This is a genomic window from Achromobacter pestifer (assembly GCF_902859625.1).
In the GTDB taxonomy this organism is placed as follows: Bacteria; Pseudomonadota; Gammaproteobacteria; order Burkholderiales; family Burkholderiaceae_B; genus Achromobacter; species Achromobacter pestifer.
The window spans coordinates 1-115,343 of the sequence record NZ_CADIJX010000002.1 but is presented as its reverse complement, the minus strand read 5'-3'; the positions used below and the strand labels follow the sequence as shown (position 1 = coordinate 115,343).

Below are 115,343 nucleotides of genomic sequence, written 5' to 3'. Positions count from 1 at the left end.
CCTTCCTCCCCCGAAACCTTGCTGGGAACGAACGCAATGGTTCCGGCTGCCGCGATGACACCCGCCAGCACGGCAATCTTCAATTTTCGACGCATGAATAAGCCCTTTCCATGCAGCAGGGCGTCGGCCTTTCCGAAACCTCTCTGCAAGATTTTTCGGGAGGTTAGACATTGCAGCGACTGGAAGGTCAAGGCTTTCGTATGTGTTCCTGCAAGGTATTGACATTGCAATCGTTGGAAAGAATAGATTGATCCCGTCGGTTGAAGGCCGACACGTTTCGAGCTATCGAACCCACCTTGAGAACTTGGAGAAACCATGCAGAATAGTCACAGCGCCGAGCATCATTCTCACGCGGCAAGTATCACTTCTTCCTTCGACGATAGTCCTTCCACAGAGGCATACCGCGCCGTCAATGAACGCATGCATGCGGACATGATGATCGACGCCACGGGCGATGCCGACGTGGATTTCATGCGAGGCATGATTCCTCACCATCAAGGTGCCATCGACATGGCGAAAGTGGCGCTTCTGTATGGCAAGGACCCGGTGGTCCGCGCCCTGGCCGAAACCGTGATCCGGGCCCAGGATGGCGAAATCGCAATGATGCGGGAGTGGCTCGACGCGCAGGGCCAGCGATGAAGACGGCGCCCGGATATCCCTCGCGACTTCTCGTCTACACCACCCCAACGTGCCCGGATTGCTTAGCGCTGAAGAATTGGCTATCCCGACAGCACATTGCATTTGAAGAACGTGACCTCACCGATCCGGAGATCGCAGCAGAGGCCAAGTCGCGCACGGGCGTGCGGGTTGCGCCTATTTCGATCGTCGGCGAGGATGTGTTCTACGGCACGTTCCAAAGCCAGAAGCCTGGCTTGATGAAGGCGCTGGGCATTCTGGCCGAAGATTGAAGGAACCCAGGCATGAACATCAAAACGGTCGATATCCGGCAGGCGCGAACCAGGCTGCCGGCTCGTGATGGGCAGTCCATTCTTGAGACTGCGCTTCAAAATGGTATTCCCTATCCGCATGGCTGTCGTTCCGGCCGCTGCGGAAGCTGCAAATCGCGCTTGATCGAGGGCGAGGTCGAGATGCTCCCGCACTCGCGCTTTGCATTGACCAATGAGGAGAAGGCCGGCGGCCTCATCCTTGCGTGCCGAGCGGTCCCAAAAACCGATGTCGCGGTGGCCTGGGTCGTGGCTGCGGGCGAAGCCGCTCCAGGCCCGGCTCAAAAGTTGCAAGGCATGGTCGTCTCCATTGACGACCTGACCCACGACATCAAGCGCTTCAGGATTCGTCCGGATGGCGCCGCGCTTGCTTTTTCCGCAGGGCAATATGCCGATCTCGGATTCGGAGAACTGCCGTCGCGCAGTTACTCGATGGCCAACCGACCGGGCGATCCTGAACTGGAATTCCATATTCGCCGGGTGCGAGGCGGCGCGGTTTCGGACTATGTGCATGCTTTCGTTAAGACCGGGGACCGGGTTGCACTCGAAGCGCCACGAGGTGCTTCGCATCTTCGCGAATATCACGGCGGGCCGATGCTCTGTGTCGCGGGAGGATCTGGATTGGCTCCCATCAAGTCGATAGTCGAAACCGCTCTCGCCCATGGTGTGCGGCAAGCGATCCATATCTATTTTGGCGCACGGACAGAGCGGGATCTTTACCTTGTCGAACACTTCGAGGGCCTAGCCCGGCAAAACGCCAATCTGTTCTTTACCCCCGTGTTGTCCCGGGCGAAGACCACGCCGCGTCGCCAGGGCATCGTTACACAAGCTGTCGCGGATGATCTGCCGGATCTCGCCAACTGGAAGGCCTATGTCGCCGGGCCGCCGCCAATGGTGGATGCGGCCATGGAGAGCGCGTTCGCGCGAGGGCTGAAAGCCGAAGACATGCACGCCGACGTGTTTTTCACGCCGCAGGACCAAGCCGCGTCCGGAGCGGCGGAATGAAATCATGCGCTTGACCTTCCTAAGGTTGGAAGCTTTAACGTATCCCTCATGCCTACTTTGAACTATGGGAGCAAGCCATGAGCATGCCAAGTACCCGTGACGCTCGCGCCTTCGCCGCTACGATAAGCCTGCCTATCGAGGGCATGACCTGCGCAAGCTGCGTTGGCCGGGTCGAGGCCGCCCTGACCAAGGTCGAGGGCGTCGGCAAGGTGTCCGTAAACCTGGCCACCGAGCGCGCGGACATTGTCGCCGTCGGCCCGGTCGATCGCGTGGCGTTGATCCAGGCGGTCGAAAAGGTGGGCTACGACGTGCCCGCCGGCACTGTCGAACTGGCGGTCGGGGGCATGACTTGCGCTTCGTGCGTGGGCCGCGTCGAAAAGGCGCTGAAGGCGGTGCCCGGCGTCACGCAGGCGACGGTGAACCTGGCGACCGAGCGTGCCACAGTGCACGGCGTTGCCGCGGCGCAAGACCTGATCGCGGCCATCGAAAAGGCTGGCTACGAGGCGCGTCCCGTCGATACCGGCGCGCACGCTGAAGAAGCTGCTGCGCAAAAGAAGGATGCCGAACGGGCGGAACTCAAGCGCGACCTGATCCTAGCCAGCGTGCTGGCCTTGCCGGTGTTCGTGCTGGAAATGGGGTCGCACATCATCCCCGGTATGCACGAATGGGTCATGAACACCATCGGCATCCAGGAGAGCTGGTACTTGCAGTTCGCGCTGACGCTGCTGGTGCTGACCGTTCCGGGCCGACGCTTTTACCTGAAGGGCTTTCCGGCGCTGGCACGTTTGGCCCCGGACATGAATTCGCTTGTGGCGGTCGGCACCGCGGCAGCGTTCGGCTATTCACTGGTGGCCACGTTTGCCCCGGGCCTGCTGCCGGAAGGTACCGTCAACGTCTATTACGAGGCGGCCGCCGTCATCGTGGCGCTGATCCTGCTGGGGCGGTATCTGGAGGCGCGTGCCAAGGGACGGACCTCCGAGGCCATCAAGCGTCTGGTCGGCCTGCAAGCCAAGGTTGCGCATGTCTCGCGCGATGGCCGTGTCGTGGACATTCCGATCAGCGACGTGGCCCTGGACGATATTGTGGAAGTCCGGCCTGGCGAGCGGGTTCCGGTCGATGGCGAAGTGACCGAAGGCCGCAGCTTCGTGGACGAGTCGATGATCACGGGCGAGCCCATTCCCGTCGAGAAAGAGGCAGGCAGCGCCGTCGTTGGCGGTACCGTCAACCAGAAGGGTGCACTGACGCTGCGTGCCACCGCCGTGGGCGGGCAGACGATGCTGGCGCAGATCATCCGCCTGGTCGAACAGGCACAAGGTTCCAAGCTGCCTATCCAGGCGGTGGTCGACAAGGTGACGCTGTGGTTCGTGCCGGCGGTGATGGTCGCCGCCGTGCTGACCTTCCTGGTCTGGCTCGTGTTCGGGCCCTCGCCGGCTCTGACCTTTGCGCTGGTCAATGCCGTGGCGGTGCTGATCATCGCTTGTCCCTGCGCCATGGGTCTGGCCACGCCGACCTCAATTATGGTCGGCACCGGCCGAGGCGCCGAGATGGGCGTGTTGTTCCGCAAGGGCGAGGCGCTGCAGTTGCTCAAGGATGCCCAGGTGGTGGCCGTGGACAAGACCGGCACGCTGACTGAAGGCCGGCCTGTCCTGACCGATCTGGAAATCGCTGCGGGCTTCGACCGCAACGAGGTGCTGGCGAAGGTGGCCGCGGTGGAATCGCGGTCGGAACATCCGATCGCACGTGCCATCGTCGAGGCCGCCGTGGAAGACGGCGCCGCCCTTCCGGCAATGACGGATTTCGAGTCTGTCACGGGCATGGGCGTGCGCGCCATGGTGGGTGGCGCCCGCGTGGAAGTGGGCGCCGACCGCTACATGCGTGAACTGGGCCTGGACGTGGGCGGCTTTGCGCAAACCGCCGAGCGCCTGGGCGACGAAGGCAAGTCGCCGCTGTACGCGGCGATCGATGGGCGCTTGGCCGCCGTCATCGCCGTCGCCGACCCGATCAAGCCCAGCACGCCCGCGGCCATCGCGGCGTTGCATCAACTTGGCCTGAAGGTCGCCATGATCACCGGCGACAACGCCCGTACGGCCCAGGCCATCGCCAAGCAATTGGGCATCGATGAAGTGGTGGCCGAAGTGTTGCCGGAAGGCAAGGTGGACGCAGTGCGCCGGTTGAAGGCGGCGTATGGCCAGATCGCGTTCGTGGGCGACGGCATCAACGACGCTCCGGCGCTGGCAGAGGCCGACGTGGGCCTGGCCATCGGCACCGGGACCGACGTCGCGGTCGAGTCCGCTGACGTTGTCCTGATGTCCGGCAACCTGCTGGGCGTGCCCAACGCCATCGCGCTGTCGAAAGCCACCATCGGCAACATCCGCCAGAACCTGTTCTGGGCCTTTGCCTACAACACGGCGCTGATCCCCGTGGCGGCCGGGGCGCTGTATCCCACCTGGGGCGTGCTGCTGTCGCCGGTTTTCGCGGCCGGCGCCATGGCGATGTCGAGCGTGTTCGTGCTTGGCAACGCGCTGCGCCTGCGCCGCTTCCAGCCACCGCTAACAACGGCTGCCGGCACCACTCATTGATCAGGAGCAAACCATGAACATTGGCGAAGCATCAACGGAGTCCAAAGTCTCAGCCAAGATGATCCGATACTACGAGCAAATCGGCCTCATTCCAGCTGCGGACCGCACCGAATCGGGCTATCGCACCTACACCAAGGCCGCCGTCCACCGGCTGCACTTCATCCGGCGCGCTCGCGACCTTGGGTTCTCGGTGGCCGAGATCAGTGAATTACTGAGCCTGTGGAATGACCACTCGCGTCAGAGTGCCGACGTGAAGCGCTTGGCCCAGGCGCACATCACCGAGCTGGACCGGCGGATCGAGAGCATGCAACAGGTGTCGGAGACACTGAAGACGCTCATTCGTTGCTGCTCCGGTGACGAACGGCCCGACTGTCCCATATTGCTTAAGCTTGAGCAGCCCGACCACGGCGACCCGAAGCGCGAAGCGCATATTCACGCCGACCTGCGCCGCCAAGTCGATAGTGGGTTGAACAAGCGTTCGCCATCGCATTAACGGAGAACCGCATGCCCAAAATCACCGTACTTCCCCACGCCGACCTTGCCCCCGAAGGCGTCACTTTGGAAGTACCAGTCGGCATCTCTGTTTGCGAAGCGCTACTGAAAAATGGCGTCGAAATAGAGCACGCGTGCGACATGAGTTGCGCGTGCACGACCTGCCACTGCATCGTACGCAAGGGTTCTCATTCTCTCAATGAGGTCGAAGAGTGTGAAGACGACCTGCTCGACCGAGCTTGGGGGCTAGAGGCGCAGTCGCGCTTGAGTTGCCAAGCAATCGTGGCCCACGAAGACCTGACAATCGAAATCCCCAAATACACGGTCAACCATGCGAAGGAGAACCACTAAACCTCGACGTGCCCTTGTCCCGATCATTCCACCCGCCGCAAGACGGCGGTTCGATTCGCCTTGACCTTCCAACCGAAGCAAGCGCCAAACTGCCAAGCATTCCCAACACGAAAGGAGCTTTTCATGCAATTTCATCTTGATGACATGACCTGCGGCGGCTGCGCCCGTACCGTCACGAAGGCGGTTCAGTCCGTAGATCCAGGCGCCACCGTCACCGCGGACCCACCCACCCGTCTGATCCAAGTCGACACTTCAGCCTCTGAGGCGCAGATTGTTACGGCCCTGCGCGAGGCAGGTTTCCCGCCTCGCGCCGAGTAACTGCAATCGCGTTAGAACCCTGTTACCGCGGCACAGCATGTGCCGCAGCTGATCCTGTTTGGCGGGCGCGAGTGTCGCGACCGCATCGTAGATCATCCACTTTGCAGCGGTCCAGACCTGGGTGAAATTTTCGCTGCCCGTGTCGGTCAATTAGGCCCGCATGAACTGGCTGTCTTCCTCATCGGGCGCGGAAACGCGTAGAAAGCACTATTCGCATCGACGCGAAACTAGCTGCCAATACTAGCGACCTTCTCGAGAGAGTGCCCGCATGAACGAAACCTCTTACTTCGTGCAGATTGAGCGGAAAGAGGTACGAGCGACGACAGCAACCATAAAGTTCGGCTCCCACACTCCGTTGGCGAACGGCTCGCGACGCCGAAGGTAGTGCCAACAAACAAAACCCCGAACCAGCACCCTCGAATTGCTTTTCGCTTTCACCGACCGGACGACGGGTCAGCCAATCACGCACTTCGACGAGGAATTGACGCAGGAACTCCACGTGTTGGCGACCGACAGTAATTTCTCGAGCTTCGTGCACGAGCATGCCAGCAAGCTTGGGCCAGATGGGCGATTTCGGGTCACGATGCGCTTTCCGAAGCCGGGAACCTATCATGTCTACGCTGACGCCGTGCCGTCAGGACTCGGCCAACAAGTCGTACGCTTCGACTTACCTGTGGGCACATCCACGGCCCCAGCTGCGCCAAAACAATCGCCGGTCGATACCGAACAAGGATCTGACGGCCCTTATACTGTTAAGTTGGGCACCTCGACTCTCCGAGCTGGAGCCGAGAGCATGATGGCGTTGACGATCCTGAAGGACGGCAAACCAGCAGGGGACGTCGGGCTTTATCTCGGAGTGCCGGCGCATGCCGTGTTCGTGAGCATGGACGATCTCAATTACGTTCACGCTCACGCAATGGGGGGGTGGCGCTTCGAACGGCAACCACGCCTCAAGCGGGTCGCATGACGAGTCGATGGCTGCTATCCCAGGCGAACTAGTGCTTCACGCGACGCCCCCTCGAGCGGGTCAGTATGCGCTGTGGATCCAGTACAAAGGCGGTGGCCAGGTGCGCACTGTGCCATTCCTCGTCGCTGTTCAGGCAGCGTCGTGACGTAACACAGCATTTTGGCAATAACAAAGAGATCCTGTGCTCCGATTCAACACGCAAGTTTGTGAGTGTCCGCTTCGGGTCGAGATCCGCCATTCGTGAACGACGGCATTTGGCCGTTTCAGGCCTCCCCGTCCTGTTTAGCAGCTAAACACCACGAACGGTCCCCCGGAATACATCGCAGAAACCGGTCAGGTCATTCGCCAGTATTGACCTGCACAGCCAATAGCCGCTAGGATTGCAGGCATGACTATTCGCTCCAACTCCCTCCTTTCGCTGGTTCGTGCATGTTGTCAGAACGTGCCGAGGGGAGACTGCGTCTGGCAATAGCTACACGTTGAATCAATCGCCTCTGGCCGCCCGTTGCAAAACCGGCGGCCTTTTTGTTTTTGTCTGCGCCCTTCAATACGGAGAAAGCTGATGCCACTTGCGTTGTATGACACCTGGTCGCGTACCGTGCGCTCGTTCACGCCAATCCACGCTGGCCATGTCGGCATGTATTGCTGCGGACCCACCGTCTATGACCATGCGCATATTGGCAATCTAAGAACGTATGTGTTTGAAGACATTCTGCGCCGGGTACTCATTCGCAATGGCTACGAGGTCCGTCACGTCGTTAATATCACCGACGTCGGTCATCTGACTTCGGATGCCGACGAAGGCGAAGACAAGATGGAAAAAGGTAGCAGACGGACCGGAGAGTCCGCATATGCTATTGCTCAGCGCTACACCGAGGCCTTCGTCGCGGATTGGCATGCCCTCAACTTGCTGGAGCCGACGGTATGGTGCCGCGCGACCGATCACATCGCCGAACAGATCGCGTTCATCGGCGAGTTGGACCGGTCCGGCTACGTGTATAGGACCAACGACGGTCTCTATTTCGACACAAGCAAACAGGATGATTACGGTTTTCTGGCCCGGCTCGACCGTGCCGGCCTGCAGGCGGGCAAGCGCGTAGCACTTGGCGCGAAGCAGAACATCACGGATTTTGCGCTATGGAAATTCAGTCCGGAGGGAGTGACACGGCAGATGGAATGGGATAGCCCATGGGGGCGTGGATTTCCGGGCTGGCATATTGAGTGCTCGGCCATGTCGGCGAAATACCTCGGCACCTGGTTCGACATCCACTGTGGCGGAGAAGACCATATCGCCGTGCATCACAGCAACGAAATTGCGCAAACACAAGCGGCCCACGGCACTCGTCTGGCGAACTTCTGGATTCACGGACATTTTCTAACACTCAATGCCGACACTAAGATGTCGAAGTCGAGTGGGGATTTTGTTCGCTTGCAGACCTTGCGCAGTCGGAACGTCGATCCGCTTGCCTACCGTTACCTGTGCATGACAGCTCATTACCGGAGCAAGCTGCATTTCAGTTGGGCGTCTCTTGATGCAGCGCAGACAGCCTTGAACCGGCTGCGACGTCTCTATTCCGGTTGGTCGGACGGTGGCCGCATCGATCCGGATTTCGCCGCGCGCTTCAACGCCGAATTGAATGATGACCTGAATCTGCCGAGAGCATTGGCCGTGCTATGGGAACTCGTCAAGAGCGAGCTCCCACCTGCGACCTTGAAAGCGACTGTGGACAGCTTTGATTCTGTACTGGGTCTAGGGTTACGCGATTGGAACCCAGTTGCGTCTGACATTCCGGAAAGTATCCGGGGGCTGCTCGGTGAACGCGCTCAAGCCCGAGTGGCAAAGAACTGGGCAAAAGCCGATGAGATACGGAAGATGTTGAACACCCGAGGCTGGAGAGTCGAGGATGGCAACGACGGGCAACGCCTGACTGAAATCGCCACACCCCCCAAAGATATCGAAAGCTAGTGGTAACAGCATGGACGCCCAACTGAATGTCCCGTTGGCGCAGGCTCGATTGACCGTTGTGGGTCGGAAGCGGTCTGTCGTCAAAGACGGCTCCCGGCCAGAGCCGGCCATTCATATACAGCGTGTTAGGACCGACGCGCAGCGAAAACTGCGGCATTGAGTGAGGCACAATGATCGAAGCATCGGACGTTTACGGAACACGTGAAATGGAGTATTCCTTGCCCCCACTGCCTCCTCCCTCTGTCCCTCAGTCCTTATGCGACATGCTCAAGGACTATCCGGACTGTGTCGAGCGATTGCAAGACTGCCTGAACAGATATGTAGGCAACCCTTCCTATCGAGACCTATTTAGAGGCGCCATTTTGGCGCTTCAAGGCACGCTGCAAACCTTATCAGCCGAAGCTGGCAATAAACTCGCTGCTGCCAAAGTCACCGACGATACGGGAATGATCGCCAGCGCATCCAAGAGGCAACAGCAGCTATTTACTGCGGGATGGTTCGTCTTCGAGATGGTGGATATGGAGGACCTTTGGGCTTACTTTCGGGCAAACAAGGACGCTTTCAGATGAGCACTCCTGTGTATCGGTTGAGCCAAGGTATGCGGTCAATTAGAGACGCCTCTCAGCATACGCGAGCCGTTGAACTTGACATTCTCTACCGTAAAGTCATTGAACTTGGGCGACGCTTTGTTTCCTGCCCTCATATGGAGCTTCCATCTCCGGCCACAATCCGCCGTTGAAGAAGCAATGAGGTGCGATTGGGTGGCACTCGCCACACAGCAGCCGTTGGTGAGCGCACTTTGAAGCGTCCGCTTCGGGTCGTGGGCGGACGCCTGTGTGCGCCTGCTCGCGGCCAGAAGCGGACACTGAAAAAGTCATGCCAAGCGACTGCTTGCGCTCCGAAAGATTTCACCTTGAGCCCGGTGCACCACTTCGATCCTGGACCGTCCCACGCGGTCTGGGGTCCATGGGAAGGCTCGCCGATCCAGCCAACCGTACCTGTATCAATTCCAGCAGCGCCCGAACGCGCGCAGTCACGGAATGGCGATGGCTGTATGCCCCCAGCAATTGCAGGGGCGCGGGACACAGGTCCAGTGGTACCTCTTGCAATCGGCCCGTAGCAAGGTCTTCCTGGCAGGGATAGGCCGCCACAATCGCGAAGCCGATGCCTTGGCGTGCGCCTGCCACGGCCAACTCTCCGCTGTTGACGCGGTAGCGGCTGCGTACCGGCACCTTGACGATTTCGCCTGTGGCGTCCTGAAATTGCCAGGGTTGGCCCTTCAGCGCACTGAGGGTAGTGATACAGGGCAGAGACTTCAGCTCACGAACGTGGCGTGGCATGCCGGTCCTGGCCAGCAAGGAGGGGGCAGCAACCACGATGCTGGGCAGTGTGGCGAGTTCGCGGGTGATGAAGGCACTGTCCTCCTGATGGCCCCGGTGGAAGACGATGGAAAGGTCAACATCCTCTCGAAGCACTTCCAGTCCGGTCATCACGGTATCGCATTCCAGCTCGATGCCTGGATGAAGGCTACAGAATTCGGCGAGGATGGGAGCCAGCAGTTTTGGTGCTTCGCCGGGCATGCACATTTTCAGAGGGCCGCGCAGTTCGCCCTGTACCGCACCAAGCTCTTCCTGCGTGGAGAGCAGAGTGTCGAGCAAGGGCTTGGCGCGTTCGTAGAGCAGTCGACCGGCTTCCGTCATACGCAGATGGCGGGTGCTTCGTTCCAGCAGGCGTGTGCCGAGTTTACGTTCCAGTGCGGCAACGTGGCGGCTGACGTTGGATGAGGGGATAGCCAAAAGACGCGATGCGCCAGCAAAGCTCTGCTCATCAACAACTGCTGTATAGACGCGGACGGTATTCAGATCGAGTGCATCGCGCATTGATTATCCCGCATGAGGTATGAAAGCGTCCCATTTTTGCATGCTAGTTCTCTTTTATGGCGAAATCTAAGATGCCATTATGTTCGATGCGACACAGTGATTCCCGCGTCGAGCACCGTATGGACAGGAGAGATTCAGCGTGGAAATTGGAATACTTGGCGGCGGCATCGCGGGCCTGAGCGTGGCATTGGCTTTGCGCAAGCGGGGTTACAACCCTCGGGTCTATGAGCGCCGAGCGGAGCCGGCAACCATGGGGGCCGGCGTGACGCTTTGGCCCAATGCCAGCTTTGTTCTGGAAGAACTGGGGCTGTTGCAAGACATCGACGCCATTGGCGGTCGACCGCTGACAATGCACCGCCAGGATGCTGTGGGCAATGCATTGGGAGGCCTCGATATTGCCTTGCTGGACCGGACGATGGGATACCCGACCTACACGGTGCTACGCCGGCACTTGCAGGAGGTGTTGCTAGATCATGTGGCACGGGCCAGGATACCGGTGGAGTTCGGACACCGGGCGGTAGGTATTGAGCTGGATGCCAATGGCAAGGCTGCGGCCCATTTCGAGAACGGTGCGAGCATCCGCCCGGATCTGCTCATTGGCGCCGACGGCCGCATGGATTCTGTGGCTCGCAAGTTTGTCGCGGGCGACAACACACCTGTCTATCAGGGCTTCGTGAACTGGATCGGCGTAGCGCAGGCGCAGCATGCGCTGGTGGACGATATTTCGATTCAGGATTTCTGGGGGGTGGGCGAGCGCTTTGGTTGCGTCGCGATTCGACCCCAACTGGTGTATTGGGCGGCAGCCCAGGCTCGGCCCCTATCTGAAGCCATACCGACCGCAGATATACGCAAGGAGGTCGAAGATCTGTTCGCGGGATGGCCCGAACCGGTCGGTCATATTATCCGTGCCACGCCCGCAAATGCCATCCGGTTGATTGCGGTGCACGACCTGGAGCCGCTGCATACGTGGAGTCGGGCGAATGTGCTGCTGGTGGGGGATGCCGCACACGCGCCGTTGCCGACGTCGGGGCAGGGAGCCTGCCAGGCGTTGGAGGATGCGTGGCATTTGGTCCGGTGCCTGGATGGCGCAAGCGGCAGCCTGGATGAGGCCTTTCGAGCGTTCACGAAGATCCGCGGCCCCAAAACTGCAACGCTAGCAGAGCAAGGTCGGGGCTTCGCACGCGGGCTGTTCGCCACCGATCCTGAAACCTGTCGCATGCGCAACGAGCGGGCCAAGGCGTCCGATCCTATGCGTGACGTGCAGGTCTTGGCCGCCGGATGGGGACAGGGCCTGCCAATGCCAAGCTGCAACGACAGCACGCCAGCGCAAGGGGGAGGCTTCGGCAGCCTGTACCGTATTGAATGACGTGCGCTGGATGTGCTTCATCAGGTGTTATGCAAACGCTCCTTTCCACGCATCCGGTCAGCTCGCATGTGGGCAGGAATAAAGTTCGCCTTTCGTCTTTAGCCTGCCTGAACGACGAGAGCACCGGCGCCACGGTCGGATTGATCGGAGGCGCTCTGGCAACGTCGCAATAGCCAGTCGGCACGCATCTGTCACGTTCTATTCACTGCCACTCGACGGTCACAAGGCAATTACCCGGTGTGCCGGCGATGGCCTGACGTTTTTAACGTCCGCGCCTTACGTACGAGGCGTCGTGCACAGTACCTTCACCCCGCATCATCCCCCGCAAAATGCGGCGACTGCCCAAAATGTTCGATCAACAGCTCGGTCAGGACCCGTATCTTTCGTGCGGGATGCTGGCCCGGCGGGCGGATCACGTAGGCGCCGGCCGGTGGTGGCGGATAACGGGTCATGATGGGCAAGAGCACGCCGGCGGCCACATAGTCGTGGGTGAGGCAATCGGGCAGATAAGCGATTCCGAGCCCCGCCGTTGCGGCGGCGACCAACGCGGCGCCGTTGTCGGCCTTGAAGCGTCCTTGCGGGCGAACCGCGATGGTCTTGTCGCCATCCATGAACTGCCAGGCTTCGGTGCCCTGCATGAGGGCTTCATGCGCGGCGAGTTGATCCGGCGTTTCGGGCGCCCCATGCGCCTGGACGTAGCCGGGGCTGGCGAGCAGCTTGCCGTGGATGGGGCCGACTCGTCTTGCGATCAGGTTGGAGTCCTGCAAATAGCCCACCCGTATCGCACAGTCGAAACCCTCAGCGATGAGATCGACGAAGCGATCGCTATAGCAGGTCTGGACATGAAGCTTGGGATGGCGTCGCGCCAGCTCCGCGACCACAGGGGCGAAATGCGTCAGGCCGAACGACACCGGAACGGCGACTCGCAAACGGCCCTGTAGTTCGCCCGCCGGCACGATCGTTTCTCGGGCGATGTCGATTTCGGCGTAGGCCCTGGCCGCATGGTCCCGGAAAATCGCCCCGGCTTCGGTCAGCGCGGCCCCACGTGTGGTTCTTGCCAGCAACTGGACGCCAAGTTCTGTTTCCAACCGCAGCAACCGACGGCTGACGATCGACTTGGAAACACCCAGCCGAAGCGCAGCGGGCGACACGCCGCCCGCATCGGCGACTTCGATGAAGGTCTGAAGTTCTTCGATATCCAATTTGCGTTGCTCCCCGTTTTGCGACGCAGTGCACCGCAGGATAGCACTACGTGGCAAGCATCGAATCGGCATGCACCGCGATGCGGCGGTGCATGCCGATGGTGTTCCAGATGGCGCGACACAGCTCGCCTTGGAACGGAACTACCGCATCCAGATTGCCGAAAACATAATGCTGAATCCGGCTGCGTCGCCACAAACGCACGCTTTCCGGAACGTAATTTGCAACGCAACCCGCGATGCAATTTCTGCAAACCACAGCAAACCACAGCAAACCAGGGATCACTAATGACTTTTCGTAATGGCCTCGATTCGCTTCTACGTCCTGAGGATTCGGTACTCGTCCTGATCGACCACCAGCCTTATCAACTCACCAACCTGAATAGCCACGATCCGCATGCCGTGGTCAACAATTCGACGGCGTTGGCAAAGGCCGCCAAGGTCTTCGGCGTGCCCACGATTCTGACGAGCGTGATCGCTGCTCGCGGCGGCAACATCTTTCCCCAAATCACCGACGTGTTTCCCGGCCAGGAAGTCATTGACCGCACGTTCATCAACACGTGGGAAGACAAAAAAGTCGTCGACGCAGCCAAGGCCACGGGGCGCAAGCAGTTGATCATCGCGGGGCTTTGGACCGAAATCTGCGTCGCGATGCCGGCGATCCAGGCTGCGGGCGAAGGCTGGGATGTGACGGTCGTCACCGATGCATCGGGCGGCGTGTCGGTCGAGGCGCACGAAGTCGCCCTCCAGCGCATGGCGGCGGCTGGCGTGAATCTGATGACGTGGATGGCAGTAGCCGCAGAGTGGCAACGCGACTGGGCGCGCGCCGATACCGCCGGCGGGTTGACCGACATCCTCGTTCAGCATGCCGCCGGTAGCGGCATCGCATACCTGTGGGAACAGCAGTTGCTGAACACGCCAGTGCCCGCCACGGCAGGCTGATCGTGTTGGGGATGGCCAAGCGCAACGTGTTTCACGATGCGCCGGCCATCCCTTGCACGCCAGCCACGGCTAACGTCTTGCAACGTGTCGGGGCGGCTCTGATATTGCCCGGAATGAAAGGCGCGCGATAAGGTGGAACCACCCGCGCCGGGGCCAACGTCCGGAGGTACCTTGATGACGAAACCTGTTCTGTTGATGGGTGGCACAGGCGCTATCGGCCGCCTGAGCGCAGGCGCACTGCGCGCCGTATATCCCGATGTGCCACTGCTGATCGGCGGGCGCGATGCGGTGAAAAGCGCTGAAGCGGCTAGCGACTTGGGCAACGCCGAAGGGGTGGCGATTGACCCCGGCGCAGACGACCTTGGCCTGGGCGATCGTCCGGTAGCCGCTGTCGCGGTGTTTTATGCTGACGATCGATTGGCCGGCCTGCGCTACGCCCAACGTCGCGGCCTGCCCCACCTGGGCATCTCTTCTGGCATCTATGAAATCGCCCCCGAAGTCGCGGCCTTTATGCAGGCACCCAACGCGGCGGCGATCGTGCTGGGCTACGAGTGGCTGGTGGGCGCCACGACCGTCGCCACACTCTCGTGCGCGAAAGCCTTTGCGCAGCTAGACGACATCGCGATCGGTGCGCTTGTCGATGAGCAGGATGGCGGCGGCCCCGCCGTCGCCGAGGATTTCGAGCGGCTGAACCGAATGATGCCCGCCGCGCTGACGCTTCGGGACGGCCGCTATGTCTGGCGCGGCAAAGACGATGCCAAGGCCGAATTCCGCGCGGTCGATGGCACCACGATGCAAGGGGCTGGCTTCTCGTCTATCGATGTTGCCGGCCTGGCGGCCGCAACCGGGGCGTCGAACGTGCAGTTCAACATCGCGGACGGAATCAGTTCGTCTCGGCGTCGTGGCGAACCCAAATCCACGGAAATCATCATCGAACTGGCAGGCAAGGCCCATGACGGCCATGCGCTACGCACGCGCCATGCGGTCGTGCATCCGCGCGGCGCAGCCCACCTGACCGCACTGGGCGTCAGCATGATTCTTGAGCGGCTGGCGGGCTTGGACGGCAAGGCGCCGACTCCGGCAGGGTTGTATTTTCCGTTCCAGGTTATCGATCACGCGACGTATCTTTCGCGCTTGCAGGCAGAAGGCGGACGTATCGTTTCGCTGGACGCCGAGTGACAAGATCGCCATGCCTGGGCAGTGACCGGACGTGGTCATGAACCCGAGCCTTTATCTGGGTGCGACGGGATTCGCGCTGATCGCCGTCTGCTACGGTTTTGCCCGCTTCGCCTTCGGACTGTTCCTGCCTGGGATCGAGGCAGACCTTAGGCTGTCATCGACCCTGAGCGGGCTGATTTCAGGTGGGGCATTTCTGACTTACTGCATCGCGGTCACGCTATCCGCATGGCTGACTGAACGAATCGGCGCCCGCTATGTGGCCATCGGCGCCGCTCTGATCGCGGCGGCGGGCATGGCAGGTATCGCAGCCGCGCCATCGCCTGCCTGGCTTGCAGGCGCGGTGATGCTGGCCGGATCCAGCACGGGGCTGGCATCGCCGCCGTTGGCGGCGGCAGTGGCGGCGGCGGTCAGGCCCGACAGGCAAAACGCGACCAACACGATCATCAACGCGGGCACCGGGGCGGGCGTGGCCCTGTCGGGCTCCGTGGCGCTGATGATGGGCGATCTCTGGCGCTTCGCGTTCGCGGGATTCGCCCTGGCCGCGATCAGCCTGGCATTCGCCGTGGCGTTGACCCTGCCGCGCAGCGCACCGGACACGACGACAAGCACGCATGGCATGCCATCGCTTAGCGGCGGGCTCCAGCGTCTGGTCCTGGCGGCATTTCTCGCGGGCGCGGCCAGCACTGCGGTCTGGTCCTTCGGGGGGCAGCTTGTGACACTTCGACTCAACTGGGGCAGCACGGGTGCCGGTTTGCTCTGGATCGCCATCGGGGCGGCGGGTATTGCAGGCGCAGGCGCCGGGCGTCTGATCGCCCGGTTCGGCATCGACGGGGTCCACCGGGCATTTCTAGCGGCGATGGCGGCAAGCATCCTGCTGATCGGCGTCGAAGGCACCTCGGCGACCCTGACGCTAAGCGGCGGCGCTCTATTTGGCGCCGCCTACATCATGCTGACAGGTGTCTACTTGCTGTGGGGGGTGTCGGCCCTGCCCCATCGGCCCGCCACCGGCGTGACGATCGCATTTCTGGCGCTGGCCATTGGCCAGACCGCGGGGGCCGCAGGCTTCGGGCTGCTGATGGACCGGTTGACGGCCAATCACGCCGTGATCGCTTTTGCCTGCCTTGCCCTCACGGCAGGGGCTGCACGCGCTGATAGTGCGGGTCTCCAGCCTTGAAACGGAACACCCCGAACAAGACCGGTTGCCTCAACCCGTGCCATCCTCCCGCGGCAGCCACGCCCCATGGAACCCCGCCGGAATTCGCTGGGGCAATCGCACCGTCGCCAACGGCCCTGCGCGCAGTTCACGCCCATCCAGCACCACCACGTCACTAGTGTCGGTGGCCTGGCGATACACGCACACCAGCACCCAGCCGTCGTCCTCGTCCCGCGCGTCAGGCCGCGGCACGAACACCGGCTCGCTGTTCTGGTCGCCCGGCGGCACGCGATACTGCTGGGTCGCACCGCTTTCCAGGTCGTAACGCACCAGACCGCGCATTTCCACGTTGGTGGGTTGCTGCACGGCATAGGCATAACGATAGGCACGCCCCGTGCGACCCTCGTTGATGCGTGGCAATTCGACGCCGGCCTTGTCCCATTGCCTCTCGCTGACCACGCCACGCGCCAGGTCGATCACATAGCGCCACAACACGCCCACAGGATTGTCTTCGAAACCCGCGCCGCCACGCGCCACGCGCAGGTATTCCGGATAGCGCACCACGTCCAGCACCAACGTTGTCGCATCCAGGTCGTACGCATTCACCACGTGCAGGATGAAGCATGGCGCCACCTCGAACCAGCGCACCGGCCCCCCATGGCGCGGGATCACGCCCAGTCGCGACTGGCGCTCGTCGTGCCAGCGCAGCGGCATGCGGTAGCCGCGCGACAGCATGGAGAAGTCGTACGCCACGTTCAGATCCAGCAGGATGCTGTAGCGCCCGGTGATCGCCATGTCGTGCATCATCGACGGCCCAGGCAAGTCAATCAGTTGCTCCACCAGCGACTGGCCGTCGGAGCCCGCCACGCCGTAGCGCAGCCATGGCTGCTCCCAATGGGACCGGAAGCTCATCAACTCGCCGGTCACGGGGTCCACCTTCGGATGCGCGGTCATGCCGCCCGCCAGGCCCGGATGGCGCTGGCTGGTTCCCAGGAAGTCCAGCCCCGGTGTCATCGCAAGCGGCGGGCCGCCTTCCGCCAACGCCAGGGTTTCGCCTGCGTGACGCAGCACGTTGACATTGGGGTTGGTGTCCGGCAGATCGGCCGCCAGATGCGGCGCATGTTCGCGTGCCCAGATCCTGGTGCGAGCCCAGCGGTTGCGGTAGCTTGCCGCCCGGCCCGCCCGGAACTCCACGGCGTGCAGCATCGCCGGCTGGGGCCACCACGACAACACGTCGTTGCCTTCAAAGCGCCCGCGCAGCGGATTGGGGCCGTTGCGCACCAACACCCCTTCCAGCCCGGGCGGCAGCGCGCCGTCCACGGGCAGGTCCATCAAGTCGGTTTCACCGGCCAGGGGCGCGGTGGCGCCAGCGTTCAGATCGAATGTGCTCATGTTTGCGTCCTTGATCGCGATACATCGCAGGACGCATTTTTACCCGGATTAAATTAATCGGTCAATATTACCCGGATATAAATTATTCGAATCCAGGTCTGGGGGAAGGCCCATACCCCATCTTGGGTATGGATGAATGGGACACGGCATCCCTAGGCCAAGCTAGACTGAAAGCGTCAGGGATCCCCGTCACATCAATGGAGTTTTCATGAAAAAGTCCATCTTCCCCGGTGCAGCTTCCCTATTGTTTTATTGCCTTTGCGCCACGGCCCAGACCGTGACTCCGATGAAAGGCCAGTCTGCCGAAATGACCCAGCAAGACGTCGCCGCATGCCAATCGCAGGCAGGCGGCACGGGCAACGCCGCCCCGCCGCAATCCGGCGGACGTGCCCGAGGCGCGGCGACCGGAGCGGTTGCTGGCGCGACGGTCGCCGGCGTACGCAGCAATCAACACGAAGCGCTCTCTGATCGCGTCGACGACGACGTCAAACAAGATTACCGACAAGAAAAGGCGAAAAACGCCGCGGTGGCCGGCGCAGTGGTAGGCGGTTCGCGCCAGCGCCAGGATCGGCGCGAAACGGCGCAGACCAACGCCGCCGCCTCTTCGGCCTACACAAGTTGCATGCAACAACGCGGGTATCAGGTCACGCCCTGAATCACCGTCAATAACAAGCGATGCCCGCCGCTGACCGTACCGCCGCATCCATCACGAAAGGTGCCGTCACCTGGCTCAGGGAAGGCTATTGACCTTCAGTGGACCAAATCTCAAGTTGAATGAACTTCGGTGCTTGGACAGGCCGCAGTTCGGACGAATTCCACAACCGGTGCCGAAGTTCGTTGACTGGAATTTCATCAAAGGTAGGTCGTGCGGACCACCTTCCCTCTCGGCGCATAGCGTGAAAAAGCCACGGCGAATACGCCGTGGCTTAAGCCCGCCGCCATTTCACCTTCGCCTAGGTGAGAAATACACCACAAGCTGTGTCACGACTGAAATCCATACCACCTAAACCCGGATTCAGCGTTGGTAGAAATTCGACCTGGGGGCGGTACCGGCGTTTCCACGCTGCGGTTGCGGCGTAGCGATAATCGCGGGTTTTTTCCCAGCGGCACCGCCACTAACGATGCTGATTTCGTTGGTTCCCAACGGCTGAATCTGATGTTCAGTGTCGTCCTCTGGAATGGTCGGCTCCATCTTTTCCATGTGCGTCTCCTGTAAGTATCGCGGGCGAAAGAAGCCGCACCAGCGTCGGCTGAGCATCAGCGGATGAGGCGGCTCTACCTGTATTCAATACGGGGGCTACCGAAAACTCAATCGAAGCCGGGCTCGGAATGAACGTTAGCAGTGGTCCGGTCCACACACATCAGCCTTTAGTCGTAGCGAGAGCTGGGAGACGAATACGATCGCTGCGGGATTCGGCATTTACGGCATGTTCCTGCTTTGACGTATGGAGAAATCCTGCATTGAGTCTAAGGCGGACATCGATGAGGGCTGCTCCCGGCCAATAGCAGCCCATGGCATCACCCGCTCGGCTGTCCGCATCTGGCTGCCTGCTGACGCTCAGCCCAAACTACTCAATGTCGGCTTTGTCCGAGAGAGGCATCTCGCCTAGATCGTCACATTCGGACGCATCAATTCAGACTGCCTTGGCTGAATCGCTTTCGGCGACTGACTCGAGATTATGAGCGGCTGCCGGAAACCCTCGCCGGCCTGCACTTTGTCGTGTTTGCCATAACCATGCTGACCAACATGCTCCCGGGCGGAAGTTCACACCACGCACTAAGCATACCTGGAGTATGCGGATGGCAGAGCGACTGGAGTGTGTGTACCGTGCTTCCGATGTGTCAACCCTCAGGCTGGTAATTGATGGACCTGAGGGTGATGGCGGCCTGTTCTTGGTTCATCCTGTCTAAAAACCATTCATACGAGGAATGTTTTGGGGAGTTCCGGATAAGCGAGGTTAATTCTTCGCCATTGCCCAGAAAACTGAATATACGATGTGAGAAGGACCGAGATTTCTCGTACTGCAGGACGTAATCCAAGCCTTCGGGTCTATGGCAAAGAGCCATGAGTGAGCGGTGCGCCCGGACCTCTCTGTCGTCGGCCAACTGCCCCATGCCATTCAGCAGCGCTCTCAGATTCCTCTCCTGAATCGCCGCTCCCGATCGGAAGGCCTCTTCGGCAATTTGCAGCCAGGCTTCTACGTACTGCGAAAATTCCCCCGCCTTGAGTTCATTCGCATAATCGGGATCGGATCTCTTTGCGATTGCTTTAAGTTGAAGCAAGAACTCCTGCCCATAGACAAGCGGGGTGTGTTGGATGAAATTCGATACGTATTTCATCTTTTCCGCACCGCAGTTGCGCACGCACTTCGCTGCCAGCTCCGCCAAGCCGGCGAGATTGGACGTCCAGTCGTCGTCCTCAAGTTTGGCGTAATCGTATGCCTGCTGTAGCTCCTGAAAGAGCCCCACATGATCGATGTCTTTCCTTGAGTCCACGAATGTCAGTGAAGCTTGGATCAACCATTGCCCTTCTCGAACATCCGATTCGCGAATTCGGCTGCCGATTCCAGCCTTTGCAGGATCGACCAACCATTCAAATATGTGGTCCGCATTGGGAAGTCCATCCAGCGAGGTATGTACTAAGAATCGAATTAAAGTCCACGGCTCGCAGATGCGGAGATCACTGACAGGAGAGCGCTTCCCATTGAATGGTTCGGAGAAAAGGAACTCAAGCGCGGCATTGCAAACGGCTGCTTCTGCGGCATCTTTCGGCAAGTAAGGGCTCCAGTCTACTTTGCTCTGTGCGTACTCTTCTGTAAAGCGCATGTTGGAGAGGTTGTTTTTGACGTTAAAGCGGTCTTGAACGAAATGCTGCGGAGTCCTGGCCAGCGCGTCCCTCATCCTCGGAAAGCGTTGAAACACCGCTTCTGCCACGAGGACGTCTGCGGCGTTCGCATGGTGCTTAGTAGACACGAGGCTGAGCGTCAATCGATTGGCTAGCCGAATGATGTCGCGGGGATGTCGGCAAAGCGAGCAAGCGATCTTGAGCGCTTGGGGCATGAGCAGCTCTTCGAACGACTCCAAGAAGCGCCCGCTACGATCGAGCCGGTCTTCAAGTACGGCTTTGAGATGACTGCGTAATTGCCAGGGAAATGCGGGTGCCAATGGATAGGCGACCTGCACTATTTTGTCGAGATAGGCCTCTCCGCCAGCCTGGTTGCCATTTCCCAAGCTATCGCTGACCACTTCTCGATCGTAGGTGACCAAGTAAGCGACCCCGGGGAAATCAGCCACTGCTTTGATCGTGCGGAAGACCTCGACTGTTTCTGCTGGAGTCAAGCGGTCTATATCATCCACGACAACGAGGATGCTGCGACCCAAGTCAATCAGCGCTTGCTCTACTTCTGTCTTGCGGCGGTGTAGGCTGATTTGACCTGTTAGCGCGCTTTCGACATCGCTGACGATTTTATTGGCTTCGTCCACACCATTGCCGATGTTATCGGCGATAGATCCAGCCGCTGCTAGAGCTTTGCCGACGACTTCTGCCGAGATGCCGACGAGGCTCACGCCAGGAACATGCTTCAAGTACTTAAGATGTCGTAGCAGACCCACATAGCCGAGAATGCGTTTAGAAACCGTGAGTGTTTTTTCGGTGGGATTTTCTTCAGCGCCTTCATGGATGCCTGCAGCCAATTCTGTAAGCAGGGCCTCCACTAGTGCTTCAGAACCGGAAAGCATCCAAGGGCTGAACTGGACGATGATTGGACCGGATCCAAGCATTCCGCTGAAATCTTTCTTGATCATTTCGATGATCGACGATTTTCCCGACCCCCAGGGACCTTCGATCCCGACGACAATGCCGGGACTGCCAGGACGAATTGTCAAGAGATTGCCTATCTGACGCGCAAAGGCTGTCCGGCCGTACTGATCATCCCGAGCCGAGGGCTGGTCGGCAAGCAATTCAGACGCATTAGGGCGCGCGCTATCGATATGCATAATGTTCACCTCGTGAAGATCCAGTGGAATGTGTCAAGTCTGCGCGTCTACCCACTGGATTGCTTCGCCGACTTGAGCTTTATATTCAGGCCCGCTTTTTAGCATTCGACTATTTCCGATAGAAGTCGAATGTATGGGCGATGCTTCTTTTCAAGTCACGCCGCGCAGCATCCTAGGCAGCGAAGGGCTGAAAACGGCCAGAAGCGGCCGCTCCGCATTTATTCTTGTCTGACCGCTAACGCCGCAAGATCGGTTAGCGGCAGGAGCACACCACGATTTCCATCGGGTTAATGGCAATTTCCTAGGCCAATCCCGAAAATGTCTACTGGCGCTGTGCAATGCCCGTACGGAGAAACCGGGGAACGGCCTCAATTTACTTCATCGAATATCGCTTGGCCTATTCGTTCAATGAAGGTAATGCTGTCCAAGGTATCTTGTAGAGATATTGGCCACCGTGCGCCTGGAAAGCTCGGATCAATGTCAGCCTCATGTGCGATCTTATTGCGGCGTTCCACAATTAGTCGTAGCTGATCCTTGATTAGCGCTTCACTCCCACCGAGACGTACTGCAACCCCGCGCCATAGGGGTTTTTCATGAAACATCCGAACTGCCTCGGCTATTTTTTCAGGTTGTTGAAATGAAAGAAAAGAGTTTCGCTCTTTTACATCATTTCTAAACGCTGCAACTGCCTGTTCGGCTGGTGTTAGGAAAACACTGCCAGAAACTTTATACTTTAAAAATGCATCTGTGGCGGGTCGGTTACCCTCAAACGTCTCAATCATTCCGTGTAGCGCGATTTCGTGAATGAAATAATCCAGCGCACTGACGGCCAGAACGATCTGTGCACGGAGTAGGTCTGAAGTGTCAACGATAGGCGTGACAAGCCGTGAGAGTGAGGTAAACAGCCCGCCCAGATGGCGCGCCCTTTCAGCGCACTCTTTGAACGAATCAAGCGCCTGTTGCATTCGCTGCGGTGACTAGTTTGATGATTTTGTCCGCACCGTCGGAAAAGATTTGGTGGAAGCGCTGCATGGATTTCTTGGTTCGCTCTGCCACGATGCCGCGTTGCTCGAGTTGGTCATCACTCAACGCAAACACAGGAACCTTGTACTTCTGTGATAGCGCGATAAGGCCATTGAATTCGGACATTTGAAGTATTGGTTTTCCATTATCAATATCAAACTCTTCATAGATGCGGTTGGGCAGCAACATGTTCGCTTCCCTAAGCGCTGGAATCAGGCGTTTTCGTACACCTCCCTCAATTTCATTAATCCATGTTTGAAATGCCGACGATGCGGTATTTCCCTCGCGCAGACGATATTTCTGAATCACTGTTCCCAAGAATTTTGTTTTGATATCAGGAAATGGATAGGTTGCGCTTTTCAATACCTGCATGGATTGGGCGCTATTTGCCCAATTTCTCCACTTGGGAAGCACATTTGCTAGGGAATCGGTTGCCATAACTGAAAAGTAATCCGGGGCCATCGGCACCAAGAAATAATCACTAGTCATTAGCAGGTTCTGGTTGATGGCGCCTAGGCTCGGGCTCATGTCGACCAAAACATAGTCAATATCGAGACTGTTCGCTGTCTTGTCGATCAGATATCTTATCGATCCAGGTAGATTTTGAAGAGTAACAAGCGACCCAGATAGCTCCTGAGCGATCCCCAACGTGACTTCATACTCTGCCAGACCGATATGACCTGGGATCAGGTACATATTCGGCTGCCCATTGATCTGTTCGCACTGTACCGGCTGGACAAGCGAGGGACGTGATTCGAATGCTGGGGCGAGCCCGTCTCTGATGTTTCGAACACCCCCCGCTTTGTATATCGCATCGAAGTCGTCGGTACCTTTGAATCCCATGACCATGCCGGTGAGGTTGCACTGAGGATCGCAGTCAACCAATAGGACTCTCTTGCCCTTGTTAGCCAGCATCCATCCAAGGTTGAACGCGGTGGTCGTTTTGCTAACTCCGCCCTTGTGATTGAAAAGCGAAATCTGAACTGGCTTTCTGTCAATGCCAGAATCGACGGGCATGGAAAGCTCGGACGGTGCAGAAGGCGTTTTTGATCGCAACCTCCTCGCGGTTGCCGATTTTGCGACCTTCTTTGATGGTTTTGACTCAGTAGCGACGCGCTTCACCGCAGGCTTTTTAACAGGCATTTAATCTCCCTCGATATTGGCGTCATATCAATCGCTCGTCGGGGCGGGGTGCCACGGGTTTTAGCGACGCTACTGGATGTTACACGAACACTTAATTCGAGGCACGGCTCGTGTCCTCGTGCCCCCTTTTTAGTATGCGGCCGCCGAGCTCACCTCCACGGACGCGGCTTGGCGGCGGTCTGAGGTCTCAGGCCAGCGACGCGGCGGCGGCTCTTTGATCCGGTTGCCGGCTGCGCCGGCCAACCGGACACCACAACGGCGCAGCTGCGTTCGGGCAAATGACTGCGATGCGGCGCACACCATGATCCCGGCCGCCAGAGCCAACTGACCGAGAACGCTGCAAAGCCGCTGTTGGCTTGTGGTGTCGCGAACGGCGGCAACGGGTCGGGATCGGTCTGTCGTCATAGACGGCTCCCGGCTAGAAGCGAGCGTTCATCGAACCTGGGATTAATCGACCTTTCTATCTCAAACAAATCAGCGAGCCTTTTTCGCCATTAAATTGTCACCACGAGCACTTAAGCTACCGCAGCATGACGACTCATGGATCACCGAAGTATTTAACGCGCCGAAGAAAAATAAGATGCGCCGCTATTTGTGGTGCATCCTTCGTTCTTACCGTACTGGTGCCTCAACTGTACACACTGCATTTGGACCTTCCTCGGCCATGGGACCTCCACGTCAGTCAGGGCGCCGCCGAGTTCAAAGGTCACGGAAAGTTTGGGAATAGTCCTGGAGCACTGATAATTGAAGGCCACAGCTATACCTGTTCTAGCCCTTCGCTGTTGGTCACCCCAGACTGCTTTCCATATCCAACTTTGAAGCAATTGCGCGAAGAGTTGGGAGGCAAGACCTTGACTGTCACGTGGTTCTACCAGCCCGCGCATCTGTTCTATCGCAACAGAAGGGTTTTGAAAATTGAGCAGGAAGGTAAGATTTGGGTAACGCCGGAGGCGGTGATACAGAGCATCAAGAAAGATCGTGAAAATGAACCGACATACATCTTGATTTCGTGCGTAGTGGCTTGCCTTGTCCTCTTACTCTTTTTTTGGGTAATTGACCGTGAAGCGGAACGTGACCGCCGTATCGCGGAGAGCGCAGGCTCAAGTTGAGTTGCCGCCGACATTCATCATCCGGTCAGTAGGTGCTTTACGCGGCGCATGAGCTGCCGCAGTCGGAAGAGGCCACCCGGCCGATGTCCACACCCGTATGCCCGATGGACGGGCGGTAGGCTGGCTACTCGACGTGAGCCCATTCAAACTGGCAGAGGTAATACTTTTGACACCCCGGCGCAACTATGCTCCCGATCCTTATGATTGGAGAAAAACAACGTGAGAGCATCACTGGGGGCAATCGGCGTAGCTCTAGCTCTGAGCGGATGTGCTAGCAGCGCCGAGGACCCGCGCCACGCTAGTGGACCGCCGTTCGCCTGCACAGCGATTTCCACCTGGGAGGTGCCCAAGCCAGATGGGGCAGACGAAACCGTGGCTATTCTCGCCGCCGGATTTTCTGATGGCACTTTCGTTCCTCTCAGGCCACTAGCCGAAGCGAACGGTAAGCGCTTCAGCCGGGACGCGAAACTTCAGGATTTCGCACGGCGGGCAATATGGGCAACGTGGTGTCAGCCGGGCCGTCCGGGACCAGACCGGGGTTTCGTGTCGAAAGTGGTCATTCCCTTTACCTTCTCGAGGTCTCGCAGTCTTAAGTCGCATTTACCTGGCGCAGCCGAAAACTGACTCGGAGCGAATGCGACCTAATCGGAACTGGGCGGCTACATGGCGACACGGTTGCCTCCGCGCTGACTGCTTAAGTCGGGCGCGGCCGGCTGGCAGGAATATCCGCCTCGGACGAAGTCTCAAGGACGGCCGGGTCGCGCAGCCGATGGGAGCCGCCGCCCTGCATGGAATTGCCCCCCACCACCAGAGCAAAGGCCGCTTCACGGCTGCGCGGTTCTGATATGCGATGGTCGAAGTTGCTGAGCCACCGTCTGCAATCCCGTCATCTAAACGTCATGCTGTGTCTCAAGAATGGCGTAAAGCCCGTCCTCAGAGCGACACGCCGGACCGAGCGGAGTAGCACCTCATGACCGAAATCAAGACCGTCCCGGCCACCGAGTATGTGGACCCTACTGAATGAACTGGTGGTAGAAACCGTCCCAGCTTTAGCGGAATGCCAGATCACAGCAGAGATAATCGGGGACAAGGATCAAGAGCGAACTCAGCTCTGCATACCCCGCGCTGTATTGGACGCTGCCGCATCGGCGGTGTTTGAACTACGACAGCGAGGAGTATTCTGCTTCCCCGTGCTGGCTCCCCTCAATGGTCACTTGCTGACGTAGAGCACACAAAGCAAAGGCTGCCTCAGGCGGGGTGGCCGCTGCGGGTCGGATAGCGCCCCTTCGAAGGAGCACACCGAATCTCCCTTTACTCAAAAGGAGATTGTCATGGAATCCGCGAATGCCACCGTTGACCGTCGTGCGCCATGGAACAAGGGAAAGCTCACCGGGCGGAAGCCGCCCCTAAAGCTCCGAGAAATCTGGGCAATCCGAATGAGACTTCAGATGGCTTCGAACATCCGGGAACTCGCGATGTTCAATCTCGCAATTGATAGCAAGCTTCGAGCGTGCGATCTCACGCAATTGCAGGTACAGGACATCCGTCACGGAAGCCACATAGCCGCGAGAGCTACCGTCATGCAACAAAAGACCCAGCGTCAGGTCCAATTCGAGATTACGGAGCAAACCCGTGAGAGCCTTGAAGCATGGATCGAAGCACGAGGGCTAAAGGCGGCGGATTTTCTGTTTCCGAGCCGTTTGCATACGTCGCCGCATCTGTCGACGCGGCAGTACGCCCGGATTGTGCATCGCTGGATCGCATCGATTGGCCTCGACGATACCGCATATGGAACCCACACTCTGCGCCGTACAAAAGCCTCGCTGATCTACCGCCGGACGAAGAATCTTCGGGCTGTACAGCTGCTGCTCGGGCATACGAAGCTGGAAAGCACGGTTCGCTACCTTGGCGTCGAGGTCGACGATGCTCTTGAGATTGCTGAACAAACAGAGGTTTGATGCATCCCGGCCGGCGAGCGGTCGATTGCCGGCCAATTGCGGACATGGCGGCAGGATCGGTTTTATGGGGCGTAATGTTCGAACTCGTTGTGCCTCGCATCTTTTGCTTGCTGTGCCACTTTCGAGGCCTCTACCGCCTATCAGTGGATCATGTGTTTCCTATGCATTATGCTGGCCATGTTCAGTGACTGATCCGGTCATGACTCCGTGGTCGGGTCTCCGACCTTACATAGCCGCAACCAATGATGATCGCCTTAAGTAGCCAACGTCGGACTTTGCGTGACCCGGTCCTTGTTATCGAACAGTGCAATCCGAGACAGCAATTTGGCAGGGGGCGAAGACGATTAACCTAGGATAGCTCCATGATCAGGAAAATCGTATCGGGAGGTCAGTCCGGAGCCGATCGGGCAGCTTTAGATATGGCCATCGAGCTGGGCATCGCATTTGGTGGCTGGGTGCCGAAGGGTCGTCTAGCAGAAGATGGAGCTCTTCCGGACACTTATTCGGACATGGTTGAGGCGCCCAGTTCGGAACCCGACATCCGAACAGCCCTTAACGTCCAGGACTCAGATGCCACTCTAGTTTTCTCTCATGGAGATCTATCGGGCGGCTCCATGTTCACGGCATCAACCGCGGAGCAGCTGCGCAAGCCATGGACCCACATCGACTTCACACGCCTGACAGTTCCGGACGCCGTGCGGGAGGTTACTTGCTGGCTCGCGGCAATCCGCCCGGCCACGCTCAATGTCGCCGGACCGAGGGCGAGCGAGGATCCCATCATCTACTCGAAAACCAAACGGGTCTTAGAGGCCGTTTTAATGGAGATGAAGCAACCCTTCAAGAATCCGGTTCAGAGGGAGGAGTTATTCGCTGCCGCCCTGGCCAGGCGTGAGGAGGCGCTTGCGAACTTCCGACACTGGGACCAAGTGCGCTGGCTCGTGCCGTACTGGTACTGTGTCCTAGCTACGGCTGCTGGTGGCCTCATGGCCTACCTAGCTCTTCCAGAAAACGAAATGTTTCTGAGAGCCGCGAATGGCGGACTAGCGATATTTGGAATTTTGTGCTTGAAGTTGGTCTGGAACCTAAGCAATTACCACAACGCGGGTCTGCAACGTTACGAAAGTTTCCTTGATCAGCTTCCGCTTGATGACCAGGCCAGATCGGCCTTGCGAATCGACCTTCCTTTCACACTAGTTAGCACCAAAGCCTGGTCTAGCGCGACCTTCTGGTTCTTCGTATTCATAGTTGTGTTAACGCTCGGATTTGGAGCAACCGCTGTGTTCGGGATTCGGTGGTCGGCGTTGGGAAGCTAACGACAGCATGAGCGAACGGCACTCAGCGCCGCCGCCGTTGAGATTCAAGAGACCGACTTGACGGCTAGGTGCGGCGGCACCCGGCCAGAAGCGGACATTGCCTGAGATCGGCACGGAGGCTCACGATCTCGACAGCAGTGAAAGAGCCTTGCCGGCGCCGGCATGCTTACCAGCGGATCGTATAGGGCCTGTCCCCCAGCCCCCATACGCCGTCTTTCCGCTCCAGCATGATGTGCCGGGTCTGCCACTCGTCCGGCTGGGACGCCGAGGGAAAGCCGGTTATATGGGGATAAAAGACGGGGTCCGCCGCCCAATCCGCGGTGGCGCGATCTAGCCGCCATTCGAACTTCACCGCCGAAACCGCGTTGGGGTTGTCGTCGAACGGATTCTTGCCCGGCTTGGAGTAGTCGAGGATCTTGCCGACCTGGAGGCCGGGGGCGCAGAACTTCGCGGTGTAGACCAGTTTAGAACGGATGCGGGTCTCGCCGTCTGTGTAGTACGCGCGGCCTTTTTCGGTCAGCGCGATGTGGCTGGTGGCGTCCTCGGGATTCTCATCCGGTTTTGGAGGTAACCCGTCGCCGTTGGCGCTGACGCGCTTGACCGTGATGAGCTGGTGTTTGATCAGCCCTTGCACGATTTTGTCCTGCTCTTGCAGGAAGGCGGTGTAGACATCGGTCGGCAAGGGCCGCACACCCACCACGTTGACGCAGGCGCTGTCCGGCGCATTGGTGGGCGTCGCCATGGCGGCGACCAGGATCTTGTGCATCTTGCTTTCGGTCAGGCCTGGCCCCAGCGGAGATTCCTTCCACGCATAAAACCCTGCGGCTGCGGCGATGGCCAGACCCAGGGCCCAGGCCTTGCGCGGAATCCGGCGGCGTTGGGTCGTGCGCTGCTTCTGGTTCATTCCCTTCCTTGCGGCTTGTGGTCTCGCGATAGTAACGCGGGGCGGAAAGGGCCTGCCAAGCGCCCGCGGCGGGAGTCTCAGCCAGGGCTGACGGCTCTATGTCAGATCGGCCCCGTGGTCGATGGCGCATGTCGAGTCCGTCCGGCATGTGCATCAGTACTGACCACACGGTCCCGCGCTATCCGGCTCCTTCACGTTTCCAGAAGAAAAGACGTACAAATCGAACAACTCAAAAACTTGCATGGCGCTTGGCGGTAGAATTTGGCTGTCTAGGGGAGTATGGCTCTCACTCTCCCCCCTCCCAACCTCTTGTAGCGTTGCCTTTTTTAAGCAACCACGAGATGAAGGCATGGGAAAAAACCTTCGAGTTCTGTCTACGACACCCGCTGATGGCGCTCGCCGCGCTGAGTTTGCCTGGATGCGGCGAGTCGGTGTTCTTCAACTCCAGAGCGCAAGGTGACATCGAGCAGCGTGATCTCACATTCGTCGAAATCAGGCTGATGCTTTTCGTGGTCCTCACGGCTATTGTTCGTTTGTCTTTGCCTGGCCCACGAGTAGTAAATGAAGCTGCTGAAGCAGCGTTTTGAGGAAATGATGAATTTTTGGGTCCCTGTAGTCTTCGGTACGTTCAAGCTCCTTGTGTTGGGCACGGGCATGTTTTTCGCCATCAAGTCTCATTACGATGGAGAAAAAAAGGAGAAGAAGGAGAAGGAAAAGGAGATGAAAGCGCCGTAGGATCGACCTCAGGGGACGTCCTGATCAAGGTGTTCGATGCAGTGGGGTAGCCGTGTCGGATGCTCTCGTCCAGATCGTCAAGCGGCTCCAACGCCCAGAGATAAGGCAGCCCCCAGTTTGTCGACCACCTAGACGCAGGATGTGTTCATCAGTCCATTCGCCGAAAATGTCTCATAATTTTCGGCGATTTGTCTCATCGGTCGGAGTCTTGCGATTCCCCGCGAAAGCCAGGGTGTAAATTCGGCCACGAATTCACGTCAAGCGGGCAGTTCAAGTCTCTGTGTCTGAACCCACATCGCATTCCACGCCGTCCATAAAACTCCGGAGTTTTTTGCAGATGGCGCCTTACCTGGCGAGCCGGGGCGTATCTGCCCTTGAGTTCTTCCAGCGCCTTGGCATTTCGCCGAACGTATTTCAAAACCCCGATATCTGGCTTCCACGCTCCACGTGCTTTCGCATTTCAAACGAAATGGCCAACGTCGCGCACGACCCGTTCGGCGGCGCCCATGTGGGCCAGTTGACGGAGCTGCGTTCACTTGGAACGTGGGGCGTTCAGGTCTTGGGTTCGGTCAATGTCGCACAGGCCTGCGCCAGGGCCGCCACGTATGCGGAGCTGCTGCACCAGGGCGGACGGGTCCACATCGTGACCGAAGGCCGCAGCACCAGACTTATTCATGACTTCACCGGACGGCTCGAAGAAGATCCCCGGCAGTTCATTCTGGGCAGTCTGGCCGTGCTGCGAAAGATCCCGCTGATGTCCGGCGAAGCCTCGGCCATACGAGTGCACCTGAAATCGGCCAGAGCCAAGGGCGACGATGCGCTGGAAGCGTGCCTGGGTCCGAACCTTGTCATGGGCGCTGACTATGACATGATCGAATTTGATCGCGATTTGCTCGACAGTCCCCTGGGCACGCTGAAGGACGATGCGCGGAAGATCACGACGGCATTGCAGTCCACGATTGACACGGCAGGCCTGCTCATCGCGCGCATCTCGGATCAAGAAAGCGCCAAGCTCAATTCGATTGCCAGAGAGATCGGGATGTCACCGCGCACCCTTCAGCGACGCCTCAAACGCAGTGGTGTCGATTTCGAAGCGCTGCACGATGAGACGCGCCGAAGCGAGGCCCTGCGGCTCATCGAACTGCGCAGATATTCCGCCACCGAAATCGCGTACATGGTCGGCTATAGCGATCCCGCGCATTTCACTCGTGCGTTCAAGCGCTGGACGGGGCTGGTCCCCTCGCGCTTCCGTGCCTTGCTTCGCAACAGTGCATGACCCGGCGCGGTGGCCGTTGAACGTTTTGATCGATGCTTGCTCGTTGGCATCAAATGGCAAGCTCGCCGCGATACGTTCTTGTACAGTCCGCCTCGCCCCCCCCCCCGCTGACGCAAGCCACGCACAGGCAATGCCGACAGATGGGATGTGGAATCCAATCGATATTCTGGAAGGACGTCAATGTCATATTCATCGGCCTCATGCACCATCGCCCTGACGATGGCAATTCTTGGGACCGCCAGCGCGCAGTCTTCCCCGGCGTCGCCCACCTTGGTGGGGGTCGATAATTTTGTCCGGGCGGAGACCGACCTGTATATGGCAAAGATCGTGGCCGACGGCAGTTTCGGGCGGTTTGTTCACAGCCGAGAGCCCTCTCCCATCGATGCGCAGAATGTCATCCGCATGAATCGAGACACGCTGTATTCAAGCGCGGTGTTTGATCTGGATGCCGGTGCGGTCACGATCACCTTGCCCGAAGCCGGCAGGCGATTCATGTCGATGCAGGTGGTCAGCGAAGACCACTACGTGCCAGCCGTCTTCTACGGCGCCGGCCGTCATACGCTGACAAAAGAGGCGATCGGCACGCGCTATGTCTTTGTCGCGATTCGCACGCTGGTTGATCCCGTCGACACGAAGGATATCCAGAAGGTGCATGCCCTTCAGGATGCCATTTCAGTTAGTCAGGCTCGGGTTGGAGAATTCGTCGTACCGAAGTGGGATCAGGCAAGCCAGAAGACGGTACGCGATGCCCTGCTTGTTCTGGGAGCGACGATTCCAAACTACAACGGGGCATTCGGCACGAAAGACACCGTTGACCCCATCCAGCACCTGATCGGCACCGCAACGGGTTGGGGTGGCAATCCCGCCAAGGACGCGACCTATCTTGGCGGAACGGTGCCGGACAATGACGGCAAGACCGTGTACCGACTTAAAGTCGGCCAGGTGCCGGTCAACAGCTTCTGGTCCGTCAGCGTTTACAACGCAGAAGGCTACTTCCAGAAAAATCCGTACAACGCCTACTCATTGAATAACCTGACTTCAGAAAAAGGCGCCGATGGTTCGATTGTCATCCAGTTCGGGGGTTGCGACGGCAAGGTTGCAAATTGCCTGCCCACCATGCCCGGATGGAACTACACCGTCAGGCTGTATCAGCCTCGCGAAGAGATCCTGAATGGCAGTTGGCGTTTTCCCGAACCGCAGCGCGCAGTGCAATAGCCCTGGGGTAAGCAACCTGGGGTAAAACACCAGCATGATCTGCGCAGAAACGTTCATTTCCACCCACGCCATCGCGTCCTCGTTTCGCGACGAGTACTGGCGCGAGGTCACGCGCCCTTTCTGCGATACCACCCTTCTTTCCACCGAAGCGGGCGCCACATTGGAGGGCACCATGCGGATCCGCCATCTAGGCGGATTGACGCTGGGTTCGACGACCTTCAATGCGCAGCGCTACAAGCGAGACCCTGCCACGATTGCTCGCAGCGGACTGGACCATTATCTGGTCCACGTCCTGGTAGCGGGTTCGATTCATGGTGATTTTGACGATCGTGACGTCGCGGCTGGGCCCGGCGGAATTTGCTTCATCGATCTTGCGCGCCCCTACCAATGCCGGGTGGACGCCGGTGAACGCCTGGCCATGACGATTCCCCGGGCCAGTATCGACAAAATGTTGGGGCCTCGCGATATTCATGGTCTTGTGCTTGAAGCGGCCAATCCGATGACCCGTCTGCTCAAGGATTATCTTTGCGGCTTCCATGCGGTGTCGGGGCAGCTCTCCGCAGGCGAAGACGGCGCGGCGCTGGAGGCCCTGACCACCCTGCTTTCCGCAGGCCTGGTGAATGCAGCGCCCATTCAGAATGAACCGGAATCGGTCTTGGGCCAAGCGTTGCGCGCGCGAGCCCTTGACTATATCGATCGCCACCTTGCTGAGCCCGGGCTAGGCCCCGAACGGCTCATGCAACGATTCAGAGTGTCGCGGGCCCATCTCTATCGCGTCTTTTCCGAGTTGGGTGGCATCGCCCACGTGATCAAGTGCAAACGCCTGGATGCCGCCTATGCCCGCATCGTCGACCCTCGTCATGCCCGGCATGCAACGAGCCAGATCGCGGCGCATTTCGGATTTCGTGACATGACCCGATTTCGCACGGCGTTCATCGCGCGCTTTGGCATGGCGCCTGGCGAAGCCAGTAAACAATGCCGTCACGCCTCGGCCCCCGTCGACAGCAACAACGTGCTATCAAGCCATTTTTCCGCGCACCGCCATGCGCCCCGGGCGGAATAGGCGCCGTGCGCATTCAGAACTGATACGAAAGCCCCAGGATGGGGCCGTGCTGAATGACGTCGTAGACGAAGCCGTTTCTGTTGTAGTTGACGCCCAACGCCCGGTAGCCCAGTACCGCAGAGAAATTCGACTTGAACTGATAGGCAAGCGCGGCCGTCGCATCCCAGTCTAGCTTGGCCTGGCCCGCGCCGATGACGCCCCACCCGGTCAGATACCAGTTTTCACCCACGGCATATTGACCGCGCAAACCCGCCACCGCGTCGATCCACGTCGCGCCGTCGCGCTCGCTTCGGCCGTCTAGCGCCCCACCTTTCAAGGATAGTTTTGTGCTGGCGTGCCAGAGTCGTCCACCGCCGATCACGTCGAGATGGCCCTTGTCGCCTTCAAGCACGCCGTATCCCGCGCCAAAGAACCCGGAGAAGGATGTCGTCTTGATGTCGACGCGCCTGCTGAGAACGCCATACGGTGTGTCTCCCCCAGCCGAAAGCTGCCCATACATCACATCTCCAACCAGGCTGAAGCGGTCGTAGCGTGCCTCAATGGCGCCCATGAAAGCCAGATCGACATCGCTGATGATGTCGCTGAAACGGGAATCAAGCCTGGCCGGCGGCTGCCCGAACTGTCCAACCTTCCCGCTGATTCCAGATGCCCAGGCATAGGGGCTGGCACTGACACGCCACGATGCGGACGATTCCGGCTGCTTGCTCATCAAAGGACTGATCGGCAAGCTGTTCTGGGCGAGCGCAACGTCGGACAGGCCAAATGCCATGCCCAAGGCAATCAGTGGGGTGGCAACAAGTTTCAAGGCGTTTTGACGCTTTGGCGGTTGGAACATGTGTGATCGGGCTGACGGCATGCTCATTGATTGGAAAGCGCCGCGTCCTCCGCCACGCAGTCCATGCCTGGCGCGGAATGCCTTGCCGTCGCCGCTTGCACTTCTTTGCGCGCCGCATCCAGGTCGGCAACAAATTCCGGGTTGTTATGCAGCAAGGCCACGGTGGCTGCGCCCATCGTCCGGCCCGCATCCACATCGCTTTGCCAATGCGCGTTGCAGATGACTCGGCTTTGCCCGAACTCCAGGCCTCGACGGAACAGGCGGTTGGCACGCTCGGGATTGATTTCGGCCAGGATCAGCGCCCAGGCCCATCCCGCCGCCGTATGCCCCGAGGGGTACGAGCCATCCGTGCGCAGCAAGGTCTCTTGCTCGGGGAAACAGGTGCCCTCATTGTGGACGACGAACGGGCGAACACGCTGATAGGTATTCTTGATTCCGTAAGTGGAAAGCCCGGCGTCGGTAAGGACCTTTTGCATCAACGCATACAGGTGCGGCGTCTGCGCTTCGGTGATATCGACGCCCATGGCGCAAGAGAAATTCCTGGCGGGTTGTGGAAACTCCAGGTCCGCGTCCAGACGAGCCAGCTTTGCGCGTGCCGAGTCTCTCAATGGAATCGCCACCGTCCTCGCCTCTTCGTCGCGAGCCAAGGCAGCGCTGGCCGAGGCGGGCGGCGGCCCAAGCAGGTCCAGGCTATCGGGCAGGCCTTCTTTGGGCAGATAACCGGGCGCCAACTGAAAGTGCGGATCGGTGACCGCCGGATCGGGTGCACTGCCTACCGCAGTCGCCATCGCGTTGCCCGCGCCGATGAAAACAAGCAGAGCGCCGAGTGCCTTGCGATGTCGCTTTGAATGCATGGATGATCTTTACCGTCAGTCGAATTGCTGGACGCTTCACTGCCGACGATGGTGATTCTTGAACGATCGCGGGAATGAAAGCGCTGGCGAATTTACACTGACGGATCGCGCAGAAAACGAAAAAAAGGCCTCCTGAGACGGAACGACGCGATTAATGAGACGTTGAGTGAAAATCCCCTGAATTCCGGCGATGGGTTGCATCCCTCATTGCTTGGCAACGGTCCACGGAAAAAAGCGCGCTGCCACACATGCTGGCAGCGCGCAGCGATGCACCGCACATCCCTTCGCGGAGGTGCGTGATCAACGGAGTCATGCGTGGACAGCTTGTTATGCCGTCGTGGGATCAGAACCTGTGCCGGATCCCCATGTTCACCTCTGTTGCCTTCGCGTTGTCCAGGAATGCCCAGTTGGTCGTGTAGGACGCCACGGCATACAGATCGGTACGCTTGGACAGGTTGTAGTTGTAGCCCAGGCTATAGGTGTTGCTGGCCGAATCGCCGCCGGTGAGTTGCTTGCTGTTGGCGTCCGCGCGTTGCCACGACGCGAATGCGCCACCCGAGCCCCCAACCGGCGCTGCCACCGCCACCATGTAGGAGTTGGAGCGAAAGCCTTTGGAAAAGGCATACGACGGCGTGCCGGTGAAGGCGCCGATGCTGCCGCCATTGGGCAAGCCTTTGCCGGCAAACCAGCCGTCGGTAAGGCGGTTATAGGCTAGCGCCACCTTGAAGACTTCAAAGTCGTACGAACCTCCGACGATGTACGAACGCGGCGTGGCGTCGACCTGGGCCTGGCTTAGCTTGTTGGACCCATTGAGCTGGTCGTAGGTGGCAAAGCCCATCAACGGACCGTTGTCGTAGCGCAGGCCGGCGGTGATGGCGCGAGTATTGTCGGCGGTGGCGAAACCGGTCTCTGCGCTCCGCTGGTCGTCAGCATTGAAGGCATAACCGACCGCTGCCTTGAAGCCGCCCAGGGAGGGCGTCTCGTAGACCACCAGGTTGTCGTAGCGCACGTAGTAGGCCGAACTGAACCCCAGGCCGGCACCGGTGTTCAGCTGGTTGAAGCCGCCGCCAAACGATGAACCGAACATGCCCGAGAAATAGCGCGCCGCCACGTTGTATTGGCGGCCCAGACGGACTTCGCCCCAGTCGGCACTGCCCAGGCCCACCGTCGCCTCGCGACCGAACAAGCGGCCGCTTTGCAGCGAGGTGCCTTTGCGGCTATCGAAACCGGACTCCAGCTGGAACACGGCGTACAGGCCATCCCCCAGATCCTCCTTGCCGCGCAACCCCCAGCGAGAGCCCGCAGTGGTGCCGGTGGTCAGGCCGATGCGGCTATTGTCGATGCTGGTGCGGCGCCCGGTGGCCGGGTCGGTGTAGATGCCATCGACATTGGTGTAACCGATGCCGGTATCGATCAGCCCGTAAAGCGTGACGGACGATTGTGCGGACGCCGCGCCGGACAACGCGGTGGCCGCCGCGGCGACAAGGACTTTTCTCATGGGTGACTCCGTGGACGGTGAAGACTTTGAGGGCGCCACGCGGGCACAGGCAAGACCTGCTGCTGCGTGGCGACTCAAAGTCTGAGCGCCGCCATTCGACAATTCACGGACATTGAAATGACAATTCCGACCGTTTTGCAGGTGGAATGCCGTCACCCGCGGGTCTCGACCCGCGCGCCGTCAGCAAGAATCAGTAGTCCCAGATGACCGGAACCCAACGAAAGGCGTCCCCCTCGACGGCAACCCGGCCCACGGAGGGGAATGGCAGGTGCGCGGCCACCAGCAACCCGTGGCTTTCCGCGAGTTCCCGGAAAAGGCCAATACGAACGCGCGTCGACTCCTCGGGGTCATGTTCAAAGCCGTTTTGCCAATCCGGATGATCAAACCCCACTGGAAACATCGCGTCGCCGGCAAAGGTCAGCCGTTCACCGCCCGAGGTCAGGTCGACCACACTGTGCCCCGGGGTATGGCCGCCGGTCATGCGCACAACCACGCCCGGCGCCACTTCGTACTTGTCCTCGAAGAGACGCAGCCGGTCGCGGTATTCGTTGTAGAAGCTGGTGGCGGTTGAACGCAGCACATCCGGCACCGGCTTCGGCATGACCGTGTGGGTGAAATCGGGGGATGTCCAGAACTGGACTTCGGTAGCAGACACATGGATGCGCACGTCCGGACGCAGGCGCTCCTTGACGCCATCAACGAGCAGCCCGCCCACGTGGTCCATGTGCATATGGGTAATGATCACATCCGTCACGGACTCCAGCGCGATGCCGGCGGCTTCCAGCCGCTGGGGAAACTGCCCGGCACGCGGAAAGCCCGCGAACTGCCCGCCCAGCCCAGCGTCAATAAGAATGGTCTGCTCGCCGCTGCGGGCCACCATCACATTCAGCGGCCAGTCGAACGCATCCGGCGGCATGAACATGTGGCTCAGCCAATCCGCCAGGTCGGCCGGGTCGGCGTTGGTGGCCATCGTGGAGGTCGGCAACGGCAGCACGCCATCGCTGACCACCATCGCGTCAATCTCTCCCACGCGCAGCGCGTAACGGGACGGAACCAGGTCGCGGGGCTTCTGGCTGTCGGCATGCAAGGTGTTATCTACGGAAAACATGATCAGATCTCCAAAAATTGATGTGCGATGTGTCAGACCGAGGCGCCCAGAAAGGCAAGCAGGTCCGCATTGATGCGGTCTTGCATGGTGGCGGTAAGGCCATGCGGTGCGTCCGGGTAGTAAATTTCCTTGGCGTGCCCCACCAGCCGCGCGGCCTTCTTCGCGGAATCGTGCAGCGGCACGATCTGATCGTCCTCGCCGTGCATGAACAAGGTCGGGACGTCGATCTTCTTCAGGTCTTCGGTGAAGTCAGTCTCGGAAAAGGCCTTGATGCATTCGTAGGCGTTCTTCTGGCCGCTTTGCATGCTCCAGAGCCAGAACTGGTCCAGCAGGCCCTGCGAAACCTTGGCGCCGGCGCGGTTGGCGCCATAGAAGGGAATGGCCAGTTCCTTGTAGAACTGCGAGCGATCGCCGGCCACCCCGGCGCGGATCCCATCGAACACGTCGATGGGCAGTCCTTCGGGGTTGGCGGCCGACTTCAACATTACCGGAGGCACCGCGCCAATCAGCACGGCGCTTGCCACGCGCTTGGTACCGTGGCGGCCGATGTAGCGCACCACTTCGCCGCCGCCCGTTGAGTGGCCCACCATCGTGATGCGCTTGACGTCCAGCGCCTCGATCAATTGCGCCAGATCGTCGGCATAGGTATTCATGTCATTGCCGGACGAAGGCTGCGACGAGCGCCCATGTCCCCGGCGGTCGTGCGCAATGACGCGAAAGCCGTTTCGCGCCAGGAAGTGCATCTGAACATCCCAGGCGTCCGCGTTGAGCGGCCAACCGTGCGAGAAGGTGACGACCGGGCCTTCTCCCCAGTCCTTGTAGTAGATCTGCGTGCCGTCATTGGTGGTGATCGAGTTGCTGGACATGGGGTGCTCCGGTTGGGTTGAGGATGACGTGAAGCCATCGTAGGGCTGGCGCCCTTTAGGCGGTAGGCACCCGGCGGGAAGCACGCTGTTGTGCTGCGCGCACCAATGCGCAGGGCCGCCAGACCATGCAATAACGCTTATGGCGTCCTCAGTTTTTTTCATTGGGCGCGCTTGCCGTCACTCCCCATAATCCTTCGACAGGCTTCAAGGCCCGCCGTCAGCCGACGGCCTATTCGATGGATAAAAGTGATGCCCAAACTTACGAATGCTGTCTGGCAATACCGGCTGGACAAGATGACCGCGCTGATGGACGACCTGGCCGTCGATGCCATCATCTTCACGTCAGCCGACTTCTTCCAGTTCGCCACCAATTTCCATACGGATGTGCTGCCGTGGGAGCGCCCCATCTTTGCCGTCGTGCCCCGCAATGGCACGCCCTTTCTGGTGATGAACGAACTGTCCACGCATCACATGCGTTTTTCCCAGGAGCAGGGCAAGGTCTGGATCACCGACATCAGCTACTACGCGGAGCACCCGCGCGTGACCCATCGCCTGCCCTTGATCACGCAATTGCCCGACGTGTTGGCGGCGCGGTTGAAGGCCGCGGGCCTGGCTCGGTCGCGCATCGCCGTGGAAGGCGGCAGCCCAGTGCTGGCGCAAGTCGGCCGCCTGCTGCCCGAAGTCGTATTGCGTAGCGCCACCCCTGAATGCAGATCGCTACGCTGGCAAAAGCACGAAGAGGAACTGGCCGTGATGGCTGCCGTGGCCTCCATCTCCGACTGGATACAGGACCGCTACCGCGAGAACATCCGTCCTGGCCGGCTGGTGCAAGAACTGGACTTCGCGATGGCTTCGCTCTTCGTCCAAGAGGCGGCCGAACGCTTTCCTGGCGAGCATTTCGAGGTCATTCGCTGCTGGACCCTGAGCGGCCCGGCGTCTGCCTCGCCGCATGGCGATGGCGCGTCCTGCGGCGCGCGCATCCAGGAAGGCGATGTGCTGGTCAACATTGTGATCCCACGGCTCAACGGCTTGACCATCGAGAACGAACGTACCTGGTTTTGCGGCACGCCTTCAGCCGAGCAGGTGCGGCTGTGGACGGCGGCCAAGGCCGCCAATGAGGCGGCCATCGACGCTGCGCGAACCGGCAATCCCGTCTGCATGATCGACGCGGCCGCGCAGGCTGAAATCGAAAAGGCCGGATACGCCGACTTCATTCGCCATCGGACGGGACATGCCGTGGGCATCATCCACCACGAGTATCCCGAAGACATGGCGTTTTGCCAGCGCCCTTTGCTGGACAACGAGGTCTATTCGGCTGAACCCGGCATCTACGCCTACGGTATTGGCGGCTTCCGGCTGGATGACACCGTGGTGGTGGGCGACACGCCGCGCGTGTTGACCCTTACGCCCAAGACGTTGGAATACGCGACGGTCAAGTAGCCGCGGCGTCGGCGCTGCCAAGGTCGAAGAGGCTTTTCGCCTCTTCGCGCAGCGTCTCGCGCAAGGCCGGCAGCACGATGCTTGGCGAGTCGGCGGCCCACAGCATTCCGATGGGGCCAAACTCCAGACGGGAAGGCATGCGGACAATGCTGATGAGATTGAGCTTTTCGTACATATGCGCGACGGAACTGGCCAGCGTGGCGATGTAGTCGCGGTCTTGCAGCATCGACAGCAGGGCCACCAGCGAGCTTGTCTCCACGGCCGGCTTGGGCGGCGGCATGCCGGTGTCGGCCACGGCCTGATCCAGCCGGACCCGGGATAACGTGCCCGGTGGCGGCAGGACCCAGGGGTAGCCGTTGGTGTCCTCCCAACGCGGCGCGGCAAGCTCAGCCAGGGGATGGCCGCGCCGCGCCACCACACTGAAGGTATCCGTCATCAGCCATTCGGTGCACAGGCCCGAACGGCTTGCCCGCACATCCAAAGGGCCAATGATGAGATCGATCTCGCGACGCTCGACCCGTTCGATCAGGGGCTCCAGCAACCCTTCCACGAGTTCGATCTGCACCTTGGGCGACCGCTGATGCAGCGCGGCGATGGCGCGTGGCAGCAAGACCGGCGCAGCCGAGAGAATCGTGCCGATATGCAGATGGCCGGCCACGCCCCCCTTGACCGCTTCGATCTCTTCGCCCGTGCGCGCCGTATCCCCCAGGACACGGCAGGCGTAACGCCACAGCGCGCGTCCGGCCTCGGTCAGTTCCAGCGTGCGTCCGCGCAAGAAAAGCGGCGTGCCGACCAGATCTTCCATGTCGCTCAGCCAGTGCGACAGCGCGGGTTGGGTCATGTGCATGGCCTTGGCGGCCGCCGTGACCGTGCCCGCGCTTTCCAGGGCCGCCAGGACCTGCAAATGGCGAAGCTTCAGGCGGCGCGTCCAAGAGGGGTCGGTCGAAGCGGTATCCATGCGGAAATGGTAATGGATATCTCAGCTTTATTCATTAGCGGGACATGGCCGTTGCCCGCCAAAATGGCTTTCCCCCATCAACGAGGACAGGGCCGTGATGAGTTCAAGCAATTCCATGCCGCATGCGCAGCCTTTGAGCGACATGGCACAGGCGTTGGCCGCAACCCCGCAACCCGAACGCGGCCTGGGGGCATTGGCTGCCGCGCTGTCCACGCGCATCGGCTACCGGCTGTTCACCGTATTGATTCTTGACCGGCAGGCGGGCCTTAGCCGGCGTTACTTTTCCAGTCGGCCCGAGGCCTATCCCCCCGGGGACGCCAAGCCGATCCGGGAGAACACCGAGTTCTTCTCCCGCGTGGTGCAAGACGGGCAGCCTCGAATATGCGTCGATCGCGATGCCTGCCAGCGCGCGTTTCCAGACCATGAACTGATCCATTCGCTGGGTTGCGAAAGCGCGGTCAACGTGCCCGTTCGATGGAACGGCCAGACCATTGCGTCGTTGAACCTGCTGCACGAGGCAGGCTGGTATCGGCAGGACATGCTGCCTGAACTGGGCTGGTATTCCTCGCTTGCCATACCTGTCATTCAGGAAATCATTCAAACCACTCGTCAACAAGGCGGAAAACCATGAATCGTCTGTACTCCCAGATCGCTGCATTGCTGCTGACGTGCGGGCTGACCCCTGCTTTCGCGGCAGATGCCTATCCCGCCAAACCCATTACGATCGTCTATCCGTACGCGCCGGGATCGGCCTCCGACACCATGACCCGCCTGCTTGGCGACGCCATGTCCAAGAAACTGGGGCAACCGGTCATCGTGGACAGCAAACCCGGGGCGGGCGGATCAATCGCCACCGAGCATGTGGTCAGGGCGGCGCCAGACGGGTACACGCTGCTGCTCAGCGCCAGCGGCACCATCGCCGTCAATCCACACATCTACAAGCTGCGCTACAACCCGGTCGACGATCTGGCGCAGATTTCAATCGCAGTGGAAGTGCCCTTTGTATTCGTCGTGGGCAAGGACTTTCCAGCCCAGGATTACGCGGCGTTCAAGGCGCTTAGCAACCAGAAGCCCGGTGGTCTGACGTCAGCCAACGCGGGGTTGGGAACGCAGGCGCACCTGACGCAAGCTGCCTTTGCCAAGCTGGCCGGCGTGAATCTGAGCATTCTTGGTTACAAGGGGGCCGCCCCCGCCGTCAACGATATTCTGGGCGGGCATGTGGATTCGATGATGGACAACGCCGCCTCGCAAATCCCCTATGTCACGTCAGGCAAGACGACGGCCCTCTTCGTCACCAGCGATTACCGTTTCGACGCCTATCCCAAGGTGCCCACGGCCAAGGAACTTGGCATCTCGGGGCTGGTGCCGGCTGGCTGGTTCGGCCTGGCGGCGCCCAAGGACACGCCCCCTGCCGTCATCAACAAGTTGCAGGCGGCGCTGGTGGCCAGCCTTGGCGAACCCGACATCCAGCGCAAGCTCAAGGACCTGGGATGGGTGATTGTCGGCAATACGCCAAAAGAGGCCCTTGAGCGGGCGCGCGCCGATTACACCCTGCTCGGGCAGGTTGTGCGCGATATTGACCTGAAGCCCAACTAATCATTGATCGGGCGGCAACAAGGGCTGAGTCCAGCCCTTGTTTACCTGATTTCAGTGATATTCACATTTGTATCAATGTATTAACTTGCCGTCGCATATCCATTGCACGGCATGGTTCGCGCCTTGACTCGTGGCCGCGAGCCTGATCCCTTGGTGCCGTTGGATGCGTTCCCATGCGAACGCACCGCGAAGGCTGACGCCTGTGCAATGCCATCACAACGAAAACAAGCGTCAGACTCACATGAACCACATCTACCGCATCGTCCTGAATCGCCGTCTTGGCATCTGGCAAGTCGTCAGTGAACTTGCGCGGGGCGGCGGCAAGACGGGTTCAGATCACAGGCAGGCGCGGCGGCGCGGCGCGGGGTTGGCGGCCACTGCCGCATCGCGCCTGACGGCTCGTCACGGCCCCAGGATGCTTGCCGCCACGCTGCTCGCTGCTTGCGCGACCTCGCCAGCCATGGCTCAGACCATCGTCGGCTCTGGCGATATTTTTCCCGGCTCCCCGGCAAACTGGAACAACGCCCCCACCATGTTCGTTGGCTTTACGGCTACGGGCTCGCTGCTTTTCTCGGACGGAGCCTCGCTCATCAACGACATCGGTGAAATCGCCAACATGCAAGGCAGTAATGGCAGGGTCACCGTGCGCGATGGCAGCCGCTGGATCCTGAAGGAAAAGCTGGCGCTCGGGGATGCAGGCGGTACCGGTACGTTGAACATTCTCAACAACGGACGGGTGCAGGTGGGCGGCGCCGGAGTTGTATGGCTGGCTTCAGCGGCACTTGGGACCGGCACGATCAACATAGGTGGACTCGCCGGAAGCGCTCCCTCCGCCTCCGGTACATTGGCCGCGTCGGAGATCCTGTTCGGCGCGGGCACCGGTACGTTGAATTTCAATACGACCAACACCCACGACTTCGCCGTCAGCCTGAAAAGCAGCGGATCAGGTACGAGCCAACTCAACCTCTTTGCCGGCACCACGCGCCTGTCGGCCGATAGTTCGGGTTTCGACGGCAACGTCAGGGTCTCGGGTGGGAACCTGACGATCCTGAACCAGCTGGGTGCGGCCGAGGGCAGGATAGACAATGCCGGGGTAAGCGGCACAACGGCTACCGTGACCGTATCCGGCAACCGCGCGGTCTGGGCGAACTCGGGCAATGTGTACGTCGGTGGCACCGGGTCGGGCATGCTCTCCATCGAAGGCGGCGGCACGGTCTCCAATCAGTTTGGCAGGGTCTCGGGCACCACGACAGACCGAGCCGACGCAAGGGTCACCGGCCAAGGGTCAAGCTGGCTGAACAGCGCCGCCTTGCTGGTCGGCGACGCAGGGGCCGGCACGGTCACCGTTCAGCAAGGCGGCTATCTGTCCAGCCAGGATGGCCATATCGGCAGGGATGCGGATTCGAACGGCATGGTCTCGGTGTCGAATGGGCGTTGGGAAAACTCGGGCGAGCTCCGGGTAGGTGATTTGACCGGCGGCATGGGAACGCTTGAGATCGGAACCGGAGGGGTCGTCTCAAACACGAACAGCTACATCGGCAGCATGGGCGGCACGGGCAATGTCTCGGTCAAAGGGGCAGGCGCCGTCTGGAACAATGCGGGTGCGCTCAAGTTGGGATCCGGCATCGGCGTCGCCGCCGGCAACTTGACCATCGCGAACAACGCCACGGTCAATGTCGGTTCAGCCGGCACTGGAACCCTGGTATTGGCGCAGGATACCCTCCTCTTCTACCGCACCTCGGGCACGATCAATATCGGCGGTGCAGCCGGCCAGGCCGCAGTCGGAGCCGGGGCACTGAATGCCGCCGCCATCCAATTCGGCGCCGGCAACGCCACGCTGAACTTCAATCACACCGACACGGGATATCAGCTTGCGGCGTCGTTGCAGAAGACGGGCAACGGCACTCATGCCTTGAATCAGATTGCCGGCTCGACGACGCTGACAGGCGCCAGTGACAGTTTCAAGGGACTGACGACGGTATCGGGCGGCAGCCTGGTGGTGCTGGGATCGCTGGGTGGATCGGCAAACGTCACCGGGGGCCGATTGCAGTATGGCAATGCCGCCACGGGCTCGGCCAACAACCTGACCGGCAATCTGACCGTCACAGGCGCTGGAAGCACGCTGGCCATCCAGGGCCCTGCCACCGTGGCGGTGACAGGCGACGTCACCCTGGCAAACGGTACCGTCCTGGACATCATGACGGGGGCGTCGGCGCCTTCGTTGAAAGCCAACTCGGTTACGCTGGGCAACAACGTGGCGTTCACGCTGAGCGGGATCGCTGATAGGCAGCAGCTCGGTACCATATTGATCGACACCGCCAGCGGCATCAGCGGTGACTTCGCCACGGTCAGCGTGGGCGGTTTTACGGGCGAGGTCGACTACCTGACCGTTAACACGAGCAAGACCGCAGACAATCTGAAATACGCCGCCACCTACGCCCCAAGTTGGACAGCCAACAATAATCTTGCGCATGGCACGTTCACGCTGACCAATGCCTCGGACTTCTTTGCCGTTGGCTTGACGCTCTCGGATCAGACGCCCAATGCCGCCACGGGCTGGAACGGCAAGACACTGACCAAGGCCGGGGCCGGTACCCTTGTACTCAGCGGCAACAACACCTATAGCGGCGGGACGAATATCAATGGCGGCACCTTGCGGGTCGATCGCGACGCGAATCTGGGCGCCACCGCAGGCGGCCTGACGTTCGGCGGCGGCACTCTGGCCGCGACAGGTTCCTTTGATACGGCGCGCACCATCACCCTGGCGCAAACGGGCAGGATCGACGTGGCCACTGGCGCCACACTGGGTCTGACAGGCGGGGTGTCGGGGGGCGCCAGCCTGATCAAGGCCGGGTCGGGCACCCTGCGCCTGGACAACGCAGGCAACGCCTTTGGCAATACCTGGATCGAGTCGGGCACGTTGATCGGCCAGGCGGGCTCGATCTCGGGCAACATCAATAACCTCGGCACGCTGGTGTTCAACCAGACGGCCAACGGCACCGTTGTCGGCGCCATTTCAGGCACGGGCGCGGTCATCAAGAATGGGGCCGGCACGCTGACGCTTGCAGGCAACAACACCTATACCGGCGGCACGTCAGTCCTGGGCGGCACGCTGATCGGTGATAGCGAATCCATCCGCGGCAATTTGCGCAACGATGCGGTGGTGGTCTTCAATCAAACTGCACAATCCGGTATCTACGACGGCCAGATGCTGGGCGCGGGCAGCGTGACCAAACGCGGCTCGCAAACGCTGTACCTGACCGGTGCCAACGTGCTGGACTGGAACATCGAGGACGGCACACTGGCCAGTAGCGCGCAGCGCTATACCGCCAACACCGCTATCGGCAGCACCGGCCGTTTGACCTTGGAACAGACCGCCGCTGCCGACCACGCCGGCAGGCTGACCGGCACGGGTCACTTTGAAAAAACGGGTGCGGCCTCGTTGACGCTGACTGCCGACAACAGCGGCTTTGCCGGAACGACATCCGTGTTGGACGGTGCGCTGATCGTCTCCCACGGGCTGGGCGGCAACGCGGTCGCGCAGAATGGAAAACTGGTGGTGAATGGCACGCTGGGCGGAAGCGCCACAGTGGAAGCCAACGGCAGCCTGGCGGGCTCGGGCACGATCAGCCAAGACGTCGTGCTGACGGGCGGTACGCTGCTGGGTACGCAAGGCCAGGCCTTGAAGATCGGCGGCAACCTGACGCTGGACAGCGCCAGCAAGGTGAATGTCGCGCTAGGCGGCGCATCGACCCAGGCGCTGTTCGATGTGGGCGGCAATCTGACGCTGGCCGGCACGCTCAATGTGACGGACCTGGGCGGATTCGGGTCGGGCGTTTATCGCTTGTTCGATTATGGCGGGACATTGATCAACAACGGGTTGAACATCGGTTCGACCCCCTCGGGCGTGAATGCCAATCACCTGACCGTGCAAACCGCCGTCCACGGCCAGGTCAACCTGGCGTCCACGGCAGGCATGACGCTCGGCTACTGGGATGGCGGCAATACGGCAGCGCAGTTCAACGGCGTGGTCGATGGCGGATCTGGTGTGTGGCGCATCGGCGGGCGCAACTGGACGGGGATCGATGGCGCCTTGAACGGGTCCTTCCAGTCACCCACTTTCGCCACCTTCCAGGGCACGGCGGGAACGGTCACCGTCGACAACGCCATGGGCGCCATCAACGTTACCGGCATGGCGTTCGACACGGACGGTTATCGCATCGAAGGCGATTCGATCGCGCTGCAAGGCAGCAGTCCCACCGCCATCCGGGTGGGCACCGGCAACACCGCCACGATTGCCTCCAGTCTGACGGGCACCAACCAACTCATGAAGTCTGACTTCGGCACCTTGGTCTTGGAAGGCGTCAATACCTACACGGGGGGCACCGCGCTACAGCTGGGCAAGCTCTCCGTGTCTTCCGACGCCAATCTGGGCGCGGCCAGCGGCGGCCTGACGATGATGGGCGGCGCGCTGGCCACCACGGCAAGCTTCAACTCGGGGCGGACAGTCAACCTGGCGCAGAACGGCGCCATTGACGTCGCAACCGGCACGCAACTGGGTTTGGCCGGTGTCATTTCCGGCGGCGGCACGCTGATCAAACAGGGCATGGGCACGCTGACGCTGACGGGCGTAAACACCTACGCCAACACCACGGTGCAGGCCGGCACGCTGATCGGCAACGCCGACTCGATCAAAGGCACGCTGAACAACAACGGTTCGGTGGTGTTCGAGCAAACCGTGGACGGCACCTATAGCGGCATGGTCATTGGATCTGGCAACATCACCAAGCGCGGCGCGGGTACCCTGACCCTGGGCAACCTCAATGCGCAGGCCTGGAATATCGAAGCCGGCACATTGGTAGGCGACGCTTCACGCTATGTCGCCCACGCCACCATTGGCAGCGCGGGCACCCTGCGCTTTGTTCAAACGACCGATGCCGCGTATGCCGGCAAGCTGTCCGGCAGCGGCGCCTTCACCAAGACCGGGACAGGATCGCTGCAACTAAGCGCCGACAGCAGCGCCTTCACGGGCATCACGCAAGTGCAGAACGGCACCCTCTCGGTGTCCGGAAAACTTGGCGGCAACGCCCAGGTCGTGAACGGCCGCCTGCATGTGTCTGGCACGCTCGGCGGCGATGTTGCCGTCGGCAGCGGCACCGTCTTGTCGGGTTCGGGCACGATAGGCCAGAACGTCGTCGTGACCGGCGGCAGCCTGTTGGGCGTGCAAGGCCAAACGATGAAGATCGGCGGCAACCTGACGTTGGACGGCGCCAGCCAGGTCAACGTGGCGTTGGGTCAAGCCACATCCACCGCCTTGTTCAAGGTCGGCGGTGACCTGGCGCTGGCCGGCACGCTGAACGTCACCGACCAAGGCGCGTTCGGCGCAGGCATCTACCGTCTGTTCGACTATGGCGGCGCGCTGACCTCCAACACATTGGGCCTCGGCACCGCGCCCCCTGGGATCGCGACGGGCGACTTGCGCATCCAGACCGCCGTCAATGGGCAGGTCAATCTGACGTCCACCACGGGCGCCCTCTTGAGCTTCTGGGACGGCGGCAATGCCGCGCTGCGTGACAACGGCATCATCGACGGCGGTTCGGGCACATGGCGCACCGATGGCTTGAATTGGGCCAATAGCGACGGCACCATGAATGGCCGCTTCCAACCCAACCCGACGTTTGCCATGTTCCAAGGCAATGCCGGCATCGTGTCGGTGGATGCTGCGGCGGGCGGGGTGGGCATCACGGGCATGCAGATCGCGACCAATGGCTACCGCATTCAGGGCGATGCCATCGCGCTGCAAGGCGCCGGCGGCGAGACCATTCTGCGCGTGGGTGACGGCTCGTCGTCCAGCGCCGGCATGACGGGCACCCTCGCGTCGAACCTGACCGGTGCCAGCAAACTGGTGAAATCCGACTTTGGCACACTGGTGCTGGAGGGCAGCAACGCTTATACCGGCGGCACCGACGTCCGCGCTGGCACGCTCTCCATTTCCGCCGACGCCAATCTGGGCGCGTCAGCGGGCGCGCTGACGCTTGACGGCGGCGCATTGGCCACCACGGCCAGCTTTGACACCCACCGTGCCGTGACGCTGACGCAATCGGGCGCCATCAATGTCGCGGCCAACACGGTGTTGGGTCTGCAAGGCGTCATCAGCGGGGCCGGCAATCTTGAGAAGCTGGGCAGCGGCACGCTGACTCTCACCGGCGCCAACACCTACGGCAATACGCGCGTGCTGGCGGGCACGCTGATGGGCGATGCGGCCTCCATTCGCGGCGATCTGTTCAACGACGCCGCGGTAGTGTTCGACCAGGCCAGCAACGCCACCTACAGCGGCATGGTGTCAGGCAACGGCACGCTGAACAAGCGCGGCGCGGGCGTCTTGGCGCTGACGGGAGTCAACCGTCAGGACTGGAGCATCGATGCCGGCACGCTGGCGGTCAGCGCGGATCGCTACTCCAGCAACACACGGATCGGCGCGGCAGGCACATTGCGCTTCGAGCAGTCGGTCAGCACGTCCTATGACGGCTTGTTGTCGGGGACGGGCGTCATCGCCAAGACCGGAGCGGGCCAGTTGCAGTTGCTTGGCGACAGCAGCGCCTTCAACGGACAGACCCACGTGCAGGCCGGCGCCCTGCTCATCACCAACAAACTGGGCGGTTCAGCCACGGTATCCGGCGGACGCCTGCAAACCGACGGCATTCTGGGCGGCAACGTCGCGGCCAGCGGCACCGGCACGATTGCGGGCACGGGCACCATTGCTGGCAACGCGGTGCTGACCGGCGGCGTGCTGGAAGGCATGCAAGGCCAAACCTTGACCATCGCGGGAGACTTGTCGCTGGACAGCGCCAGCCAGGTCAACGTGGCACTGGGTAGCGTGCCCAACACCGCCCTGTTCGACGTGGGCGGCAAACTGGTCCTGGCGGGCACGCTCAATGTGACGGATCAAGGGGGCTTCGGCGCGGGTATCTATCGCCTCTTCGACTATGGCGGCACCTTGACCAACAACGGCTTGGCCATCGGTGCCACGCCGGCTGGCGTGAATGCCAACGCCCTGACCGTGCAGACGGCCATCAACGGGCAGGTGAATGTCGCCTCGACCTCGGGCGCCACGCTGGGTTTCTGGGACGGCGGCAACACCTCGCGCCACGACAACAGCGCCATCGACGGCGGCTCCGGCGCCTGGCGTGCCGACGGCCGCAACTGGACCAATGTGGATGGCACCCTCAACGGCGTGTTCCAGCCCAACCCGACCTTCGCCATCTTCCAGGCAAGCGCCGGAACCGTCACGGTGGACGCCTCGGCCGGCGCCATCGGCGTGACGGGCATGCAGATCGCAACCGACGGCTACCGCATCCAGGGCGATGCGATCGCGCTGCAAGGCGCGGGGGGTGAAAGCATCATCCGCGTCGGATCGGGAGCGATTGCCGACGCAAGCGTGACCGGCGTCGTGGCCTCTCGCCTGACGGGCGCCAGCAAGTTGATCAAGACGGATTACGGCACGCTGGTGCTGGCGGGCGACAACACCTACACCGGTGGCACCGAGATCCGCCTGGGCACGCTGTCCGTTTCAAGGAATGCCAACCTGGGCGGCGTGGCGGGCGGCCTGACGCTTGATGGCGGTGTGCTGGCCACCACGGCCAGTTTCGATACGGATCGCGCGGTAGCGCTGTCGAAGTCCAGCGGCATTGCCGTGGCGGCGGGCACCACGTTCGGCTTGACGGGAACCATCACCGGAAGCGGCGACCTGATCAAGGGCGGGGCAGGCACCCTGACCGTATCGGGTGACGGCAGCGCCTATACCGGCAACACGCGGGTGCAGTCCGGCGTGTTGAACGTCAGCTCGGCCGGCAAGCTGGGCGGCGTCTTGTCGCTGGCGGACGGCGCCGTGCTGCAAGGCGCGGGCCAGGTCGGCACGACCACGCTGCAAAGCGGCGCCACCCTGGCGCCCGGCAATATCAGCGGCACGCTGAGCGTCCTGGGCGACCTGACGTTCCTGCCCGGCGCGACTTACCAAGTCGCCGCCGATCCGGATTCGTCCGCCAGCGCCCGGGTGGCCGTCAGCGGCACAGCCAAGCTGGCAGGCTCCGTGGTGCATGTGGGACCGGAAGGCGGCTTTTCCAGCCAGCGCCAATACACCATCCTGAGCGCCAACGAGATCAACGGGCAGTTCGACACCGTGACGTCCAACTACGCCTATCTGGACCCGTCGATACGTTACGGCGCGCAGGCCGTCACCCTGCAATTGGAGCGCAAGCAGGTGCCGGTGGACCCGTCCACGCCGAACCGCCCCATCGCCTTTGCCGATGCCGCGCAAAGCGCCAACCAGCGGGCAGTCGCCAATGCGTTGGACAGCCTGCCGGACAGCAACGCCTTGCACGAGTACATCCTGACCTTGCCCGAAGGTTCACCGGCCGCCGTGTTCAATGGCCTGTCCGGCGAAGCGCACGCCAGCGTGGTATCGAGCCTGATCGGGTCCAGCACCACCACGCGCACACTGCCCCTGTCGCACTTGCGCGCCAATCTGAATGCAGGAATGCGCCCGGGAGCACCGACAGCTCAAGCCGGCGGCACGTTGTCCGCCTCCGCCCTGCCCGCCTCCAATGCACAGCCCGCCTGGGCCGAACTGGTGGGCAACTGGCAGACGCAACAAGGTGACGGCAACGCCGCCCAGGTCCGGCAGCACACGGGCGGCGTCTTCGCTGGTGCCGACCATGCGGTAGGCAACGGCTGGCGCGTCGGCGGCGCGGTGGGCTACACCGATAGCAAGATCCGCATCGACGACCGCGCATCGCAAGCCGATGTATCGGCCTATAGCGCGGCCGTCTATGGCGGCAAGTCCTTCGCCGCCGGCGCAGGCAAGCTGAACGTGTTGGCAGGCGCCGCCTATACCTGGCATGACGTCAGCACCAAACGCACCGCCACGGTGGCCGGCGCGCAGCAGAAGTTGACCGCCGACTACGGTGCCAGCACGAGCCAGTTGTTCACCGAACTGGGCTATGCGATGCCGCTCTCCGATCGCGCCAATATCGAGCCTTTTGTCGGCTTGGCCTGGAGCGATCTGCGCACCCGCAGCTTCTCGGAATCGGGCGGATCGGCGGCCCTGCGCGGCCAAAGCGGCAGCGACAAGCAGACCAGCAGCACGCTGGGCGTACGCGCGCAGACCGACTTCACGCTAGGGGGCGCCAACGGCCGCTTGCAGGCCACGTTGGGATGGCGCCATGCCTTCGGTGAAGTGCTGCCGCAGGCGACCATGGCGTTCGACGGCGGCCAGGCCTTCACGGTGGCCGGAACCCCCATCGCTCGCAATGCGGCACTGGCGGAACTGGGCGCGGAAGTGGCGGTGTCAAGCAATGCCACGGTCGGGCTCAACTACAGCGGGCAGTATGGCGGCGGCAATCGCGAACATGCCGGTTCGCTGAATGTGCGCTGGCGGTATTAACGCGAGAAAGGGGCACGCGCGGGCGGACTGCATCCGCCCCGCAGCCAATTCCCCGGTGTTGCCCCGCAATACGCCTTGAAGGCCTTGATGAAATGGCTAAGGCTGGCAAAGCCGACGCTGTAGGCCGTATCGGTGACGGTGCAGCCACGCTTCAGCAGGCTTTCCGCCGCGTCCATTCTTGCCTGCAACAAACACGCATGCACCGACTGGCCATACAGCGACATGAATCCGGCTTGCAAGCGCTTTTCGCCCAGGCCCACGGATAGCGCCAACTGCCGCACCGTGCCGCATTCCGCATAGTGGCGCTGGATGCGGTGGTAGGCCTCGCTCAGCCGGCGCCGGTCAGACGGCGGGGGCAGTTCCCGGCTGCCGTCATTCAGGTGCTTGAGCGTCAACGCCAATGCTTCGGTGGCCTTGCCCTGAAGATAGAGCGCGCCAATCGCGCTGCGGTCGTGGCTCCAGTTCAGGATCTCTCCTGCGATGCGCGCAATGGGTGACCAGACCGGCAACACCGCCAGATGCGAGCCCTGTTCCGGCACGCTGGCGTCATCGGCAAGCATGCCCGCGGGCGCCGTCGACAAGGCCTGCTCCCACAGCGGGCGCACCGCATCGGACGAAAAACGGATGTCGACGGTACGCATCGCACGCCTGCCCTTGAACTCATCCCAGCCGGTCGCCGGCATCCTGGTGGAATGCAGCACGACCATGCCCGGCCCAACCTCCAGGGGCGCACCGCCCTCGAAGCCCAGCTCGAATCGTCCGTCCAGAATGATCGCCACGCCCACGCTGGGAACGGCCGCCCCCGTGATGGCCCAGTCCGTGCCGGGCGTACCGTCGTAGCAACCGATCGAAACCCCGCCAGCCAGTGTGTGCACCGTGCGGATATCGGCCCAGTCCGGTGGCATCAGGCGCAGCAGATCCTCCGCATTCAGCGGCCCCTCGGCCCTGCGATCTGTCCGAAGCTGTTCGCCCATATTTCCTCGATTCCGCCATATCCGGCGCAGATTCGCTAGCGCGCCCACACCCAGGCGAAGATGATAACGGTTTTCATCCTCATCAAAGAATTCGCCTTGACCCCGACGCCCATTTCCGCCCGCAGCGAGGCCGCTGCCCTATTCGTCTTCAATATGTTGTGCCTGACCGCCATGATGGCGTTCGTGCCCGTGATTGGCCCCGTGGTCCGTGGGCTGGGGCTGGCGGAATGGCACGGCGGCCTTGTCATCACCGTGGCCGGCGTGCTCTGGATGGTGATGGCGCGATACTGGGGGCGCCGTAGCGACCGCGTGGGGCGCCGGACCACGCTGCTGCGTGCCGCCGCGGGCTACATCGTCAGCTACGTGCTGCTGGCTTGGGCGCTGGACCGAATGCTGGCCGAGCCGCCCGCGCCCTGGGCCGCGTTGGCGACGCTGCTGGTCTTGCGGGGCCTGATCGGCGCCTTCTACGCCGCCATGCCAGCCGTCAGCGCGGCCCGGATCGCCGACATCACCGCCCCGGAGCAACGCGGCGCGATGATGGCCAAACTGGGGGCGGCCAACGGCGTCGGCATGGTGTTGGGACCCGCCATTGGCGGACTGCTGGTGAAGGACAGCCTGGTCGTTCCGCTGTACCTTGCCGCGATTCTGCCAGTGCTGGGCACGGCGTGGCTGATGCTGCGCCTGCCGTCTGACGCCTCGCATGCGCCTCGGGGCACGCCTCCAATGAAATTGTCAGACCCCCGCCTGCGCCTGCCGCTTGCCGCCATGCTGCTGGCCATGAGCGGCGTCATCACCGCGCAGATGATCGTGGGCTTCTACGCCATGGACGCCCTGCATCTGGAATCAGGCCCAGCGGCGCGGGTCGCGGGCATTGCCATGGCCACGGTGGGCGTTGTGCTGATCCTGGTCCAGCTTGGCTTGGCGCGCGTCCGGAAAATGAACGCCGCGCGCTGCCTGGCCGGGGGCGCCATGCTGGCCAGCGCGGGTTTCTTCCTGATCGCGGTGTTGCCGGGCACGGCGGGCTTCCTGTTCAGCTACGCCTTGATGGCGGCGGGCATGGGCCTCGTCTTCCCGTCGATCCAGACGCTGGCCGCCAATGCGGTCACGCCCGAAGAGCAAGGCATCGCAGCGGGCTCCGTCACCGCCGTGCAAGGCATGGCCATGGTGCTGGTGCCGCTGGCGTGCACGCTGCTGTATGGGCTTGGCCCGTGGGTGCCGTATGTGGTGGCGGCCGCGCTGTTGCTGCTGTTGGCCGCCGCAGCCATCGCAGGCCTTCGGCGGCCGGTCGCGCGCCAGCAGGACTAGCGCCTTCGGCCAGGATGATTTCGTTCAAAGTTGTTTGATAACGTACAAGCTCCGGGCCGCCGCGCGCGTTACGCTGGTGCAAGACAGGCGCCCGGCCTTGTCTTCCTCTGCGCTATCCCACCCCTGCGGCATCTTCCTGGAGCCACTGACCATGAACACCATCACCACCTCCGACGGCGTGCAGATCTACTTCAAGGACTGGGGCTCGAAGACGGCCCAGCCCATCATGTTCCACCACGGCTGGCCCTTGTCGAGCGACGACTGGGATGCCCAGATGCTGTACTTCGTCGGCAAGGGCTTCCGGGTCATTGCGCATGACCGGCGCGGCCATGGCCGTTCCAGCCAGGTCAGCGATGGCCACGACATGGACCACTACGCGGCCGATGCCTCGGCCGTGGCCGAACACCTGGACCTGCGCAACGCCATCCACATCGGCCATTCCACGGGCGGCGGCGAAGTCGCGCGTTATGTCGCCAAATTCGGCCAACCGCAGGGCCGCGTCGCCAAGGCCGTGCTGGTCAGCGCCGTGCCCCCGCTGATGGTCAAGACCGACGCCAACCCCGGTGGCACGCCCATCACGGTGTTCGACGGCTTTCGCGCCGCACTTGCCGCAAACCGAGCCCAGTTCTACAGCGACGTCGCATCCGGACCTTTTTACGGCTTCAACCGGCCTGGCGCCCAAGTCTCGCAAGGCATCATCAACAATTGGTGGCGGCAAGGCATGATCGGTTCGGCCAAGGCGCACTACGACGGCATCAAGGCTTTCTCGGAAACCGACCAGACCGAAGACCTGAGGGCCATCACCGTCCCAACGCTGGTCATGCATGGCGACGACGACCAGATCGTACCGATCGACGACGCCTCCCGGCTATCGGTGAAACTGCTCAAGAATGGCACGTTGAAGGTGTATGCAGGCTTTCCGCATGGCATGCTGACCACGCATGGCGATGTCATCAATCCCGATCTGCTGGCCTTCATCAAGGGCTGATTCCACCAGAAACGCATGAAGGGGACGGACCTGGTCCGCTCCTTTCAGATGATTCCGGTACCCCGATCTGGCAATGACCGATATACTCGGCAATCGCCGACAGCAGATTGGGCGCCAAATGCGCGAAAATCTGCACCGCTTCGACGCTTGAATAAGCCCGCTTGGGCTTTCCTTGAAACAGGGGTGTTTTTTTCACGGCTCGTCCGTTGCTACGACGGCCACCCCCTGATACCGGATTCAAACAATACGCTTCGTCGCGGCGCTGCTTGACCTTAATCTTCCCAAAGCGCTGTCATCTCCTCCATTGCCCCGCCCATGCATGCCTGAAAGGTAGCTGCAAAGGGGGGTATTTCGTCTTAGAAGAACCGACATGAACGCCTTGCCGCAAGACAAACTGCTTTCCGCCCTGGACCACGCTCGCTTGCAGGGCATGATCACCCGCCCCGCCACCACCTTCGCCCTGTCGCGCGACGCAATCGACGCCACGCAGGACATCCTGGATTCCGCGCCCACCATTGCGCCCGAGGACGTCACGCCCGACATCGTCACGATGCGCTCGCGCGTGCGCCTGCTGAACAGCAACGGCGATGAATTGATCGTCACCCTGTGCTATCCGGCGGATGCGAACCTGGCGCAAGGCCAGGTTTCCGTGCTGTCGCCGCTGGGCCTGAGCCTGATTGGCTCGCGCCAGGGCCAGCGCATCACCTGGACCGCGCCCAATCAGACCGAGCACGCCGCCACGATCGAAGAAATCGTCTATCAGCCGGAAGCGGCAGGCGACATCACTGCCTGACGGCCAGGACTTCCCATGAAACTGCTCCTGATCGGATCGACCGGCCTGGTTGGCCAGCACGTGCTCGATCAGGCATTGGCCGACCCGCGCGCGACCCGCGTGGTTTCGATCGCGCGGCGTCCGCTGCCCGCGCACGCCAAGCTGCTCACGCCCCAGGTTGATTTCGACCGCCTGCCGCAAGACGCCGATTGGTGGCACGCCGATGCGGTGATCTGCACGCTGGGCACCACCATGCGCGCCGCGGGTTCCCAGGCCGCCTTCCGCAAGGTGGATCATGACTACCCGCTGGCCGTTGCCCGCCTGGCACGCCAGCACGGCACCCCGGCCTATGTGCTGAATTCGGCCATCGGCGCCGATGCATCGTCGCGGTTCTTCTACAACCGGGTCAAAGGCGAAGTGGAACGGGATCTGACGGCATTGGGCTTCGCCTCGCTGACCGTGGTGCGGCCGGGGCTGATCGGCGGCCAGCGACCGGAGTTCCGCCTGGGAGAGCGCGCAGCCTCGGGGGCCTTGACATTGCTGGGCCCCCTTCTGCCGCGCCGTTGGCGGATCAATCCCGCCAGCACCATCGCGCGGGTCATGCTAAAGGCAGCCATTGACGCGCCGCCTGGCACGCATATCATCACATCCGACCGTCTGGCTTGACCCCCTGGACATGGCCGCGCATTACGCTTGCGCGCGCCCGGCTTCCTGCAACTGCCGCCACAGGATCTTGCCCGTGCTGGACTTGGGCAAGGCCTCTACGAATTCCACGATGCGCGGCGCCTTGTAGGCCGCCATGCGCGTGCGGGCCCAGGCGATCACCTCGTCTTCCCGGGCGCTGTCCCGCGCTTCGGGCCGCAACACCAACAAGGCCTTGACCGTTTCGCCGCGACAGGCGTCCGGCACGCCGATCACGCAGGCTTCGTGCACGGCGGGATGCTCATACAGCGCGTTCTCGACCTCGGCGGGCCAGACCTTGTAGCCCGACGCATTGATCATGCGCTTTAATCGGTCGGTCACGAAAAAGTAGCCGTCCCCATCCACCCGCCCAAGATCACCGGTGCGGAAGTACCGTTCCCCATCCAGCATGAAAAAAGCCTCGGCGTCGGCGGCCGCGTTGTTCCAGTAGCCCTGCATGATCTGCGCGCCGCGCGTGGCCAACTCACCCGTTTCCCCAGGGGGCAATTCCTTCAGCGTGGACGGGTCCACGATCCGCGTATCCACCCCGAACGTGGGCACGCCGATGCACTGGCGCTTGTTGCGGTTCATCGGATTGCAGTGCAGAAACGACGCCGTTTCGGTCAGGCCGTAGGCCTCGTTGAAGATAATGCCGTATCGCTCTGCCAACATCGTTGCGACGGCCTCCGGCATCGGTGCGCCGCCACCGCATAGCAAGGCCAGCTTGGACAAGTCGAACGATTCGATGTCCGGTTGCGCAAAGAAGTCCACGATCATCGCAGGGGGCGCGGCCCACACACTGACCCGGTGCCGCGCCATCAGTTGCGCCGCCACCTGCCGGTCCCAACGCGGCAACAGCACCACCGTGGCCCCCAGCAGAATCGGCAGATTCATGCAGTTCTGCATGCCCAGCAAATGGAACATGGGCGCCACGCCCATGATCACCGCCTCGGCGGTCAAGCCCCGCCATAGCTGCGAACCCATCACCGCCGCGCCCAACGTGCCATGCGTATGCCGGCACCCCTTGGGACGACCCGTGGTGCCGGACGTGTAGGGCAACAAGCACAGGTCTGCGGCCTTCGCCTTGTGCGGCTTGGGCGGCGCATTGACGGCCAGCGCACCGTACCAAGGCACGCCACCCGCGACATCCGGCGCGCGTCGCGGGGCCGCAACCCAATCGGGCGGGACCAGATCGCCGTCGCCCGATCCCAAATAGTCGGAATAGGTATGAACGATCACGCGGTCCAGCCGGCCGTCTTCCACGAAACTGGCCAGCCGGCCGGCCAGTTCCTGCGCGGCGAACGCCACCTTGGCGCCACTGTCTTCCAGATAATGCGCCAATTCATCCGGCGTGCTCATCGCGTTCACCGGCACCACTACCGCGTCGGCGCGCAGGATGGCGTAATAGGCAATGATGAATTGCGGGCAATTCTGGCTGAACAGCAGCACGCGGTCGCCCGCCTGCACACCCGCGCCATGTTGCAGATAACCGGCCATCGCGTCGACTTCTCGCCTGACCCGCGCGTAGTCCAGCACCGTGTCGTAGAACACGATGGCGGGCTTGGCGGGATGGCGCGTGGCCGACGCCTCCAGATTGAAGACCAGGCTGGACTGGGGCTGGCTGATATGGTCCGGCAACCCTTTGGGCCAATACCGATGGTGCGCTTGCTGCATTCGTGTCTCCCCGCCTCAGGCGGCCATGCCGCGGGCGATGATTTCTTTCATGATCTCGTTCGAGCCGCCGTAGATCTTTCCCACGCGCGCATCGGCGTACATGCGGGCAATGGGGTATTCCAGCATGTAGCCGTAGCCGCCGTGCAGCTGCAAGCATTCATCGATGACCTGGCAATTCATCTGCGTGGTCCACCACTTGGCCATGGCGGCGGTGGACAGGTCCAGCGTTCCCGCCAATTGCCGGGTGATGCAATCATCGACAAAGCGCGCCGCGATGGTGGCCACGGTTTCGCATTCGGCCAGTTTGAAACGTGTGTTCTGCATGTCGATCAGCGGTTGGCCAAACACCTGGCGCGTCCGCGTGTACGCCACGGTTTCGTCGATGGCGCGGCGCATCGTGGCCACCGCCCCCACGGCGATCAGCAGGCGCTCGCGCGGCAATTGCTGCATCAGCTGCGTAAACCCCCGCCCCTCGACTTCGCCCAGTAGATTGGCGGCGGGCACGAGCACGCCATCAAAGAACAGTTCCGCAGTATCCAGGCTTTTCTGGCCCAGCTTTTCCAGCAGGCGGCCGCGCCGGAACCCCGGCAGGTCCCGTGTTTCCACCATGATCAGCGACACGCCGCGTGAACCGGCCTGCGGATCCGTCTTGGCCACCACGCAAATCAGGTCGGCGTGCAAGCCATTGGTGATGAAGGTCTTGGAACCGTTGACGACATAGGCGTCGCCGTCCCGTGTTGCAGTGGTGCGCACGCTCTTCAGATCAGACCCCGCGCCGGGTTCGCTCATTGCAATGGCGCCCACGAATTCGCCAGTGGCCATCTTCGGCAGCCAGCGCTGCTTTTGTGCCTGCGTGCCGTAGTTCAGGATGTAGTGCGCCAGGATCGCGCTATGCACGTTGTTGCTAAAGCCGTAGACCATGGCGCGCGCCTGCTCCGCCGCCACGATGGCCTCGTGGGCGAAGCTGCCTCCGCCGCCGCCATACGCCTCGGGCATGCTGACACATAGCAGGCCCATCCGGCCCGCCTTGTGCCAGACCTCGCGGTCGGCGTGCTGCTGCTTGCGCCACTTTTCCTCGTCGGGCACGAACTCGTTTTCAAACAAGCGGCGCGTCGAATCCTGGAACAGCGTCAGATCGGCGTCCATCCAGCTTTGCCGTGGGGTGTCCATCGCGTTCTCCTGGCGGTTCAAGGACGGCCGCCGCCCACGACCAGCACTTGGCCGCTGACATAGTTGGATTCTGGCAGGCAGAATAGATACACAGCGCCAGCGGCTTCCGCCGGGGTGCCCGCACGGCCGATGGGAATCAGGCTTTCGGCGTTCTTCAGCACCTGCGGATTCACGCCAACCTTGATCTGCCTGCCCTGGATATCCAGCGTCGCATCACCGTCCGCGGCGGATTCCGTCAGGCGCGTCTTGATCAGGCCAAAGGCCACGCTGTTGACATTGACCTTGTACCGCCCCCATTCCTTGGCCAGTGCGCGCGTCAATCCGTTGATGCCTGCCTTGGCGGCTGCATAGTTGGCCTGGCCCGCATTGCCCATCACGCCGGAGGTGGACGAGATGTTGACGACCTTGCGGAACACTTCGCGGCCATCGGCCGCCTCGGACTTGGCGGCTTCGCGGATGAAGCCCGACGCAGCGCGCAGGATGCGGAACGGCGCCGACAGATGCACCGCCAGGATTTCATCCCATTGCTCGTCGGTCATTTTCTGGATCACGTTGTCCCAGGTGTACCCGGCGTTGTTCACGATGATGTCCAGGCCGCCGAACGTGTCCACCGCCGTTCCCACGAAGCGTTCCGCAAAGCCGGATTCCGTGACGCTGCCCACGCAGGCCTGCGCTTGTCCACCCGTTTTGCGGATCATGGCAACCGTGTCTTCGGCCGGGCCCGCATCCAGGTCGTTCACGACGACCCTTGCGCCTTCCCGCGCCAGCTTCAACGCAATCTCTTGCCCAATGCCGCGTCCCGAGCCGGAGACCAGCGCAACCTTGCCTTCAAGCGTTCCCATCGTCTTTCTCCTGTTCCATATTCGACGCGGCCAGAACCGCCACGCCGCTCAATCTCAATTCCCCTGTCTGGCTGCGAGCATGCAGTTCCACCCGCAGCCGGGTTTCTCCCTGCGCCTCGAAACGTTCGACCACCTGTCCCGTACAACGCACGTCGTCGCCCACATGCGTGATCGCCACAAAGCGCACCGCGAATTCACGCAATGCGGATTGCGGCGCCCAATTCGTCAACAGGCGAGCCAGATAGGCCGCCGACAACATGCCGTGGGCGAATACGTCGTCCATGCCCGCGGATCGGGCGAAGTCCATGTCCACGTGGATCGGGTTGTGGTCGCCCGATGCGCCGCAATACAGCGCCAGCGCATGGCGGCTGATCGGCCCTGCCGTGAAGCCAGGCAGCGCATCGCCCGGGCGAGCATTCTGAAAGCCGTTTGGGTTCATCTCGATCTCCCTAGCCATTGCGCACAACGGTCGTGGCACGCAGGTCGGCGACCCGCTTTCCGGCCGCGTCGGTCACGCGCGTTTCACGCACCACGAATTCCAGCGCGCCGCCTTTCTTGGCATAGATGTCGGTGATGCGCGGCTCGAAATGCAGCACATCGCCCGCGTACGCCATGGCGTGATACACGAAGCCCTGTTCACCATGCAGCACCCGGCCGATGTCGATACCCAGCAATTCACGCATCGCGGCCGGGCGCGGACTATCCATTTCCAGGCAGAAGAAAAAGGTGGGCGGCACGGGCAACGCCCGATGGCCAGCCGCAAGCGCGGCGGCGTCATCGACGTACACAGGGTCGTCCTGACCCGTGGCCTTGGCGAAGAACCGCAGGCGTCCGGCTTCCACCACGGCGGTGAAGGCAGGCAAGCGCGCGCCGATATGGCGAGTGTCGAGCATGGCGGTCTCCTTAGGCGGCCTGATACAGGGTGACGACGCATGCACCGCCCAGACCCAGGTTGTGTTGCAGCGCCAGGCGCGCGCCTTCCACCTGGCGCAAGTCCGCCTGGCCCCGCAACTGCCACACCAGTTCAGCGCATTGCGCCAGGCCCGTCGCACCCAGGGGATGGCCCTTGGACAGCAGTCCGCCCGACGGATTGGTGACCACCCGCCCGCCGTAGGTGTTCTCGCCATCGATGATGAACTGCTCGGCGCTGCCTTCTGGCGTCAGGCGCAGGCCTTCATAAGTGATCAGCTCGTTCGCCGTGAAGCAGTCATGCAACTCCACCACGTCCAGATCGGCCGGGTCCACGCCAGCGGCCTCGTAGACCTGATCGGCGGCCGCGCGCGTCATGTCGTAGCCCACGACCTTGCGCATATCGCCTTCGCTGAAGGTCGACGGCGTGTCGGTCGTCATCGCTTGGGCCGCGATGCTGACCGCCGGATTCAAGCCATGGCGGCGCGCGAAATCCTCCGAGCACAGGATGGCGGCCGCCGCCCCGCAGGTAGGCGGGCAACATTGCAGGCGAGTCAGGGGATCAAAGATCATCGGCGCCGCCATCACTTCATCCAGCGTGACCGTCTGGCGGAACACGGCATAAGGATTGCGCGCCGCATGTTGGCGCGCTTTGACCGAAATGCGCGCGAAAGTGTCGGTGCGGATATCGTGTTCTTTCATGTAATCACGCGCGGCGCCGCCGAAGAACTGCGCGGCGCGCGGCTTGGCCGTGTCGTAGCCCTGAATGTCCGTCATGGACGACACGAACTCCGACAAGGGCGACGGGCGGTCTTCGTAAACGCCCTTCAACGCGCCGGGCACCATCTGTTCAAAGCCCACCGCCAGGGCACACTCCACGGCGCCGCTTTCCACCGCCTGCCGCGCCAGGAACAAGGCGGAAGATCCGCTGGCGCAGTTATTGTTCACGTTGAAAACAGGGATACCCGTCAGGCCCACCCCGTACACCACCGCCTGGCCGGACGTGGAATCGCCATAGACGTAACCGGCGTAGGCCTGCTGCACGGCGTCGTAAGGCACGCCCGCGTCCTTCATGGCTTCGCGCACGGCGCGCATGCCCATCACGGAATAGCTTTCGCTTGCACCCGGTTTGCTGAACGGGATCATGCCGACACCGGCCACCCATACTTTTCTATTCATGCCTGTTTCTCCTGAAGAGGCGTCGCGGCAACCGCCGCACGCGGGGATTCATGGCCTTGCCGTAAAACGGACTTCAACACCTTGCCCGCAGCGGACAGGGGCAGGTCGTCACGGAATTCAAAGCTCTTGGGACATTTGTAGGAAGCCAGCCACTGGCGGCAATGCGCGAGCAGCGCGTCAACATCGGATGGGTGGCCCGCGCGCGCCACAATCACTGCGTGCACCGCTTCGCCCCAGCGCTCGTGCGGGACGCCGATCACCGCGCAACGCGCCACCCCCGCATGCTGCGCCAGCACGGCTTCCACTTCGGCCGCGTAGACGTTTTCACCGCCGCTGACGATCATGTCTTTCAGACGATCGACAACCGTCAGATATCCGTCTTCGTCCAACCGCGCGGCATCGCCCGTCAACAGCCAACCGTCAGCGAAAGCGCGCGCGGTTTCTTCGGGCAGATTCCAGTAGCCCGAGATCACCATCGGGCCGCGCACCGCCAACTCACCGACCTCACCGGGGGCCGCGTCTTGACCGTCCGGCGCCAGGATGCGGACTTCGACGCCCACCGCCGGGCGTCCGGCGGATAGCGCGCGCTGGCCGCCATGTCTCACGTTGGCATTGATCGCCACCATGGCTGATGTTTCGGTCATGCCGTAGGCATGCACGAATTCCGTCTGCGGAAATGCGGCCAGCGCTCGCTCCAGCAACGCCGGCGAAATCGGTGACGCGCCCCAGATCAATCGCTGCACGCCGTCCATCCGGTAATGGGGAAAGTCCGGTTCATCCAGCAGCATCTGGATCATGCTGGGCACCAGCAATACTTCGGTCACGCCGTCGTCCTGCAAGGATTGCAGTACCGCCTTCGGATTGAAGCCACGCTGGATCACCACGGATGCGCCCGCCAGGAACTGGCCCATCAAACGGCCCAGCCCTGCCACATGGAACAGCGGCGCCACCAGCAACACGCAGCTGTCTTCGGCGGTTGGCACGGTGGCCAACCTGGCCACGGCGGCGCTCCACAGATTCGCGTGCGTCAGCATCGCGCCTTTGGGAAACCCCGTGGTGCCACCGGTGTACAAGATGGCGGCCAAGGTGCCGCCACCTGCCCGCAAGTCAGCGATGGGTGTGGCATTGGTGGACTGGGCCTCCAGCACCGGCGCGGACAGCAGAACGGTGGACGCGGGCAACGCCACGCCGGCCATGCGCGGCGCCAGCGTCTCGTCCACCACGAGCAAACGTGGCGTTCCGTCGACCAGGCCTTGCTTCAGTTCAGCGCTGCTCCAGCGGGTATTCAGCGGTTGAACCACCGCCCCCAGCCACCAGCACGCCAACATCCACGACACATAGGTCGCGCTATTGACGCCCAGCAGCGCAACACGGTCGCCCGGTTGCACGCCGCGATCGCGCAACACGGCCGCCTTGCGAGCCACCCAGGCCAGCAGTTCCGGATACGTCCAGCGCTGCGCGCCTTCGCGCAATGCGATCTTTCCGGGATACAGCAGGCTTGCACGATGCAGGCCTTGCGTCAGATACATGGCATTGTCTCCTGCGGCGCGCGGGCTCTTTGGCCCGCTGTCCTGTCCGGCCGTGCGCGGTGCGCCCGACCGTTGCCGAGCCCATAGCTTCCTGCGGGGCGCGCATGGCGGCAATGGCCGCAGGCGTCAAACGGATTGGCGGAAAGTGTCAGTGGCCGGTGGCAGGCAAGCGGGACCGCATACCAGGCGGTTGCGGCGATACTCCCCCGGCGATACACCGGTCCACTTCTTGAAGGCGCGATGGAAGGTGCTGGATTCGGAAAAGCCCAGCCGCTCCGCGATATCCATCAGGGACAAGTCGTGCCGGCCCAGGTATTCCACCGCCGCATCGCGACGCAGATCGTCTTTCAGCACCTGAAATCCCTGGCCCTCTTCGCGTAGATGGCGTCTGAGGGTTTGCGGCGTCATCGACAACTGCTCGCTGACCTGCGCCAAAGAGGGCAATTCGGCGGATAAATCGTTACGCAGCAGTCTGCGAATGCGATCTGTCAGCGTGGCGCGGTCTTGGTATTTCACCAGCAGGTCAAAGGGAGCGTTTGCCAGAAACGCCTTCAATGCCTGCCCGTCCTGCACCACCGGCAGCGCCAGCCAGCGCGACTCCAGCCACAGCCCCGACATCGGCTGCCCGTAACGCACGGGTGCATGGAAGACCTTGTGAGCGTCGACGCTGCGTGCGCCTTCGTTGTAGTCCACGCCGGAAATCGGAATGCGCCGGGCGGCCAACCAATTGGCCACGCCCAGCGTGAAGAGCAGGAACGTGCGTTCGCCATACCACTGTGTCCCTCGACCCTTGCCGTGCGAGTCGAGCACGATGTGCGCGGAGTCACCGCTGACGCACAGCCGCGCGGTGAAGTCACGCAGCACGCCATGGTAATAGCGAAAGGCGGCCCGCAACGCCTGCCCCACCGTGGGTTCTTGCAACGCCAGGCGGCAAGCGTGCGCGAATGCCCCCATCGGCACGGAATGTTGCCCCAGACCCAGAAAATCATCGCGCGTGGCGCGACGCAACATGCGCAGGATCTGCGCGAATTGCGCTTGCGACACGCGCGCCATTGGCGCCTGCAACAAGGCCGGCGACACGTCGGCGCGCACCAGGACGCGGTCCACGTCCACGCCCCGGCTACGCGCGCCTTGCAGGATCTGGGCGATATGCCCCACAGCGATGGTGTGATGGGTCATGGCGTATTCCAACGACGGATCGGATACCGGCTGCGTCGATGGTAGCCAAAGGCTTTGCCGCATGGAATGCCGGCGTGAGCATTCCCGCCAAGCGAAATCAGCGATTTCGCCATTGGTTCCCCGCAAAGCCGCGCCTAGACTGGTTTTCTCCCCTGGCCGGCCGCCTCTTCGTATTTACCGGAGTCCCTCTTTGGATACGCCGAACACCGCCCCGCTTGCGGGCATCAGGATTCTGGATTTGTCGCGCTTGCTGCCCGGCCCGCTGGGCGCGCAGTACCTGGCCGACCTGGGCGCAGACGTCATCAAGATCGAGGACACGCAGGCCGGCGATTACGCGCCGCCATCATTGCGCGCGGTGTGCAACCGCAACAAACGCGGGGTACGCCTGGACTTGAAACACCCCGAGGGACAGGCGGCGCTGGCTGCGCTGGCGCGCGATGCTGATGTCGTGATCGAGAGCTTCCGGCCCGGCGTGGCCAAGCGCCTGAAGGCCGACTACCCCACGCTGTCGCAGCACAATCCCCGCCTGGTGTATTGCAGCATTACGGGCTACGGCCAGGATGGCCCGCAATGCGACGCCGCTGGCCATGACTTGAACTATTCCGCCTATGCCGGCGTGGCGGATCAAATGGGTTGCGGGCCAGACCAGCCGGCGCTGTCCAACCTGCCCGTGGCCGATATCCTGGGCGGCTCGCTCACCGCGGTAATGGGTATTCTGGCGGCGTTGGTCGACGCGCAACGCACCGGACGCGGGCGCTATGTGGACATCGCCATCGCGGACGGGCTGCTGGCCGGGGCGGTCGTGCCGCTGGCCACGCTGAATGCCCAGGGCGAGACACGGCCGGCAGGTGCCGACAGCCTGTCGGGCGCGTTGGCGTGCTACGGGCAATACCGCACGCAAGACGGCCGCTATCTGGCCGTGGCCGCGCTGGAATCCAAATTCTGGAATGCCTTGTGCCAGCGCCTGGAACGCCCCGACCTTCTACCCCTGCACCGCGACGGCGATTCCACGCAACAGGCTCACGTCAAGAGCGAACTGCAACGCCTGTTCGGCGCGCGGCCGCTGTCGCACTGGCTGGACGTGCTTGGCGGCGTGGATTGCTGCGTGTCGCCCGTGCTGACGCTGTCCGAGAGCCTGACGCATCCGCAATTCGCGGCGCGCGCCATGGTGCACCAGACCCGGCACGCGGTCTACGGGACCAGCGCGCAGATCGCCAGCCCCGTGAAGATGTCGGGCTTCCAGTTCGCCATTCACCGCCAGGCGCCACTGCCTGGCGAACACACCGATCAGATCCTGCGCGAGGCCGGCTACGACACCGCCGGCATCGCCAGCCTGACCGGACGCGGCATCGCGCAGTAGGGACATACGGCCGATGCAACAGGCGCGGCGCTCCCCTTGCCGCGCCCATGAAAATCAGGATGGAGACAACCATGATTGACCCTCGTCGCAGCACCGCCTCGCCCACCCGCCGCAGCCTGCTCAAGCTGGGGCTGGCCCTGCCGGCCGCACTGACGCTTGGCCGCCCCGCGCACGCCAGCGGCTTTCCCACCCGCCCCGTCACCTTGATCGTGCCCTTTCCGGCGGGCGGCGCCACCGATACGCAGATGCGCGCGCTAGCGGTAGCCGCGACGCGCGAGCTTGGGCAAACCGTCATCATCGCCAACCGCCCCGGCGCGGGCGGCACCCTGGGTCCGGCCGCGATGGCGCAAACCGCCGCGCCTGACGGCTACACGGTGTCGGTGGTGGTGGGGACACTGTTTCGCTACCCGTTCCTGCAAACGGTGAATTACGACCCGCTCACGGACTTCACGTATGTGGCCGGCATGACGGCCTATTCCTACGGCATCGTCGTGCGTCAGGACGCGCCCTGGAAGACGCTGGATGAACTCATCGCGGATGCCCGCGCGAACCCCGAGAAGATCAGCTATGGCGGCACGGGCACAGGCGGTTCCGGCCGCATCGCCATCGAACGCCTGTCGCGGCTGACGGACGTGAAGTTCAACTTCATCCCCTACAAAGGCGCCGCCGAAGAAACCACCGCGCTGCTGGGCGGGCACATCCAGATGGTGTCGGATGCCGGCTGGGGGCCGATGATCGATACCGGCAAGGCCCGCTTGCTGGCCGTCATGGGAGATGCGCGCGCCAAGCGTGTGCCCGACGTGCCCACGCTGACGGAACTGGGCTATCCGATCATCGCGTCCAATCCGGTAGGCATCGCTGGCCCCAAGGGCATGGACCCCAAGGTGGTGGCCGTGCTGCAACAGGCATTCCACCGCGCGTCGCGCGATCCCGAATACAACCGCGCACTGGAAAACGCGGATCAGCCGCACATGCTGATGGATAGTGCGACCTATACGGACTACGCCGTCCGGCAAGTGGCGGAAGAGAAGAAATTCGTGGCCGAGCTCGGACTGAAGATGCAATAGCGGTTCACCCCGCATCAAGGCAACCGCGCCGCCCTGCCTGTCTTGCTCGGGCGGCGCCGGTCAACAGACGGCAAGCGATAGCATGCTGTCGCGCAGCCGCAGCACCGATGCACATGATGTATCGCGGTGGGTCACCAGCGACAGCGATAACGCGCCATGCGCGTCGGCGTCAGTCAATGACACGAACGCCACGTGCGGCGTGGAGTATGCCCGCGTCACGCCCGGCACAAGCGCCAGCCCCAGACCGCTGGCAACCAGGCTGACCAGTGTCTGCACCTGTATCGCCTCTTGGCTGATGCGGGGCGAGAAACCGGCTTTGTGGCATAGCGCCAGCGCCACGCCGTTCAAGCCTGGCACTTTGGCAGGCGAATACAGCACGAAATTCTCGGAGCGCGTACGCTCCAGCGCAATCGGTCCACCGCCCGCCAGCGGGTGCGTGGCAGGCACGGCCAGGATCAGGTCGTCCTGCTCGACCACCCAGGAATCCAGGGCCACATCTTCCGCCAGCGGCCCTCGCACCAGGCCCGCGTCGATATCGTTGGCGCGCAGCATCGCCACCAAACCGACCGTGCTGTCTTCACGCAGATCAAGCTGCACATCGGGGTACTGGGCGCGGAATGCCGGCAGGCAGCGCGGCAGCAGCATGTAGGTGGCGGACCCGACGAACCCCAATCGCAGCGTGCCCCACTCCCCCAGTGCGGCGCGGCGCGCTGCCTGACGCGCCTGCTCGGAATGGAACAGCGCGCGGCGGGCGTCGGCCATCAATGCAGCGCCTGCGGGTGTCGGGGTCACGCCCTTGGCGCCGCGCACCAACAGCGGCACGCCCACCGAATGCTCCAGTTTCTGTATGGAAACCGACAGGGCCGGCTGCGCAATATGCAGCGCATCGGCGGCGCGACGGTAGCTCCCCAACTCCGCAATGGTCACAAACTGCCGGAGTTGCCGTAAATCCATGGCCATAACAGAATCCATATCAAGTGATACCGAAGCCATATTAGACGTGTATGCACCGCGCCGATAGGATGCCCGATATGACATCCCCTCTCTCTTCCGGCAGCGCGCTGGGCGGTGTGCGCATTCTGGACCTGACATCCGTCGTATTCGGCCCCTATGCGTCGCAGATACTGGCCGACTACGGCGCCGACGTGATCAAGGTCGAAAGTCCCGACGGCGACTCCACGCGCCACACCGGGCCGTCGCAAGAGCCCGGCATGGCGGCCATCTTCCTTGGCATGAACCGCAACAAGCGCAGCATCGTGCTGGACCTGAAGCAGGCCTCGGCGAGGCAGGCGTTGCTGACGATGGTGGATCAGGCCGACGTGTTGATGCACAGCATGCGCCCCGCCAAGATGACGGCGTTGGGACTGGATCCCGCCACGCTATGCGCCCGAAATCCGCGGCTGGTGTATGCCGGGCTGTACGGTTTCGGCGTGGGCGGCGCCTACGATGGCCGGCCCGCATACGACGACATCATCCAAGGCCTGTCAGGAGTAGCCGACCTTGTCGACCGCCAGACGGGCGTGCCGCGCTACCTGCCCACGGTGGCCGCGGACAAGACCTGCGGCCTGATCGCGGCGCACGCAATCCTGGCCGCGTTGTTCCAGCGTTCGCGCACCGGCCTCGGCCAGGCGCTCGAAGTGCCTATGTTCGAAAGCATGACGTCCTATGTGCTGATGGAGCATTACTACGGCAGGCACCTGGTCGATGAGCCGGGCCAGGCCGGGTACCCGCGTGTGCTCACTCCCTGGCGCAGACCCTGCCAGACCGCCGACGGCCATGTCTGCCTGATGCCTTATACCGACACGCACTGGCGCAACTTCTTCATCGCAGCCGGTCACCCCGATCTGGCGGAAGACGAGCGCTTCGCCGACATTTCCGCCCGAACGCGGCATATCGAAACACTCTACGAACTGCTGGCAGGAGCTGTCGCCAAACACGACACCGCGTACTGGTTGGCCCTGTGCGAACGGCTGGAGATTCCCGCTGCGCCGATCAACCGCCTACAGGATCTGGAAACGGACCCGCACCTGCAAAGCGTGGATTTCTTCGTGCCGTTGGAAAGCGCGTCCGGTAGCCGCTATCGCTTTGCCCGCAGCCCCGTGCGCCTTGAGCATTCCCACGTGCCGCCGTCCATGCCGCCTCGGCTGGGTGAGCACACGCAAAACGTGCTGCGCCAAGCCGGCTTGGACGACGGCCAGATCGCCACGCTTCTAAAGACCGGCGCCGCCCGGGACGCGCTTTCCGCCCCCCACGACAACCACTTGGACCTTGCATGACAGCACACCGCAACGACTCCCCCATCGCGCAACTCGGTCAGGGCTATTACTGGCAGGACCTGAGCGTTGGCCAGCGCTTCCACACATTCCGCCGCACCGTCACGGAAACCGACATCGTCAATTTCATCAGCGTCACGGGCATGTTGGAAACAATCTTCATCGACACCACCTATGCGCGCGGCGCCATAGCGGGCCGCCCCGCCCCCGGTGGCCTGACCTACGGCCTGATCGAAGGATTGATCATGCAAGGCATGGTTCAAGGCACGGGCTTGGCGCTGCTGGAAGTCCACAAGAAAATGCTGGCCCCCGTGATCGCGGGAGACACCATCTGGGCGGAGATCGAGGTGACGGAGGTCCGCCCGACTTCGCAGCGCAACCGGGCAGTCGTCACGTCCGCCATCGAAGTCCGCAATCAGCACGACAAGCCTGTGATGGCCTACACGGCCACGCGCATGCTGGCCGGCAGGCCCGGCTGAATCAACATCAGGCGGACGGCGCCCCGTAGAGGGCCTGCTGCCTGGAAGCGATCGGGCTTCGCATTTCGCATCAGACACGAGGAGACAAACCATGAAATCAGCGCTGTTTGCAGTCGGCTTGACGATCCTGGCACTAGGAGGCGCGTCCGGCGCGCATGCCGCCTGGCCCGAACGCCCCATCACGATGGTCGTGCCCTTCCCGCCCGGCGGCCCCACCGATCTGGTGGCGCGCGTGCTGGCCAAGCAATTGACTGACCAGTTGGGCCAGACGGTCGTGGTGGAGAACAAAGGCGGCGCCAATGGCAATATTGGCATGCAATACGCGGCGGCCGCGAAGCCCGATGGCTATACCGTGCTGTACAACACGTCCTCCATCGCGCTCAGTCCGAATCTCTATCGATCGCTGCCATTCGACCCGGTCAAGGACTTCGCCCCCGTGTCCTCCACGGCGGTCATCCCGCTGGTGCTGCTGGTGCATCCGTCGGTACCGGCGACGGACATCCAGACCTTCGTCCAGTATGCCCGCCAACATCCCGGCAAGCTTTCATATGGCTCGGCAGGCGCCGGCAACGTCACCCATCTGGGCGCGTTGTTGCTGTTGCGTTCACTGGATGTGGACGCGATGCACGTACCCTACCGCGGCAGTGCCCCGGCCATGACGGACCTGGTGGGCGGGCAAGTGCAACTGATGACCAACACGCTGAATGACTCGCTTGGCTTCATCCGCGAGGGCAAGCTGCGCGCGCTGGCAGTCACCAGCGCCACTCGTAGCGAGCAGTTGCCCAACGTTCCCACCGTGACCGAAACCGTGGTGCCGGGATTCGAGATGGGTGCATGGCAGGGCGTGGTGGCGCCCGCCGGCACCCCCGCCCCGGTGATCCAGAAGTTGAACGCCGAGATCCGACGCGCGCTGCAATCGTCCGAGATGCAAAAGCAACTCAACGTGCAAGGCGCGCAGGCCTTGGGATCCACGCCGCAAGAGTACGCGAGCTATATCAAAAGCGAGATCCAGCGGTGGGGCGAAGTGGTGAGGGAAGCGAATGTGAAGCTGGACTAGCCCCGGCTTTCCCGCCGCACGCGCGTCGCGTGCTGGTCTCGCTTGCGGCTTTGGCAGGAAATCAGCGGCCTGCGGCCTTGGCGCTGATGCCGTTGGCAACGCCCATGTCGACCTTGGGCACGTCGCGGATCAGCACCCGCACGTCTTCGCCCGAGATATCGATACTGGTGCAGACGGCCTGGTTCAACGCGGCGATCAGCGCGGCCTTCTTGGCTTCGTCCCGGCCTTCGATCAACGCCACGTCCACGCGCGCCATGCGCTTGCCGATTTCGCCCGCCACGATCACGTTTTCGGCGGGCACTTCCTGCAACACAATGCGCACGCTGGGCAGCGGTGCGGCAATGCTTTCAACCACGGCATGGGAGGCCGCTTTCAGCAGCGCGGCTTTCTGGGCGGCCGAGTGGCCTTGCAGGATCTGGACATTCAAAATAGGCATGACGGCTTCCGATTTTCCGAATAGCGGGAACCGGCCGAACTGACCGGCTAGCAATCATATAGCGACTTTGCCCGCGTGCAAGCGATTGCACGCGGGCAAAGTTCAAGCGCCAAGCACTTTCGCCTTTCGCGCTTTCAGGGCGACGTTGCGATCAGGCCGCTTCGCCCCGGTGCTCCGGCGCGGGCTGGGCTTCCAGTTCGGCAGCGGCATCTTCGGCCGATGCCGCCGTTTCAGTCAGGGCCGGGGTGACTAGTTCCACCACCTTCTTACGGGACAACATACCCAGGAACTCATCGTCCTCGCCCGTGACGGCAACCGGCTGATCGCTGTGCACCAGTTGTGCCAGCACTTCACCCAGGCCCGCCGTGGCCGGCACCGACGCCAGATCCTCGACAAAGCGCGACACGTCGCGCGCGCCCTGCTGGATGGCTTCTTCCGCCGCCTTGGCCGTCAACACCCCCGCCAGGCGCTTGCCGTCCAGTACCGGCGCGTACTGGTAGTCCATGGCATGCATGCGATCCAGCGCATGCGCGGGACGCGAGCGCATGGTCAGCGTCAGACGCGCCGGGTTCACGGCGTGCGTGGCGTTCAGCACCTTGGTGCGGTTCACGTCTTGCAGGAACGACTGCACATAGTCATTGGCCGGGTTCAGCAGAATGTCTTCCGGCGTGCCCTCTTGCACCAGTTCACCGTCCTTCAGGATGGCGATCCGGTTGCCCAGGCGCAAGGCCTCGTCCAGATCGTGCGTGATGAACACGATGGTCTTGTTCAGCTTGGCCTGCAATTGCAGCAGCTGATCCTGCATTTCGCGGCGAATCAACGGATCCAGCGCCGAGAAGGCTTCGTCCATCAGCAAGATTTCAGCGTCGGTGGCCAGCGCGCGCGCCAAGCCTACGCGCTGCTGCATGCCGCCCGACAACTGATGCGGGTACTGGTTCTCAAAACCCGCCAGCCCCACTTGCTCCAGCCAGTCACGGGCGCGCTTCTCGCGTTCTGCCTTGCCCACGCCCTGCACGGTCAGGCCGTACGCAGCGTTGTCCAGCACCGTGCGGTGCGGGAACAGGCCAAAGCGCTGGAACACCATGCTCATCTTCTTTTGACGGAAGACTTCCAGGTCACGCTTGTTCAGGCTGACCACGTCCACGCCGTCCACCAGGATATGGCCGGCGCTGGGTTCAATCAGGCGGTTGAAGTGGCGAATCAGCGTGGACTTGCCGGAACCCGACAATCCCATGATGACGTAGATGCTGCCTTCTTCAATGGACAGGCTGATGTCGCGCAGGCCCAGGGTGTGGCCGCTTTCGGCCAGCAGTTGTTCCTTGCTCATGCCGTTCTGTGCGGCTTGCAGCCATTTCTTCGGATGCGAACCAAAGACCTTGTAGATGTTCTTGACCTCGATCTTGCTCATCGCTGGCCTCCCATGCGCATGCGCTGTCCATACGATTGCGTGATCCGGTCGAACAGCACGGCCAACACCACGATACCCAAGCCCGCCAGCAGGCCACGGCCCACTTCCAGACGGTTGATCCCCAGCAGCACTTCATAGCCTAGGCCGCGCGCGCCGATCATCGACGCAATCACCACCATCGACAAGGCCATCATCGTGGTCTGGTTGATGCCGGCCATGATGTTCGGCAAGGCCAGCGGCAGTTGCACGCCAAACAATTGCTGGCGCGGATTGGCACCGAAAGCGCGCGACGCTTCCAGCACTTCACGGTCGACCAGGCGGATGCCCAGATCGGTCAGGCGAATCAGCGGCGGCACGGCGTAGATCACGGTGGCAATGATGGCGGGGATCTTGCCCAGGCCAAACAGCATCACGACGGGGATCAGATACACGAAGCTGGGCATGGTCTGCATCACGTCCAGCACCGGCAGCATGATGGAGCGCAGCCAGTTCACCCGCGCCATCAGCACGCCCAGCGGAATGCCGATCAGCACCGACAGGCCGGCGGCCATGATCATCAGCGCAAGCGTCTGCATGCCGGCGTCCCACAAGCCCAGCACGCCGATGACGCACAGCAGCGCGCCCATCGCCAGGCTCAGGCCGATTCGGCGGCTGACGCCCCAGGCGATGGCCACGGTCACGGCGACCACGGCCCACCAGGGCGAACTGCGCAACACTTGTTCCAGCCACACCAAGGCGTGCAGGACCGGCTGAGACAGGGTCTCAAGCGTATCCGCGTAGTTGGTGACCAGGTGATCGACAAAGCCGTCGATCGCCGCCCTTACCTGACGGGCGGGAATAATTTCAGGAAACATCGTTTCAACTCCATTCTGGGGCGCTTGCGGTGGCGGTCGCCGCCGCATGCTCCGAAAGACCGGATGTCCAGGCAGCGATGAGGCTTCCAGGGCGGAAGCAGGCTGCGGAAGACGCGGCGCCATCGGCTTGCATCCAGACGCAAGCGTCCGGTAAACAGCCATCCCAGGGGAAAAAGCCCAGGGCCGCTAGCTCGCCACGAGACTTTTTCCCTTGAGGCGGCCCGACAAGCCGGAAGACTTCCGGCAGGGCGGGCCGGCACGCGCCAAGGTGGCGCGAGGCCTGCACCTCGGGGGTTACAGCGCGGCTTGGACGCGCTGGGCGACGTCGGCAGGGACCCACTTGGTCCAGACGTCGGGCTTGTTCTTCAGGAACCACGTGGCCACGGCGTTGGAATCATCGCCAGACTCTTCCATGTGGGCCAGGGTTTCATTGATCACCGGCAGCGGCACCGACACCTTCGACAGGAACGCCGTCAGGGTGGGCGCTTCCTGGGAGAACTTGGTGTTCACCGCGGTGAAGACGGGATTGTCGGGATAGGCGCTGGGCTCAGGCTTGGCGCACTTGGACGACGTCAGGCACTTGTGCTTTTCGGCGTCATAGGGCGGCATGTCCAGCTTGACCAGATCCATCGCGCCGACCAGCGGCGTGGGCGACCAGTAGTAGAAAACCACGTTCTGCTTGCGCTTGTAGGCCGACATCAGCGCGGCCTTCTGCGCGGCCCCGGTGCCCGGCGAATACAGCGTGTAGCTGTCGCCCAGCTTCAGGGCATGGAACAGGTTATTGCTGGTGACTTCGCAGCCCCAGCCCGCCGGGCAACCGTAAAAGCGGCCCTTGCCGGGTTCTTCGGGGTCCTTGAAACTGTCCTTGAACTTCGGCAGATCAGCGGCGGATTTCAGTTCCGGCAGACGTTCAGCCGTATAGCGGGGGATGTACCAGCCTTCGGCGCCCATGTAGAGGTCGCCGATGCGCTTGACCTTACCGGTCTTTTCGGCGCGATCCCAGGGATCGGCCACGCTGTTCAACCAGATCTCGGTATTGATATCCAGGTCGCCGCGTTCAAGCGCGGCCAGGGCGGGCAGGGTTTCCGTTGGCAAGGTCTCGGTTTTGCAACCGTAGCCCTTTTCCATGATGAAACGTTCAACATCAACCAGAACCAGGTTGGATTCCCAGTTCATGGCGCCGAAATTGACCGGACGCTTGATTTCGCATTGAGGGGCGTCGGCGGCTTGGGCCGCGCCAGCAAATGCAAACAGAACGGCCGCGGCGGCCAGGGTCTTGACAGGGGTAAAACGCATTGGCTTTTGCCTCCATAGGTTCAGGGACACACGCCGGGTCTGGCCCGGAAGTGCCATGGAGCTAAGGGGGTTGTGCGGAAGACGGGCAGAACCGCCAATACAAACCGACACTAGCGACAAGAGGATCCGCAAGGGTGCGGAATCTTGCAAGACAGGAGCTTCAAAAACACAGTTTTTGAAAACCCACAGAAAGTGAACAAACTGAACGAAGAAGGCAGCATCTTAAACGAAATTGCGATACCACCCAACCCCAAGCCCGAATGGAATAGATACATTCCAGGCAAAAAATCTACGGGATAACCCCGATCGACCACAGGAAAATTACGAATTTCTCCTAGGAAATATCGCCTTCAAATGGCAGATACATTTAGTAAATTACAGATTCGTATTAGTACATACTAACCATCACAGACAAGCCGGAAACGCCTCTTGGCAGCCCCCTAAAGCATCGGATTCAAGCTATTTTCAGCCAATATTCAGTTTAAAATCCCAGACGATGTGACCGTCGCTCATCGGGCGCGCGGATGAGGCTTGCCCCATATTGATCGCAAAGCAGGCTCAGCGGCCGGCGCCATCGCCATACATATAGTCGCGCCGCCACGGATACGAAAGATCCGGGGGATTGTCCAGCTCGTCAGAACGGCCGGTGGCGGGCGGCTGGCCCAGGATCTGATGCAGGGCGATCCAGCCGTGCTCGAATGCCATGGCGCAACCGGCCAGGTACAGGCGGTACGCCCGCAGCGACCGCGCGCCCTGGTCGGCGCCCAGTATCTGAGCAGCCTCCGGCAGGCGGGCCTCCAGCGCATCACTCCACGCCCACAACGTGCGCGCGTAATGCGGGCGCAGGTTCTCCACGTCCACTTCCTCCAGGCCGCCATTGGTCATGGCTTCCATCACGACACTGATGTGGGTCAGTTCGCCGCCGGGGAAGATGTACTTCTCAATGAACTCGCCCATGCCGTTGCCCAATTCGGCGTTATAGACGCCGGCCGCGGTAATGCCATGGTTCATGATCAGCCCGCCCGGCTTGAGCAGGCGGCGCAGCTTGGCGAAATAGCCTTCCAGTTGCGCCCGGCCCACATGCTCGAACATGCCCACCGACGCAATCTTGTCGAACTGCCGGGATTCGTCCAACTGACGGTAGTCCAGCAGTTCCATGCGGACCCGGCCAGCCAAGCCCTTTTCCTGGATCAGTTTCGAGACGTGCGCGTGCTGATTGCGCGACAGCGTGATGCCGGTGGCGTCCACGCCGTAGTTTTCAGCGGCCCACAGCAGCAAGCCGCCCCAACCCGCCCCCACATCCAGGAAACGCTCGCCCGCGTGCAGGCGCAGCTTGCGGCAGATGTGGTCGAGCTTGGCCTCCTGGGCCTGGGCCAGCGTCATCTCCGGCGTGCGGTAATACGCGCAGGAATAGACGCGGCGCGGGTCCAGCCACAGCGCATAGAAGTCATCGGACAGGTCGTAGTGAAACTCGATCTGCTTGGCGTCGCGCTCCGCGGAATGCCGCCACACCGACATCACCTTGCGCACCAATTCCGTCAGCCAGCCCCCGCGCGCCGCATCGACCGGAGAGCCCGGCAACAGCGCCGATGCCGCCGCCATCACATCGCGCATATTGCCTTCGATATCGATGCGGCCTTCTACATAATCCTGCCCCAGCACACCCACCGCGCCTTCGGCCAAGTGGGCCAGCGCGGTCTTGTCGTGTGCCACGAAGCGCACGCGCGGATCGGGCGGCCCCAGCACCGTGCCATCCGGCAACACCAGTTGAACCGGGACGGGCAAGGCTCCAAGTTTGCGTTCCACCACAGACAACAAAGGATTCACGACCTCTCCTCTGAATACTTACGGACGCTGAAGACTGTATCGGAAAATAGCTGAAATTTGCGTGTCAGGTTACCCGTGATACAGTCGCTGGCTTGGCGCAAAACATGCAATGAAACGCATGCGCCCTGTCTCTGCGTTTTACCGCGATCACCATGCCCCCATCACCAGTTTCCCGCAGCGGCCTGCCCGGTTGGCTCATTCTCATGGGCGCGCTGACGGCGATCGGCCCGTTCGCCATCGATATGTACCTGCCCGCGTTCCCGACCATCGCGGCCAACCTGGGCGTACCCCGGGGCGATGTCGAACGCACGCTCGCGGCCTATTTGATCGGGCTGGCGCTGGCGCAAGTGTTCTACGGCCCGATGGCCGACCGCTTCGGGCGCAAGCCGCCGCTGATGGTGGGCCTGGCGCTGTTCATGGTGGCCTCGCTGGGATGCGCGCTGTCGGGCTCGGTCGAGGCCCTGACTGGCTGGCGCGTCGTGCAGGCCATGGGCGGCGCCGCAGGCATCGTGATTCCGCGCGCGGTCATCCGTGACCACTACGACACGCACGAGGCCGCGCGGGCGATGTCTCTGCTGATGCTGATCATGGGTCTGGCCCCGATTCTGGCGCCGCTTGCCGGCGGCCAATTGCTGACCTTCGCCTCGTGGCGCAGCCTGTTCTGGATCATGTTGCTGGGCGGCGCCATGCTGATGCTGGCGGTGGCGAAGATCATGAAGGAATCGCTGACGCCCGACCGCGTCGTACCGTTGCGCTGGAGCACCATCCTGCGCAACTACCGCGATCTGTTCTCGCATCGTGGCTTCATGGCACACAGCCTGGCGGGCGGTTTCGGCCAAGCCGGCATGTTCGCCTACATCATCGGCTCCCCGCGCGTCTTCATCGAACTCTATGGCGTGCCGCCTCAGTACTACGGCCTGCTATTCGGCACCAACGCGCTGTCGCTCATCATCTGCTCGCAGATCAGCGCCCGCCTGCTGCGCACCTATCGGCCTCGCCAACTGCAACGCAAGGCCCTGACCTCGCTGGCCATCGCCAGCCTGGCGGCCGTGGCGCTGACGCTGGCCGGCTGGATGACGCTGCCTCTGCTGATGTTGTGCCTGATCGGCTACATGGGCAGCCAGGGTTTCGTGAACCCGAACTCGGCGGCGCTGGCGCTGTCGGACCAGGGCAAGCGCCTGGGCGCCGCGTCGGCTTTATTGGGGACGCTGCAATTGTCCTGCGGCGCATTGGCCGGTTTCGCGGTCAGCGCGTGGCAAACGGACAGCGCCCTACCCCTGACCACCACGCTGGCCACCTGCGCCTGCCTGTCCTGGATTTCGGGCCGTGTCGCGCAATCGCACACGGCATGACCATGGCCGCTTGATTTACTTGGCTTTTTCGTATTAGAATCTACGTCTTCACAAGAAGTTTCCCGTGCCGGACTACTATGCTTTGTAGTTCAGCACTCTGACCCCAACCGCGTAGCGTCAGGAAATTCAGGCAAGAAATTCTCAAGAATTTCGACCAGGGTTTCAGCGGGTGGTAGGCAGCGGGTATAAGCACGGGCGGATCCAATCCCCCTCATCCACTAAGACTGGGTGGCCGGCAAAGGCAGCGCAAGTGGCAACACGGCGCTCCCCACACAGCCCGGCGGCTAAATCCCCCGTCTACCCCCCAAGCGATGCGCGAAAGAACGACATAAAGAGGTGCATCCATGGCACGCGTATGCCAAGTGACCGGCAAAGGCCCGATGGTGGGCAACAATGTTTCGCACGCAAACAACAAGACCAAGCGTCGCTTCCTGCCCAACCTGCAATCGCGCCGGTTCTGGGTTGAAAGCGAAAACCGCTGGGTCCGCCTGCGTGTTTCCGCCAAGGCCATCCGCACGATCGACAAGAACGGCATCGACGCCGTTCTGGCCGACATGCGCGCCCGCGGCGAAATCGCCTAATCGGCCTCCACGACAATCACCATACTAGGAGCACGACATGGCCAAAGGTATCCGCGAAAAGATCAAGCTCGAGTCGACTGCCGGCACGGGTCATTTCTACACGACCACCAAGAACAAGCGCAACATGCCCGAGAAGATGCTGATCAAGAAATTTGATCCGGTCGCTCGCAAGCACGTTGACTACAAGGAAACCAAGCTGAAGTAATTCAGCCGGTATTCTGGTGAGTCAAAAAAAAGCCCTGCATCGCAGGGCTTTTTTCATGGCTCATGCCCCGTCCTTGAATTGGCTGACAGTGCATTTAAGAGGCACAACGCCGGTACGGGCTCCAGGATAAGTCCACGCTCCGGGCGTGGCTTCGCAGGCCCAGGACCGCACGTTCATAGGGAGTTCATGTCCGCTTGGGTTTAAGCGACCCCATGAGCCATTTTCGAAATAGCTGAATCTTCGGAATATCCTCTTCTTCCCTTCGCACCGAAAAGAAATGCGTCTCTCGGGCGATGCGGGGAAATTCGTTTGCGCCCAGTTCAATCAGCTCGCCTCGCGCCAATTCCTTCTCGGCAAATCTTGTGGATTCCAATGCGATGCCCAGCCCGTCCACCGCAGCGGAAATCGCCAGGGCGGCTCTGTCGAAGGATTGATTCACGTTGGGCGCGGTGGTGAAGCCGTTCATGGCGAACCAGTCGCGCCATGTCACGCGGCTTAGCTGCGATTCGATGAGAGCGAATTCGCTGATGAGTTTGCGCGCATTGCGCTTGTTCGCCAGTACTGACGGCGCGCATAGCGGAACGATGAATTCCTTTCCCAGCGGGGTGACTGCAATCCCCGTGCGTTGGACGGCGGTGCCATACGAGATGGCAACGTCGACTTCGCGGGCGCGGGTAAGGTCCAGCGGTTCGGCGGCGGTCGTCAGGCGGATGACGATTTCCGGGTGGCGCTGGGTGAGCGTCCCCAGGCGAGGGCCGAGCCATTTGGCGGCGAAGCTGGGGGCGCAGTAAAGCGAAAGCACCTGACCGGTGGGCGCGAGGCTGACTTCTGAACAGCTGGCTTCCAGCGCGTTCAGGACGCGCGTCAGGCTGTCGGCGAATCTTGCCCCTTCCGCCGTGAGATCAACCCGGCGATTGAGCCGATAGAAGAGCGGCTTTCGGAAAACTTCCTCAAGTTCCTTGATTTGATGACTGATGGCGGACGGGGTCAGGCTCAGCTCGGCCGCCGCTGCCGCAAAGCTTCCGAGGCGAGCCGCGGATTCAAAGGCTCTCAAGAGCACGAAGTTCGGAATTCTGCGCATGGATCCACCTGGAAGCTGACCGGGTTGCCGTCGTCATTCAGTTGAATACAGTTCATCTGAAGTTGAACAAGTATCGCTTTTTTTTAATTGATGTACATCAGAAGATCGTCTGCATCCCATCACGCCGACAGCGTGAGCTCGGGGCCCGATCCCTCTCTGGAGTCATCCATGTCTGCCATCCTCGACCAAGTCCCCGCGAACAAGCATGCGCCCAAGCGCCTTCCTGACGGGCGCATCTCGATTTACGAACCGACGCAAAAAGGGCTGATCTATCCGGAACAGCCCACCTTTGCCTCCCTGGAGGAGGAACGCCTGCATCTAAAGAAACGCCTGGTAGCGGCTTGCCGGGCCTTTGCGCTGGAAGGTTTTGACTACGGGTTTGCGGGTCACCTGACCATACGGGACCCGGAGTTCCCCGAGCTGTACTGGACGAACCCGATGTGCGTGCACTTTGCGGACGTGAGAGTTTCCAACCTGATTCTTGCGGACCACAAGGGCCAAGTGGTCGAAGGCGAATACGCCTTGAACCGCGCGGGCTTTGTGCTGCATGCCGCCGTGCATGAGGCGCACCCCGACATCCTCGCCATGTGCCACGCGCACACTACCTACGGAACGGCCTTCGCTTCACTGGGCAAGGCGCTGGACCCCATTTCGCAAGACGCGGCGGCGTTCTTTGAAGATCACATCGTCATCCGTGAAGAAGCCGGGCAGGTCGCCGTGGAGGAAAAAGCGGGCATGGCGGTTTGCGACTGGTTCAAGGGAGTCAAGGCCGCGATCCATCAAAACCACGGCCTGCTCACCGCCAGCCGTCACAGCATTGAGTCGGCGGCGTTCTGGTTCATTGCGCTAGAACGTTGCTGCAAGCAGCAGTTGATGGTGGAGGCGACGGGCCTGAAACCAGTTCTGGTTCCGCCGGACCGTTCGCGCTACAGCCGGGAGCATGTGGGCTCCGAGTACATCGGCTGGCTGCACTTTCAGCCGATATACAGCCATTTGGCGGCGACACAGCCCGACATGTTCGATTGAACCGGCAGCGTGTCGCGGGCCTTTCCGAGCAGGCCCTGACGAGGCACAGGAGCGTGCCTCGTTTCACATAAAAAATAAGGGAGACAAAAATGTATAGCGATATCGCACCCGCGCGTGCACCAGCATCCGATTTCGAGTCGGCCACCTACTCCAAGGTCGCCTGGCGGCTATTGCCCTTCCTGTTCCTTTGCTATGTCTGTGCGTACCTGGACCGTATCAACGTGGCGTTCGCCAAGTTGCAAATGTCGCAGGACCTGGGCTTCAGCGATGCGGTCTATGGACTGGGCGCGGGCATTTTTTTCGTTGGCTATCTGGCTTTCGAAGTGCCTAGCAATCTGATCCTGCTGAAGGTGGGCGCGCGCCGATGGATTGCGCGCATCATGGTCACGTGGGGGCTGATCTCCGCAGGCATGATGTTTGTTTCCAGCCCGACCAGCTTCTACGTATTGCGCTTCCTGCTGGGCGTGGCCGAGGCCGGATTCATTCCCGCCATTCTGCTGTACCTGACCTACTGGTTTCCAAACTCACGCCGCAGCAAGGTCACGGCACTGTTCCTGACGGGCATTCCCATGTCCGGCGTGATCGGCGGCCCCTTGTCGGGCTGGATCATGAACCACTTCAACGGCGCCATGGGCATGGCCGGCTGGAAGTGGTTGTTCCTGATTGAAGGAATACCCACCGTCTTTGTCGGCGTCGTTGCCTTCTTTTATCTGAATGACAGAGTGGCGGACGCCAAGTGGCTGAGCCAGCCGGAAAAGGACCTTATCCAGCGAGACCTGGCGGCCGAACAGCAAGACCAGCATTTGCATTCGATCAAGGACGGTCTGACCAACCCCAAGGTCCTTCTGCTGGCGGGCATTTATTTCTTCTTTACGATGGGCCTGTATGGCGTGAGCTTTTGGCTCCCGAGCCTGGTCAAGGCCAGCGGGGTCACGGACACCATGCAGATCGGTTTGTTGTCGTCGATTCCCTATGCGGCGGCAGTGGTCGGCATGATTCTGATCAGCCGCAATTCCGATGCGACGGGTGAACGCCGCTGGCATCTGTCGCTGGCCGGCCTGTTGGGCGCGCTGGGTCTTACCGCCAGCGTCTTCTGGGCGCATGACACCACGCTGGCCATGGTGGCGCTGACCGTGGGCACGGTGGGCGTGATGGCGACAATTTCCCAATTCTGGGTGTTGCCGCCGGCCATTCTGACGGGTGGCGCCGCCGCAGCGGGTATTGCCTTTGTCAATTCGGTGGGCAGCATATCGGGGGTGGTCAGCCCTTACGTCATCGGATACGTGCAGACCGCGTATGGCACCACGGGCGCCGGCGTGTTCGGCCTGGCGGCCAGCCTGGTCATCGGCAGCATCCTGGTGTTCTCCGTTCCCGCCGCGCTCGTGAACGTGGCGAAGGGGCGCGAACGCGGCTAGGCACTCATGCCGTCATGCCCTCGGCCACTACGCCGTTGCGGCATCTTTGGGCTTTTGAGAGGGGGAGATCGGGTACATCTCCTCCAGTTCGTTAACCAGGTTGGCCCTCGCCTTTTCAATATGCTGGTCACTCAACGACACGGCACGCTTCACATTGCCTTCGGCGATGGCGTCTGCAATGGCTTGATGCTCGTCCCACAACGAGGCGCGGTGTTTCGCCACACGATGCACCGCGCCCATCACGCGCCTCAGGTGCATCCAGTGGCGGTGGGCGCTTTCCTGGATAAGCGGGTTGCCGGACGCCTCGTAGATCGCGTTATGAAACGCAAGGTCCGCATCGATGATGGCGCGCAAGTCCTTGCCTTTGGACACCGCACGGCCGTGTTGAATCAGCGCGGGGGCGATGCGGAATCGTTTTTCCGCAGCGAGTTTCGCAGCCAGGGCGTCCAGCGCGCCGCGGACCTGGTACAGGTTGGCCACCCAGGCGATGTCCAACTGCGCCACCTGAACGCCGCGTCCGGGCGCGTCTTCAATGAAGCCGTCATTTTTCAACAGGCGCAGCGCCTGCAATACCGGAGATCGGGACACGCCAAGCTGCTCGGCGATTTCTTCCTGCGTGATGCGCTCACCGGGTTCCAGCGAGCCATCCGTAATGGCGTCGACCAATACGCGATAGGTTTCGTCCACGAAATCCGCACGGGCGGGCAGGCTGTTGAGGGTGAGTTTCATAGGTGGAATTCTACGTTGGATACAGAGTTCAAACGAACGATGAATAAAGGAAGCTTCTAGGAGATCCGCCCCTGACAGGCGGCGAGCAGTAACAATTTTGCGGGTTTTCCCCGGGGGATGATGGGAAATAAATCCCTTAATCTCTGTATACAGAGTTCAGAGTTCAGTACTCTGAATTTAAATTTTTTTACGACATCGGAGACAACATGAGCACCACACAAGACCAGTTCGAACGTTCAAGCAGCGCCGCCGCTGGCGCCGTCAAGAAGCTCATCCCGTATGGCGGATACTTCACCAACAACGTCCCGGGCCATGATCCGGAGCTGACCGAAGTCGGCCCCGGCACCCCCGCAGGCGAATACCTGCGCCGCTTCTGGCATCCCGTCTGTATGACACTGGAACTGACGGACACGCCGCGCTTTCTGAAAATCATGGGAGAAGAGCTGGTCTGCTTTCGCGATGGAAGCGGGGCCATCGGCCTGCTGCATGCGCATTGCGTGCATCGCGGAGCGTCGCTGGAGTACGGAAAGATTGAGCAGCACGGCATTTCGTGCTGCTACCACGGCATGGTGTTCGACGTGGACGGCGCTTGCCTGCGCGTGCCATTCCCCGAAGGCGAGGAGGAAGAAGGCGAACGGTATCGTTGTTCTATCCGTCAAGGCGCGTACAAGGCGCTTGAACGCCATGGCCTGGTGTTCGCGTACATGGGCCCCCCGGACGAAGAACCGCCGTTTCCGGACTGGGAAGGAAATTTCACGGTGGCCGAAGGCGACGAACTCGTGCCCTACAGCAACTTTCAACACGCCAACTGGCTGCAGGTGCAGGACAATTCGGCGGACAACTATCACACGATGGCGCTGCACGCGAAGCGTCAGGTAACGGGCGAACACTACCAGGGCACCACCTTCGACGAGGTGGGCGCCGCGTCGATGGAAGTCCCGCCCGATATGCAATTCGTACCTATCCACGGCGGCCGGGGCCTGGCCTGCTCGGGCGCGCGGCGCTCGGACGACGATCACATGTACATCCGCGTCCAGCATCAGGTGCTGCCCAATTTCAGCCTGCACGCCTACACGTCCGAAGACGGCCACGCCAAGAAGCTGTTCGGCCGTTTCCACATGATCCGCTGGACGGTGCCGGTGGACGACGTCAACAGCAAGATGATCGGCTGGCGCGTCATGGGCCCCGGCATCGACACACGCGGCATTGGCGACAAGAGCATGGTCGGGTACGAAACCATCGACTTCCTGGAAGGCCAGGTCGCCATGCGCCGGCCGGAGCGCTTTGGCCAATACAAGCTCGAGGACCTGCCCCCCATCCCGGCCGACCATCGCGCGCGCGCGAACTACAAGGAATGCCAGTACGCGCCAGGTGATTACGAAGCCATCATCAGCCAGCGCCCCATCGCCGTGCATGCGCTGGAGAATCCGACCAAGTTCGACGCGGGGCTGTACGTGTTTCGCAAGCTCTTGCGAGACGCTATCCGTGGGACGAATCCGGCGGCCGGCCCTCAGCAATTCGCGCAGTGGCTTCGCGATAGCGGTGGCACACCCAATAGCTATTGTTCCGGCAATGTGTTCGAACTGCCCGTTGGCCGCACCCGGGAGGAAGAGGTGACGCTGCGCCGCTACCTTGCCAAGCAGGTGGTGCTGATCCTCACCGAGTCCGACACCATCAAGGGGCAGGCGCGCACCGACTTTGTGAAACAGAAGCTGGAGGCGCTGCAACAGGACGTGCTGGCCCGGAGAATGGCATGAATGCGCCACTACCCGACGGGGCGCTATGCGCCGCATACACGGCAGGCGAGTCATTGACGCTTCGTGTGCGCTGCATTCGGTGGCAGGCCGAAGGTATCCATGCGTTTGAGCTGGTGCATCCCGAAGGGATAGCCTTACCCGAGGTCGAGGCGGGCGCGCATGTCGATGTGCACCTGCCCGCTGGGGTCATCAGGTCGTACTCGCTGGCGGGCGATCCGGAGGATCGCAGTTGCTGGACGCTGGGCGTGTTGCTGGAAGCTAGCAGCCGGGGCGGCTCCCGCGCCATGCACGAGAGCGTGCGGGTCGGGCAGACGCTTACCATAGGCTGGCCGCGAAACGCCTTCAGGCTCGCACCCGGGGCCGCGCACACGGTCCTGCTCGCGGGCGGCATCGGCATCACGCCCTTGAAGGCGATGGCTCATGTGCTGGCCAGCCAGTCGGCTTCGTTCGAGCTGCATTATTGCGCGCGGACCCGCCAGCACGCCGCATTCGTTGACGAGCTGCGCGCGCTCGCCACCCCGGCGCGCCTGCACTTGCATCACGACAATGGCGAGCGCGCAAAGGGCCTGGACATCGGTGCCTTGCTCGCGAATGCGCCGCCCGGAACGCATGTGTACTTTTGCGGCCCTGCAGGCTTTATGGACGCCTGCGCCGACGCGGCCAAGCATTGGCCTGAAGGCACCGTGCACAGCGAGCATTTCAAGGCACCGGCGCGGCCGCAGACGGATGCGGCGCCGGCGGGCAGCTTTGAAGTCCAGCTCGCCCGGTCCGGCGCAACCGTGCAGGTCTTGCCAGAACAGACCATCGTGCGCGCGCTGGAGCTGGCCGGGCATCGGATCCCGACGTCGTGCCTGTCGGGCCTTTGCGGGGCGTGCAAGCTGGAATACCTGGAAGGCGAGGTGGACCATCAGGACTTCATCCTTTCCGACGAGGAAAAGACGCATTGCCTGACGGCCTGCGTCTCGCGCGCGAAAGGCGCGCGGCTGGTGGTGGATCTGTAGCGCCCGGGCTTTTATGGCGTCCGGGCGGCGCGCACGACAGCGCCCTGCTCGCCTGGCAGGGCAGCTTCTTATTGCCCCACGGCAGAGGCACGTGTTTCAATTGGGCCGCAACCAGCAGCGCCCCCGCGCCAAGCGGCGACGCCCGATCCCTCTTGCCTGCGATACCCCGCCATGCTTCGTCCCAGCCTTACCCTGCTGCGCCGCGCGTTTGCTCCCGCGCTTCTGGCCCTGGCGCTGACTCCGGTCGCCGTTGCCGTCGCCAAGGACCGCGAACCGCCCATCCGCATCGGCGAGATCAACAGCTACAAGGCTATCCCCGCCTTCCTGGGCCCTTACAAAAAGGGCTGGCAATTGGCGCTGGAACAGGTCAACGCCGAAGGCGGCGTGCTGGGCAGAAAGCTGGAAGTGATTTCGCGCGACGACAACGGCAATCCCGGCGATTCGGTGCGCGCGGCGCAAGAATTGCTGGCCCGCGAAAAGGTTGAACTGCTGTTTGGCGGGTTCCTGTCCAACACGGGCTTGGCGCTGACCGACTTCGCCAAGCAGCAACAAGTGTTCTTCCTGGCCGCCGAGCCTCTGACCGACAAGATCACCTGGCAGGAGGGCAATCGCTACACCTACCGCTTGCGGCCTTCCACCTGGATGCACGTCGCGGCGCTGGCCCCCAAGGCGCTGGCCTTGCGCAAGAAGCGCTGGGCCATCGTCTATCCCAATTATGAATACGGGCAGTCCGCCGTGGCCACGTTCAAGGCCATGATGAAGTCCTTCCAGTCCGACGTCGAATTCGTGGCCGAACAAGCCGTGCCGCTGGGCAAGGTGGATGCGGGCGCCGTGGTGCAAGCCTTGGCCGACGCCAAGCCCGATGCCATCTTCAACGTGCTGTTCGCCGCCGACCTGACCCGCTTTGTCCGCGAAGGCAATACGCGCGGCCTGTTCGAGAACCGCGCCGTCGTGTCCGTGCTGTCGGGCGAACCGGAATACCTGGAACCGCTGGGCGCCGATACGCCTTCGGGCTGGATCGTCACCGGCTACCCCTGGTATGCCATCGACACGCCGGCCAACAACACCTTCGTGGAAGCCTACAAGAAGCGCTATAACGAAACGCCCAAGGTCGGGTCCGTGGTTGGCTACGCATCGCTGATGTCGATTGCCAAGGGCCTACAGGCCGCCGGCGCGGTGGACACGGAAAAACTCGTCGACGCCTTTGCCGGCCTGAAGGTCGATACGCCTTACGGTCAGATCCAATACCGCAAGATTGACCATCAATCGACGATGGGTGTCTACGTGGGCGTGACCGCCGTGGAAGACGGCAAGGGCATCATGAAGGACTTCGCCTACATCGATGGCGCGCGCCTGCAACCGCCTGACGAGCAGGTGCGAAAGATGCGTCCGGCGCACTGATGAGCCTGTCGGGGCTGTTGTCGCAGCTGCTTAACGGCTTGGCGGATGCCAGCGCATTGTTCCTGGTGGCCGCCGGCCTGTCGCTGATCTTCGGCGTGACCCGCGTGGTGAATTTCGCGCATGGGTCGTTCTACATGCTGGGCATCTACCTGGCATGGACCTTCACCACGTATTTCGGCGACGGCGCCGGCTATTGGGCCGGCCTGCTGCTGGCCGCGCTGGCCACCGGCCTGATCGGCGCAGCGGCCGAATGGCTGGTGCTCAAGCGCTTGTACCAGGCGCCCGAACTATTCCAATTGCTGGCCACGTTCGCCCTCGTGCTCATCATCGGTGACGCCACGCTGGCGATCTGGGGTCCCGAAGACCTGTTCGCGGCGCGCGCCCCCGGCCTGTCCGGCGCGGTCCAGATCCTGGGCCGACGCTATCCACAATACGACCTGCTGCTGATCGCCGCCGGCCCCGTGGTGCTTGGCCTGTTATGGCTGCTGCTGATGCGCACACGCTGGGGCCGGCTGCTGCGCGCGGCGGCCGAAAACCGCAGCATGCTTGCCGCGCTGGGCGTAAACCAGGCCTGGCTGTTCACCTCCGCCTTCACGCTGGGGGCCTTCCTGGCCGGGTTGGGCGGCGCCCTGGCCGCGCCCCGGGTGCCCGCCACGCTGGGGCTGGATCTGGAGATCATCGCCAGCGCCTTCGTGGTGGTGGTGGTGGGCGGCCTAGGATCAATTCCTGGCGCCTTCCTGGCCGCCCTGCTGATCTGCTCCGTGAAAGCCGTGTTCGTCTTCCTGGGTCAGATCCAGATCGGCCCATGGGTGTTCAACCTGTCAAAGCTGACGCTGCTGGCCGAATTCGCCGTGATGGCCGTGGTGCTGGTGGTGCGCCCGTGGGGCCTGCTGGGCAAGCCGCCCGCCCCCGCCTCGCATGCCGGCCCGGCGGAGCGCCCCATTGCCCCCGCCGGCCGGAGCCTGCGCCTGGCCTATGTGCTGCTGCTTGTCCTGTTGGCACTGGTACCCATCGCCGCGTTGTACTGGCCGTATCTCAGCATTCTGATGACCGAGATCCTGATCGCCGCGTTGTTTGCCGCCAGCCTGCACTTCCTGACCGGACTGGCAGGCATGACCTCTTTCGGCCATGCCGCCTGGTTTGGGCTGGGCGCTTATGGCGCTGCGCTATTGCTGAAATTGGCCGCTGTGCCCATGGAAGCCGCGTTGCTGTTGGGCCCGTTCGCCGCCGCGTTCGGCGCGCTGCTGTTCGGCTGGTTCTGCGTGCGCCTGTCCGGCGTGTACCTGGCCATGCTGACGCTGGCCGTCGCACAAATCCTTTGGGCGCTTGCGTACCAATGGGACGACGTGACGGGCGGCAGCAACGGCCTGATCGGCTTATGGCCATCGTCCTGGCTGGCGCAAGGCCCCTGGTTCTATTACGTGACGCTCGCCTTGTGTGCGGCCGGCGTCGCCTGGCTGCGCCGCCTGGCGTTTTCGCCGCTGGGGTACGCGCTGCGCGGCGTGCGCGACGCTTCGTTGCGCGCCGAGGCCCTGGGCATGGAAACCCGGCGCGTGCAGTGGGCAGGCTTTGTCGCGGCGTCTTTCGCTGCCGGCCTGGCCGGGTCGCTCTACGCATTTTCCAAGGGCAGCATCGCCCCCGACGTCCTGGCCGTCAGCCGCTCGGTGGACGGGCTGGTTATGGTGCTGTTGGGCGGTCTACAGACACTGGCCGGCCCGCTTGTCGGCGCCGCCGCCTACACATGGCTGCAAGATGCGGCGGCGCGCAGCACCGAATACTGGCACGCCGTGCTGGGCCTGGCCATTCTGGCGCTGGTCATGGCGTTTCCGGAAGGTCTTGCCGGCGCTGCTGCGCGGCTCCGCGGGAGGCGCGCATGACCACCTCCCCCTCCTTGCTCCAGGTCGACGCGCTGCGCAAATCCTTCGGCGGCATCGACGCACTGGCAGGCGTGTCGTTCACGCTGGAAGCCGGCCAGATGCTGGCGTTGATCGGCCCGAATGGCGCTGGAAAGTCCACCTGCTTCAACGTACTGGGCGGTCAATTGCGGCCCGATTCCGGATCGGTGCGGCTGGATGGCCGCGAACTGGTGGGCCTGTCAGCCGGCAAGATCTGCCGGCTTGGCGTCGGGCGCACCTTCCAAACCGCCGCCACCTTCCGGTCGATGACCGTTCGCGAAAACGTACAAACGGCCCTGCTGTCCCGCGACCGCCTGCTGTTCAACCCCTGGCGCCGCGCCGCGGGCCACGCCATCGACGAGGCCATGGCCCTGCTATCGCAAGTGCAAATGGCGAACCAGGCCGACGCCGCCTGCGGCACGCTGGCCTATGGCGACGTCAAACGGGTCGAACTGGCAATGGCGCTGGCGCACCAGCCACGGCTGTTGCTCATGGACGAACCCACGGCAGGCATGGCCACCAATGAACGCCACGCGCTGATGCGCCTGACGCGCCAACTTGCCGACACGCAACGCATCGCCGTGCTGTTCACGGAACACAGCCTGGACGTGGTGTTCAAACATGCCGACCGCATCGCGGTGCTGGTGCGCGGCGCGTTGTTGGCGGAAGGTGCGCCTGCGGCAATCGCCGCGGATGCCCGGGTGCGCGCGGCCTACCTGGGCACCGAAGCGCCCTGAAGCCGCTGCGCCCGCAGCGCGATCAATGCTCGCTTTGCGGATTCTGCGGCTGGCATTCCCAGAAGATCCGGGCTTTGCATCCCGCGCAGACACTGGGGTCCAGCTTGGCGTAGATGGTGTGCAGCGCCGTGGTCTTGTCGGGGAAAACATGGTCCGCGCCCAAACGCTCCAGAAACCCCGTGCGGCGCCACATGTCCAGCACTTCTGGCCGCGGGCGATGGAAATACAGATCGCCACCCATCGCGCGCCGCGCGGCGAGCTCGTCTTCCCACACCTGCGCGCCGGCCAGATCGATGAAGTTCATGCTCTTGGCCATCACCAGCAAGTGGCGCGGCGCGTCCGGCGCCGATCGCAGCTCGTGCAGACGATGGGCCACGTGTGCCGCCGCGCCGAAATAGATCGAACCTTCCATGCGCAGCAACTTCAGTTGCGGACATTCCGGCAGCGCATCCTGCTGATGCTCCAGCACCACGAAGCGCCGATCCAAGCCCCGGGAATCAAAGCCCATCGTGCGCATCGCCGGCCGCGACGTGCGATGCAGATACGCCATCAGCGACAACACGGTGCCCAGCAGGATTGCCACTTCCATGCGGATCGTGACCGTGGCGGCCAACGTGGCGCCGGCAATGGCGCACTCGCCCGGCTGCATCCGGATCAACTGGCGCCAGCGGGGAATATCCAGCAAGGTCCACGCCACCAACAGCAGCAGGCCCGAGATCGCGGCGTTGGGGATCATCGCCAGCAACGGTGCCGACAAGGCCACCAGCACCACCAGCAGCACAGCCGAGAACACCGCGGCCAGCGGCGTCTTGGCGCCGGCTTCGTAATTGGGTATGGATCGGTTCAACGATCCGCAGGACAGATAGCAAGAGAAAAAGCCGCCCACGACGTTCGACAGCCCTTGCCCCATGAATTCCCGGTTGGCGTCGATGCGCTGTCCCGAGCGCGTGGCCACGGCCTTCGCGATGGAGATCGATTGCGCCAGCGCCACGATGGTCAGTGCGAACGCCAGGCTAAGCAGATCAGGCAGCGTGCGCCAGTCCACGCTGGGCACGTGGAATGGCGGCCAGGGCTGGGCGATGGCGCCCACCACCGATACCGGCGTGCCGCCCTGCGGCACGGCCCACGCATTGAACGCCGCCGCCGCCAATGACCCCGCCACCAGTCCCAGCAGCATATTGGGTTTGCGTTTATCCAGGCGGCGCACCAGCAATGCCACGCCCAGCGTGACCAGCGTCACCAGCACCGCCCCCTTGTGGATCTGGTCAAGATGCGCCCCCACACTGACCAGCAAGGCGCCCGCGCCATGCGATTCGGGTGACGGCAAGCCCAGCGCATCCTTCAAGGCGTGCACGGCGATCAGCAGCGCCGCGCCGCTGGTGAAGCCGAACAGGGCCGATGGAGAAATGAAATGAGCAAGCGACCCCAGGCGCAGCACACCCACCAGCCATTGCATGATGCCCACCAGCACCGTCACCGCAAGCGCCAACTGGATATAGCCTGGGCTGCCCGCGGCGGCCAAGGGGGTCAGCACCGCAAACAGCGCTAGAGAATTCGCATTGGTCGGGCCGGACATCACATGCCGGCTGGACCCGAACAGCGCCGCGACGATACAGGGGATGATGGCTGAATACAGCCCGTATTCGGCGGGCAGCCCCGCCAGAGTCGCAAACGCCACGCCTTGGGGCAGCACCAACAGCGCACCCAGCAGGCCCGCCGACAAATCGGCGCGCAGGGTCAACTTGTTGACATCCTCCACCCATGAGCCGAACATGCGGCCCGCCAGATCTCTTGCCCCCTGCGTCATGCTGTCTCATTCCCCTTTCTTGATTTTCTGGCCTGGCGGGTCCATCCGCGCCGAGCTAGGTCGACTAGCGTAATCGCTCGACCCGGCTGGCGCAACGCAGCATCGTCGGCTGACTAGAGACTGACCGTCGGCCGCCCCTCGATTCACTACTTGAGATAGCGGCGTTCCAGCTCTCGCATGCCGGCATCGCCCTGTAGCGCAATGATCTCTTTCACCGTCGGCAGGTCGGCATCCACCGCATGAATGCCGCCGTCACGCCGAATACGGGAAAACACATCGCGCATCGCGCCCACGGCCGCGCGGATGGCGTGATTGCCATAGATCACCAGGCCCACCTTGCCCAGCGCTTGAATATCCGATTCGCGCAGTTGCGGATAGGCCGTGGGCACCACCACCAGTGGCACACGGCCCCTCCAGGCGCCCACAAAAGACAGGATCTCGTCAGGCGTGCTTTGCTTGGAATGGATCAGGATCGCGTCGGCGCCCGCCGACGCATAGGCCGCGGCCCGGGCCAGCGCTTCTTGCTGACCCAGCCCGGCGATCAGCGCTTCAGTCCGGGCGATCACGCAGAAATCCGGATTCCGCCGTGCGGCGCAGGCCGCTTCGACCTTGCCCTGGAATTCCTCGACGCGCACCAGTTCCTGCCGGCCGTCCGCGCGCAAGCTGGTGTCTTTGGGAAAAGTCTTATCTTCCATCACCACGGCCGACACGCCGGCCGCTTCGTATTGCGGCACCATGTACGACACATTGACGGCGTTGCCGAATCCCGTGTCGATATCGGCGATGACCGGCACGTCCACGGCAGCCGCAATGGCCCGCATCATATCCAGATGCTGCGACGCGGAAAGGATGCTGGCGTCGGGCACGGCATAACTTGCCGACAATTCAAAGCCGCTGCCCCAGATCGCGTCGAAGCCGGCCTCGGCCGCCAGTCGCGCGGACATCGGGTTGTGGGCCGACATGGCATGCATCAAGACGGGGTCCTGCAATTTCTGGCGAAAAACGCGATGGCGGGTCATGGCGTTCAAGCAGTGATTCCAGCGCCCGATGCGCCGGCTAAGGGCATCGTAGCGCCAAATGCCGCCGCCTTGGCGGCAGGGATCAGCCCGCGTCGCCGCCGCGCCGCGACTTCATGGCCTGCCCAATTTCCCTCAGCACGTCGTCAGCAATAAGCCGCGCCGCCATCGGCAGCAACTCGTCTTCTTCACGCTGGATATGCGCCGCGTAAGCCTCGGTGAACGCCTGCACCTGCGCCAAGGGCAAGACGGTGGGACGCCCCGCTGCGATCTCGGACATGGCCTGCCGCAACGGCGCCCATAAGTCCGCCAGGCGCCGATGCTCGGCCATCAGCCCTTGCACCAGGGCGTGCAGGCAGCCCGCGTCGGACCCTGCCATGGATTCAATCAAGGCCGGGAAAAGATCTTCTTCCTCGTCCTCGTGATGGTGTATCGCGGCAGTTTCAAAATAGCGCGCCACGCTGGCGGCGGCGGTCTGTGCCGTCGCGTCGCTTCCGTGCTCGGGCAAATGCGCAGCCAGTCGCAGCAAGGTGGCGCACTGGCGGGCAATCCGGCCGTGACAGGCGGACAGCAGGGCCAGCGGATCATCTGCTGCCGGCGCTGGCGCCGGCCCTCCAGGAAAACTCACCGCCATCACACACCTCCTTGCCGCCGTCCGGACACCAGCCCGGAACGGCCACGATCAACCGGAATGACCCCGCCACCACAAGCGGACGGAATCCCAGGCGCGGCCCGCGAACCCGGCCTCGGCCACCGGCTCCAATGCCACCACCGGGAACTGCATCGACGGCTTGCCGTCCACCAGCACCCGCAACGCGCCCACGGTCTCCTGAGCGGCAATCGGCGCCACCAATGGCTCTCGCGGCGTCCACACGGGTTCTACCTTGGCGCCCGCAGGCACCGTCACATAGGCATCCCGCGAAAACCCCGCCTTGAGACTATCGCTTTCGCCCTTCCAGACTTCCGGCGTGGCAACGGACTGACCGCGCGCGTAGAGCTTGATGGTATTGAATCCCTGAAACCCCCACTCCAGCAACTGCCGGCTTTCCTGCGTGCGCAGTTTGTCGGAGGCCGTCCCCACCACGACGGTAATCAGGCGACGCTGATCAGCGCCATTGGGCCGGCGGGCCGTCGCCACAATGCAATAGCCGGCGGAATCGGTATGGCCCGTCTTCAATCCGTCCACGCTGGGATCCAGCCACAACAACCGATTCCGGTTGGGTTGCGTGATCTTGTTGAACGTGAACTGCTTGGCGGAATCGTAGGTCTTGTACAACTGCGGGTAATCGCGAATGAAGCGCGTGGCCAGAATGGACAAATCACTGACCGTGGAATAGGTGCCCGGGTCCGGCAGGCCATGCGGGCTGGCGAAATGCGTCGCGTGCAACCCCAGCTTCACCGCCGTGTCGTTCATCCGCGCCACAAAGGCCTCGACACTGCCCGACACCGCTTCGGCCAGCGCAATGGCGGCGTCATTGCCCGATTGGATCATCAGGCCGCGTAGCAGCTCATCCACCGTCACCTTGGAGCCGGGCTCCAGGAACATCTTGGAACTGCCCGCCGGCACTTTCCAGGCCCGCGTCGAGATTACGACCAACTGGCTGGGCGTCACTTCCTTCTTATTCAGCGCCTCGAACACAACGTAGGCGGTCATGATCTTGGTCAGTGACGCGGGTTCGATTCGGGTCGTGGCCGCGTGCGAAGCAATGACTTGCCCGCTGGTCTCGTCCAGCAACAGCCAGGCTTTGGCGGAAAGCGCCGGTTCAGGCATCGGCTGCGCCATCGCGCCAGACACGCAGGCTGCCGCAACGAGCAGGCCAGCCGCAAACTTCTTCATCAACAACATATAAGAGCTTCAATCCATGCTTGGGTTGTTCCCGCGCGAAAACGAGCGCCAATCAGCCTGACCCACAAGCCAACGCTCAACAATATCCCCGCGCGCCGCACGCAATTGGAACACGCTCGGCGAAGATGGTTCAGTGCTGGAATGTTCCGCAAAAATAGGCTTCGAATGTCACGATGTATTGCGAAAGCCCTTGCAGGAAGCGCTTTTCTGCGTTGAAAACAACAAACACTGGCTTAAAACCCGTTAGAAAGCCGCTAGAACCTCAAGTCTTCCGCTATCATCGGGCGCGTAGCGTCAAACGCCGATACCCGGCGCGCGCTGCTCCATGTCCTCAACTACGGATTTTGACCATGGCCACGAAAGCAAAAGCTCCTGCCAAGAAAGTCACCAAGCCCGCCGTCAAGGCGCCCGCAAAGAAGGCAACCGCCGCCAAAACCGCTGTGAAGCCCGCTGTGAAGCCCGCAGCAAAGAAGGTCGTCGCCGCCAAGAAGGTCGCTGCTGCACCCAAGGCCATCAAGGCTGCTCTGAACAAGACCCAACTGGTTGCTTACATCGTTGAGCAATCCGGCGTTGAAGCCAAGGCCGTCAAGGCCGTTCTGGCCAGCCTGGAAACCTCGGTGCTGGGTTCCGTGGACAAGAAGGGCGCTGGCGAATTCACGCTGCCCGGCCTGTTCAAGGTTGCTGTGCAAAAGGTTCCCGCCAAGGCCAAGCGCTTCGGCAAGGATCCGTTCACTGGCGTTGAGCGCTGGTTCCCCGCCAAGCCGGCTTCGGTCAAGGTGAAGGTTCGTCCGCTCAAGAAGCTGAAGGACGCCGCGCAGTAATTCGCGCGAGTATCCGGTCAAGCCGGAAGGGCCCGCCTCGAAAGAGGCGGGCCCTTCTTTTTTGCTGCGCACTTTGCGCGGCCTTCTGCGTCCTGTTAGAATTTATCTCAACGTAAAGAAACTTCATATCGAAATAAATTCGGATGCCCCATGAATGACCTCGTCGATCTGGTGATCTCGCAATGGAGCGCGGAATGTCCCAACCAGGACTTCGCGGCCATGACCGTCGTCACTCGCGTGTTCCGCATCAACGCCTTTGCCACCCGCAATGTGAACCGCAGCTTTCGCCGCTACAACCTGCACCAAGGCGAATTCGATGTCTTGGCCACGCTGTACCGCACGGGCGCCCCGCATGCGATGAATCCGCAAAAGTTGGTCGAAGCCCTGTTGCTGACCTCCGGCGCCATGACCAACCGCCTGGACCGCCTGGAACAGGCCGGCCTGCTGGTGCGCAATCCCAACCCGGAAGACCGGCGTGGCGTCATCGTGTCGCTGACCACGGAAGGGCTGCGCGTGATCAAGCTGGTATTGAAGGACTATTTGAAAGACCTGAACGAACTGCTGGATCCGCTGTCGGCGGCCGAGCGCAAGCAACTGGCCGGCCTGCTGAAAAAGCTGCTGCTCAAACACGACCAGGAAACCCCCGGCGGCATTGGTACCTGACGCCTCTTCCAGCAACGCCCCGCTTCCCTCGCTTTACCTCCCGCCTGCTATCCATGACCTCTGCTGCACCCCCCCACACCACACCGACGCTGACCGCGCCGGTCATCCTGCTGATGTCTGTCGCCACCGGCCTTGCCGTCGCCAGCAATTACTACGCCCAGCCCCTGCTGCACACGATCAGCCAACAGTTTTCACTGTCCAACGCGACGGCTGGCGCCATCGTCACCACCGCGCAGCTCAGTTACGCGGTGGGGCTGATGCTGCTGGTGCCGTTGGGAGACATGTTCGAGCGGCGCAGCCTGATCGTATTGATGACGCTGCTGTCGGCGGGTGGATTGCTGATTTCTTCCTTCGCCAGCAGCATCTCCATGCTGCTGGTGGGCACGGCGCTGACCGGCATGCTGTCCGTCGTGGCCCAGATTCTGGTGCCGTTTGCCGCCACGCTGGCAGCGCCGCACGAACGGGGCAAGGCGGTCGGCACCGTCATGAGCGGCCTGTTGCTGGGCATCCTGCTTGCCCGCACCGTCGCGGGCGCATTGGCCGACGTGGGCAGTTGGCGCACGGTGTACTGGGTGGCCGCCATCTTGATGCTGGGCATGTCCGGGGTCCTGTGGCGCGTGCTGCCCCGCTACCAGAGCCACTCGGACCTGAGCTATCCGCGCCTGCTGGGCTCGATCCTGCGCATGTTCGTCGAAGAACCGCTGTTCCGCGCCCGGTCGCTGCTGGGCGGGCTGCTGTTCGCCGCCTTCAGCATGCTGTGGACGCCACTGACCTTTCTGTTGGCCAGCCCCCCCTATGAATACAGCAACACCACCATCGGGCTGTTCGGCCTGGCGGGGGCCGCCGGCGCCTACGCCGCCAACCGGTTCGGTCGCCTGGCTGACCGCGGCCTGGGCAACCTGGCCACTCGCGTCGGCCTGCTGCTGTTGCTGGGATCCTGGGGCCTGATGGCCTTCGGCCAAGCCTCCGTGATTGCACTGTTATTAGGCATCCTGGTGCAGGATCTGGCCATTCAGGGTGTCCATGTCACCAATAGCAGTTCGCTCTACCGTCTGCGCCCCGAAGCCCGCAGTCGCCTGACCGCCGGTTACATGACGTGCTACTTCATCGGCGGCGCAACCGGTTCACTGGTATCGTCCTGGCTTTACGCCCATTTTGGCTGGCCCGGCGTGGTCACCGCGGGCGCTGTCCTGGGGGTGATCACCTTGGCATATGGCACCTTGTCGCCAAGTGCGCGCATCCCGGAAACGGCTCCGTCCCCTGTCCGCGCCTAGCACCTCCTATAATCAGGGGTTTTGACCGCCACCGCGTCAGGCCGCCCCCGCGTCCACGCGGCGGGGCGGCTCACCCTTTTTTGCCACCGTGCCCGAGCCCATGCAGGAACGTTACCTCCCCACTACCGTCGAAGCGGCCGCCCATCAAGACTGGCAAGCCCGCGACGTCTATCTGGTCCATGAACACGCGAAGAACGCCGACGGCTCCGAAAAGCCGAAGTTCTACGCCTGCTCGATGCTGCCCTACCCCAGCGGCAAGCTGCATATGGGCCACGTGCGCAACTACACCATCAATGACATGATGGCCCGCCAGTTGCGCATGCGTGGCTATAACGTCCTGATGCCCATGGGCTGGGACGCCTTCGGCATGCCGGCGGAAAACGCCGCCATCAAGTCCAAGGTGCCGCCGGCCAAGTGGACTTACGACAACATCGCTTATATGAAGAAGCAGATGAAGTCGATGGGCCTGGCGATCGACTGGACGCGCGAAATGTGCGCCTGCGATCCGCAGTATTACAAGTGGAACCAATGGCTGTTCCTGAAAATGCTGGAAAAGGGCGTGGCCTACCGCAAGACCCAGGTCGTGAACTGGGACCCGGTGGACCAGACCGTGCTGGCCAACGAGCAAGTCATCGACGGCCGTGGCTGGCGTTCGGGCGCGCTGGTTGAAAAGCGCGAGATCCCTGGCTACTACCTGCGCATCACCGACTACGCCGACGAATTGCTGGGCGCCGTCCAGAACGACCTGCCCGGCTGGCCCGAGCGCGTCCGCCTGATGCAGGAAAACTGGATCGGCAAGTCCGAGGGCCTGCGCTTCGCCTTCCCGCACAAGATCGCCGGCCAGGACGGCCAGTTGATCCAGGACGGCAAGCTGTACGTCTTCACCACCCGCGCCGACACCATCATGGGCGTGACGTTCTGCGCCGTGGCGCCGGAACACCCCCTGGCCACGCACGCGGCCCGCAGCAACCCGCAATTGTCCTCGTTCATCGAACAATGCAAGCTGGGCGGCACGACCGAGGCCGAGATGGCCACGCGCGAAAAAGAAGGCATGCCCACCGGCCTGTTCGTCACGCACCCGGTCACCGGCGCCGAGCTCGAGGTCTGGGTCGGTAACTACGTGCTGATGACCTACGGCGACGGCGCCGTCATGGGCGTCCCTGCCCACGACGAGCGCGATTTCGCCTTCGCCAAGAAATACAGCCTGCCCATCGTCCAGGTCGTCGACGTGGCCGGCAAGGAATATTCCACCGACGCTTGGCAGGAATGGTACGGCGACAAACAATCCGGCCGTACCATCAATTCCGGCAAGTACGACGGTCTTTCGCACAAGGAAGCCGTGGACGCCATCGCCGTCGATCTGGGCGCGCAAGGCTTGGGCGAAAAGCAGACCACGTGGCGCTTGCGCGACTGGGGCATCTCGCGTCAGCGCTATTGGGGCACCCCGATCCCCATCATCCACTGCGCGGATTGCGGCCCGGTTCCGGTCCCCGAGAAAGACCTGCCCGTCATCCTGCCCGACGATCTGATCCCCGACGGCAGCGGCAACCCGCTGGCCAAGAACGAAGCCTTCCTGTCCTGCGCCTGCCCCAGCTGCGGCAAGCCCGCGCGCCGCGAAACGGACACGATGGACACGTTCGTGGACTCGTCCTGGTACTTCATGCGCTACACCTCGCCTGGCAACGACACCGCCATGGTCGACACGCGCAATGACTACTGGATGCCGATGGACCAGTACATCGGCGGCATCGAGCACGCCGTGCTGCACTTGCTGTACGCCCGTTTCTGGACCAAGGTCATGCGCGACATGGGCCTGCTCAACTTTGACGAGCCCTTCACCAAGCTGCTGTGCCAGGGCATGGTGCTGAACCACATCTATTCGCGCAAGACGCCCCAGGGCGGCATCGAATACTTCTGGCCCGAAGATGTCGAAAACGTCTATGACGATCGCGGCGCCATCACCGGCGCCAAACTGAAGTCGGACGGCTCCGCCATCACCTATGGCGGCGTGGGCACGATGTCCAAGTCCAAGAACAACGGCGTCGATCCGCAATCGCTGATCGACACGCTGGGCGCCGACACGGCCCGCCTGTTCGTCATGTTCGCCAGCCCGCCCGAGCAGACCCTTGAATGGTCCGACTCCGGCGTCGAAGGCTCGAACCGCTTCCTGCGCCGTCTTTGGTCGATCAGCTACGCGCGCCGCGACGCCGTGGCGCGTGGCCTGGCCAACGGCGCCGACTGGTCGCAAGCCCAGGCTGCCGTCAAGGATCTGCGTCGCGAGGTCTACACGCTGCTCAAGCAAGCCGACTACGACTATCAGCGTATCCAGTACAACACCGTCGTGTCCGCCTGCATGAAGATGCTGAACGCCATCGATGATGCCAAGCTGTCCGAAGACGCCGCCTCCGACGCCGCCTATGCCGAGACCCTTGGCGTGCTGCTGCGCGTGCTGTATCCGGTCGTCCCGCACGTCACCTGGCACCTGTGGCAAGACCTCGGTTACGCCAAGGAATTGGGGGATCTGCTCGATGCCCCGTGGCCGCATGTCGATGAAGCCGCACTGATCGCGGACGAAATCGAACTCATGCTCCAGGTCAACGGCAAGTTGCGCGGCTCGATCCGCGTGGCCGCCACCGCTGCCCGCGAAGACATCGAGAAGCTTGCCGCCGAACAGGAAGAAGTCACCCGCTTCCTGGAAGGCCGCCCGCCCAAGCGCGTCATCGTAGTTCCGGGCAAACTGGTCAACGTCGTAGGCTGATGAGGTCAAGCATGTACTTCGCCGGGCAACAAACGCACTCCTCCCGCCAATCCTGGCTGCTGCGCGGCGCCTGCCTGGCGCTGTTCATGCTGCTCTCCGCATGCGGTTTCGCCTTGCGGGGCGTCACGCCGATGCCGTTCGATTCGCTGTATGTCGGCATCCCCGACAACACCCAGTTCGGTGCCGACGTGCGCCGCTCGCTGCGTGCGGCCTCGCCCAACACGAAGCTTGTGGACTCCCCCAAAGAGGCGCAGGCCATCCTTCAGCAGGTAGCCGACACGCGGACGCTGCGCGAGGTCTCGCTGAATGCCCAGGGCCGTGTCGAGGAATACGAACTCGGCATCAACTACACGTTCCGCCTGATCGACAACAAGGGACGCGCGCTGATCCCGGATACCACGCTGTCGATCTTCCGCGAAATGCCCTACGACGATCAGGTCGTGCAAGCCAAACAGGGCCAGATCGACACGCTGTACAAGGCCATGCAGCGTGACCTCGTGACCCGGGTGCTGCGCCGCATGACTGCGCCTGACGTTCGCCGCGCATTTGAGAATGCCGAAGAACGCGGTGAAAACGGCGAGATCCCGCTGTACGATCCGACGGCTCCGCAACCGCAGCGCACGCCCACGCCGTGGCAGACGCCGTCCACCACTGACCCGGCCATCCTCCGCTAGCCCATGGCACAGTCTATGGATGCGGATCGGCTGGCCGAACATCTACAGCGGCCGGGCAACCGGCTCGCCCCGATGTACACGGTCTCGGGCGACGAGCCCCTGCTGGTCACCGAAGCGGTGGACACGTTGCGCGCCTCGGGGCGCAACGCTGGCTATACCGAACGGCTGTCCATGGTGATGGATGCGCGCAGCGACTGGAGCGCCGTCACGGCCGCCACCCAGAGCGTGTCGCTGTTCGGCGACCGCCGCATCCTTGAAATCAAGATCCCCACCGGCAAGCCCGGGAAATCCGGCGCCGATACGCTGACCAAGTTGGCCGAGCAAGCCGAAAAGCAGGCCGATGCGGACACCCTGGTCCTGATCGCCCTGCCCCGGCTGGACAAGGCCACCCGCGAAAGCCGCTGGGTCCAGGCGCTTGCCCGTGGCGGCATGATGGTCGACATCCCCAATATCGAACGTGGCCGGCTGCCGGCCTGGGTCGGGATGCGGCTAGCCCGCCAGAACCAGCGCGCCGACTCCGCCACCCTGCAATGGATGGCGGACAAGGTCGAAGGCAACCTGCTGGCGGCGCACCAGGAAATCCAGAAGCTGGGCCTGCTCTATCCCGAAGGCCAGCTGGCGTCAGAAGACGTCGAGCGCGCCGTGCTGAACGTAGCCCGGTACGATGTTTTCGGCCTGCGCGATGCCATGCTTGCCGGTGACATTTCCCGCACCATCCGCATGATCGACGGTCTACGTGCCGAAGGCGAAGCGCTGCCGTTGGTACTGTGGGCAGTCGGCGAGGAAATCCGCCTGCTGGCGCGCGTCGCGGAAGCGCGCGCGCTGGGCCAGGACGTCAACGGCCTGATGCGCCGGCTGCGCATCTTCGGCGCCCACGAGCGCCTGGCGCTGCAAGCCCTCGGCCGGGTCCAGCCCGGCGTCTGGCCGGCCGCGGTGCAACATGCCCACGAAGTCGACCGCCTGATCAAGGGCCTGTCCGTCCCGGGGCGCTTGTCTGACCCCTGGGAAGAAATGACCCGGCTGGCACTGCGAGTCGCCGCCGCCGGCGGACGACCGTGAAGGCGGCATTGCCGCCGCCTTCGCCTCGCCCCCGCCCCCTACGCCCGGCCATCCGGCCGGATATACACTGAATCTTCAGACGGCGCCCGCGCCGCCCCTACTCCATGATCGACGCCGCCATGTCCTCGTCCTCCATCGAACACGCCATGCTGATCCTGGGCGAAAACGCCCGCCGTGCCTCGCGCGCCATGATGCGAGCCAATAGCGCCGCCAAAAACAAAGCGCTGCTGGCAATGGCCGACGCCCTGGCCGCCAGCCACGATGAACTGAAAGCCGCCAACGAAACAGATGTTGCCGCCGCTCGCGCGAACGGCCTTGAGCCGGCCTTGCTCGACCGCCTGACGCTGTCGGACAAGACGCTCGTTCACATGGCCGAAGGGCTGCGCCAGATTGCCGCGCTGCCCGACCCGATCGGCAGCATCACCGCCACCACCGTGCGCCCCAACGGCATGCGCGTGGCCCAGATGCGCGTGCCCCTGGGCGTGATCGGCATCATCTATGAGTCTCGCCCCAACGTCACCATCGACGCCGCCGCGCTGTGCCTGAAGTCCGGCAACGCCGCCATCCTGCGTGGCGGCAGCGAAGCGCTGCACTCCAACATCGCGCTGGGCCGCATCGTGCAGGCGGGCCTGGCTGCCGCCGGTCTGCCGCAAGACGCGGTGCAAGTCGTCGCCACGGCTGACCGCGCCGCGGTGGGCAAGCTCATCACCATGACCGAACATATCGACGTCATCGTGCCGCGCGGCGGCAAGGGCCTGATCGCCCGCCTGTCGCAAGAAGCGCGCGTGCCGCTCATCAAGCATCTGGACGGCAACTGCCACATCTATATCGACGCCGCAGCCGACCCGGACAAGGCCCACAGCATCGCCTTCAACGCCAAGACCTACCGCTACGGCATCTGCGGCGCCATGGAAACGCTGCTGGTCGATGCGGTGGCTGCCGTCTCCATCCTGCCGGCCCTGGCCGCCGCCTTCACCGAGCATGGTGTCGAGCTGCGCGGCTGCCCGCGCACAATGGCCTTGCTGCCACACATCACGCCAGCCACCGATGAAGACTGGGGCACGGAATACCTGGGCCCGATCCTGGCCGTGCGCATCGTCGACACGCTGGACGACGCCATCGAACACATCGCGCGCTGGGGGTCGGGCCACACTGACGCCATCGTCACCGAAGATCTGTCGGCCGCGCAGCGCTTCCAGCGCGAAGTCGATTCCAGTTCGGTGTACGTCAACCTTCCCACTTGCTTCGCGGATGGCTTTGAATACGGATTGGGCGCCGAGATCGGTATCTCCACGAACCGCCTGCATGCGCGCGGCCCCGTCGGACTGGAAGGATTGACCACGCTGAAATGGGTGCTGAACGGCGAAGGACAGGTCCGAGGCCAATAGGCTTCATGAGTATGGGTGTCCGGGGCGGCCTGCGCCCGGACGCAACGGCTGACGCAGCCCTGAACACGCGCCGACGTCAAGCCTTCTACAATACGGCCAGAATTTTCGTTCAGGCTTCTTAGCTTCTTATCATCCCAACGCGGCACGCCGCGCAATCTTGAGATCCCCCATGCATTCACCTGTCATGGCCATGGCCTTCAGCCTATTCGTGCTGTGTTTCATCACCTGCTCGATCAGCGGCATCGTGCTGTTCTTCTTCAAAAGCCAGCAGATCAATGCCGCACTGAAACATCCTTACCTGCAACATCGCCCGTTCAAGCAATACCCGCTGTCGATCCAGGCGGCAATCATGCTGGATTATTTTTTCCGCCTGATGTTCCCGGGTACCCGTTTCTGGTTGATCGGCAACGCCAACGATCTGTTGGAACATGTGGACCCCAAGAAATTGCCGTTGTCACTGAAGTGGCCGATCGTGGGTTTCTGGGGATCTTGCTGGCTGGGCCTTATCGCCATGATCGTCTTGTGGATCATGTTGTACCTGGGAGCATGAACCCATGCAGATCAGAATTGAAGACTATCCCGGCAGTCTGGAAGCCGCCCGTACCCTGATCGCCGCACGGGACGCCGGCCTGGCGGGTCCGCGTCTGCCCGTCGCTTGCCGCCCACAGTCCTTGGGTCAGGCCTTCGCGGTGCAGCAGCGCACGGCGCAATTGCTGCAAGAAACGCGGCAAGACCGAATCGCGGCCTGGAAAAGTGCGCTGCCGTCGCCTGAAAAAACCGTTGTGGCGCCGATCTATGCGTCAAACACGGCTTATGCCGAAGCCGGCCCCATCGCCAGCCGCACGGCCGTTGTGCGCGTCGAACCGGAAATCGCGTTTGAACTGGCTCAAGACCTGCCTGCGCGCGACACGCCGTACACCGAAGCCGAAGTCGATGCGGCGATTGGCGGCGCGCGGCTTGCGCTGGAAGTCCTGGGCTGCCGTTATGCATCGCCCGAACACGTCAGCCTGCCGGAACTGCTGGCTGACCACATGTTCAATCAGGGCATCGTGCTGGGCCCGCGCATCGCCTCACCCGACGCCGCGCCCAGTCACATGAGCATCACCCTGGCGGTGGACGGACAGGAAGTTGAGCAGCACGCGGGATTCCACCCGAACGACCAGCCCAAGGCTGGCCTGTACTGGCTGGCGAATTTCCTGCGTGAACAGGGCCTGGGCCTGCTCGCGGGCCAGCACGTCATCACGGGCTCGTATGCCGGTTTTCTGGACGTGCCCGCCAATCAAGACATTGAATTGACGTACGGCGACCTTGGCGTGCTACGCCTGCGATTCAACAACTAGCCTGGTCCTACCAAGGAAGCTTCTGCCCATGCTGACCCTGCGTCCCTTCGCATTCACGGATTTCCCATTGTTGGCGAGTTGGTTTTCCACCTTGCCGGACGTCGTGCAATGGGGCGGTTCGCACTTGTCGTTCCCGCTGGCGCAAGACGAGATGGCTGACATGCTGGTGCAAGGCCAAGCCACACCGCCCAGCCGCCGCTGCTGGATGGTGTGCCGTGACGGCACGCCTGTCGGGCATGCGCAGTTGGCATACGACTGGCACGACGGCAACGCCCGGCTGGGCCGCGTGGCCATCGCCCCTGCCCAGCGCGGGCAAGGCTTGGCGCGGCCCATGGTCACGCTGATGATCGAAGAAGCCTTCCAAACGCCCGGCATCGAACGCCTGGAACTGAACGTGTACACGTTCAATACCCCCGCCATCCGCACCTATCAGGCACTGGGTTTCACCATGGAAGGCGTCAGGCGCTCTTCCACGCGCGCCGGCGACGCGCGTTGGGACACCGGGATGATGGGATTGCTGCGCGCGGAGTGGCAGGCAGCAGCGCCCCGCTGACCTAGCGCGGTTCAGGCTCCGCGATGCTGACGGGCTCTGCCGCGGCTTCGATGATTTCGCCTGCTGCCAGGCATAGATCTTCGCGATAGCGCCCCGCCACGATCTGCACCCCCGCCGGGCTCTGCCCCACACTGCTCATTGCACGCCCCATCGCCACCGACAAGGCGGGCAAGCCCATGAAAGGAATACCGATCTGGGTCATCTGCGCACGCCAGACCCGGGCATAAGCCGCGTCTCCCTGCAAATCCAGATTGTCAGGGAACGGCAACTCGGCCGACACCGGCAACAACAGAATCGGGTATTCGGCAAAGAACAATTCCCACAAGCGGGTCAGCGTCGCACGGCGCGTCAGCACCGCTGAAAAACTGTTCAAGTCGGCACCGGCCACGTGATCGCGCTGCCCCCGCAAGGCAACCAGCGCTCCTGGGTCCCCTTCTTTTTCAGCGGCGGCGACCATGGCGTCATAACCGTCCGCCATCCACATGCGGATCTGAAGGTCAGCGGCTTCTTGCAGCGGCGGCAGCCTATCCAAGGTGTCCACCGTCCAGCCCGCCTCGGTCAGCCTGCGCGCGGCCTCTTGCAGCGCCTTGACGACGGCTGGCTCGGTTTCCATACCCTCGGGATTCACGCATAGCGCAGCCCGTCGCGGCACGTCCGGGCCCACCAACGGGGCAGGCACCCACCAGGGATCCCGAGGATCAGCCGCGGCCAGGGCGGCCAGCCCCAGGCGCACATCGGCGATGGTGCGCCCCAAGGGGCCCGACACCGCGGTCAGTTGCCCGCCGATCGAGCGTTCCGGCAAGGCGGCGTTATACGCCGCCACGCGCCCCAAAGACGGGCGTAGACCGTGCACCCCGCAGGCATAGGCGGGATAGCGGATGGACCCCGCGATGTCCGTGCCATGCGCCAGATGCCCGATGCCTGCGGCCACGGCCGACGCGGCGCCCCCCGATGAGCCGCCAGGCGTCAGCGCCGCATTGCGCGGATTGCGCGTATCGCCATGCAAGGCATTGCCCGTGAACCAGCGCAGCGAAAATGCCGGCGTGTTGGTGCGGCCCACAATCACGGCGCCTGCCCGCCGCAGGTTATCCACGACCGGACTATTCTCGGCGGCGATCTGGTCTTTTTGCAGGCTGACGCCGTTGGTCGTCGCATAACCCGCCTGATCCACGTTGACTTTCACGGTGACCGGCACCCCGGCCAGCATGCCCGGGGCATCCCCGCGCGCCAACGCGGCATCCACGCCGGCAGCCTGCGCCAGCACGTCCTCGGGACGATGATCGACCACCGCGTTGATGGCGGGGTTCACGGCGTTCAGCCGGTCCAGCGCGCTGCGCGCGGCTTCGACGGCGGACACCTCACGGTTGCGAATACGGGCGGCAAGTTCAACTGCGGACAAACGCCAGATATCAGACACACGTCACTCCTGAGGGGATGGTTTTCTTGCGGGGCAAACAAACCTTAGCGCCTGCCGCGCTCGTCCACAAGCCACGGCTTACCGCCGTGAATCGGGACGTGCGCTATGCAACCGCTTCAAAGACTTCAACGATCGCGTCCGCCACCGCCCGCACGCGAGCCGTGCGGTTCAGGTCGCCGTGCATCACCAGCCACAGATCATAGGGCTCGCTGCGGGTTGGCCAGATGCGCACCAACTCGGGATAGTCCGGCGCCATGTGCGTGGGCACCTCGCCAATACCCAGGCCCGCCGCCACGGCATCGATGATCATCAGCCCTGAATTCAGTTCAATCGCGATATGGCCGTTGCCCGTGGGCTCGCCGCAGAAAGTATCCGACCAGCCCGGCAGCACTGACTGCTGATAGGTCACCAGCGCATGTCCGGCGAATGCGGTGCCCGGGCGTGGCTCACCGTGGTCAGCAAGATAGCTGCGCGAGGCATACAGCCCCACTTCCTTGCGCGCCAGATGGCGCTGGATCAGGTCCGGGTTGTCAGGCTTGACGTTGCGGATGGCCAGATCGGCCTCGCGGCGCGTCAGGTTGCTGATCTGGATCGACGTCGACAACACCACGCGAATATCGGGGTGCTGCGCATGCACGCGGCGGATCGCCTCCATGATGAAGTAGCTGGCCACCGTTTCCGAGGCCGCCACGCGCACCACGCCGGACAGGCGATGATCCAGCCCCTGCATTTGCCGCTGCAATTGGTCGGCTGCCTGCTCCATGCGCTCGGCGGCGGCAAAAGCCAGTTCGCCCGCCGCCGTCGGCACATAACCGCCCGGGGTGCGCAGGAACAACCGGGCGTCCAGCGAGGACTCCAGCGCCGCCAGCCGCCTCCCGGCCGTCGCCTGGTCAATTTGCAACAAGGCGGCCGCGCCGCGCAGCGTGCCAATGCGATAGATGGCCAGGAAAATCCTGGCGTTGTCCCAATCCATGATGGTCCTTTTGGGGACCTGTTCGGCCCGAAGTGATGCAATTTTGCATGACTATAAAGCAGTTCTTCAGCTTTTTTGCATCGATGAAACACCCTAAGCTTCAGGCCTCGGAATACCGCAACGCAACACTCGCCGCCATCATGACCGCCGCCTGCCCCCAAGCCCCGCTCCCAACCGTGGATGCCAAACCTCTCACCGGTTGGCTGCCGCTCGTCACCTTGGCCATCGGTTTCGTCATGGCCATGCTGGACGTCACGGTGGTCAACGTGGCCCTGCCCAGCATCGCACTGCAATTCAGCGTCCCGCTGACCGACCTGGTGTGGATCGTGGACGGCTATACGCTCACCTTCGCCGCCCTGCTGCTGGTGGCTGGCGCCTTGGCTGACCGTTACGGCGCCAAGACCATCTATCTCAGCGGGCTGGGTGTGTTCACGCTGGCATCGCTGCTGTGCGGCCTGGCGCCGGATGCCGACACGCTGATCGCCGCGCGCATGCTGCAAGGCCTGGGCGCCGCCCTGTTCATGCCCAGTTCCTTGAGCTTGCTGACGCACGCCTATGAGGACGAGCACGTGCGCAACCGGATGCTGGCCGCGTGGTCGGCCATCGTCGCGGTGGCGGGTGCGGCCGGCCCGCTCTTGGGCGGTGTGCTGATTCATCAATTTGGATGGCGCAGCATTTTCCTGATCAACCTGCCACTGGGGGTGGTCGGCTTATGGTTGGCTCGCCGCCGGATCCTGGCAGCGCCTCGCCGGCCGCGGGCGCTCAATCCACTAAGCCATCTGCTGGGCGTGATCGCGTTGTCTTCCTTGTGTTTCGTGCTGATTCAGGGCAATGCCTATGGCTGGACATCCAGCCGGATCGCGGGCGTCACGGCGCTGTGCGCCGTGGCCGTTGTGCTGCTGGTGCGGCGCGAACGTCGTCACGCCGAACCCATCCTGCCCCGCGCCCTCTTCAAGACGACGCAATTCGCCGCAGCCAATGGCGTGGGTTTTCTGATCAACCTTGCGTCCTACGGCCAGTTGTTCCTGCTCAGCCTGTTCCTGCAACACGCGCGCGGCACCGACGCCCTGCAAACCGGCATTCAATTGGTCCCCATGCTGGCCGTGTTTTCCATCGGCAATATGATCTCTGGGCGCGTCTCGGCGCGCTGGAACGTGTCGGCATCGCTGCTGGGGGGCGTGTCACTGGCCGCCATCATGAGCGCGGCGGGCATCTATGCGTTCTCGCCGGACATGGCCTACTGGCCGTTCGCCATCATGGTCGCGCTGGGCAATCTGGGCGTCGGCATCGCCGTGCCCGCGATGACCAGCGTCGTCATGCAAGTCTCAGGCAAACAGCACGCCAACAGCGCCGCCGCAGCGTTGAACGCCAACCGCCAATCCGGCGCGCTGGTGGGCGTGGCGCTGATGGGCACCATCCTGCATGTGCTGCCTGACTGGCAAGCCAGCCTGCCCGCCGCCTACGGCATCATCGCGGTCAGCTATGCGGCGGCCGTCGCACTGGTGTGGCGGCATCTGCGCCAGACGCGCAACATCTGAACTCGGCAGGCCGCGCGGCAACTGATCCTGCACATGGCAACGGTTTGGCGTTTGCTTCACAATGTGGCCGATATCCATCCACCGGAGAGCCGCATGCCCCACACCGACACGCTTAACCCAACCATCCGCCGTGTTGCCATCGTGGGCGCAGGCACCATCGGCGCCAGTTGGGCCGCGCTGTTCCTGGCGCACGGGCTGGAGGTCGTCGTCAGCGATCCCGCCAGCGATGCCGAAGCGCAAACCCGCGCCCGCGTGCAGGCGGCCTGGCCCGTGCTGACAGAGCTTGGCCGCGTGGCCGATGGCGCCTCGCCCGACGCCCTGCGTTTCGAGCCGGACCTGACTCTCGCGCTGGCAGGCGTGGACTTCGTGCAGGAAAACGCGCCCGAACGCGAAGACTTCAAGATCGATCTCTTCGCCCGGATGGACGCGATCCTGCCCCCGCACGTCATCGTGGCATCCAGCTCATCGGGCCTCATCATGAGTCGCCTGCAATCGCGCTGCCAGCATGCCGGGCGCTTCGTCATCGGTCACCCGTTCAATCCGCCCCACCTGATCCCCCTGGTGGAAGTCGTGGGCGGGGACCAGACATCCGCCAGCACCATCGACCGCAGCATCGCCTTCTATCAGGCAATGGGCAAATACCCGATCCGTCTGAACAAGGAAGTGCCCGGCCATATCGCCAACCGGCTGCAAGCCGCGCTCTGGCGTGAAGCCATCCATCTTGCCGCTGAAAATGTCGCCAGCGTGGCGGATATCGATGCTGCGGTGTCGCAAGGCCCTGGGCTGCGCTGGGCGCTGTTTGGTCCGCACATGACCTTCAACCTGGGCGGAGGCGCGGGCGGACTGGCGAACTTCATGGACCACCTGCTCGGGCCCGTGCAATCTTGGTGGGATGACCTGGGTGCGCCCGCCGTCACGCCCGAACTGCAAAAGCGTCTGATCGAAGGCGTCAATGCCGAAGCGGGTCAACGCAGCATCGCAGACCTGGTGGAAACACGAGATGCCCAACTCACGGCGTTGCTCAAGACCTTGCAGCGCTAAGCCCGATGTCTGTTCCGATGTGGCCTCACCGCTTGCCGCTCACTCGCCGCGGTTTGCTTACCGTGCTGGCGCTCTTCGCGCTACTGCCGCCAGGCACCGCGCAGACCAGTGCATCGCTCGACGTCCAGCCCCCCGCCCTGGTGTGGGGCGCGGCGCCCAGTGCGGATCTCTATCTGCTGGTTGCCAGCCCCCGGCTGAGCACGCCGGAACTCCAGCAATTGGCCGCAAACACGATCGGGCCTGGCATCGGCGACAACCAGTACATCACGCAGGTCTGGAGCAATCTTCCAGAGCCTGTCCAGCTTTGGATGTCGATCGATCCCATCCGGCTGCGCCAAGCGGGCCTGTCCACCGATCAGGCATTGGAAGCGCTAGCCGCCAAACTGGGTATCCCTGTTCATCCAAGCCAAGGTATCGGCGTTCCCTCTTCCTGGATCTATCCGGGCGCCACGCGCGAAAGAATTGAGGCCTGGACCGACACGCCTCCTCGGGGCCCGAACGGCAGCATCGTCACTCCCTCCGACTGGGCCACATTGACATACCGGCAAGCCCCTGAGTCCTGGGAAGCCTGGAACAAGATCACGCTCAGCCTCGCCGTCCCGGCGGAAGCAAACCGCGACTCGTTGAATGGCGTCGTCAGCGGGCGCTTGGACGCTCTGGCCTCCAAGCTGCCCCGAGACGTTTCGATCCTGATTCTGCCGGCAGGACCTCGGTTGCATGAAGCCGATGGCATTCTTGTCACGCTCGAACAGGATGTTCAGTAAATCGCCTCTCCTGCCGCAGCCCGCCGCAACTGTTAATCTGAGCGCTTGGCTTCGCATCCCGACTCGTCCAAGGAATATCCGAATGACCGTTGTCACCCACGACCCCGGACAATCCCGTTTCACCGCTACCGTCGATGGCGTCCCATGTGTGCTGGACTACCAGTTGCAAGGCGACGTCATGGCCATCGTGCATACCGGCGTGCCCAGCCAGGTGGGTGGCCGTGGCATTGCCGCGGAACTTACCAAATTCGCGCTCGACACCGCGCGCGGCAAGGGCTGGAAAGTGCGCCCCTTGTGCTCCTATGCCGAGGTCTACATGCGCCGCCATCCCGAATACGACGACCTGCGCGCCTAAGCGCCCAAACTGCATTATCGTGACAAAGAAATCCACGCCCCTGACCGCATCCTGCCCCTGTGGAGGCGCGGCGTATTCCCAATGCTGTGGACGCTGGCATGAAGGGCCCCAGGCCATGCAGGCGCCTACCGCCGAAGCGCTAATGCGGTCGCGTTACAGCGCGTTCGTGCTGGACAAGCTGCCATACCTGCTAGCCAGTTGGCACGCCAGCACGCGCCCCAGTTCCCTGGAACCGAATCCACCCGACTTGAAATGGCTGGGGCTGACGATCAAGCAGGCGCACGATCAAGATGCCGACCATGCCACGGTGGAATTCGTCGCCCGCAGCCGCCAGGCTGGCCGCGCTCACCGCATGCATGAGGTCAGTCGCTTCGTCAGGGAAGACGGTCGCTGGTACTACGTGGACGGCGACTTGAACTGACGGCCGCCATCACCGGAACCCGCTATATCCCGCACCGATTGACTCAGGATATCGGTCTCGACCGCCTGTTTTAGCGCGATCACCAACGCCTCCAGCAATTGCTGCTCCATGCCGCTGGCGCCACGTGAATTCACGATCGCCAGCTCCGTTGAAGGCACCGCCGCCAACCCGTCTTGCGCGCCCAACAGGGCGTGCGTCTCCAGCCGCGCAAACGCGGGCAGCAGGCTCACGCCCAGCCCTGCCGCCACTGCGGCCTGCACGCCCGCCAGGCTATGGCTGTGATACGCGACATGCCAGGGCCGCCCCGCACTTTCCAAGGCGTAGATCATGCGCTTGCGATAAATGCACCCATGCGGGAACAGCACCAGCGGCACGGCCGCCGATCCATCCAGGTGGCGCTTGTCTCCCACCCAAACCAGCTGTTCCGTCCACGCCGCAAGGCAAGGCCCATCGCCCGGCTCGCGCTTGATCAGCGCCAGGTCCAGATCGCCGTCCGCCAGCTTGCCACGCAGTTCGGTGCTCATGCCGCTACAGGTCTCCAGCCGTGCCTCCGGGTGGTTGGCGACAAACCCGGCCAACAGCACGGTCAGCCGCGCCACATCGAAGTCTTCGGGAATGCCCAATCGCAGCACACGTGACGCGCGTGGCGCCGCCACGACAAGCTCTGCCTCGTCCGCCATCGCCAACAAACGGCGCGCGTAGGCCAGCATCAATTCACCGTCTTCCGTCGCCACGACGTTGCTACCGGCTCGATCGCGCAGCAAGAGCGTCTTGCCCACGGTCTGTTCCAGTTTGCGAACTTGCTGACTCACGGTGGACTGCGTGCGATGCACGCGGCTTGCCGCCCGCGTGAAGCTGCCTTCGTCCACGACACACACCAGGGTTCTAAGCAGTTCCAGATCCAGCATGATGGGTTTGATATTTACTTATCTACTAAGTTGAGTTCAATTATTAATTTTACAACTTTACAGGCTGCCCCCTAAGCTGATCTGACTCAACTGCCCCATCAACAAGGAAACCGATATGCCGCTGGATCACCTCCCCCGCCCCCAATGGCTTACCTTCGACTGCTACGGCACGCTCATCCAATGGGACGAAGGCTTGCAAGCCGCTGCCTCGCGCATCCTGGCCGCCAACGCCAACGGCCAAGCGGTACCAACGCCGGCTGAATTCCTGCATGTCTATGACGAACACGAGCATCGGCTCGAACGTACGCCGCCGCATCGCAATTTCGTGGACATCACGCGGGAGTCGCTGCGTTTGACGATGCAAGACCTGGGCCTTGCGTACCATCCCGAAGATGCAGACATGCTGACAGGCAGTATCTCCGCCATGCCGCCGTTCCCCGAAGTCGTGGACACGCTGGCCGCGCTGAAACAGGCCGGCTTCCGCTTATGCATCATCTCCAACACCGATGACCAGATCATCGCTGGCAACGTCGCTCAGCTAGGCGGCCACGTCGACCGCGTCATCACGGCCGAACAAGCCGGCGCCTACAAGCCCTCGCGCCAGATATTCGCGCATGCCCACAACAGCCTGGGCGTCACGCCGGACGAGGTGGTCCACATCTGCGCCAGCCCTCATCTGGATCATGCCGCAGCCCGAGACATCGGCTTTCGATGTGTCTGGATTGACCGCGGCACGGGCCGCAAGCTCTTGCCGGACTATCGCCCGGACGCTACCGTACCGACTTTGGACCGCGTGCCTGGACTATTCCGTACTGCCGGCTGGCTCTGACGCCAAGCACGCCAGGCAAGCGCCTCTTCCCATTTCTCTCTTGAAGGTAGTCATGAATCAAGACCCCCGCTTCGCCGACGCGCTCTTCCACGCAGAACCCGTTGCCGCGCTTCGCTCGGATCTGGCCCTTGCGCTGCGGGCCGCCGCCGCGCACGGCTTGGGCGAAGGCGTCTGCAATCATTTCAGTGTGGCATTGCCAGGCGATCCGGATCATTTCCTGCTCAACCCTCGCGGCCTGATGTGGCATGAAGTGCAGGCGGACGACATCGTGCTGATCGACTCCCACGGCAACAAGCTGGCTGGGCGCCACGAAGTTGAGCCCACCGCCATGTTCATCCACGCCGCCATTCACCGTATCGCTGGCAAGGCCTGTGTCCTGCACACCCATATGCCCTACGCCACGGCGTTGACGCTAACGTCCGATCGCGGCTTGGACACGACTCTCTCGCAAAATGCCATGCGTTTCCATGGCCGTCTTGCCATCGACGAACACTACAACGGCCTGGCGCTGGATGTCAGCGAAGGCGAACGCATTGCGCACGCCATGCAAGGCGCCGACATCGTGTTTCTGGGTAATCATGGCGTCGTGGTCTGCGGCGACCGCCTGGATTATGCCTACGATGATCTGTTCTTCCTGGAGCGTGCCTGCACGGCTCAGGTATTGGCGCAATCAACCGGGCGGCAGCTCAAGCCGGTGAATACCGAAATCGCCAGTAAAGTTGCCGCGCAAATTCAAAGCGAACGCCTGCAATCCGAGCTCTTCTTCGCCGCGCTGCGCCGTCAACTGCCCTGATCGCACGCCGCCAGTAAACAAAAAACCCCTCGCGGCGTCAGCCGCGAGGGGTTTTCTTCATGGAATTCAATACGAGTACTTCAATGAAGCACTTCATCTGAGTTCTTCAATTCGGCACTTGGATGGGCACTTCACTATCCGAAGCCCCAAAGACAAAACCCCACAGGATCACCTGTGGGGTTTTGCGGAATAAAAGCCTGACGATGACCTACTTTCACAGACGTCCGTCCACTATCATCGGCGCGAAGGCGTTTCACTGTCCTGTTCGGGATGGGAAGGAGTGGTACCACCTTGCTATGGTCGTCAGGCGTAACTGGTTGAGCGGTTGCGGTTGAGGCAACTGCTCCAATCTTGGAAGAAACACAACGTGTGGCAATCAGAGACTAGCTCGATGATCACGCACAGGGGGGTGTAATTGGTGTTGGCTGGCTGCTGACGGCGCAGCCAGATTTTGTATTGAACGACACTTGGAACGCTATATCACCAGGTCATAACCATCAGTGTTATAGGATCAAGCCTCACGAGCAATTAGTATCGGTTAGCTTAACGCATTACTGCGCTTCCACACCCGACCTATCAACGTCCTGGTCTCGAACGACTC

Annotated in this window: 104 protein-coding genes, 2 rRNA genes and 1 pseudogene (1 of these 107 running past the window's edge); 65 read left to right on the top strand and 42 right to left on the bottom strand. The window is 62.4% G+C overall.

Features of this window, described 5'->3' with window-relative positions:
• A protein-coding gene (locus HV753_RS07300) for an efflux RND transporter periplasmic adaptor subunit (protein WP_281370972.1) crosses the window boundary here: on the bottom strand, positions 1 to 191 show its 5' end (the start). Its footprint begins 1,135 nt before the window's first position; the window shows 191 of its 1,326 coding nt (coding positions 1-191); the start codon lies at positions 189 to 191; its stop codon lies beyond the left edge, outside the window.
• 124 nt (positions 192 to 315) lie between these two features.
• Between HV753_RS07300 and copM the strand changes: the two genes are divergently transcribed.
• The 10 genes from copM (at position 316) to HV753_RS07250 (ending at position 9,191) form a co-directional block, all read left to right on the top strand.
• A complete protein-coding gene (gene copM, locus HV753_RS07295; protein ID WP_175173802.1) occupies positions 316 to 639 on the top strand; it encodes a CopM family metallochaperone in 324 nt (107 codons plus the stop codon).
• Positions 636 to 908: a glutaredoxin family protein gene (locus HV753_RS07290; protein WP_175173801.1), complete on the top strand. Its 273-nt coding sequence runs from the start codon at positions 636 to 638 to the stop codon at positions 906 to 908. Before copM ends, HV753_RS07290 begins: the two co-directional genes overlap by 4 nt.
• A gap of 12 nt (positions 909 to 920) precedes the next feature.
• Complete coding sequence (locus HV753_RS07285) at positions 921 to 1,949, top strand: 2Fe-2S iron-sulfur cluster-binding protein (protein WP_175173800.1); 1,029 nt, start codon at positions 921 to 923, stop codon at positions 1,947 to 1,949.
• A 77-nt stretch (positions 1,950 to 2,026) separates the two neighbouring features.
• Positions 2,027 to 4,528: a heavy metal translocating P-type ATPase gene (locus tag HV753_RS07280; protein WP_175173799.1), complete on the top strand. Its 2,502-nt coding sequence runs from the start codon at positions 2,027 to 2,029 to the stop codon at positions 4,526 to 4,528.
• A 13-nt stretch (positions 4,529 to 4,541) separates the two neighbouring features.
• Positions 4,542 to 5,021: a Cu(I)-responsive transcriptional regulator gene (cueR, locus tag HV753_RS07275; protein ID WP_175173798.1), complete on the top strand. Its 480-nt coding sequence runs from the start codon at positions 4,542 to 4,544 to the stop codon at positions 5,019 to 5,021.
• A gap of 11 nt (positions 5,022 to 5,032) precedes the next feature.
• The gene (gene fdx, locus HV753_RS07270; RefSeq protein ID WP_175173797.1) at positions 5,033 to 5,371 is read left to right on the top strand and encodes an ISC system 2Fe-2S type ferredoxin; all 339 of its coding nucleotides are present in this window, start codon (positions 5,033 to 5,035) and stop codon (positions 5,369 to 5,371) included.
• A 123-nt stretch (positions 5,372 to 5,494) separates the two neighbouring features.
• Positions 5,495 to 5,689, top strand: a complete 195-nt coding sequence (locus tag HV753_RS07265; RefSeq protein ID WP_175173796.1) for a heavy-metal-associated domain-containing protein — start codon at positions 5,495 to 5,497, stop codon at positions 5,687 to 5,689.
• 421 nt (positions 5,690 to 6,110) lie between these two features.
• A complete protein-coding gene (locus HV753_RS07260; protein WP_175173795.1) occupies positions 6,111 to 6,656 on the top strand; it encodes a hypothetical protein in 546 nt (181 codons plus the stop codon).
• Positions 6,657 to 7,218: 562 nt separating this feature from the next.
• The gene (gene cysS, locus HV753_RS07255; protein WP_175173794.1) at positions 7,219 to 8,622 is read left to right on the top strand and encodes a cysteine--tRNA ligase; all 1,404 of its coding nucleotides are present in this window, start codon (positions 7,219 to 7,221) and stop codon (positions 8,620 to 8,622) included.
• A 170-nt stretch (positions 8,623 to 8,792) separates the two neighbouring features.
• Positions 8,793 to 9,191 (top strand): hypothetical protein, encoded by a 399-nt coding sequence (locus HV753_RS07250; protein WP_175173793.1) that lies wholly within the window; start codon positions 8,793 to 8,795, stop codon positions 9,189 to 9,191.
• A 339-nt stretch (positions 9,192 to 9,530) separates the two neighbouring features.
• Here the strand turns inward: HV753_RS07250 and HV753_RS07245 are convergent, their stop codons facing one another.
• Positions 9,531 to 10,502: a LysR family transcriptional regulator gene (locus HV753_RS07245; RefSeq protein WP_175173792.1), complete on the bottom strand. Its 972-nt coding sequence runs from the start codon at positions 10,500 to 10,502 to the stop codon at positions 9,531 to 9,533.
• Positions 10,503 to 10,641: 139 nt separating this feature from the next.
• Here HV753_RS07245 and HV753_RS07240 point away from each other — a divergent pair, with 139 nt between their 5' ends.
• On the top strand, positions 10,642 to 11,868 hold the full coding sequence (locus HV753_RS07240) for an FAD-dependent monooxygenase (RefSeq protein WP_175173791.1): 1,227 nt from the start codon (positions 10,642 to 10,644) through the stop codon (positions 11,866 to 11,868).
• 305 nt (positions 11,869 to 12,173) lie between these two features.
• On the opposite strand, the gene HV753_RS07235 is transcribed toward HV753_RS07240, so the two are convergent.
• Together HV753_RS07235 and HV753_RS07230 are read right to left on the bottom strand one after the other, a co-directional pair.
• Complete coding sequence (locus HV753_RS07235; protein ID WP_175173790.1) at positions 12,174 to 13,070, bottom strand: LysR family transcriptional regulator; 897 nt, start codon at positions 13,068 to 13,070, stop codon at positions 12,174 to 12,176.
• A 46-nt stretch (positions 13,071 to 13,116) separates the two neighbouring features.
• The gene (locus HV753_RS07230) at positions 13,117 to 13,272 is read right to left on the bottom strand and encodes a hypothetical protein (RefSeq protein ID WP_175173789.1); all 156 of its coding nucleotides are present in this window, start codon (positions 13,270 to 13,272) and stop codon (positions 13,117 to 13,119) included.
• Between the two features lie 83 nt (positions 13,273 to 13,355).
• Between HV753_RS07230 and HV753_RS07225 the strand changes: the two genes are divergently transcribed.
• The 3 genes from HV753_RS07225 to HV753_RS07215 all read left to right on the top strand — a co-directional run bounded on the left by HV753_RS07225 (position 13,356) and on the right by HV753_RS07215 (position 16,362).
• Positions 13,356 to 14,009: a hydrolase gene (locus HV753_RS07225; protein ID WP_175173788.1), complete on the top strand. Its 654-nt coding sequence runs from the start codon at positions 13,356 to 13,358 to the stop codon at positions 14,007 to 14,009.
• Positions 14,010 to 14,183: 174 nt separating this feature from the next.
• Positions 14,184 to 15,188 carry an NAD(P)-dependent oxidoreductase gene (locus tag HV753_RS07220; RefSeq protein ID WP_246288185.1) on the top strand — a complete coding sequence of 335 codons (1,005 nt, stop codon included), beginning with the start codon at positions 14,184 to 14,186 and terminating at the stop codon, positions 15,186 to 15,188.
• Between the two features lie 37 nt (positions 15,189 to 15,225).
• A complete protein-coding gene (locus tag HV753_RS07215) occupies positions 15,226 to 16,362 on the top strand; it encodes an MFS transporter (RefSeq protein ID WP_175173786.1) in 1,137 nt (378 codons plus the stop codon).
• 30 nt (positions 16,363 to 16,392) lie between these two features.
• On the opposite strand, the gene HV753_RS07210 is transcribed toward HV753_RS07215, so the two are convergent.
• Complete coding sequence (locus HV753_RS07210; protein WP_175173785.1) at positions 16,393 to 17,733, bottom strand: carotenoid oxygenase family protein; 1,341 nt, start codon at positions 17,731 to 17,733, stop codon at positions 16,393 to 16,395.
• Between the two features lie 208 nt (positions 17,734 to 17,941).
• Here HV753_RS07210 and HV753_RS07205 point away from each other — a divergent pair, with 208 nt between their 5' ends.
• Positions 17,942 to 18,388, top strand: coding sequence for a hypothetical protein (locus tag HV753_RS07205; RefSeq protein WP_175173784.1), 447 nt, complete (start codon positions 17,942 to 17,944; stop codon positions 18,386 to 18,388).
• 360 nt (positions 18,389 to 18,748) lie between these two features.
• Here HV753_RS07205 and HV753_RS07200 read toward each other — a convergent pair whose 3' ends face one another.
• On the bottom strand, positions 18,749 to 18,934 hold the full coding sequence (locus HV753_RS07200; protein WP_175173783.1) for a hypothetical protein: 186 nt from the start codon (positions 18,932 to 18,934) through the stop codon (positions 18,749 to 18,751).
• 444 nt (positions 18,935 to 19,378) lie between these two features.
• On the opposite strand from HV753_RS07200, the pseudogene HV753_RS07195 reads away from it, so the two are divergent.
• Positions 19,379 to 19,474: pseudogene (locus tag HV753_RS07195) on the top strand (IS5/IS1182 family transposase); the annotation flags it as partial.
• Between the two features lie 101 nt (positions 19,475 to 19,575).
• On the opposite strand, the gene HV753_RS07190 reads toward HV753_RS07195, so the two are convergent.
• From HV753_RS07190 to HV753_RS07180, 3 genes are all read right to left on the bottom strand, one after another.
• Positions 19,576 to 21,729, bottom strand: coding sequence for a KAP family P-loop NTPase fold protein (locus HV753_RS07190; RefSeq protein ID WP_175173782.1), 2,154 nt, complete (start codon positions 21,727 to 21,729; stop codon positions 19,576 to 19,578).
• 368 nt (positions 21,730 to 22,097) lie between these two features.
• Positions 22,098 to 22,694: a HEPN domain-containing protein gene (locus HV753_RS07185; protein WP_175173781.1), complete on the bottom strand. Its 597-nt coding sequence runs from the start codon at positions 22,692 to 22,694 to the stop codon at positions 22,098 to 22,100.
• On the bottom strand, positions 22,678 to 23,769 hold the full coding sequence (locus HV753_RS07180; RefSeq protein WP_175174614.1) for a ParA family protein: 1,092 nt from the start codon (positions 23,767 to 23,769) through the stop codon (positions 22,678 to 22,680). The genes HV753_RS07185 and HV753_RS07180 overlap by 17 nt, the downstream gene beginning before the upstream one ends.
• Between HV753_RS07180 and HV753_RS31285 the strand changes: the two genes are divergently transcribed.
• The 4 genes from HV753_RS31285 (at position 23,768) to HV753_RS07165 (ending at position 28,275) form a co-directional block, all read left to right on the top strand.
• Complete coding sequence (locus HV753_RS31285) at positions 23,768 to 23,899, top strand: hypothetical protein (protein ID WP_281370971.1); 132 nt, start codon at positions 23,768 to 23,770, stop codon at positions 23,897 to 23,899. The two genes, HV753_RS07180 and HV753_RS31285, sit on opposite strands and share 2 nt — an antisense overlap.
• Positions 23,900 to 24,425: 526 nt before the next feature.
• Positions 24,426 to 25,004, top strand: a complete 579-nt coding sequence (locus HV753_RS07175; protein ID WP_175173780.1) for a hypothetical protein — start codon at positions 24,426 to 24,428, stop codon at positions 25,002 to 25,004.
• Between the two features lie 1,331 nt (positions 25,005 to 26,335).
• Complete coding sequence (locus tag HV753_RS07170; RefSeq protein WP_175173779.1) at positions 26,336 to 26,962, top strand: tyrosine-type recombinase/integrase; 627 nt, start codon at positions 26,336 to 26,338, stop codon at positions 26,960 to 26,962.
• 362 nt (positions 26,963 to 27,324) lie between these two features.
• Positions 27,325 to 28,275, top strand: a complete 951-nt coding sequence (locus HV753_RS07165; RefSeq protein WP_175173778.1) for a putative molybdenum carrier protein — start codon at positions 27,325 to 27,327, stop codon at positions 28,273 to 28,275.
• A gap of 166 nt (positions 28,276 to 28,441) precedes the next feature.
• On the opposite strand, the gene HV753_RS07160 is transcribed toward HV753_RS07165, so the two are convergent.
• Positions 28,442 to 29,179, bottom strand: a complete 738-nt coding sequence (locus HV753_RS07160; RefSeq protein WP_175173777.1) for a hypothetical protein — start codon at positions 29,177 to 29,179, stop codon at positions 28,442 to 28,444.
• A 146-nt stretch (positions 29,180 to 29,325) separates the two neighbouring features.
• Here HV753_RS07160 and HV753_RS07155 point away from each other — a divergent pair, with 146 nt between their 5' ends.
• From HV753_RS07155 to HV753_RS07135, 5 genes are all read left to right on the top strand, one after another.
• Entirely contained in the window at positions 29,326 to 29,766 is a 441-nt protein-coding gene (locus HV753_RS07155) for a hypothetical protein (RefSeq protein WP_175173776.1), read from the top strand.
• Entirely contained in the window at positions 29,741 to 29,914 is a 174-nt protein-coding gene (locus HV753_RS07150; protein WP_175173775.1) for a hypothetical protein, read from the top strand. The genes HV753_RS07155 and HV753_RS07150 overlap by 26 nt, the downstream gene beginning before the upstream one ends.
• Before the next feature lie 337 nt (positions 29,915 to 30,251).
• On the top strand, positions 30,252 to 31,190 hold the full coding sequence (locus tag HV753_RS07145; RefSeq protein WP_175173774.1) for an AraC family transcriptional regulator: 939 nt from the start codon (positions 30,252 to 30,254) through the stop codon (positions 31,188 to 31,190).
• A gap of 180 nt (positions 31,191 to 31,370) precedes the next feature.
• On the top strand, positions 31,371 to 32,405 hold the full coding sequence (locus tag HV753_RS07140; protein ID WP_175173773.1) for a DUF1214 domain-containing protein: 1,035 nt from the start codon (positions 31,371 to 31,373) through the stop codon (positions 32,403 to 32,405).
• Between the two features lie 34 nt (positions 32,406 to 32,439).
• Positions 32,440 to 33,468, top strand: a complete 1,029-nt coding sequence (locus tag HV753_RS07135) for an AraC-like ligand-binding domain-containing protein (RefSeq protein WP_175173772.1) — start codon at positions 32,440 to 32,442, stop codon at positions 33,466 to 33,468.
• A gap of 13 nt (positions 33,469 to 33,481) precedes the next feature.
• Here the strand turns inward: HV753_RS07135 and HV753_RS07130 are convergent, their stop codons facing one another.
• The 5 genes from HV753_RS07130 to HV753_RS07110 form a co-directional block, all read right to left on the bottom strand.
• Entirely contained in the window at positions 33,482 to 34,303 is an 822-nt protein-coding gene (locus HV753_RS07130) for a hypothetical protein (RefSeq protein WP_246288184.1), read from the bottom strand.
• Positions 34,304 to 34,326: 23 nt separating this feature from the next.
• Complete coding sequence (locus tag HV753_RS07125; RefSeq protein WP_217481449.1) at positions 34,327 to 35,157, bottom strand: acid phosphatase; 831 nt, start codon at positions 35,155 to 35,157, stop codon at positions 34,327 to 34,329.
• Positions 35,158 to 35,500: 343 nt separating this feature from the next.
• Complete coding sequence (locus HV753_RS07120; RefSeq protein WP_175173771.1) at positions 35,501 to 36,655, bottom strand: porin; 1,155 nt, start codon at positions 36,653 to 36,655, stop codon at positions 35,501 to 35,503.
• 190 nt (positions 36,656 to 36,845) lie between these two features.
• The gene (locus HV753_RS07115) at positions 36,846 to 37,763 is read right to left on the bottom strand and encodes an MBL fold metallo-hydrolase (RefSeq protein WP_175173770.1); all 918 of its coding nucleotides are present in this window, start codon (positions 37,761 to 37,763) and stop codon (positions 36,846 to 36,848) included.
• 32 nt (positions 37,764 to 37,795) lie between these two features.
• Complete coding sequence (locus tag HV753_RS07110) at positions 37,796 to 38,629, bottom strand: alpha/beta fold hydrolase (RefSeq protein ID WP_175173769.1); 834 nt, start codon at positions 38,627 to 38,629, stop codon at positions 37,796 to 37,798.
• A 249-nt stretch (positions 38,630 to 38,878) separates the two neighbouring features.
• Here HV753_RS07110 and HV753_RS07105 point away from each other — a divergent pair, with 249 nt between their 5' ends.
• On the top strand, positions 38,879 to 40,069 hold the full coding sequence (locus HV753_RS07105; protein ID WP_175173768.1) for a M24 family metallopeptidase: 1,191 nt from the start codon (positions 38,879 to 38,881) through the stop codon (positions 40,067 to 40,069).
• Here the strand turns inward: HV753_RS07105 and HV753_RS07100 are convergent.
• A complete protein-coding gene (locus HV753_RS07100; RefSeq protein WP_175173767.1) occupies positions 40,062 to 41,027 on the bottom strand; it encodes a LysR family transcriptional regulator in 966 nt (321 codons plus the stop codon). The genes HV753_RS07105 and HV753_RS07100 overlap by 8 nt on opposite strands.
• A 97-nt stretch (positions 41,028 to 41,124) precedes the next feature.
• Here HV753_RS07100 and HV753_RS07095 point away from each other — a divergent pair, with 97 nt between their 5' ends.
• The 3 genes from HV753_RS07095 (at position 41,125) to HV753_RS07080 (ending at position 52,065) form a co-directional block, all read left to right on the top strand.
• Positions 41,125 to 41,658, top strand: coding sequence for a GAF domain-containing protein (locus HV753_RS07095; protein ID WP_246288183.1), 534 nt, complete (start codon positions 41,125 to 41,127; stop codon positions 41,656 to 41,658).
• Positions 41,655 to 42,623: a Bug family tripartite tricarboxylate transporter substrate binding protein gene (locus HV753_RS07090; protein ID WP_175173766.1), complete on the top strand. Its 969-nt coding sequence runs from the start codon at positions 41,655 to 41,657 to the stop codon at positions 42,621 to 42,623. Before HV753_RS07095 ends, HV753_RS07090 begins: the two co-directional genes overlap by 4 nt.
• Positions 42,624 to 42,864: 241 nt before the next feature.
• A complete protein-coding gene (locus tag HV753_RS07080; protein WP_175173765.1) occupies positions 42,865 to 52,065 on the top strand; it encodes an autotransporter-associated beta strand repeat-containing protein in 9,201 nt (3,066 codons plus the stop codon).
• On the opposite strand, the gene HV753_RS07075 is transcribed toward HV753_RS07080, so the two are convergent.
• The gene (locus tag HV753_RS07075; RefSeq protein WP_175173764.1) at positions 52,062 to 53,039 is read right to left on the bottom strand and encodes a helix-turn-helix domain-containing protein; all 978 of its coding nucleotides are present in this window, start codon (positions 53,037 to 53,039) and stop codon (positions 52,062 to 52,064) included. The genes HV753_RS07080 and HV753_RS07075 overlap by 4 nt on opposite strands.
• Positions 53,040 to 53,135: 96 nt before the next feature.
• Here HV753_RS07075 and HV753_RS07070 point away from each other — a divergent pair, with 96 nt between their 5' ends.
• From HV753_RS07070 to HV753_RS07055, 4 genes are all read left to right on the top strand, one after another.
• Positions 53,136 to 54,344, top strand: coding sequence for an MFS transporter (locus tag HV753_RS07070; protein WP_246288182.1), 1,209 nt, complete (start codon positions 53,136 to 53,138; stop codon positions 54,342 to 54,344).
• 151 nt (positions 54,345 to 54,495) lie between these two features.
• On the top strand, positions 54,496 to 55,332 hold the full coding sequence (locus HV753_RS07065; RefSeq protein ID WP_175173762.1) for an alpha/beta fold hydrolase: 837 nt from the start codon (positions 54,496 to 54,498) through the stop codon (positions 55,330 to 55,332).
• A 370-nt stretch (positions 55,333 to 55,702) separates the two neighbouring features.
• Entirely contained in the window at positions 55,703 to 56,125 is a 423-nt protein-coding gene (locus HV753_RS07060) for a GreA/GreB family elongation factor (protein WP_175173761.1), read from the top strand.
• Between the two features lie 15 nt (positions 56,126 to 56,140).
• Positions 56,141 to 56,770 carry an oxidoreductase gene (locus tag HV753_RS07055; protein ID WP_175173760.1) on the top strand — a complete coding sequence of 210 codons (630 nt, stop codon included), beginning with the start codon at positions 56,141 to 56,143 and terminating at the stop codon, positions 56,768 to 56,770.
• Positions 56,771 to 56,791: 21 nt separating this feature from the next.
• On the opposite strand, the gene HV753_RS07050 is transcribed toward HV753_RS07055, so the two are convergent.
• The 8 genes from HV753_RS07050 to HV753_RS07015 form a co-directional block, all read right to left on the bottom strand.
• Complete coding sequence (locus HV753_RS07050; protein WP_175173759.1) at positions 56,792 to 58,459, bottom strand: long-chain-fatty-acid--CoA ligase; 1,668 nt, start codon at positions 58,457 to 58,459, stop codon at positions 56,792 to 56,794.
• A gap of 15 nt (positions 58,460 to 58,474) precedes the next feature.
• Positions 58,475 to 59,629 (bottom strand): acyl-CoA dehydrogenase family protein, encoded by a 1,155-nt coding sequence (locus HV753_RS07045; RefSeq protein ID WP_175173758.1) that lies wholly within the window; start codon positions 59,627 to 59,629, stop codon positions 58,475 to 58,477.
• Positions 59,630 to 59,646: 17 nt separating this feature from the next.
• Positions 59,647 to 60,471 (bottom strand): SDR family NAD(P)-dependent oxidoreductase, encoded by an 825-nt coding sequence (locus HV753_RS07040; RefSeq protein ID WP_175173757.1) that lies wholly within the window; start codon positions 60,469 to 60,471, stop codon positions 59,647 to 59,649.
• On the bottom strand, positions 60,458 to 60,910 hold the full coding sequence (locus tag HV753_RS07035; protein WP_175173756.1) for a MaoC family dehydratase: 453 nt from the start codon (positions 60,908 to 60,910) through the stop codon (positions 60,458 to 60,460). The genes HV753_RS07040 and HV753_RS07035 overlap by 14 nt, the downstream gene beginning before the upstream one ends.
• Positions 60,911 to 60,920: 10 nt before the next feature.
• Positions 60,921 to 61,364: a MaoC family dehydratase N-terminal domain-containing protein gene (locus HV753_RS07030; RefSeq protein WP_175173755.1), complete on the bottom strand. Its 444-nt coding sequence runs from the start codon at positions 61,362 to 61,364 to the stop codon at positions 60,921 to 60,923.
• Positions 61,365 to 61,374: 10 nt separating this feature from the next.
• Positions 61,375 to 62,559, bottom strand: a complete 1,185-nt coding sequence (locus HV753_RS07025; RefSeq protein WP_175173754.1) for a lipid-transfer protein — start codon at positions 62,557 to 62,559, stop codon at positions 61,375 to 61,377.
• A complete protein-coding gene (locus HV753_RS07020; protein ID WP_175173753.1) occupies positions 62,556 to 64,088 on the bottom strand; it encodes a class I adenylate-forming enzyme family protein in 1,533 nt (510 codons plus the stop codon). The genes HV753_RS07025 and HV753_RS07020 overlap by 4 nt, the downstream gene beginning before the upstream one ends.
• A 126-nt stretch (positions 64,089 to 64,214) precedes the next feature.
• Positions 64,215 to 65,267, bottom strand: a complete 1,053-nt coding sequence (locus HV753_RS07015; RefSeq protein ID WP_175173752.1) for an AraC family transcriptional regulator — start codon at positions 65,265 to 65,267, stop codon at positions 64,215 to 64,217.
• Between the two features lie 190 nt (positions 65,268 to 65,457).
• Between HV753_RS07015 and HV753_RS07010 the strand changes: the two genes are divergently transcribed.
• Both HV753_RS07010 and HV753_RS07005 read left to right on the top strand, forming a co-directional pair.
• Entirely contained in the window at positions 65,458 to 66,627 is a 1,170-nt protein-coding gene (locus HV753_RS07010) for a CaiB/BaiF CoA transferase family protein (RefSeq protein WP_175173751.1), read from the top strand.
• A 71-nt stretch (positions 66,628 to 66,698) separates the two neighbouring features.
• The gene (locus HV753_RS07005) at positions 66,699 to 67,694 is read left to right on the top strand and encodes a tripartite tricarboxylate transporter substrate binding protein (protein WP_175173750.1); all 996 of its coding nucleotides are present in this window, start codon (positions 66,699 to 66,701) and stop codon (positions 67,692 to 67,694) included.
• A 60-nt stretch (positions 67,695 to 67,754) separates the two neighbouring features.
• Here HV753_RS07005 and HV753_RS07000 read toward each other — a convergent pair whose 3' ends face one another.
• The gene (locus HV753_RS07000; protein WP_246288181.1) at positions 67,755 to 68,654 is read right to left on the bottom strand and encodes a LysR family transcriptional regulator; all 900 of its coding nucleotides are present in this window, start codon (positions 68,652 to 68,654) and stop codon (positions 67,755 to 67,757) included.
• Between the two features lie 71 nt (positions 68,655 to 68,725).
• Here HV753_RS07000 and HV753_RS06995 point away from each other — a divergent pair, with 71 nt between their 5' ends.
• From HV753_RS06995 to HV753_RS06985, 3 genes are all read left to right on the top strand, one after another.
• Entirely contained in the window at positions 68,726 to 69,970 is a 1,245-nt protein-coding gene (locus HV753_RS06995; RefSeq protein WP_175173748.1) for a CaiB/BaiF CoA transferase family protein, read from the top strand.
• Positions 69,967 to 70,446, top strand: coding sequence for a MaoC family dehydratase (locus HV753_RS06990; RefSeq protein WP_175173747.1), 480 nt, complete (start codon positions 69,967 to 69,969; stop codon positions 70,444 to 70,446). The genes HV753_RS06995 and HV753_RS06990 overlap by 4 nt, the downstream gene beginning before the upstream one ends.
• Before the next feature lie 91 nt (positions 70,447 to 70,537).
• Entirely contained in the window at positions 70,538 to 71,503 is a 966-nt protein-coding gene (locus tag HV753_RS06985; RefSeq protein ID WP_175173746.1) for a Bug family tripartite tricarboxylate transporter substrate binding protein, read from the top strand.
• Between the two features lie 61 nt (positions 71,504 to 71,564).
• Here the strand turns inward: HV753_RS06985 and HV753_RS06980 are convergent, their stop codons facing one another.
• The 5 genes from HV753_RS06980 to HV753_RS06960 form a co-directional block, all read right to left on the bottom strand.
• Entirely contained in the window at positions 71,565 to 71,939 is a 375-nt protein-coding gene (locus tag HV753_RS06980; protein ID WP_175173745.1) for a tautomerase family protein, read from the bottom strand.
• Positions 71,940 to 72,090: 151 nt separating this feature from the next.
• Positions 72,091 to 73,347, bottom strand: coding sequence for a quaternary amine ABC transporter ATP-binding protein (locus HV753_RS06975; RefSeq protein ID WP_175173744.1), 1,257 nt, complete (start codon positions 73,345 to 73,347; stop codon positions 72,091 to 72,093).
• Positions 73,344 to 74,201 carry an ABC transporter permease gene (locus HV753_RS06970; RefSeq protein ID WP_105557830.1) on the bottom strand — a complete coding sequence of 286 codons (858 nt, stop codon included), beginning with the start codon at positions 74,199 to 74,201 and terminating at the stop codon, positions 73,344 to 73,346. The genes HV753_RS06975 and HV753_RS06970 overlap by 4 nt, the downstream gene beginning before the upstream one ends.
• 294 nt (positions 74,202 to 74,495) lie before the next feature.
• On the bottom strand, positions 74,496 to 75,497 hold the full coding sequence (locus tag HV753_RS06965) for an ABC transporter substrate-binding protein (RefSeq protein WP_175173743.1): 1,002 nt from the start codon (positions 75,495 to 75,497) through the stop codon (positions 74,496 to 74,498).
• 558 nt (positions 75,498 to 76,055) lie between these two features.
• Complete coding sequence (locus HV753_RS06960; RefSeq protein WP_175173742.1) at positions 76,056 to 77,324, bottom strand: class I SAM-dependent methyltransferase; 1,269 nt, start codon at positions 77,322 to 77,324, stop codon at positions 76,056 to 76,058.
• 203 nt (positions 77,325 to 77,527) lie between these two features.
• Here HV753_RS06960 and HV753_RS06955 point away from each other — a divergent pair, with 203 nt between their 5' ends.
• From HV753_RS06955 to rpmG, 3 genes are all read left to right on the top strand, one after another.
• On the top strand, positions 77,528 to 78,676 hold the full coding sequence (locus tag HV753_RS06955; protein WP_175174610.1) for a Bcr/CflA family multidrug efflux MFS transporter: 1,149 nt from the start codon (positions 77,528 to 77,530) through the stop codon (positions 78,674 to 78,676).
• A 344-nt stretch (positions 78,677 to 79,020) separates the two neighbouring features.
• Positions 79,021 to 79,257, top strand: coding sequence for a 50S ribosomal protein L28 (gene rpmB, locus HV753_RS06950; RefSeq protein WP_006223506.1), 237 nt, complete (start codon positions 79,021 to 79,023; stop codon positions 79,255 to 79,257).
• A 37-nt stretch (positions 79,258 to 79,294) separates the two neighbouring features.
• Positions 79,295 to 79,462, top strand: coding sequence for a 50S ribosomal protein L33 (gene rpmG, locus HV753_RS06945; protein WP_003810296.1), 168 nt, complete (start codon positions 79,295 to 79,297; stop codon positions 79,460 to 79,462).
• Between the two features lie 184 nt (positions 79,463 to 79,646).
• Here rpmG and HV753_RS06940 read toward each other — a convergent pair whose 3' ends face one another.
• Positions 79,647 to 80,543, bottom strand: coding sequence for a LysR substrate-binding domain-containing protein (locus HV753_RS06940; RefSeq protein ID WP_175173741.1), 897 nt, complete (start codon positions 80,541 to 80,543; stop codon positions 79,647 to 79,649).
• A 168-nt stretch (positions 80,544 to 80,711) separates the two neighbouring features.
• Here HV753_RS06940 and HV753_RS06935 point away from each other — a divergent pair, with 168 nt between their 5' ends.
• The gene (locus HV753_RS06935) at positions 80,712 to 81,569 is read left to right on the top strand and encodes a class II aldolase/adducin family protein (protein ID WP_175173740.1); all 858 of its coding nucleotides are present in this window, start codon (positions 80,712 to 80,714) and stop codon (positions 81,567 to 81,569) included.
• Positions 81,570 to 81,658: 89 nt separating this feature from the next.
• On the top strand, positions 81,659 to 82,984 hold the full coding sequence (locus HV753_RS06930; protein ID WP_175173739.1) for an MFS transporter: 1,326 nt from the start codon (positions 81,659 to 81,661) through the stop codon (positions 82,982 to 82,984).
• Positions 82,985 to 83,011: 27 nt separating this feature from the next.
• Here HV753_RS06930 and HV753_RS06925 read toward each other — a convergent pair whose 3' ends face one another.
• Positions 83,012 to 83,713: a GntR family transcriptional regulator gene (locus HV753_RS06925; RefSeq protein WP_175173738.1), complete on the bottom strand. Its 702-nt coding sequence runs from the start codon at positions 83,711 to 83,713 to the stop codon at positions 83,012 to 83,014.
• A gap of 206 nt (positions 83,714 to 83,919) precedes the next feature.
• On the opposite strand from HV753_RS06925, the gene HV753_RS06920 reads away from it, so the two are divergent.
• The 5 genes from HV753_RS06920 (at position 83,920) to HV753_RS06900 (ending at position 90,504) form a co-directional block, all read left to right on the top strand.
• Positions 83,920 to 85,470 (top strand): Rieske 2Fe-2S domain-containing protein, encoded by a 1,551-nt coding sequence (locus HV753_RS06920; RefSeq protein WP_175173737.1) that lies wholly within the window; start codon positions 83,920 to 83,922, stop codon positions 85,468 to 85,470.
• Positions 85,467 to 86,471 carry a PDR/VanB family oxidoreductase gene (locus tag HV753_RS06915; RefSeq protein ID WP_175173736.1) on the top strand — a complete coding sequence of 335 codons (1,005 nt, stop codon included), beginning with the start codon at positions 85,467 to 85,469 and terminating at the stop codon, positions 86,469 to 86,471. The genes HV753_RS06920 and HV753_RS06915 overlap by 4 nt, the downstream gene beginning before the upstream one ends.
• 171 nt (positions 86,472 to 86,642) lie before the next feature.
• A complete protein-coding gene (locus HV753_RS06910) occupies positions 86,643 to 87,872 on the top strand; it encodes an ABC transporter substrate-binding protein (protein WP_175173735.1) in 1,230 nt (409 codons plus the stop codon).
• A complete protein-coding gene (locus tag HV753_RS06905; RefSeq protein WP_175173734.1) occupies positions 87,872 to 89,749 on the top strand; it encodes an ABC transporter permease in 1,878 nt (625 codons plus the stop codon). Before HV753_RS06910 ends, HV753_RS06905 begins: the two co-directional genes overlap by 1 nt.
• Complete coding sequence (locus HV753_RS06900; protein WP_175173733.1) at positions 89,746 to 90,504, top strand: ABC transporter ATP-binding protein; 759 nt, start codon at positions 89,746 to 89,748, stop codon at positions 90,502 to 90,504. Before HV753_RS06905 ends, HV753_RS06900 begins: the two co-directional genes overlap by 4 nt.
• Before the next feature lie 22 nt (positions 90,505 to 90,526).
• Here the strand turns inward: HV753_RS06900 and HV753_RS06895 are convergent, their stop codons facing one another.
• From HV753_RS06895 to HV753_RS06880, 4 genes are all read right to left on the bottom strand, one after another.
• Positions 90,527 to 92,278, bottom strand: a complete 1,752-nt coding sequence (locus HV753_RS06895; RefSeq protein WP_175174609.1) for a SulP family inorganic anion transporter — start codon at positions 92,276 to 92,278, stop codon at positions 90,527 to 90,529.
• A 179-nt stretch (positions 92,279 to 92,457) separates the two neighbouring features.
• The gene (locus tag HV753_RS06890; RefSeq protein ID WP_175174608.1) at positions 92,458 to 93,330 is read right to left on the bottom strand and encodes a phosphonopyruvate hydrolase; all 873 of its coding nucleotides are present in this window, start codon (positions 93,328 to 93,330) and stop codon (positions 92,458 to 92,460) included.
• Between the two features lie 82 nt (positions 93,331 to 93,412).
• Positions 93,413 to 93,961 (bottom strand): hemerythrin domain-containing protein, encoded by a 549-nt coding sequence (locus HV753_RS06885; protein WP_175173732.1) that lies wholly within the window; start codon positions 93,959 to 93,961, stop codon positions 93,413 to 93,415.
• 48 nt (positions 93,962 to 94,009) lie between these two features.
• Positions 94,010 to 95,164 (bottom strand): D-alanyl-D-alanine carboxypeptidase family protein, encoded by a 1,155-nt coding sequence (locus HV753_RS06880; RefSeq protein WP_425485881.1) that lies wholly within the window; start codon positions 95,162 to 95,164, stop codon positions 94,010 to 94,012.
• Positions 95,165 to 95,523: 359 nt separating this feature from the next.
• Here HV753_RS06880 and HV753_RS06875 point away from each other — a divergent pair, with 359 nt between their 5' ends.
• From HV753_RS06875 to HV753_RS06830, 10 genes are all read left to right on the top strand, one after another.
• Positions 95,524 to 95,994, top strand: coding sequence for an HU family DNA-binding protein (locus tag HV753_RS06875; RefSeq protein WP_175173731.1), 471 nt, complete (start codon positions 95,524 to 95,526; stop codon positions 95,992 to 95,994).
• A 150-nt stretch (positions 95,995 to 96,144) separates the two neighbouring features.
• Complete coding sequence (locus HV753_RS06870; protein WP_175173730.1) at positions 96,145 to 96,657, top strand: MarR family winged helix-turn-helix transcriptional regulator; 513 nt, start codon at positions 96,145 to 96,147, stop codon at positions 96,655 to 96,657.
• 53 nt (positions 96,658 to 96,710) lie between these two features.
• Complete coding sequence (locus tag HV753_RS06865; protein ID WP_175173729.1) at positions 96,711 to 97,931, top strand: MFS transporter; 1,221 nt, start codon at positions 96,711 to 96,713, stop codon at positions 97,929 to 97,931.
• 100 nt (positions 97,932 to 98,031) lie between these two features.
• Complete coding sequence (gene leuS / locus HV753_RS06860; RefSeq protein ID WP_175173728.1) at positions 98,032 to 100,689, top strand: leucine--tRNA ligase; 2,658 nt, start codon at positions 98,032 to 98,034, stop codon at positions 100,687 to 100,689.
• Between the two features lie 11 nt (positions 100,690 to 100,700).
• Positions 100,701 to 101,363, top strand: a complete 663-nt coding sequence (locus HV753_RS06855) for an LPS-assembly lipoprotein LptE (RefSeq protein WP_175173727.1) — start codon at positions 100,701 to 100,703, stop codon at positions 101,361 to 101,363.
• A 3-nt stretch (positions 101,364 to 101,366) separates the two neighbouring features.
• A complete protein-coding gene (gene holA / locus HV753_RS06850) occupies positions 101,367 to 102,422 on the top strand; it encodes a DNA polymerase III subunit delta (protein WP_175173726.1) in 1,056 nt (351 codons plus the stop codon).
• 104 nt (positions 102,423 to 102,526) lie between these two features.
• On the top strand, positions 102,527 to 103,810 hold the full coding sequence (locus HV753_RS06845) for a glutamate-5-semialdehyde dehydrogenase (RefSeq protein WP_175173725.1): 1,284 nt from the start codon (positions 102,527 to 102,529) through the stop codon (positions 103,808 to 103,810).
• Between the two features lie 169 nt (positions 103,811 to 103,979).
• Positions 103,980 to 104,360 carry a hypothetical protein gene (locus HV753_RS06840; RefSeq protein ID WP_175173724.1) on the top strand — a complete coding sequence of 127 codons (381 nt, stop codon included), beginning with the start codon at positions 103,980 to 103,982 and terminating at the stop codon, positions 104,358 to 104,360.
• A gap of 4 nt (positions 104,361 to 104,364) precedes the next feature.
• Positions 104,365 to 105,150 carry a 2-keto-4-pentenoate hydratase gene (locus HV753_RS06835; protein WP_175173723.1) on the top strand — a complete coding sequence of 262 codons (786 nt, stop codon included), beginning with the start codon at positions 104,365 to 104,367 and terminating at the stop codon, positions 105,148 to 105,150.
• Between the two features lie 28 nt (positions 105,151 to 105,178).
• Positions 105,179 to 105,703 carry a GNAT family N-acetyltransferase gene (locus HV753_RS06830; RefSeq protein ID WP_175173722.1) on the top strand — a complete coding sequence of 175 codons (525 nt, stop codon included), beginning with the start codon at positions 105,179 to 105,181 and terminating at the stop codon, positions 105,701 to 105,703.
• A gap of 1 nt (position 105,704) precedes the next feature.
• On the opposite strand, the gene HV753_RS06825 is transcribed toward HV753_RS06830, so the two are convergent.
• Together HV753_RS06825 and HV753_RS06820 are read right to left on the bottom strand one after the other, a co-directional pair.
• Positions 105,705 to 107,120 (bottom strand): amidase family protein, encoded by a 1,416-nt coding sequence (locus HV753_RS06825; protein ID WP_175173721.1) that lies wholly within the window; start codon positions 107,118 to 107,120, stop codon positions 105,705 to 105,707.
• A gap of 103 nt (positions 107,121 to 107,223) precedes the next feature.
• Positions 107,224 to 108,093: a LysR family transcriptional regulator gene (locus tag HV753_RS06820; RefSeq protein WP_175173720.1), complete on the bottom strand. Its 870-nt coding sequence runs from the start codon at positions 108,091 to 108,093 to the stop codon at positions 107,224 to 107,226.
• Positions 108,094 to 108,233: 140 nt separating this feature from the next.
• Between HV753_RS06820 and HV753_RS06815 the strand changes: the two genes are divergently transcribed.
• The 5 genes from HV753_RS06815 to HV753_RS06795 all read left to right on the top strand — a co-directional run bounded on the left by HV753_RS06815 (position 108,234) and on the right by HV753_RS06795 (position 112,212).
• On the top strand, positions 108,234 to 109,631 hold the full coding sequence (locus HV753_RS06815) for an MFS transporter (RefSeq protein WP_175174606.1): 1,398 nt from the start codon (positions 108,234 to 108,236) through the stop codon (positions 109,629 to 109,631).
• 72 nt (positions 109,632 to 109,703) lie between these two features.
• Positions 109,704 to 110,672: a 3-hydroxyacyl-CoA dehydrogenase NAD-binding domain-containing protein gene (locus HV753_RS06810; RefSeq protein ID WP_425485887.1), complete on the top strand. Its 969-nt coding sequence runs from the start codon at positions 109,704 to 109,706 to the stop codon at positions 110,670 to 110,672.
• A 32-nt stretch (positions 110,673 to 110,704) separates the two neighbouring features.
• The gene (locus HV753_RS06805) at positions 110,705 to 111,436 is read left to right on the top strand and encodes a hypothetical protein (RefSeq protein ID WP_175173718.1); all 732 of its coding nucleotides are present in this window, start codon (positions 110,705 to 110,707) and stop codon (positions 111,434 to 111,436) included.
• 82 nt (positions 111,437 to 111,518) lie between these two features.
• Positions 111,519 to 111,791: a GNAT family N-acetyltransferase gene (locus tag HV753_RS06800; RefSeq protein WP_175173717.1), complete on the top strand. Its 273-nt coding sequence runs from the start codon at positions 111,519 to 111,521 to the stop codon at positions 111,789 to 111,791.
• A 19-nt stretch (positions 111,792 to 111,810) separates the two neighbouring features.
• Entirely contained in the window at positions 111,811 to 112,212 is a 402-nt protein-coding gene (locus HV753_RS06795; protein WP_175173716.1) for a YchJ family protein, read from the top strand.
• Here HV753_RS06795 and HV753_RS06790 read toward each other — a convergent pair.
• Entirely contained in the window at positions 112,188 to 113,120 is a 933-nt protein-coding gene (locus tag HV753_RS06790) for a LysR substrate-binding domain-containing protein (RefSeq protein WP_175173715.1), read from the bottom strand. The genes HV753_RS06795 and HV753_RS06790 overlap by 25 nt on opposite strands.
• Before the next feature lie 115 nt (positions 113,121 to 113,235).
• Between HV753_RS06790 and HV753_RS06785 the strand changes: the two genes are divergently transcribed.
• Together HV753_RS06785 and HV753_RS06780 are read left to right on the top strand one after the other, a co-directional pair.
• Complete coding sequence (locus tag HV753_RS06785; RefSeq protein ID WP_175173714.1) at positions 113,236 to 113,949, top strand: haloacid dehalogenase type II; 714 nt, start codon at positions 113,236 to 113,238, stop codon at positions 113,947 to 113,949.
• Positions 113,950 to 114,001: 52 nt separating this feature from the next.
• Entirely contained in the window at positions 114,002 to 114,742 is a 741-nt protein-coding gene (locus tag HV753_RS06780; RefSeq protein ID WP_175173713.1) for an aldolase, read from the top strand.
• A 195-nt stretch (positions 114,743 to 114,937) separates the two neighbouring features.
• On the opposite strand, the gene rrf is transcribed toward HV753_RS06780, so the two are convergent.
• Both rrf and HV753_RS06770 read right to left on the bottom strand, forming a co-directional pair.
• A 5S ribosomal RNA gene (gene rrf / locus HV753_RS06775) occupies positions 114,938 to 115,050 on the bottom strand.
• A 199-nt stretch (positions 115,051 to 115,249) separates the two neighbouring features.
• Positions 115,250 to 115,343, bottom strand: a 23S ribosomal RNA gene (locus HV753_RS06770); the annotation flags it as partial.

Coding starts and splice junctions, on each gene's coding strand:
- HV753_RS06980 (WP_175173745.1), bottom strand. CDS start 71,939: ATGCCTATTTTGAATGTCCAGATCCTGCAAGGCCACTCGGCCGCCCAG.
- HV753_RS06890 (WP_175174608.1), bottom strand. CDS start 93,330: ATGACCCGCCATCGCGTTTTTCGCCAGAAATTGCAGGACCCCGTCTTG.
- holA (WP_175173726.1), top strand. CDS start 101,367: ATGGCACAGTCTATGGATGCGGATCGGCTGGCCGAACATCTACAGCGG.
- HV753_RS07175 (WP_175173780.1), top strand. CDS start 24,426: ATGACGACTCATGGATCACCGAAGTATTTAACGCGCCGAAGAAAAATA.
- HV753_RS06985 (WP_175173746.1), top strand. CDS start 70,538: ATGAAATCAGCGCTGTTTGCAGTCGGCTTGACGATCCTGGCACTAGGA.
- HV753_RS07090 (WP_175173766.1), top strand. CDS start 41,655: ATGAATCGTCTGTACTCCCAGATCGCTGCATTGCTGCTGACGTGCGGG.
- HV753_RS06910 (WP_175173735.1), top strand. CDS start 86,643: ATGCTTCGTCCCAGCCTTACCCTGCTGCGCCGCGCGTTTGCTCCCGCG.
- HV753_RS07145 (WP_175173774.1), top strand. CDS start 30,252: ATGGCGCCTTACCTGGCGAGCCGGGGCGTATCTGCCCTTGAGTTCTTC.
- HV753_RS06900 (WP_175173733.1), top strand. CDS start 89,746: ATGACCACCTCCCCCTCCTTGCTCCAGGTCGACGCGCTGCGCAAATCC.
- HV753_RS06995 (WP_175173748.1), top strand. CDS start 68,726: ATGACATCCCCTCTCTCTTCCGGCAGCGCGCTGGGCGGTGTGCGCATT.
- HV753_RS07080 (WP_175173765.1), top strand. CDS start 42,865: ATGAACCACATCTACCGCATCGTCCTGAATCGCCGTCTTGGCATCTGG.
- HV753_RS06930 (WP_175173739.1), top strand. CDS start 81,659: ATGTATAGCGATATCGCACCCGCGCGTGCACCAGCATCCGATTTCGAG.
- HV753_RS07055 (WP_175173760.1), top strand. CDS start 56,141: ATGAAACTGCTCCTGATCGGATCGACCGGCCTGGTTGGCCAGCACGTG.
- HV753_RS07200 (WP_175173783.1), bottom strand. CDS start 18,934: ATGGAAAAGATGGAGCCGACCATTCCAGAGGACGACACTGAACATCAG.
- HV753_RS07215 (WP_175173786.1), top strand. CDS start 15,226: ATGAACCCGAGCCTTTATCTGGGTGCGACGGGATTCGCGCTGATCGCC.
- HV753_RS07015 (WP_175173752.1), bottom strand. CDS start 65,267: ATGACCCATCACACCATCGCTGTGGGGCATATCGCCCAGATCCTGCAA.
- HV753_RS07040 (WP_175173757.1), bottom strand. CDS start 60,471: ATGGGAACGCTTGAAGGCAAGGTTGCGCTGGTCTCCGGCTCGGGACGC.
- HV753_RS06885 (WP_175173732.1), bottom strand. CDS start 93,961: ATGGCGGTGAGTTTTCCTGGAGGGCCGGCGCCAGCGCCGGCAGCAGAT.
- HV753_RS07060 (WP_175173761.1), top strand. CDS start 55,703: ATGAACGCCTTGCCGCAAGACAAACTGCTTTCCGCCCTGGACCACGCT.
- HV753_RS06975 (WP_175173744.1), bottom strand. CDS start 73,347: ATGAGCAAGATCGAGGTCAAGAACATCTACAAGGTCTTTGGTTCGCAT.
- HV753_RS06790 (WP_175173715.1), bottom strand. CDS start 113,120: ATGCTGGATCTGGAACTGCTTAGAACCCTGGTGTGTGTCGTGGACGAA.
- HV753_RS07190 (WP_175173782.1), bottom strand. CDS start 21,729: ATGCATATCGATAGCGCGCGCCCTAATGCGTCTGAATTGCTTGCCGAC.
- HV753_RS06970 (WP_105557830.1), bottom strand. CDS start 74,201: ATGTTTCCTGAAATTATTCCCGCCCGTCAGGTAAGGGCGGCGATCGAC.
- HV753_RS07160 (WP_175173777.1), bottom strand. CDS start 29,179: ATGAACCAGAAGCAGCGCACGACCCAACGCCGCCGGATTCCGCGCAAG.
- HV753_RS07225 (WP_175173788.1), top strand. CDS start 13,356: ATGACTTTTCGTAATGGCCTCGATTCGCTTCTACGTCCTGAGGATTCG.
- HV753_RS07095 (WP_246288183.1), top strand. CDS start 41,125: ATGAGTTCAAGCAATTCCATGCCGCATGCGCAGCCTTTGAGCGACATG.
- HV753_RS07205 (WP_175173784.1), top strand. CDS start 17,942: ATGAAAAAGTCCATCTTCCCCGGTGCAGCTTCCCTATTGTTTTATTGC.
- HV753_RS06800 (WP_175173717.1), top strand. CDS start 111,519: ATGACCGTTGTCACCCACGACCCCGGACAATCCCGTTTCACCGCTACC.
- HV753_RS06870 (WP_175173730.1), top strand. CDS start 96,145: ATGAATGACCTCGTCGATCTGGTGATCTCGCAATGGAGCGCGGAATGT.
- HV753_RS07290 (WP_175173801.1), top strand. CDS start 636: ATGAAGACGGCGCCCGGATATCCCTCGCGACTTCTCGTCTACACCACC.
- HV753_RS07045 (WP_175173758.1), bottom strand. CDS start 59,629: ATGGACACCCCACGGCAAAGCTGGATGGACGCCGATCTGACGCTGTTC.
- HV753_RS06940 (WP_175173741.1), bottom strand. CDS start 80,543: ATGCGCAGAATTCCGAACTTCGTGCTCTTGAGAGCCTTTGAATCCGCG.
- HV753_RS07185 (WP_175173781.1), bottom strand. CDS start 22,694: ATGCAACAGGCGCTTGATTCGTTCAAAGAGTGCGCTGAAAGGGCGCGC.
- HV753_RS06955 (WP_175174610.1), top strand. CDS start 77,528: ATGGGCGCGCTGACGGCGATCGGCCCGTTCGCCATCGATATGTACCTG.
- HV753_RS06925 (WP_175173738.1), bottom strand. CDS start 83,713: ATGAAACTCACCCTCAACAGCCTGCCCGCCCGTGCGGATTTCGTGGAC.
- HV753_RS07130 (WP_246288184.1), bottom strand. CDS start 34,303: ATGTTCCAACCGCCAAAGCGTCAAAACGCCTTGAAACTTGTTGCCACC.
- HV753_RS07115 (WP_175173770.1), bottom strand. CDS start 37,763: ATGTTTTCCGTAGATAACACCTTGCATGCCGACAGCCAGAAGCCCCGC.
- HV753_RS07250 (WP_175173793.1), top strand. CDS start 8,793: ATGATCGAAGCATCGGACGTTTACGGAACACGTGAAATGGAGTATTCC.
- HV753_RS06895 (WP_175174609.1), bottom strand. CDS start 92,278: ATGTTCGGCTCATGGGTGGAGGATGTCAACAAGTTGACCCTGCGCGCC.
- HV753_RS07220 (WP_246288185.1), top strand. CDS start 14,184: ATGACGAAACCTGTTCTGTTGATGGGTGGCACAGGCGCTATCGGCCGC.
- HV753_RS07000 (WP_246288181.1), bottom strand. CDS start 68,654: ATGGCCATGGATTTACGGCAACTCCGGCAGTTTGTGACCATTGCGGAG.
- HV753_RS06855 (WP_175173727.1), top strand. CDS start 100,701: ATGTACTTCGCCGGGCAACAAACGCACTCCTCCCGCCAATCCTGGCTG.
- HV753_RS06915 (WP_175173736.1), top strand. CDS start 85,467: ATGAATGCGCCACTACCCGACGGGGCGCTATGCGCCGCATACACGGCA.
- HV753_RS07020 (WP_175173753.1), bottom strand. CDS start 64,088: ATGTATCTGACGCAAGGCCTGCATCGTGCAAGCCTGCTGTATCCCGGA.
- HV753_RS07005 (WP_175173750.1), top strand. CDS start 66,699: ATGATTGACCCTCGTCGCAGCACCGCCTCGCCCACCCGCCGCAGCCTG.
- HV753_RS07135 (WP_175173772.1), top strand. CDS start 32,440: ATGATCTGCGCAGAAACGTTCATTTCCACCCACGCCATCGCGTCCTCG.
- HV753_RS07180 (WP_175174614.1), bottom strand. CDS start 23,769: ATGCCCGTCGATTCTGGCATTGACAGAAAGCCAGTTCAGATTTCGCTT.
- HV753_RS31285 (WP_281370971.1), top strand. CDS start 23,768: ATGGAAAGCTCGGACGGTGCAGAAGGCGTTTTTGATCGCAACCTCCTC.
- HV753_RS07030 (WP_175173755.1), bottom strand. CDS start 61,364: ATGCTCGACACTCGCCATATCGGCGCGCGCTTGCCTGCCTTCACCGCC.
- HV753_RS06965 (WP_175173743.1), bottom strand. CDS start 75,497: ATGCGTTTTACCCCTGTCAAGACCCTGGCCGCCGCGGCCGTTCTGTTT.
- HV753_RS07105 (WP_175173768.1), top strand. CDS start 38,879: ATGCCCAAACTTACGAATGCTGTCTGGCAATACCGGCTGGACAAGATG.
- HV753_RS06830 (WP_175173722.1), top strand. CDS start 105,179: ATGCTGACCCTGCGTCCCTTCGCATTCACGGATTTCCCATTGTTGGCG.
- HV753_RS07035 (WP_175173756.1), bottom strand. CDS start 60,910: ATGAACCCAAACGGCTTTCAGAATGCTCGCCCGGGCGATGCGCTGCCT.
- HV753_RS07245 (WP_175173792.1), bottom strand. CDS start 10,502: ATGCGCGATGCACTCGATCTGAATACCGTCCGCGTCTATACAGCAGTT.
- HV753_RS06840 (WP_175173724.1), top strand. CDS start 103,980: ATGCATTCACCTGTCATGGCCATGGCCTTCAGCCTATTCGTGCTGTGT.
- HV753_RS07120 (WP_175173771.1), bottom strand. CDS start 36,655: ATGAGAAAAGTCCTTGTCGCCGCGGCGGCCACCGCGTTGTCCGGCGCG.
- HV753_RS07065 (WP_175173762.1), top strand. CDS start 54,496: ATGAACACCATCACCACCTCCGACGGCGTGCAGATCTACTTCAAGGAC.
- HV753_RS07265 (WP_175173796.1), top strand. CDS start 5,495: ATGCAATTTCATCTTGATGACATGACCTGCGGCGGCTGCGCCCGTACC.
- leuS (WP_175173728.1), top strand. CDS start 98,032: ATGCAGGAACGTTACCTCCCCACTACCGTCGAAGCGGCCGCCCATCAA.
- HV753_RS07125 (WP_217481449.1), bottom strand. CDS start 35,157: ATGCATTCAAAGCGACATCGCAAGGCACTCGGCGCTCTGCTTGTTTTC.
- HV753_RS06935 (WP_175173740.1), top strand. CDS start 80,712: ATGTCTGCCATCCTCGACCAAGTCCCCGCGAACAAGCATGCGCCCAAG.
- rpmB (WP_006223506.1), top strand. CDS start 79,021: ATGGCACGCGTATGCCAAGTGACCGGCAAAGGCCCGATGGTGGGCAAC.
- HV753_RS06905 (WP_175173734.1), top strand. CDS start 87,872: ATGAGCCTGTCGGGGCTGTTGTCGCAGCTGCTTAACGGCTTGGCGGAT.
- HV753_RS07155 (WP_175173776.1), top strand. CDS start 29,326: ATGTGCATCAGTACTGACCACACGGTCCCGCGCTATCCGGCTCCTTCA.
- HV753_RS07100 (WP_175173767.1), bottom strand. CDS start 41,027: ATGGATACCGCTTCGACCGACCCCTCTTGGACGCGCCGCCTGAAGCTT.
- HV753_RS06835 (WP_175173723.1), top strand. CDS start 104,365: ATGCAGATCAGAATTGAAGACTATCCCGGCAGTCTGGAAGCCGCCCGT.
- HV753_RS06785 (WP_175173714.1), top strand. CDS start 113,236: ATGCCGCTGGATCACCTCCCCCGCCCCCAATGGCTTACCTTCGACTGC.
- HV753_RS06780 (WP_175173713.1), top strand. CDS start 114,002: ATGAATCAAGACCCCCGCTTCGCCGACGCGCTCTTCCACGCAGAACCC.
- HV753_RS07025 (WP_175173754.1), bottom strand. CDS start 62,559: ATGAATAGAAAAGTATGGGTGGCCGGTGTCGGCATGATCCCGTTCAGC.
- HV753_RS07170 (WP_175173779.1), top strand. CDS start 26,336: ATGGAATCCGCGAATGCCACCGTTGACCGTCGTGCGCCATGGAACAAG.
- HV753_RS07280 (WP_175173799.1), top strand. CDS start 2,027: ATGAGCATGCCAAGTACCCGTGACGCTCGCGCCTTCGCCGCTACGATA.
- HV753_RS06920 (WP_175173737.1), top strand. CDS start 83,920: ATGAGCACCACACAAGACCAGTTCGAACGTTCAAGCAGCGCCGCCGCT.
- HV753_RS06820 (WP_175173720.1), bottom strand. CDS start 108,093: ATGGATTGGGACAACGCCAGGATTTTCCTGGCCATCTATCGCATTGGC.
- HV753_RS07075 (WP_175173764.1), bottom strand. CDS start 53,039: ATGGGCGAACAGCTTCGGACAGATCGCAGGGCCGAGGGGCCGCTGAAT.
- HV753_RS07285 (WP_175173800.1), top strand. CDS start 921: ATGAACATCAAAACGGTCGATATCCGGCAGGCGCGAACCAGGCTGCCG.
- HV753_RS07050 (WP_175173759.1), bottom strand. CDS start 58,459: ATGCAGCAAGCGCACCATCGGTATTGGCCCAAAGGGTTGCCGGACCAT.
- copM (WP_175173802.1), top strand. CDS start 316: ATGCAGAATAGTCACAGCGCCGAGCATCATTCTCACGCGGCAAGTATC.
- HV753_RS07110 (WP_175173769.1), bottom strand. CDS start 38,629: ATGTCCAGCAACTCGATCACCACCAATGACGGCACGCAGATCTACTAC.
- HV753_RS07165 (WP_175173778.1), top strand. CDS start 27,325: ATGATCAGGAAAATCGTATCGGGAGGTCAGTCCGGAGCCGATCGGGCA.
- HV753_RS06845 (WP_175173725.1), top strand. CDS start 102,527: ATGATCGACGCCGCCATGTCCTCGTCCTCCATCGAACACGCCATGCTG.
- cueR (WP_175173798.1), top strand. CDS start 4,542: ATGAACATTGGCGAAGCATCAACGGAGTCCAAAGTCTCAGCCAAGATG.
- HV753_RS07150 (WP_175173775.1), top strand. CDS start 29,741: ATGAAGCTGCTGAAGCAGCGTTTTGAGGAAATGATGAATTTTTGGGTC.
- rpmG (WP_003810296.1), top strand. CDS start 79,295: ATGGCCAAAGGTATCCGCGAAAAGATCAAGCTCGAGTCGACTGCCGGC.
- HV753_RS06865 (WP_175173729.1), top strand. CDS start 96,711: ATGACCTCTGCTGCACCCCCCCACACCACACCGACGCTGACCGCGCCG.
- fdx (WP_175173797.1), top strand. CDS start 5,033: ATGCCCAAAATCACCGTACTTCCCCACGCCGACCTTGCCCCCGAAGGC.
- HV753_RS06990 (WP_175173747.1), top strand. CDS start 69,967: ATGACAGCACACCGCAACGACTCCCCCATCGCGCAACTCGGTCAGGGC.
- HV753_RS06875 (WP_175173731.1), top strand. CDS start 95,524: ATGGCCACGAAAGCAAAAGCTCCTGCCAAGAAAGTCACCAAGCCCGCC.
- HV753_RS06880 (WP_425485881.1), bottom strand. CDS start 95,164: ATGAAGAAGTTTGCGGCTGGCCTGCTCGTTGCGGCAGCCTGCGTGTCT.
- cysS (WP_175173794.1), top strand. CDS start 7,219: ATGCCACTTGCGTTGTATGACACCTGGTCGCGTACCGTGCGCTCGTTC.
- HV753_RS06815 (WP_175174606.1), top strand. CDS start 108,234: ATGACCGCCGCCTGCCCCCAAGCCCCGCTCCCAACCGTGGATGCCAAA.
- HV753_RS07210 (WP_175173785.1), bottom strand. CDS start 17,733: ATGAGCACATTCGATCTGAACGCTGGCGCCACCGCGCCCCTGGCCGGT.
- HV753_RS07140 (WP_175173773.1), top strand. CDS start 31,371: ATGTCATATTCATCGGCCTCATGCACCATCGCCCTGACGATGGCAATT.